Genomic DNA, 112392 nt, shown 5'->3' on the forward strand with positions numbered 1-112392 from the left:
GCGCCGCGCGTGCGGGCTTCGGTCTCAAAGGACGGGTCGGGATCATAGCCCTCCGGCACGGCGATGCGCACATCGAATTTCATGAGGCCCGCCGCCTCGACGATCGAATGCAGCACATTATTACCGTCGCCCAGCCAGGCCCACTGGCTGCCCGGCAACGCCACGCCATGTTCCACCACGGTCAGCAGGTCCGCCACGATCTGACAGGGATGCGACAGGTCGGTCAGGCCGTTGATCACCGGAACGCTGGCATAATGCGCCATTTCCTCGATCTTCGCATGATCGTCGGTGCGGATCATGATGGCGTCGCACATGCGGCTCAGCACGCGGGCCGTGTCGGCCACCGTTTCGCCCCGGCCGAGCTGGCTGGTCGCGCCGTCCAGGATCAGCGAGGTGCCGCCCAACTGCCGGATCGCCATGTCGAAGCTGACGCGGGTCCGGGTCGAATTCTTCTCGAAGATCATCGCCAGCGTATGGCCGGCCAGCGGCGCATCCGCATCGGCCTGCCCCTTGGGCCAGCTCCTGCGCGCTGCCTTCCGGTCGATGGCATCGGCTATCATGGCGGCAATCGCATCGCCGCCCGCGTCACTCAGGTTCAGAAAATGTCTGGTCATGAAAACCCCCATTCCCATCCTCCGTCCGCTTCAAGCGGACGGAGGGGGATGATTGGTGTCAGGCCGCGTTTGCGTCCGCAAAACTCCGCGCACCGGCCGACAGCCTTTCGATGCATTCGGCGATATGGCTTTCCTCGATGACGAGGGGCGGCAGGATGCGCACCACATTCTGCCCCGCCGACACCGCCAGTAGGCCATGATTGTCGCGCAGATGCGCCACGAAATTGCGCGCATCATAGCTGTCCGTCATCTTGACGCCCAGCATCAGGCCCATGCCGCGCACATCCTCGAACATGCCGTCATGATTGGGGATCAGCTGCTCCAGCGCCGAACGCAGACGCGCGCCCATCGCCTTCACATGATCAAGGAACCCCTCGCCCAGCACCTCGTCCAGCACGGTCATGCCGACCGCCATGGCCAGCGGATTGCCGCCATAGGTCGAGCCATGGGTGCCGAACACCATGCCCTTGGCCGCTTCTTCCGTGGCAAGGCAGGCGCCCAGCGGGAAGCCCGCGCCGATACCCTTGGCGACCGCCATGATGTCGGGCTTCAGGCCATATTGCTCATGAGCGAAGAAGGTGCCGGTGCGGGCATAGCCGCACTGCACCTCGTCCAGGATCAGCAGCATGCCCTTTTCGTCGCACAGCTTGCGCAGGCCGGAGAGGAACTCCTGTGTCGCCGGAGTCACGCCGCCCTCACCCTGCACCGTTTCCACCAGGAAACCGGCCGTATTCTCATCGACGGCGGCCGTCGCGGCCTCCAGATCGTTGAACGGCACCACGGTAAAGCCGGGCAACAGCGGTTCGAAGCCGTCGCGCATCTTGGGCTGGCTGGTCGCGGAGATCGTGCCCAGCGTCCGCCCGTGGAAGGCATTGTCGAAGCTGATGATCTTGTGCCGGTGCGCCTCGCCATTGGCGTAGTGATAGCGGCGCGCGGTCTTGATCGCGCACTCCACCGCCTCGGCCCCCGAATTGGTGAAGAACACCGTGTCGGCGAAGGTCGCGTCGACCAGACGCTGCGCGAATGTCTCGCCCAGCGGCATGCCGTAGAGGTTCGACGTGTGCATCAGCGTCGCGGCCTGATCCGCGATCGCCTTGACCAGTTTCGGATGCCCATGGCCCAGCAGGTTGACCGCGATGCCACTGGCGAAATCCAGATAGCGCTCGCCGCGCTCCCCGATCAGATAGCAGCCCTCGCCTCGGACCGGGCGTACATCGCACCGGGGGTAAACGGGCATGAGCGGCGTAATCAACATGGTCCTTCCCTTTCTGGGCTGATTGTACGTTCCGAAACGCAAAAAGGCGGCCCCCGCCGGGCCGCCCTTTGCGAGCGCTGCCTATACAAGGGCACACCCGAGGGCGCAACCCGCTACGGCAATGCGTGGATCAGCCGCTTATTGGCCGATCTGGGTCCAGGCATCGGCGATTTCCCCGATCATCGCGCGGGCCTGCTCCACCGGCTCCACAACATGGTCCTTCGCGCCGACCAGCAGCAGGCGGCGCGCCTCGCGATAGATTTGCGCGAGGCCGGTCGCGATGTCACCGCCCTTGCCGAAGTCCAGGCTCGATTCCAGCGCGAAGAGGATCGACATGGCGCGGGCCTGCTTGTCCGACACCTTGAGCCGATCACCGTTCCGCTCGGCCAACGCGGTGGCGTCCAGCGCCAGCAGCAGCTCGTCGAACAGCACCTTGACCAGTGCATGAGGCGTCGCGCCCTCGATCCGGCTGCCGGTGTGGACCGCCGCATAACGCCGCGCCGCCGCGCCGCCAAAGCCGCCATGATTATAGAACATGATCTTCCTGACCCTTTTTTATCAATTGTTGCTTTTGGTCCAGAGCGCAACCTGCTGCTCCAGATAGCTCTGCGTCGCCTTGAGCGCGGACAGCCGGGTTTCCATGGCCGAATAGACCTTGGTCAGCTGGTCCTGATAATCCGCCATCTGCGTGTCGAGCTTGTCGAGCTGATCGCTCAGGTCAGTCGCCAGCGCCTTGTACTGGGCCTGGGAGCTGGCAAGCGGTCCGCCATCCTTCTCGATATTGGTGCGAACCTTGTCCATCAGCCCGGCCAGACCGATATTGGTGTCGGTCTTGACCGACGGGTTCAGCATCTGCGTGATGGCCGTCGGGTCCGCCGCGATCGCCTTGTCCAGCATCGTCGTGTCCAGCGACAGCGTGCCGTCGCGATTGGTGCTGACGCCCAGATCGTTCAGCGTCTTGTAGGTGCCGGTGGAGGTCAGCTGGGTCGACACGATCTGCGACAATTGCCGCTTCATGTCGCGGATCGATGATTCGCCGTTCAACACCCCTGCGTTCGAGGAGTCGGTGCCGGTAGCCGTCGCCGTGTTCAGCGCCTTCATCAGCGTGTTATAGGCGTCGACGAACTCGACCATCAGGTCGCGCATGGAGGTGGTCGGTTCCGTCGTGGCCAGCGTGACGCTCGTGCCCGGCGCCGCCTTGTTGAGGTCGATACGCAGATAGGCGATCGCGCTGTCGATGGTGTTGCCGGCATAATGCTGCTCCACCCCGTCGAGCAGAATGATCGCATCCTTGGGATCGCCCGCCGAAGCCATGGTGGCGCTGTCCGTGCCGTTCCATGCGAACTTCGCCAGATCGGTGCCCGACACGCTGGTCAGCGAGATATCGTTGGCGGCGCCCGTCGGCCCCTTCATCACCAGCCGCGTGCCCTGCGTATCGGTGACGACCGACGCCGTGACACCCAGCCCGGCATTGTTGATCGCGGCCGCGAGCCCGGCATAGCTGTTATTGGTCGAATCGATGGTGATCGTCTGGCTCTTGCCGGCGACCGTCAGGGTCAGCTGCCCTTCGCCCACCGCCGTGCTGGACGTGGCGCCGGCCACCGGAGTGGATGCCAGCGACCGCGCGGAGGCAAGCTGGTTGACCACGATCTGCGCGGGCAGGCCCGCCGGCGTCCCGCCGGGCAGCGCGCTGACGGCGACGATGCTGGCGTCATTGGAGGCAGGCGTGCCCGAATAGCCGGTGCCTGCCAGCAGGCTGTTCAGCGCATCGGCAAAGGTATCGAGCGAGCTGGAGGCGGAGGCCAGCGCGGAAATGCGCGCATTGTTCGTCGTCTGGCGACTGGTGATCGCGGTCTGGCGCGGCTCCTTGGTCGCGCTGACCAGGCTGGACACGAGCGATGAGGTATCGATACCCGATCCCGCACCAAGCGCCGTCAAGATGCTGCTGCTCACCGAAGTCATTGGGCCGTCCTTTCAAATGCGAGAACGGCCCTAGGCCCAAGACCTTTAGGAATGATTTTCATGGGCCACCGCAAAAAAGCGGAAAGGCGCGCGTCAGACCCCGGCAGAGATGATCTGGTCGACGGCCCCGCCCCCCATATTGGCCTGCGCGGCATGGGCATAAGCGGCCTGCTCCACAATGCGCCTGGCGATGCGGATGGAGCTTTCCACCGCCTCTTTCGAAGCAGGCGGCAAGGGCACCAGCACCTGCGGCGACGGCAGCATCGACTGGATTTCCTCTGCCGCCCCATCGACCGTGGTGGTGCTGCCCTGGCTGCGCAAATCCGCCAATATGTCGGCGATGCGGGCATGGACCCTGGCATATTCGGCGCTGCTGGCGATGCTGCCTTCCGACGAGGATTGATCATCGACGGTGGCCCGAGATGCCGACCCGCCGCCGCGGCGCACCGTGCCGGCGGTGGTGGCCGGAGAAACCGGCCGGATTGCGGAAACGGCCGAGGGCGCCCGGTTGGCGCTGCGCTCAACCGGCGATATCTCAGTCCGCGAAAAATAGTCGTCCATGACGCACCATCTTAATGCGCGCCCGTGAATATTATACGGACAATAAATCCTAAACTTGAATTAAGGATCGTTATTTTCCATAACCCTATTGAATCTACGGCATTTTCTTGCCGTCCGCGTCGAAGCGCAGATCGTCCGGCACCGTAATGAACGGTCGGTCCATCTCGCCCGCCATGCGATTCTCCACCCGGAAGACGAAGGCCAGCACCGTCGCGACCGCCATGTAGAGACCTTCATTGACGATCTGCCCGGCGCGCGAGGTGAAGTAGATAGCGCGCGCCAGTTCGGGATATTGCAGCACCGTCACGCCATTCTGGTCGGCCAGATCGCGGATCGCCGCCGCCACCGCATCGCAACCACGCGCCACCACGACCGGCGCTGCGTCCTGCCCCGGCTTGTAGCGCAGAGCGACGGCGAAATGGGTCGGGTTGGTGATGATGACGCTGGCCTCGGCCACCGCCTTCCGGGTGGAGCCGCTCAATACCTCGAACTGGCGGCGGCGGATATGCCCTTTCAGTTCCGGCGAGCCTTCGCTTTCCTTATGCTCGTCCTTGATCTCCTGCTTGCTCATCGACAGCCGCTTGGACCGCTGCATGAGCTGCGCGGGCACGTCGATGCCCGCGATCAGGAACAAACCACCCGCCATCACCAGACAGGTCATGATGAACATATTGCCCAGGTCCGACATGGCGGGCGCCAGCCCCGATTTCCCAAGACCAATAATCTCGGTCATCCGGTCCCAGATCATCCAGACGCCGATGGCGCCCAGCAACGACACCTTGGCGATCGACTTGATGAGTTCGATCAAACCCTGAAGCCCGAACATGCGCTTGAGGCCGGAGGCGGGATTGAGCTTCGATGCCTTGGGCGTGAAGGCGCCGGGACGGAAGCCGAGCGACCCCAGCAGCGCAGGCCCGGCAATTGCCGCGATCAGCGTCGCCAGCATGATCCCCGCGACCGGCAGGGCGATCCCCGACAGCAGGCTGAAACCACGGGCGGCGGGGGCGAAATTGACGATATCCTCGCGATTGAAGCGCAATGCCTGAACCAGCATCTGCGACAGCGATTCCACGACCGAAGGGCCGGTGACGGCGATCCAGCCGATCCCCGCCATCACCACCAGAGCGGTGGCCAGATCGCGGGACTGAAGGATATCGCCATTTTTCGCGGCGTCCTTCAGCTTCTTGGCTGTCGGCTTTTCGGTCTTTTCGCCGCCGCCATTGCTCTCCGCCATGGCTCAGCGCCCTTCCGACAGAGACTGGGCCTGATCGAGGCCAGCCTTGAGCGCGATGGTGATGCCCTCGCCCATGATCGGCACGGCCATGGCCAGCAGGATCAGTCCGGCCATCAGCGCCACCGGCATGCCGACCGCGAACAGGTTGAGCGCGGGCGCCGTTCGGGACAGCATGCCCATGACGATCTGCACCAGCACCAGCGCGAAACCGACCGGCAATGCAATGGTCAGCCCCGCACCCAGCAGCGCGCCGCCAAATTCGATCAGATGCCAGACCGCGTCGTTGCTCAGCAGCGCGCCGCCCGGCGGGATCGCCTGATAGCTCTGCACGACAAAGCTCACCAGCATCAGATGCCCGTCCATGGCGAGCAGCAGGAAGGTGGCAAGGATCGAGAGGAACTGTCCCACCGCCTGCGTCGCCTGCCCCGAAGAGGGATCGACCATCGCCGCGAAATTCAGGCCCATGGTGTTGCCGATGGCCTCCCCCGCGACCAGCGCGGCGGCATAGCCGATCTGCACCGCAAAGCCCATGGCCAGACCGGCGAGCACTTCGCCCGCGACCAGCATGATCCCTTCGAAGCTGGCGACGCCGTCATGGGGCAGCACGATATGCACGCTGTTGAGCGCCGCCATGCCCAGCGCCAGCGACAGGATCAGCCGCAGTTGCAACGGCACCGCCGGCGCGCCGAAAACGGGTGCCGCCATGAAGGCCGCGCCCGGACGGATCATGGCGATCAGCCATATCCACAGCTGGACTTCCACATTGGCGAAGCCCGGAGCGATCATTGAAGCAGGTCCGGTATGCGTTCGAAAATCTCGCGGGTGAAATCGGCGATCAGCACCATGATCGACCCGCCGAAGATCACCAGCATCGCTCCGACGACCAGAATCTTGGGAATGAAGCTCAGCGTCTGCTCATTGATGGAGGTCGCCGCCTGGATCATGCCGATCAGCACGCCCGCGACCAGCGCCGGAATCAGGATCGGCGCTGCCGCCAGCGCCGTGATCCACAGCGCCTGCTGCGCCAGCCCCATGAAGAAATCGGCGTTCTCCATCCTGCGGTTCCTATGTCGCGAAGGAGCCGGCAAGCGACCCCATCGTCAGCGCCCAGCCATCCACCAGCACGAACAGCAGCAGCTTGAACGGCATGGAGATGATCGTCGGGGACAGCATCATCATGCCCAGCGCCATCAGCGTGGAGGCAACGACCAGATCGATGATCAGGAACGGCAGGAAGATCATGAAGCCGATCTGGAACGCGGTCTTCAGTTCCGACGTCACGAAGGCGGGCAGCAGGATCGAGAAGGGAATGTCGGCGGGCGATCGGACGGCGGGCGCTTCAGCCAGATTGGCGAAGAGCTTGAGGTCGGTTTCGCGCGTCTGCTTGGCCATGAAGCCATGCAGCACCTTGCCCGAGCGGCCCACGGCTTCCTCGATGGAAATCTGCCCCTTGCCATAGGGGTCAAAGGCCTGCGCGTTGATCTGGTCGACATAGGGCCGCATCACGAACAGCGACAGGAACAGGGTCAGGCCTACCAGAACCTGATTGGGCGGCGTCTGCTGCAACCCCAGCGCCTGACGCAGCAGAGACAGGACGATCAGAATACGGGTGAAGCTGGTCATCATGAGCACCAGCGACGGCAGCACCGTCAACAGGCTCATGAGGATCAGGATTTGCAGGCTCAGCGACAGCGAGCGGCCATCGCCCGAAATCTGCCCCATGGCACGGGTCAGCGCGCCACCATTGTCGGCGGGGGGGGCAGCCGGGGCGGCCTGCGCGAAGGCAGGCATGGCGTAGAGCAGCGCTGCAAGCAGCACCACCAACACAACCCACTTCGTCATTTCCGCGAAGGCGGGAATCCATCCCCGGACCTCGCATCCAGACGCACCTCTCAGGAGATGGGCTCCCGCCTTCGCGGGAACGACAGCATCAGCGCCCAGCACGATAGGAGTCGCCTTCCGCGATCTTCTCGATGCGGCCGCGGGTTACGGACAGCAGGATCTTCTTCCCCTCGAACTCCACCACGGCGAGCTTGCCGAAAGTCCCCATCGGCAAGGCTTCCAGCACCTTCAGGGAGCGGTCATTCTGCCCGACCATCATGCCGGGCTGATATTTGCGCCACAGCCAGAGTGCGCCAAAGGCCATGCCCCCCACCAGCGGCAACAATATCAGCAGCTTGACGAAGTACCAGATCATGAACGGGCTTTCGCGACTAGAGTGATTTCAAGTCAGACGGACCTGTCTGACGACTCGGAAATCACGGTAAACAAAATCCATAAATCGGTTCCGGATCAATCAGAACCGGCACGGATTCATGGTTAATTTGCCAAGCGGTCTGCCAATTATAGCGCGCAAGGCAAGCGGTAATTGTTCACCCGCGCCGTTCAACGCCCGCCAACCGCGTTTCGGTCGCCGCGATCTCGACGATACGGACGCCGTAGCGCCCGTTCACCGTCACCACCTCGCCCTTGGCGATCAGTGCACCGTTCACCATGATGTCCAGCAGATCGTCGGCCTGCCGGTCCAGTTCCACCACGCTGCCCTCGGCAAGGTCCATGACCTGCGCCAGACGCAGCGAGGTCGATCCGACCTCCACCGACATGCGGACGGGAATGTCCGCCAGCAGCCGGAACTGGCGGTTGTTCACCATGCGGCTGATGCTGTCCTCGCCCACATTGTCGAGGCGCGGGGCGTCGCTCATATCGCTCATTGTTCGGATCCCTGTACAAGCTTTTCAATCTGGAATGCGGCGCGGCCATCCTGTTCGCCGATCGAGCCATGGGCGACGATGCGGTCGCCCACGATCAGCGGCAGGCTGCGGTTGATGGTAACGGGAATGACGTCTCCGGCCTTGAGCTGCATCAGCTCGGCCAGCGACAGATTGGGACGCGCCAGCACCGTGCGGGTGGACAGCCGGATGTCGCGCATCCGCGTGGCGATGCGCCCCTGCCAGACGGGATCGGCGCGTTCCTCGTCCACCGGCATCTTCGATCCCATCAGCGGCTCCACGGCACGCAACGCGGCCAGCGGGAACAGCAGGTCGACCGGCCATTCATTGTCGCGGCTGATGCTGAGGGTGAAGCGTTGCAACACCATCTGCTCGCCCGGCTGCGCGGCGGCGGCGAAACCCACGCCGGTCTCGCGCACGATCAGCCCCGGCTCGATCGCCAGCATGTCGGCCCAGCATTCCACCAGCCGGGCCATGAAACCATCGGAAATGCGCGCGATCAGCCGGTCCTCGGTGGGCGTGAACTCGCCGCGCTGGGCCAGCGGACGATTGCCAATGCCGCCATAGAAGCAGTCGACCAGCGTCGAGATCATCGCCGCGTCCAGCCGCAGCAACACCTGTCCCTTGAGCGGCGCCAGGCGATAGACGCCGATGCTGGCGGATGCAGGCACCTCGGCACTCCAGGCGCCGAATTCCAGCGCCCGCGCGTCCCGCGTGGTGACAAGCGGGCGCGCCCCGGCAATCGGCTCGATCAAGGCACGAAGACGCCGGCCGAGCTTTTCGCCCAGCCGGTCCAGCCCTGAAAGCATCAGCGGCGCCTGCGATTCCACCCGCCCGAAGGCGTAGGCTTGAACGTCGGTCATTTTGGTCCCCTGCCGTCACAGGCGGGGGACTTCCCGCGCATTCAGGCAGCCCTATTGAATAACGAAATTGGTAAAATAAACGTTATCGACGCCACCATAGCCCGTCTTTTGCTTCAAAATGTCGTTAATGATGGTCTTGATCTTGCTCTGAAGCGCCCTTTTGCCCTCCGGCGTGGAAAGCGTCTCGACCGGCTGTTCGGCGAGCATCATCAAAACCTGACTGCGAATCGCCATCTCATGGGTCTTGATCGCCTCGACCACGCGAATGTCATAATAGGTCGAAATGGCGATGGAGATCTGCGCAAACGCATCCGTGTCGGACATGTTCGAGGTGAAGGGCGTCTGAAGCTGGAAATAGGTCGCCTGATAGGCCGCCGGGTTGGCCGGGGTCGGCAGGTCGATGCCCTTGGCCGGAATGTGGACATTGGAGGGCACATAGCTGCCGCCGCCGCCACCGCCATGGCCGCCTTCCTTTTCGCCACCGCCGCTATAGCCATGGGCCTTGGCGACTTCCTCCGCGCTTTCGCCCGCCAGGACGAGCACGGGCTTGTTCGGGTCTTCCTTCGGCCCTTCTTCCTTCGGGCTGAAGAAACCGGCGGCATAGAGGCCGCCCGCCGCCCCCGCACCGCCGACCACCATGGCGACGACGATCAGCAGGATCATCTTCATGCCCCCGCCCTTTTTCTTTTTCGGCTTCGCGTCGTCACTCATGAAAATCGGTCCCCCGTCTTAATCAGGCATAGCGCGCGCTTATGGCGTCATTGCCCGCCCGGCGCGCATCGTCATGGTTAAGAACGGCCGCATCGCCGGAATTTTTAGGGGCAAAGGCGCTATTTTCGCGGGCTTGCCACCGGCCCTGCCCCTGTGCCTGGCCTTGGGCCTGACCCTGGGATTGCGCCATGTTCTGACTGTTGGTCCAGCCATTGGCGGTCTGGGATGACTGCTGCTGTGATCCCTGCTGGCTTGCGCCGTCCGCCCGCGCCGCTTCCGCGACATGGGGCGCCCGTTCGATCTTCACTTCGGAAATGCGCACCGCCGACAGGCTGGCGTCAAGGCGCAGCCGGTCGCTGTCCTGACGCAGCGCCGTTTCGGCCGCCTCGCTGGCCACGGTCAGGCTGACCGCCGCACCGTCGCTGCCCTGGCGGATATCGACCTGCACCGGACCGAGCTGGTTGGCATGGATCTGGAAACGTCCTTGCGCCCCGTTTGCCGAAAGCCCGGCGATGTCGCGGGCCAGACCGTCGATCCACTGGCCGGACACGCCCATATCGACCACCTGCGCATCCAGGCTGGCGGACATGTCGACCACGGGCTGATTCGCAACAATGGACGGAGCCGCCGTGAGGATGGCAGGCTGCGCCGGTGCGGGCTGGGGCGCGGCATCGTTCGCGACCGGCTGAAGCGGCGCACTGGCAGCATCGCTGACGGGGGCAGCATGCTCCGCCTTCGTGCGCACGGTGGCCGAAACCTGCTCTCCCACGCGAGCGGGCGTACCCGGTGAACGAGCATTCAACTGATCGCGCACCAGCTGCAGCAGGGTCAGGGCTTCGGCCTTCATCGGCTGCGCTTTGACGTCCGGCGCCGTGGCCAGCGGTTGATCGGGCAGGACCGGCTTGTCTGCACTCGGAACTTCTTCATTACCCAGGGAAGATTGGACCGCCGTCGCGACCGGGGCGCTGACCGGAACGGAGGCGGCTGCCGCCATAACGGGTGCGTTGTCCGGCGCGATGATACGTTCAGCGCGGAGCGGCGTCGCCGGTTGCGGAGCAACTGCGGCAGGAGCAGGCACGATCGGGGCGTCCTGCTCAACGGCGGGCGCGTTCACTTCCTCCTGATCCTCTGGCCCCGCCTGGGGCATGACGACAGGAAAAGCCGCGGCGTGCCGCGAAGGCATGGGAGTTACGTCCTGAACCGGGACATCCTGAATCGGCGCGGGCGCGACAGCCTGCTGAAGCGGCGCGGCCTGCGGTGCCATGACGACTATCGGCATGGGTGTCGGAACGGGCGCAGCCGGAACGCTATCGCTGGACGGTTGCGCCGCATCATCCTCGCTCTTGCTATCACTGTCCGGTTTCGCCTCCGGCTCTTCGTCCTTTTGAGCGATGGGCGCCGGCACGACCGCCGGCGCGGACTGCGGCACTTCGGTCTTTTCAGCCAGATGCGGTGCCTTGGGCAGTTCCAACGGCTTCAGTTCCGGCGGTTCAGGGCTTGCCGCATCCGTCTCGACAACGGGTGTGCCCTGCACATCGTCACCCTGAGGGGCAGGCTGCGCCGCAACAGGTTCCGTCAGTTCAGCCTCGGCAGGCGGGGTTTCAGTGGGAACAAGCTGCGTCGCCTCGTCCACCTTCTTCGCGATGCCCGGCGGCAGTGGCAGAGACGGTGCGCGGTGCGTCTGGATGGCGTTCAGTGCCGTGGCGAGGCCGTGGGGCAGCGGGCTGGCGACTTCAGTCGGCATGGCGCCTTCCTCGACCGTCTCCGTCAGGTCAGGCGTGATAGCCAGCGCCGGTGTTGCCGCCACCGCCGGGGTGCCGGGCGCCCCTTCCATCGTGCCATTGAGCAGGCTGGCAAAGTCGGTCGCCCCTTCCCCCGGCATGGCCAGCACAGCCGTCCCTTCGGTCGGCATCTTGGTGGCCGCCGAGGAAAAGAGCAGGGCCTTGAGGCTGGTCAGCATGTTCACGTCAGACATCTCCTGTCCTCTGCATCCGGCGATAGCGCGGCAGGGCCGCGAGCTTGTTTTCCCGCCATTCCTCCAGGTCCGCGCGGGCGCGATCCTTGAGCTTCACGGCGATTTCGCGATCCCGATTGGCCGCGAGGCTGAGGCCTTCCTTGACCTCCACCTTGCGGCGCGCATCGTAGAGCGCACCATCCAACTGACGCCCCGCCTGTTCCAGACGGCCCGCCAGTTCCTGCATCGCTGCAAAATTCGCGCCAGTTGCCATGCCCTGGCCCGAAAAAAGATCGTTGCGCACATTGCGCAGCCGCTCGACATTGCGGGCGATACCCTCCGCCTCGTCGCGGGCGCGGGCGGTTTCGGCCACCGCCATGGCGTGCTGCACATGACGGACGCGCAGCACGCGGTTGCGGCGGGCGACCTCCCCCTTCATGCGCCGAACTCAGCGATCAAGGCGTTGGCGCTGGTGTCGAGGTCGATGAAGCTCTTCTGATCCTGCCGGATGAAGTCGAGGATTTCCTGACGGCGCTGCACCGCCTCATCGATCACCGGATCATTGCCGGGGCGATAGGCGCCCATCAGGATCAGGTCGCGATTTTCCTCATAGGCGGCCCAGAGGCGGCGATAGGCGGCGGCGGCCATGCGATGCTCGTCCGGCACCACATCGGCCATGACGCGGGAGAGCGACTTGCCGATGTCAATGGCGGGGAAGATCGCCTGTTCCGACAGATGGCGCGACAGCACGAAATGCCCGTCGACAATGGCGCGGGCGGCGTCGACGATCGGATCGTCGGTGTCATCACCATCGGCCAGCACGGTATAGAGAGCAGTGATCGATCCGCCGGTGCGGGCATCGACGCCCGCCCGCTCGACCAGACGCGGGATCAGCGCGAGGGCGGAGGGCGGATAGCCCTTCATCGCGGGCGGTTCGCCCAAGGCCAGCCCGATTTCGCGCTGGGCATGGGCGCAGCGGGTCAGGCTGTCGATCAGCAGCAGCACCTTCTTGCCCCGCGCACGGAAATATTCGGCAATGGCGGTTGCGCGGGCGGCGGCGCGCAGGCGCAGCACCGGCGGATGGTCGGCGGGCACGGCAACGACAATGCTCTTGTGCATCGCGCCCTTGAGTTTGGTTTCAAGGAAGTCGCTGACCTCGCGGCCGCGTTCCCCGATCAGGCCGGCGACGACGATATCGGCTTCGGCGCCCTGAATCATCTGGCCCATGAGGACCGACTTGCCGACGCCCGAGCCTGCGATGATGGCGATGCGCTGGCCGCGCCCGGCGGTCAGCAGCGCGTTGACAGCGCGCACGCCCAGATCGAACGGCTCGGTGACGCGGCCCCGGTCGAGGACATTGCCCTTCACCCCGTTGAGCGGCCACGCCCCGCCCGCGATGATCGGCCCCTTGCGGTCGAGCGGCTGGCCCATGGCGTCGATGACGCGGCCGATAAGGCCATCGCCCACCTGCACCATGCTTGCCTGGCTGTCCGGTTCCACCCGCGCGCCATTTTCCAGCGGCGCGTCGGCGTCGAGCGGCACGAGCAGCGTCTTGTCCCCGCGAAAGCCCACCACCTCGGCGCGGCAGATCGTCCCGTCCGCCGCGATCACCCGCGCACCCGCACCGATGGGACGGCGGAAGCCGGTGACTTCCAGCATGCCCGCATCATGGCTGACCAGACGGCCGACATGGCGCGGCTGGCGGTTCTGGACCTGCATATGGTCGAACAGCGTCTCCGCCTGAGCCAGCGCAGCGCGGATCATGCCTTTCCTTCCATATCGTCGAGCAGCGCGCGCAGGCGGGACAGGCGCACGTCCGGGCCGTCCTCCACCCAGCCATCGGCGGTTTCCAGGCGTACGCAGCCGCGCTGCATCGTCCCATCCGCGACCAGCCTGACGCCGATGCTCTCGCCTTCCAGCAGCACGATATCGTCGGGGTGCAGGTGCAGCGCACCCTTCTCGTCATGATCCTCGATAAAGGCGGCGACGCTGTCGCAGCGCTGCAGCAGCCGTTCGATGTCGATCTCCACCTCGCCCACGATCTGCTCGACCAGCCGCACCACCGTGGCCGACAGCATGGTGGACAGCATGCCGCTGGGCGCGGGCGCCAGCAGTTCCAGCGCTTCGGCCAGACGCCGGCGCGCTTCGACATCGGCGGCGTTGGCGTCCGCCGTCACGCGGCTGCCTTCTTCAAAGCCCAGGGTGAAGGCCTCGATCCGTGCCTGCTCCAGCAGATCCTCTCCGCTTTCCGGCGCCGCATCATGCACCGGCTGACCGGGCGCCGCGTGCGCCGGCGTGAACAGGTTGCGGAAACCGCCGCTCGTCACCTGCCCCATGCCGCCCAGCGGAACGCTGGCGATCTCAAGCCCGTTCGCGGCCCAGCCCTTATACAAAGTCGTTCCCCTTGCCGCCCAGCATGATGGTGCCCGCATCGGCCATGCGGCGCGCGGTGGCGATGATCAGCTTCTGCGCGTCGATGACTTCGGCGAGGCGGATCGGACCGCGTTCCTCGATCTCGTCAGATATGGCCTGTGCGGCGCGCGCCGACATCGACCCGAAGATCTTCGCTTTCAGCATGTCGTTCGCGCCCTTCAGCGCCACGACCAGCACCGCGCTGTCGACGGTGCGCATCAGCGTGCCCAGATTCTTGTCGTCCATGTCGATCAGATTGTCGAAGACGAACATCTCCTCCTCGATGGTCTGGGCGACCATCTTGTCGCGCTTGGCGAGCGCCTTGATGATGCGCTGCTCATTGTCCTTGCGGACATTGTTCATGATCGCCGCCGCCTCGATCGTGCCGCCGCGCTGCGATGCGCCGCCCTGCTTCTTGGCCATATTGCCGCGCAGCAGCAGCTGCTCCAGGTCATCGAGCGCCTCGTTCGACACAGGCCCAAGCGTCGCGATGCGGTAGACGATCTCTTCCTGATATTCGACCGGCAGCAATTGCAGCACATCAGCGGCGATCGGCGCTTCCAGATGAGCGAGCACGATCGCCATGATCTGCGGATGTTCCGCCTCGATCAACGCGGCGATTTCCTTGCCATCCATCCATTTCAGCATTTCCAGCTGGGTCGAACGGGTCGGCGGAGTGATGCGCGCCAGCATGTTCTCGGCCCGCTCCTCGCCCAGCGCCTTGGTCATCGCGCCCCGGATATGACGCGTCGCGCCATAGCCGATGGTCGTGCGCTTCTTCGCCTTGGTGACGAAATGGTCCAGCGCCTCGTTGACTTCCTCGACCGCGACATCCGCGACGTCGTACATCGCATAGCCAAGCTGGCGGACTTCCTCCGGCTCCAGACGGGACAATATCTGCGCGGCCTCATCCTCGTCGAACAGCATCAACAGGACGGCGGCGGCGGCGCTGCCCTTCAGCGCCGGGGTGGCGACTTCGGCGGCCTCAGGCATTTTCCTTCTTCCCTTCCTTCAGAAGGTCGCGGACGACGAGCGCGGCACGGTCGGGGTCCTGCTTCACGAAATTGCGGATCAGGTCGGCACGCTGGGCGTAATCGTAAGTGGACGAGATCATGTCGAGCGTGACCGGCATCGAACCATCAGGGTTCACCGTCGCCTGACGGCCGATCTCGGTCGAGATCTCGCGGCCGATCTTCTGCCCCTCTGCGGCAACATCCTCGGCGGCGGCGGTCTGGGCAGCGGCGCGGCGCTTGAGCAGCGGGCGGCCAATGCCGAAGATCAGCAGCAGCGCGACGAGCAGGGCGGAGACATTGCGCACCAGCGGCGAGACCCATTCGGCCTCATACCAGGGCGCCTTGACCTCTTCCTCCTTGGCGAAGCTGCGCGAGGACAGCGCCACCACGTCGCCACGGGCCTGATCGAAACCCACCGCGCCCTTCACCAGCGCTTCGAGGGCAGCGATTTCCTGCGCGCTGCGCGGCTTGCCGTCCGGGCCATTGTCCAGCGCGACGGCGACCGACAGGCGCTTCACCGTGCCGATGGCGTCCTTGGTCACGGAGACTTCACGGCCCAGCTCGAAATTGCGGTTGAACGTCTCTTCCGTCTTCATCAGCGGATTGGGCGGCGTACCGGGCTGGGCGGCGGTCTGCGCGCTGGTGGTGCCCTGCGCCACGGCCTGACCATTGGGATTGGTCTGGGTCACGGTCGGGTTGACCGGCGCCTGATTGCTGAGCGCGCCCGGAATACCGCTGGCCTCTCCTTTGCCCTGACCGCGCGGGTCGGATGCCCAGGTGCCGGTTTCGCTGCGCAGCCGCGCCTCGTCCTGCGGATAGGTTTCGCGGGTCGCCTGACGCTCGGCAAAGTTCAGCTCGGTGTGCACCTCGGTCGAGAATTTGCCTGCGCCCAGAATCGGCGTCAGCAGCGCGATCACCGACTGGCGATAGCGATCCTCCATCCGGGTCTGGACGGCAAGCTGGCGGTCGTCGGCGGCATTGCTGTCATTATTGCTGATCAGACGGCCATTCTGATCGACGACCGAAATATCCTCCGGGTTCAGCTCGGGGATGGAGGAGGCGACCAGATGGACGATGGCGCTGACCTGCGCGTCGGTCAGCTGGCGGCCCGAAGCGAGCCGCAGCATCACCGAGGCCGAGGGCTTGGAGCGTTCGCGCAGGAACACGCTCGGCGGCTCGACCGCCAGGTGCACCTTGGCGCTTTCCACGCTGTCGATCGCCTCGATCGTGCGGGCCAGGTCCATTTCGCGGGCCGAACGCAGCTTTTCACCCTCGACGGCGCGCGACGCGCCCATGGGCAGGCTGTCGATCATGCTGTTGCCGTCGGGCGCGCTCTTGGGCAGGCCTTGCGCGGCGAGCATCATCTTCGCCTTGAAATAATCGCCCTCGCCAACAGTCATGCCGCCCGCATTGTCGAAGTCGTAGCGGATGCCATTCTGATCGAGCACCTGCGCCACCGCCGACTTGTCGGCATCGGGCAGGGCGCGGAACAGGTCGCGCTGCGGCGGCTCGCGCAGCGCCAGCCAGGCCGCGCCAGCCGTCGCGACGACGCCCAGCAGGCCCAGCAGCGGCAGGCTTTTCGCCACGGCCGGCTGCTTGAGGAAGCCGGTGAAGCGCGCCTTCAGCGCATCGACGCCCTTGGCGCCGCCAAAGGCGGCGGGGCTGGTGGCGGGAAGAGCGGCAGCGCCGCCAACGTTCGTGGTGAGTGCGTTCTCGCTCATATTACACCGGCATGCTCATGATGTCCTTGTAAGCGGACAACAATTTGTTGCGGACCTGAAGGGTGGCTTCGAAACTGACCGACGCCTGCTGCTTGGCCAGCATGACCCCGGCAATATCGGTGGTTTCCCCCCGTTCGAACGAGGCGGCTGCTTCACCCGCCTGATTTTGCAGGCCATTGACCTGCTCCAGCGCCGATTTCAGCGCGTCGGTAAAGCCGCCCGGCGCGGTGGCGCCATTGGTGCCGACCGCAGAGCCCGTGCCGACATTGCCGGTTTGGGCGACGTCACGCAGCGCGGCGTTCCTCTGAAGGATGGCGTTGCGGATCGCCATCACGCTGTCGGTGGGGGAAATGCCGGACATGCCCTATCTCCCCTCAAGCGGCCAGTTCGCGCATCTCGGCGAGCCGATAGCGCAGGGTACGTTCGGAAATGCCCAGCTTGCGGGCGGCGGCGGCGCGGTGGCCATCCGTCTCGCGCAAAGCGGCGCGGACAGCCTCCAGTTTGGAGTTATGCGCAACGTCGCGCAGGCGGATCGGATCGGCGGGCGCCAGAACCTGCTCCACCACGCGAAGCTGCGGCGCGCCGGTGATGTGCAGGTCGTCGGCGTCAATGCGATCGCCCTCCCGCAACACGACGGCGCGCTGAAGGACATTGCCCAGTTCGCGGGCATTGCCCGGCCAGACATGGGCGGCAAGCTTGCTCAAGGCCGCTGCGGTCGGCCAGACGAATTCCGGCTGGCGCAGCAGCATGGCAGCGGCGATCGCCGTCACGTCGCCCGGACGTTCGGCCAGCGGACGCAGTTCCAGCGGCATGACATTGAGGCGCCAGTAAAGATCTTCGCGAAAGCGCCCGGCGGCGACTTCGGCGGCAAGGTTGCGGTTGCAGGCCGCGATGATGCGGACATTGACCGGAACCGGATGAGTCGCGCCGACCGGCAGCACTTCGCCTTCCTGCAGGGCGCGCAGCAGCTTTGCCTGAAGGGCAAGCGGCAGTTCCGCGATTTCGTCGAGGAACAGCGTGCCACCGTCAGCCGCCAGGAACAGACCTTCCGATGCATTGGCCGCGCCAGTGAAGCTGCCCTTCTTGTGCCCGAACAGCATCGCTTCCATCATGGTTTCGGGCAGCGCCGCGCAGTTGACGGCGATGAAGTCGTGGCTGACCCGGCCCGACTGGGCGTGAAGGAAGCGCGCCATGCCTTCCTTGCCGGTGCCGGTGTCGCCCTGAATGAGCACGGTCGCGTCGCTGCGGGCGACACGCCCCGCCAGCGTCATCAGGCGGGCGCTGGCCGCATCCCCCACGGCGGGCAGCGCCGCGGGACGAGCGAGTTCGGCGATCAGCGCGAAAGCGAAACCCATATCCTCCAGACCGAAGGCAACACGCGCGGGCAGGCCGTTGGCGGCAGGCACCAGCGAGGGCGCGCCGTCGATCAGGCTGATCAGAATGTCACGATGGGTCGCATGGCCGATTTCGGTCGCCAGCAGCACGCGCCGATTATCCCGCTCAACACCCTCCCGCCCTCGCGGGCTTTGCGCGTCCACGATGCGCACGGTAAAGAACGCATTTTCCAGCCAGTGCTGCAGGCCCGGAACAAGCGCGCAGACTCCTCGGCTCACGTCGAGTGATGACATGAACTTGACCCCATGTTTTTGGCTGGCTTGTACCCCCGTACGTCCCAGACCCCTTCGATGGGTTGAAACTGCCCGTCCATGGTTAGCATATGGTTAATGCGGCAAACCACTTGCCGCAGAACGGCAATTTTTTTCCGCCTGCCCGGAACTTTTTGCCGACTTCCGTAAGGCGCACCTGCGTAAAAGGCCGATTTTCCGGGCGTTTCAAAGATTTTTCGAAAAAAATTGCACTGGCCCTAAAAGCTTTTTCCCGGCCGCCGTTATCCCCTTTCGAGGCCGCAAGCAGCCTGATGGCAGCGACCTGATAGTGAACGGAAAGGGATTATCATGACTGTTATCGGAACCAACTCCTCGGCGCTGCGGGCTCAGAACGCTTCGGCCATGGCCAACAAGGCTCTCAGCACCGCGATGGAACGTCTGTCGACCGGCAAGCGCATCAACAGCGCGAAGGACGACGCCGCCGGCCTCGCCATCGCATCGACCATGACCTCGCAGATCCGCGGCATGACCCAGGGCATCCGCAACGCCAATGACGGCATCTCGCTCGCCCAGACGGCGGAAGGTGCGCTGGGCGAAGTCGGCAACATGCTGCAGCGTATGCGTGAGCTGACGGTTCAGGGCCTGAACGGCACGAACGACACGAAGTCGCAGGGCAACATCAAGAATGAAATCGACCAGCTGGGCAAGCAGATCGACTCGATCCTGAGCAAGACCCAGTTCAACGGCAAGGACCTGTTCTCCGCGTCCGCCCCGGCGACGATCGACATCCAGGCCGGCGCCAGCGGCACCGACACCGTGTCCATCACCCTGGGTCAGCTCGACCTGTCGGCTGTCGCCACCTCGGCCGGCGGCGCATTGAGCGGCACCGTGGCCGCTCCGGCTTTCGCAGCTGCCGACCTGACCGCCTATGACACGGCGCTGGAAACCGTGGCGACCAAGCGGGCCGACCTCGGTGCGGCGCAGAACCGCCTCGAATCGACGGTCAACAATCTGACCGCAAACGTCACCAACCTGACCGACGCCCGCAGCCGCATCGAAGACGCCGACTTCTCGGCTGAAACGACCGCCCTCGCCAAGCAGCAGATCCTGAGCCAGGCCTCGACCGCGATGCTGGCCCAGGCCAACCAGAGCCAGCAGGGCGTGCTGAAGCTGATCAGCTAATCACTGGATTGACCGGCTGAGGTCTTGGTCACCTCAGCCGGTCATATCGCCCCCGGCACAATAACGGTCCCCACCGTGCCGGGGGTAACCACTTCGATGAACGACCAGAACCGAAGCCTCCGTCCCCCCGGGCGGAGGCTTCATCCTATTTGTGGATCGGTTCGGGATCGAAACACTTGCTTTGGCGGTTGTCGCATCCATGATGCCCAACATGACCAATATCGATCGGCGCATGATGATCGCCGCCTCCGGCGCAGCACTGCTGCTTCCCCGCCCCATCTTTGCCCAAGGCAGGGCCGACGCTTTCTCCTGGGATATGGTGATCGCCCGCGCGCAGCGGCTGACCCGGACGCCCTTTGTTGTTACGCCCTTTTTCCCCGGTGCCGACAAGATCGGCTATGACGCCTTCAACGAGGCCCGCTTTCGTGATGAGCGGACCATCTGGAACGACAGGGGCGACGATACCGGGATTCGCCTTTTCCCCTTGAGCAACACGGTGCAGCAGCCGGTGAAAATCGCGCTGGTGGAAAGGGGCCGGGCGACGCCGCTGCGCTACGATCCCGACATGTTCGACGCCCCGCCCGGCAATGCGGTGCGCAAGCTTGGCCCCGATGCCGGCTTTTCCGGCTTCCGCATCATGAACGCGGCACGGGACGGCGACTGGCTGTCCTTTCTGGGCGCCACCTATTTCCGCGCGCCGGCGGAAAAGCAGTTCGGCCTGTCGGCCCGCGCCGTCGCGATCAACACCAGCATCGCAGGCAAGGAGGAATTTCCCCGCTTCACCCATTTCTGGCTGGAACGGACCGGGCGCAGCAGCGTCACCGTCTATGCGCTGATGGACAGCGCCTCGCTGACCGGCGCCTTCCGCTTCGCCAACATGCTGACGCCGCAGGGCGTGCGGCAGGATGTCGACGCCGTGCTGTTCGCGCGCAAGTCCATCACCGAACTGGGGCTGATGCCGATGACCAGCATGTTCTGGTACGATCAGGCCGACCGTCGCACCCGCACCGACTGGCGCCCGGAAATCCACGACAGCGACATGCTGTCCATCGCCAACGCCGACGGCACCGCCCATTGCCGCCCGCTGGTGAACCCTTCCGTCCCGCGCGTCGATGTCTTTGCCGAACGCGATCCCAGGGGCTTCGGCCTGCTCCAGCGGGACCGCGATTTCGACCATTATCAGGATGACGGCGTCTTCTATGAACGGCGCCCCTCGCTCTGGGCGACATCGCGCAAGCCGCTTGGCGCCGGGCAGGTGCGGCTCTATGCCTTCCCGACCGACAGCGAATATACCGACAATGTCGCGGCCTATTGGACCCCCACCGCTTCACCCCGCGCAGGGAGCCGGATCGAGGCCAGCTACCGGCTCGACTGGTCCGCTGCCCGCACGCCCGCCTCAACCGGCCTCGCCACGGTCGAGAACATCTGGACCGGACAATCGGGCGAAGCCGGGGTCGAACGGTTCCTGGTGGATTTCGCCGGGGTCCCGGCGCAGACCCGCCCCGACATCTGGGTCGATCTGGCAGGCGGCACGCTGGTCAAGAAGGCGGGCTATCCCATTCTCCACCAGAAGGACATGTTCCGCATGGTCCTGGATATCCGTCGGGAAAAGGGCAGGCCGACCGATATCCGCGCCCAGCTAAAGGCTGGCAATCGCCCGTTCAGTGAATATGTGCATTACCCGCTGGGCGCCTGAACGACAGGCCAGAAGGAACCAGCCGGCCAACCGGCCGTTCTGATAACGGGTTTCAATCGACAATGGATTGAGCGAAAATGGGTCGGACAAAAACGGATCAGGCATGAAGGCGACGGGTGGCGTGAACAGGGATAAGGCAAGCGGATCGGCGCCCGGCCGGGCGTTCGAGCATCTGCCGGCCGAAAGACGGCTGGCCATGCCCGCGCAGGATTTCGCGGCGACCCCGCGCGACCTGCCGCACCGCCCGTTCAACCTCGACATCTGGGCGCGGCGGATGCTGGTCGTGCTGCTGGCGCTGCTGCCTGCCTCCATGGCGGCGCATGAAATGCGGCGGTCCATCGGTCTGGACGGCATTTCCGCCTGGGAGGGGGTGTATCTGGCCCTCTTCATCCCGCTTTTCGCCTGGATCGCCTTCGGTTTCGCCACCAGCCTGATCGGGTTCCTGCTGCTCACCATGGGCAAGGGACAGGGCGTCCGCCCCTACCGCGCCCGCCCGACCACCCCCCTGCGCGGACGGACGGCGGTGCTGCTGCCCGTGTGCAATGAGGATTTTCAGGGCGTGCTGGGCCGCCTGTCCGTGATGGAACGCTCTCTGGCGCAGGTGATGGGCGGCGAACGCTTCGAATTTTTCATCCTGAGCGATTCCAACCCGGACAATGGCGAGATTGAGCGCGCAGCCTATCTGAAAATGTACAAGGGCTTCTCCCGCCCCGTCCATTACCGCCGCCGCGCTCTCAACATTGGCCGCAAGCCCGGTAATATCGCGGAATGGGTCGAACGCTTCGGCGGCGCTTACGATTATATGATCGTGCTGGACGCCGACAGCGTGATGAGCGGCCAGACCATGGCGCGCCTTGCCGCCGACATGGAACGCCATCCGCATGTCGGCCTGATCCAGACCGTGCCCTCGATCGTCGGCGCGTCCACCTTCTTCGCCCGCTGGCAGCAGTTCGCCAGCCGCCTTTTCGGGCCGATTTCCGCCGCCGGCATGATCTGGTGGGCCGGATCGGAAGGCATGTTCTGGGGCCATAATGCGATCCTGCGGACAAAGGCTTTCGCGCAAAGCTGCGGCCTGCCCGAACTGCCCGGCCGCGCGCCCTTTGGCGGCCATATCATGAGCCATGACATGATCGAGGCCGCGCTGCTGCGCCGTCGCGGCTGGGACGTGCATATCGTCATGGCCGACGACAGTTTCGAGGAATTTCCGCCCTCCCTGCCCGACCTCGCCACCCGCGACCGGCGCTGGTGCCAGGGCAATATCCAGCATGTGCCCCTGCTGTCGAAGATCAAGGGCATGCACCCGGTCAGCAAGTTCCAGCTGTTCGTCGGCGCTTCGGCCTATTGCACCTCGCCGCTCTGGCTGGCGCTGATGCTGGTGGTGCTGGGCGGCGCGACGGCGGGCGTCTGGCCGCCGAGCGCGATCCTGCCCTCGGGCAGCCTGCTGGCGCTAACCGCCGTGCTGCTGTTCGGGCCGAAGCTGCTGGCGCTGCTCTGGGCGCTGGCCGATCCGGCGCGGCGTATCGGCTTTGGCGGCGGCGTGCGCATGACGCGCGGCGTGATCGCGGACATTGCGCTGTCGATCCTGATGGCGCCGGTCAGCATGTTGACCCAGACCATCAACCTGTTCGGCATTTTGATGGGCCGCAAAAGCAGCTGGAACGGCCAAACCCGCGACCGCGACGGCATGGCGATGCTGCCGGCCATCTGGCTGTTCAAATGGCATATCCTGCTGGGTGCAGGGCTGACGCTGCTGGCGGTCAAGTCCCACACCTCATTGGGTTGGGTCATGCCGGTTGTGGCGGGTCTGGTGCTGGCGCCCTTCTTCGCGGCCTTCACTGCGCGCAAGGATCTGGGCACCCATGTCGCGAAAAGCGGCCTGTTCCAGGTGGCCGAGCCTTGGTGGCGGACGCAGAATTACCAGAAGACGCGCTATCGCCAGTTGCAGCTGGACAATGCCCCCATGAAGGACTTTTCCAACGCGGCCAACGACAGTTGAACAGCATTTTTTAAATCGTCATTCCCGCGAAAGCGGGAATCTATCTCCTGGGCGTTCCGCTTCAGGCTAGGTGCGGGAGATGGATTCCCGCCTCCGCGGGAATGACGAAATCATAACTCAATCCCAGTCGCGCAACTTCTCGCGCAGCCTGTCCAGCGCCGCCTTCTTGATCTGGCACACCCGCGCCGCGCCGATATCCAGCGTCGCGCCGATTTCCTCCAGATTGAGTTCCTCGACGAAATAAAGCTGAAGCACCAGCGCCTCACGCTGCGGCAGGTCGCCTATGCACTTCGCCAGCGCCACCTTCAGCGACTCCCGCTCCAGCACATCGTCGGCACGATCCTCGACATCGGCGAACCACATGGACTGGTCCGAATAGACTTCATCCATGCTGGTATGCTGCACCATCTCGCAGGCATCAGCCACTTCGCGATAGGCGGCAGCGTCCAGCCCCATTTCCGCCGACATCTCGGCTTCCAAAGGCGTGCGGCCCAATTTCTGTTCCAGCCGGTTGCGGATGCCCACCATGGTCTTGCGCTGGGCCATGGCGGACCGCGTCATCGTCGCCTGACGGCGCAAATGATCGATCATCGCCCCGCGCACGCGCATCTGCGCGTAGGAGGCAAAGCCCAGCCCCCGATCCTCAAACCCATTGGCCGCCTCGACCAGCGCGACCATGCCGATCTGGAGCAGATCCTCGATCTCGATGGCGCTGGAGACGCGGCCATGGACATGCCAGGCGGTCTTGCGCACCAGCGGCATATATTGCCGGGCAAGCCGTTCGGGCGAGTTGGCATGGGCGGACCGGCCATAGGTGTTGGCATCGGAACCGGCAACGACCCTATTCATGAACATTGGTCAGGCTCCTCAACTCAGGCAACGCGTTCGCGGCCAGAAACGGAATTGTTCGGCAGCGGGTCGTGGCGCGGCGCGGGCCGCTGTTCGCCACCGACCACGGCGACGACTTCCACGCCCTTGCCATCGGGAATTTCCAGGAAAGACAGCACCGGCGTTTCGGGCAGATGCGGCTTGAACAGGCGGGCCAGCGCGCGGCGTGCCACCGGCGAGGTGACGATGGCGAAATTGCGCGCCTGCCCCAGCAGCGGACGGGCCGCCGTGACCACCGCCTCGATGATGCGGTTGGCGAGCGCCGGTTCGATCGGATGACGGGCGTCGCCCGCCATGCGCATCGCCTGTGCCAGCAGCGCCTCCAGATCGCCGTCGAGCGTGATGACCGGCAACGGCATCTTCACCGGGACCAGCCCCTGAATGATGAGCGAACCGATCCGCTGGCGCACCGCTTCGACCAGCTGGTCGAGGTTCATGTCCGGCCGCGCGGCATCGACCATCGCCTCGCAGATGCGGCGGAAATCCTTGAGCGGAATGCCCTCGGCCAGCAGGGCGCGGCAGAGCGCCGAAATCTGGGTGAGGTTCAGCAGCCCCGGCGTCAGCCCTTCGACCAGTTGCGGCGCGGCGTCCTTCAGATTGTCAAGCAGCTTGCGCGCTTCGTCGAGGCCGAACATCTCGCTGGCGTTCATCGCTATGAGCTGGTTGAGATGGGTCGCCACCACCGTCGGCGGATCGACCACCGTATAGCCCGCGACCACCGCTTCGCTGCGCTTGGCGGGCGAAATCCAGAAGGCATCCAGACCGAAGGTCGGGTCCTTGGCCTCGCGGCCCGAAACCGTACCCTCCAGCGCGCCGCTGTCGAGCGCCAGCAGATCGTCGGGGAAAATCTCGTCCTCGCCCACGACCACGCCGGCAATGGTGATGCGATATTGATTGGGTTCCAGCGCCAGATTGTCCTTCACGCGGACCATCGGCACGACAAAGCCCAGTTCCTTGGACAATTGACGGCGGATGCCGGTGATGCGGGCCATCAGCGGCGCGCCCTTGCGCTCGTCGACCAGTCCGATCAGGCCATAGCCAATCTCTAGTCCCAGCACCGCGCCGTCCGACACGTCATTCCATTCGATCAGCGCCGGATTGGGCGGCGGCGCGGCAGGTTCCGGCTCGGCCGCCTTGCGCTGGCTCGACTTGCGGAGCTGCCACGCAATGCCGCCGGCCACCGCTGCGGCAGGCAGGATGATCATGTGCGGCATGCCCGGCAGGATGCCCAGGAAAGTCAGGATCGCCGCGACCGGCATCCACGCCTTGCCCGACCCGAACTGGCTGGTGATCTGGTTCGACAGATCGTCCTCGCTGCCGACGCGGGTGACGATGGCCGCCGCCGCGATGGAGAGCAGCAGCGCCGGGATCTGCGCCACCAGCGCGTCACCGATGGCGAGGATGATATAGGTCTGTGCAGCTTCGCCGATGGACAGCTTGTGGCTGACCACGCCCAATATGATGCCGCCGACGATGTTGATGGCCAGGATCAGGATGCCCGCGACCGCGTCGCCCTTCACGAATTTCGACGCACCGTCCATGGAGCCGTAGAAATCCGCCTCGGTCGCGACCTCACGGCGGCGGACCTTGGCTTCTTCCGGCGTCAGCAGACCCGCGTTCAGGTCAGCGTCGATCGCCATCTGCTTGCCCGGCAGGGCGTCGAGGGTGAAGCGCGCCGACACTTCCGACACACGGCCCGCGCCCTTGGTGATGACGACCAGATTGATGATCATCAGGATCGCGAAGACGAAAATGCCGACGATATAATCGCCGCCGATCAGGAAATGACCGAAAGCCTCGATCACATGGCCCGCCGAATCAGTGCCTTCATGCCCGTTCACCAGCACCACGCGGGTCGAGGCGACGTTCAGCGCCAGCCGCAGCAGCGTCGCGAACAGCAGCACCGTCGGGAAGCTGGAAAAATCCAGCGGCTTGGCGGCGTTCAACGCCACCATCAGCACGGCCAGCGAGATCATGATGTTGGTGATGAAGCCGATGTCCAGCATCACCGACGGCACCGGCACCATCATGAACAGCACGACCATCAGCGTCGCAAAGGGCAGCACCGCCCCCTTGGCGGCGCTCATCCAGATCTTCGCTTTGACTTGGGCAGGGGTCATTGTCGGCCGTTACCTTCCGAGGGTGGCGAGCATGAGATAGGCGAGACGCGCCGTCTGCGGCTCCGGCCGAACGGTGACGTCGGCAGCGGTCGCAAGGCGCTGGGTTTCAATCCGCACATAATCGGCGGGCTGCACGGTCTTCGCGCCCGAGGGCAGCGCATTGTCGGCATATTGAACGTCGCCGTTCCCGACCGAATCGAAGCCCTTCTGGAGCTTGGCGGCAAAGCGGTCGCGGATTTCGGCAAAGCTGCGGGCATTGCCCTGCTTGTCGTAGAAGATGGAGCGGTTGGCTCGCGCCGCCGCCGGGAACATGGCGGCGGCGGTCGCATTGGGCGCGCTATCCTCCATCGCCAGAAACTTGCTCGCGCCGCCGACGCCCAGGAAATGGGCCATGTAAAGATCGACCGGCTCAGCCTCCCGACCCAGCTTCGATTCCAGATAGGCCTTGTTGTCGGCGGCATGTTCCGCCGCCATCACCGAAGCGGTTTCAGGATGCTTGCGCAGGTCCAGGATTTGCTGACGCAGTTCAGGGTCCGCCACATAATAGCGGCCATTGCTGCCCCGGCTGATCGCGTCGGCGGCCCAGCCAAGGCCATATTCGCCGCCATGCTTGTCGATGACGGCCAGCCAGCTCTGATCGACGAACTGGTACAATCCGGTCGCGGACGATGTCGTCGCGCGGGCGGTGGGGTTCAGGCTGCTCTCGATCTTGGCCTGTCCGAGCAGATAGGCGAAGTCCACGCCCGTCCGCCGGCTGGCCATGGCAATCGCGTTGGTCACGCGATTGGCCGCCGAAGCGCCTGTTGCTGCCCCTGTTCCTGCGATGTCTGCGAAAGCCGACACTGGTTGCGAAAATCCCCGTTGGTACCGGGGGTCATTAGAGCAAGTGACGTGCCAAGATTTGGTTAACGCGCGCTCATATTTACCAATTGCGCACTCGGCTCAACGCAAAAGGCGCCCAAGGGCGCCTTCGATAAACCACGGAAAATGAGGAGTTTTCAGCGCCCGTAGGTCAATGGCGCGGTTTCCGCCCCCTGAGCGGCCAAAATGGCCAATCGCTGATTCGCGTGATCCGCCAGCAGATTGGTGCGAATCCGCGCCGACTCCATCAACGGCTTCAACGTCTTCAACCGATCCTTCACCACATCATCAGACCGCCAGACGCCAATGGCGCGCACAGCAGCGGCCGCCTTGGCGATTCGGCCGGTGGCCGATTCGATCGCCGCCGGGTCGGTGCCGTCGAGTACGCTCCGCAGCTCGTCAAAAGCGGCGGTCAGTTCATCCAGCGCTGCCAGACCGAGCGGCATGGGTTCAGTCAGCCGCCGGCAGGTCGAGCGCGAGCATGCGGTCGGCAATGGCCGAGGCATCGACCGGATAATTGCCCGAGGCGATCGCCGCCTTGATTGCAGCCACGCGATCCATGTCGACCGGCGCACCTTCCGCCGCCATGCGCGCGGCCGGGCTGGCCGAACCGGCCGAGGTCGAAGCCGTGGCGGTCGAACCGACCGACGAAGACGCACGCATCCTGCCACCTTCCTTCAGGCGGGTCGCCTCAATGGCGGCGCTGATATTCTGGCCGACAGACTTAATCATGATCTCAATCCTTCACTCGTCCCGCACAGCCTATATACGGCCGGGTTCAAAAATTATTAAATCCCGGAACACGAACAATTCCCATTTCCACGACCTGCGCCAGAATCGGCGCTGATTTCTTGTCCTCGCGCACGCGGATCGTCTCGCCAACGGCGCCATCCTCATCGGCGACCATCATGCGGGACACGCTGAAGGCGGCATTGCCCGCCATCAGCTGCACCGGATCGCCCTTCTTGACGATGGCCTCCTTCGGCACGGCCCGCGCCGCAGGCGCATAGCGCGCCACAGGACCCGAAACCGCCGCAGCCGCCCCCGCCACCAGAGGCACACGAATCCGCCAGCCCAGCGCATCGCATTTCACGATAGCCGCGCCGAATACCGGCCCGTCGACACTGGGCGTCGTCGGACAGGCGGCCAGACGCAGGCGCCGGTCGACGGGGGCCATCGGCCCGCCCGGCTCACCCATGTTGGCGCCGACGGTCATCGTGACCAGGCTGTCGATACGATCCAGATTCTCGAACTTCTGTTGCGCCAGCACAGGCTGCGAGGCCGACAGGGACAGCGCCAGAAGGAGGATCTTGGGCATGATGTTCACGGTGTCTCTCCGAATGCAGCGGACAGGATTAACCATGAGATACGCAAATATCGTGCCAGACAGCAGTCAGCGGCGCCTGCCTTGCCCCACCGCAATGCGGAGTACCTGCCCCTTGCCGCTTTCCCCGTCGAGCTGATCCAGCCCGCGCAGCGCCAGCCGGTCCCGACCCACGCCATTGGCCTTCAGCGCCCGCGCCACCGCGCCCAGCCGTGCCGCCGCCAGATCCCAGCCGTCGAAACGCTGCCGCCCCGGATCACTCCCCCGGCTGCTGATTTCCAGCCGTTCATGTCCCCCGGCAAAGCGTGCCGCCAGCGCCTTCAGCCGCGTTTCGCCCGCTGGCGTCAGCATCGCCTCGCCCGGCAGGAACAGCTCAGCCGCACGGATTTCCGTTGCCGCCGCAGCCACCCGTCCGCCAAATTGCTGACGCACCTGCGCCAGCATCGCGTCCCGATGCCGGCCACTTGCCTGCAACATCACGAAAAAGCCAAGCAGCAACAGCAGCAGATCGGCAAAGCTGATCGCCCAGCGGCTGCGCCGGGCGCCGGAAGCGGTCACGACACTCATGCGACCTCACGGATGGAGGCGCGACGCAGCGGCACATTTTCCCGCCGTGCAATCGCCGCCATGCGTTCCACCACTTCCTTTTGCCAGGCCAACTCCCGCTCGGACAGGTCCGCCAGCCGCGCCGCGACCGGCGCCGCAATGACATTGGCGATGACGACACCGTAAAAGGTGGTAAGCAGCGCCAGCGCCATGGACGGTCCCAGCGACGCCGGATCGTCCATCCCCGCGAACATGCCGACCAGACCGATGATCGTGCCCGCCATGCCCAGCGCGGGCGCGGCATCGGCGACCGACAGCCAAAGCTTGCACGCGCCGCCATGACGCTCCGCCCGGTCGGCCAGCACCTGCGCCGCCCACAATTCGAACTGCTCGGGTTTTTCGCAATTGGCGAGCTTGCGCGCCGCATCGGTCAGGAAGACATTGGCGGTCTTCACCCGGTCGGTGCAGGCGAGGCCGCGCAGTTGCGCCACCTGATCGATCTTCAGCATTGCCGCCCGCGCCGCCGCGCGATCCTTCGCCGGATCGGCCCGCAGCAGGGGACCCAGCGCCGCGAAGCCCCGCCCCGTCCCACGCCAGCCATTCTGGAACAGCACCACCGCTCCAATCCCCGCCAACATCGCCAGCAATGTCAGGGGATCGAACAGATGCGCCATTATTCCGATCATCGCCACAGTCCCCATCACGCCATGCTGACCGGCGGCAAAGCCCTGCCACCGACCGGCAAATTTTTGCCGCCCTTGCCGATCGCGCCCCGCAATTCCCCGGATTTCCGCGTTTTCCTGCCTTGCCGATGCGTCACCCACGCAAATTGGCACGGCTCTTGCGAATATCAGGCTGGATCACCCGCAGTTCACGCCATCAGGCCTCAGAACGGCGGGAGGCAGAGATATTTTAGGCCATCCAAGGGCAAAAAAGACGGAAGAGACGAAAAAATGTCGCTGGAAGACGGATTGTTCGGGATACATGGAAAGGCGCTAGCGCTTCGCTCGCAGCGCCTTTCCCTGCTCGCGTCCAATATCGCGAACGCATCGACGCCCGGCTACAAGGCGCGCGACATCGATTTCGAGTCAGCGCTGAAAGAAGCGACGACCCAGCAGAGCAGCTCCGCCGCCGATGTCGGCAAGGCCGTCGATGACTCGATGGGCTATCGCGTGCCGCTTCAGCCCAGCCTGGACGGCAACACTGTCGAGCTGAGTACCGAACAGACGCTGTTCGCGGAAAATGCCGTCAAATATCGCACGACCCTTTCCTTCCTGGAGGGCCGCATCAACACCATCACGCGCGCCTTGAAGGGAGAATGAGCATGAGCGGTTCCGGCCCCATGAACGTGTTCGACATCGCCGGCCGCGCCATGAGCGCGCAGCTGGTGCGCCTCAACACCACGGCCTCCAACATGGCCAATGCCGGCAATGTCACCGGCAGCGCGGCGGAAGCCTATCGCGCGATCAAGCCGGTGTTCGAATCCGTCACCGACAGCCCCGGCGTCTCGACCGTGAAGGTCAAGAATGTCGTCACCACCAGCGCGCAGCCCACCAAGCGCCACGACCCCAATCATCCGCTGGCCGACAAGAATGGCGATGTCTGGGAAGCGGCCGTGGATAGCAGCGCGGAGCTGGTCGACATGGTTGAGACCGCCCGCATGTACCAGAACAATGTGCAGGTGCTCAACACCGCCAAATCCCTGATGCTCGAAACCATAAGGATCGGCAAATGACCACGACCTCCACCGTCACGGATAGCGCCGGGCTTTCGGTCTATAATCCCTATTCGAACGTCGGAACCGGCAAGTCGACGATGGATTCGACCGATTTCCTGCGCCTGCTTACCGCCCAGATGCAGGCCCAGGACCCCATGCAGCCGATGGACAGCACCCAGATGGTGTCCCAGATGGCGACCATCACCCAATCAACCGGCATCGCCGAAATGAACAGCAATCTGTCGTCGATGAAATCGACGCTGGAAGGCCTGTCCTCCTCACTCAACGGCTCCCGTCTGGGCGATGCGGCAAGCTGGATCGGCAAGTCGATGCTGGTCCAAAGCAACATCGCCGCCCCCGATGCGGCGGGCCAATATATGGGCCAGATCAGCTTCGCCGATGCGACCAGCGGCGCTTCGGTCGATCTGGTCGACGGCAATGGCAAAGTCGTCAAGACCATCGACCTCGGCAATCAACCGGCGGGCGACGTCAACTTCTACTGGGACGGCAAGGATGACGCGGGCAACACCGTCGCCACCGATGCGCTCCAGATCAAGGTCAACAATGGCACGCCCAGCCGCGTCGCCAGCTGGGCCACCATCGCCGCCGTTCAGTCACCCGCCGACGGCAGTTCCTCCAAGCTGATCACCGCATTGGGCACCTACAGCCCGTCCGCCGCCCTTTCCCTCTCCTAACCTCTAGATCCTTTTCACCCCCAAAATCCTTTCACCCAAGGAGCAACGCCATGTCCTTCTACATCTCGCTTTCCGGCCTCAAGGCGGCGCAGTCCGACCTCTCGACCATCTCCAACAACGTCGCCAACGTGAACTCGACCGCGTTCAAGAAGAGCAAGGCCGTGTTCGGCGACATCTTCGCCGCCGCGCCCATGCAGACCACCACTCAGGTGTCGGGCCAGGGCGTCCGCGTCCTGGGCGTGAACCAGCAGTTCACGCAGGGCACGATCGAAACCACCGACAAGACGCTGGACCTCGCCATCACCGGCGAAGGTTTCTTCACCGTCAAGCGCACCGCCGACGATCAGGTCAGCTACACCCGCAACGGCGCCTTCTCCGTCGATGAGAACCGCTATGTCGTCGACACCACCGGCGCGCGGCTTCAGGTGATCCCGCTCGACCCGACCACGGGCGCTTCGACCGCCGCGACTCCCCTGACCACCGCCTCGCTGACCGACCTCCAGGTCCCAACCAACTGGCCCGCCGGCGGCACCGGCAACCAGCTGTCCAGCGTCGGCGTGTCGGAAGAAGGCAAGATCACCGGCGTCTATGCGGACGGCACCACCGTCTATCTGGGCGCGACCGCCATGGCCGCCTTCAACGCTCAGGAAGGGCTGCGCCAGCAAGGCGACGCACACTGGACCGCCACCAATTCCAGCGGCACGCCGATGATCGGCATGGGCAATAGCGGCCTCTATGGCGCGGTCCGTTCGGGCGCGCTGGAACGCTCCAACGTCGACATTACCGAGGAACTGGTGGCGCTGATCTCCGCCCAACGCAACTTCCAGGCGAACTCGAAGGCGATCGAAGCGGCCAACACGCTGTCGACCACCATCATGAACATGCGGAACTAAGCCAGGATAAATTGAACCGTCCTTCCCGCAAAAGCGGGGATGACGGAAATAAAGCAGCACCCGCAAGAACAGGACAAACCCATGGACCGGCTCGTCAACACGGCTCTCACCGCGATGCGCGGCGCGATGGCGCGGCAGGCGGCGATCTCCAACAATCTGGCGAACGTCAACACCACCGGCTTTCGCGCGGAAATCGCCAATGCCGAGACGCGCTGGATCAAGGGCGACACCTTCGACACGCGGGCGCAGGCTTCCGAACAGGTGATCGCCGCCGACATGGCGCAAGGCGCGATCACCCAGACCGGCAATCCGCTGGACGTGGCCATGAACGGCGATGCGATGCTCGCCGTTCAGGCCGCGGACGGCAACGAGGCCTATACGCGCCGCGGCGACCTGAAAGTCAGCGACAGCGGCCTGCTCACCACCGGCGACGGCATGCCCGTGCTGGGCGACAGCGGTCCCATCACCCTGCCCCAGATGGACAGCGTCTCCATCGCCAAGGACGGCAGCATATGGGGCGTGCCGCAGGGCGGCGACCCCGCCAATCCGCAGCAGGTCGACAAGCTGAAGCTGGTCAGCCCGGTCGGCTCCAGCATCGCCAAGGGTACGGACGGCCTGTTCCGCGAGGTGAACGGCGGCGCCCTGCCGGACGATCCGATCGCCACCGTGACCGGCGGTGCGCTGGAAGGATCGAACGTCAACGCCACCTCGGCGCTGGTGCAGATGATCGAGGCCAGCCGCGCCTGGGAAACCCAGATCAAGATGATCGACACCGCCAAGCAGCTGGATGACGGCGGCGCGTCGTTGATGAAGCTGGATGGTTAAGGTTAATTTTTGGCACGACCCTTGCTTGGAAGCCTGCATGAGCCTGCCTCACGGAGATAGACGATGACCAACGCAGCCCTTCATGTCGCCCGCACCGGCCTTGACGCGCAGAACACGAAGATGCGCGTGATCGCCAACAACCTGGCGAACGTCAACACCACCGGCTTCAAACGCGACCGCGCCGATTTCGAGACGCTGGCCTATCAGCAGATCGTGGCCGCAGGCGCCAATTCGGACAGCCAGAACAAGTTCGCCACCGGCCTCAATCTCGGCTCGGGCGTCTCGCTTCAGGGCACCAGCAAGATCAACGAACAGGGCACGCTGAACCAGACCGGCAACACGCTGGACATGGCGATCGAAGGCTCGGGTTATTTCCAGGTGCAGCAGCCCGACGGCTCCATCGCCTATACCCGCGCCGGCAATTTCACGACCACCGCCGAAGGCGTGATCGTCACCAGCGAAGGCCTGCCGCTGATCCCGCAGATCACCGTGCCGCAAGGCGCGACCAGCATCTCCATCGGCAATGACGGCACCATCTCCGCCACGCTTCAGGGCCAGACGGAGCCGACCCAGCTTGGGCAGGTCGAACTGGCGAGCTTCATGAATCCGGGCGGCCTCACCTCCGTCGGCGGCAATCTGCTGAAGGAAAGCGCCGCCAGCGGCACACCGCAGGTCGGCGTCGCGGGGCTGGACGGGCGCGGCGTCGTCCGCTCGGGCTATCTGGAAACCTCGAACGTCAATGTGGTCGAGGAACTGGTCGACATGATCGAAACCCAGCGCGCCTATGAGGTCAATTCGAAGATGATCAAGGCGACCGACGAAATGCTGCAATACGCCAACCAGCAGCTGTGAGGATGACGATGCGCCTCGCTTCCACGTCCCTGACCGCCCTGTCGCTCGTCGCTTTTGCCGCCGCACCGGCAATGGCCGGCAAGAAACGCGATGCCGAGCGGCAATTTTATGCCCCCACGGTCGTTGCCGCTCCTGCCGCCCCGGCTGCCAACGGCTCGATCTTTCAGGCGTCGATGGGCTATACCCCGCTCACCAGCGGCGCGCGGGCGACCAGCGTGGGCGATATCATCACCATCGTGCTGGTCGAAAAGACGCAGGCGACCAAGAGCAACAGCGCCGACACCGCCCGCGACGGCAATATCGGCCTGACGCCGCCATCCACCGGCGTGTTCTCCAAGCTCTTCACGGCCAGCGACGCTACCGCCAGCGGCACCAGCAAGTTCACCGGCAAGGGCGCCGCCACCCAATCCAACCAGCTCGACGGCGAGATCACCGTGACGATCGCGGCGACCTATCCCAACGGCACGATGCTGGTGAAGGGCGAAAAGGCGCTGACGCTCAACCGCGGCGACGAGTTCATCCAGATCAGCGGCCTCGTCCGTCAGGCCGATATCGGCCCGGACAACCGCATCGCATCGACCCGCGTGGCCGATGCCAAGATCATCTACACCGGCAAGGGCGAGATCGCCCGCGCCAGCCGTCAGGGCTGGCTGCAGCGCTTCTTCTCCATGATCAGCCCCTTCTGATGGACATGCGCCCCATGACATCCTTCACCCGCCTTCTTCTATCCGTCATTCCCGCGAAGGCGGGAAGCCATTTCCTGGCTGACCCCCAGTCGAGACGTCAGGAGATGGATTCCCGCCTTCGCGGGAATGACGGAGTATTTTTGGGTAAGGGTCTCCTGCTCGCGCTGCTCACCGCCCTCACCCTGATCGCCGCCCCGGCCCATGCCGAGCGGATCAAGGACCTCGGCACCTTTCAGGGCGTGCGGCCCAACCAGCTGACCGGCTACGGCATCGTCGTCGGCCTCGCGGGAACGGGCGACGACAGCATCGAATATGCGACGCAGGGCATGAAGGGCGTGGTGTCGCGCTTCGGCCTGACGCTGCCGCAGGGGATCAACCCCGCGCTCAAGAATGCGGCGGCGGTGCTGGTGACGGCGGACCTGCCCGCCTTCGCCAAGCCCGGTCAGCGGCTTGACGTCACCGTGTCGGCGCTGGGCAAGGCCAAGTCGCTGCGTGGCGGCACCCTCATCATGACGCCCCTGCGCGGCGCGGATAATGAAATCTACGGCATGGCGCAGGGCAATCTCGCCGTCGGCGGCCTTGGCGTGTCCGGCGCGGACGGCAGCCAGGTGTCGGTCAACATTCCCTCGGCGGGCCGCATTCCCGGCGGCGCGACGGTGGAGCGCGCGGTCGCGACCGGCTTCGACACCGCGCCCACCCTCACCTTCAACCTGTCCGAAGCCGACCTCACCACTGCCCTCAGGGTAGCGGACGGCATCAACCGCACCTATGGCGACCATCGCGCCAAGGCCGTGGACGCCGTGTCGATCACCATCGACGCCGCCCCCGGCGCGCAGGACCGCATCATGATGATGGGCATGATCGAGAATATCGAGGTTTCGCCCGCCGATGCGCCCGCCAAGGTGATCGTCAACGCCCGCACCGGCACGGTCGTCATCAACGGCGCGGTGAAGATCCACCCCGCCGCCATCGCGCACGGCAAAATCACCGTCAGCGTCAATGAATCGCCCCGCGTCGTCCAGCCCGCCCCCTTCTCCCAGGGGCAGACCGCGGTGGAGCAATCCAGTTCGATTTCGATCGATCAGGAAAAGAAACCAATGATTAATTTTAAAGGTGGAGCCTCTCTGGCCGATATAGTCAAAGCGGTGAACGCCATTGGCGCCTCCCCCGCGGACATGGTCGCGATCCTCGAAGCTTTGAAGCAGGCAGGCGCGCTGAAGGCTGAACTGGTGGTGTTGTGATGCAGGTAAACGCAACTTCGACGGCAACAACTCAGACGGGTGGCACGCAAAGCAAGGCGTCGCTGGAGAAAGCGGCGCAGCAGTTCGAGGCGATCTTCCTGCGTCAGATGATGGGCGCGATGCGCTCGGCCAGTCTGGCCGAGGGCATCAACGATTCCAGCACGACCGACCAGTTCCGCGACATGGCCGACGCCCGCACCGCCGACAGCATGGCAAGCCGTGGGACGCTGGGCATCGCCGAAATGCTGATGCACCAGTTCGGCGTGAAAACCGCCCCAGTCGCTACCGCCAGCACCGTCGCCACGGATAAGTCCGAATGAGCGACCTCTTCGTCATCGGAGCCTCAGGCACCAAGGCCTATCGCACGGCGATGGCGGCGATTTCCGAGAATATCACCAATGCCAGCACCGAAGGCTTTACCCGCCGCTCGGTCACGACGGTCGAGTCCGGTTCGTCGACCGCAACCATGGCCATGTACATCTCGCGCGGCAATTTCGGCGGCACCGACGTCAAGAGCGTGAACCGCGCGTCCGACCCCTATCTCGACGCAGCGGTCCGCTACACCAACATGGCGCTGGGCAGCTCGGTCGCGAAGCTGCGCTGGCTGACCGATTCGGAAACGGCGCTGAACGACACCGCGACCGGCGTCGGCCAGTTGATGTCGACCATGTACCAGAATATCGACAAGCTCGCCGCCAGCCCCACCGACAATTCGCTGCGCGTGACCACGCTGGACAGCATCAACCGCGTCGCCCAGTCCTTCAACCAGACCTCGGCGGACCTGCAACAGGTGTCGAGCGGCATCGCGACCGAAGCGCAGCAGGCGGTCACCACCGTCAACCAGGCGCTTTCGGCACTGGCCGACATCAACAACAGCCTGCTGCGTGCGGCACCCGGCACCTCCGCCTATGCCCAGCTACTCGACAGCCGCGACGCGGCGCTGGGCACGCTGTCGTCCAATCTCAATATCGACATCAGCTTCGGCACGCACGATCAGGCCAGCGTCACGCTGAACGGCCAGTCGCTGGTCCAGGGCAGCACCGCCACCACGCTGGCCGTCACGGCCAACAGCGACGGCACGCTGGCGCTCGCCACCAGCGGCGGCACGGCGCTGGCCGCGCCCACCAACGGCGCGCTGGGCGGCCTGTTCTCCGCCGCCGACACGGTGTCGCAGCGCCGCACCAGCCTCGACACGCTGGCGCAACAGTTCGTGACCGACATGAACAACTGGCATGCGCAGGGCGTGACGGACAGCGGCACCAATGGCGCGCCGCTGCTATCGGGCACCACCGCCGCCTCCGTGACCGCACTGATCACCGATCCCAAGCAACTTGCCACCAAATCGTCGGACGGCACGGCCAACGGCAATCTGCTGACGGTATCGACCACCCTGCGCGGCAATGGCAGCGTCGAACAGGGCTGGACCTCGCTGATCGCCAACAACGCCAATCTGCTGTCCGCCACCAAGGCGGAGCAGACCACGGCGCAGAGCCGCAGCGATCAGGCCGTCGCCGCCCGCGAGGCGGTGAGCGGCGTCGACCTCGACATGGAGGCAGCCGATCTGCTCCGCGTCCAGCAGGCCTATTCGGGCTGCGCGAAGATTCTTCAGGTCGCGAAGGAAACCGTCGACGCTATCCTCCAGATCATGTGAACGGAAAAGGACTGAACCATGGTAGGCATCACCAATAAGGTCCTTCTGGCCGAAATCCGCCGCCAGCAGCAGCTTTCGCAGGATATCGTCAACGGCCAGACCGCGATCTCCACCGGCAAGACGCTGACCAAGCCGTCGGACAATGCCCTCGCCTGGGTGCAGGTGTCGGACATCGGCCGCGCGCAGGCGCAGCAGGCCGCCTGGCAGTCCAATGTCAGCACCGGCACGACCCGCGCCACCACGGCCGAAGCCAATCTGGACGAGATGAACAACCTGCTGACCCGCGCGCAGGAACTGATGACCTCCGCCCGCAACGGGGCGATGAACGATACCGGCAAGGCCGCCATCGTCGAGGAAATGAAGACGATCCGTTCGACCATCAGTTCGCTGCTGAACCAGAAGGACTATAATGGCGTGCCCGTCTTCGACGATGGGCAAAGCGTGCTGGTGCCGGTCAGCCGTGGCCTCAACCTTGCCGTGGTCGGCACGAAACAGGACATATCCGAAGGCATTGATGTCAACGGCACGCCGATGTCGCTGGACGATATTCTCGGCCAGAGCATCACCGCGCTGCAAAGCGGCACGGACACCGATGTCGCCGCCGGCCTCGACGCGATCAAGGCGGGCCAGCAGCATGTCGTTCTGGAACAGACCAAGCAGGGCGTCCGCGGCGACCGGCTCGACACCATCGGCACGCGCCTCACCAATGTCGATCTGGACCTGACGGAACGGCGGCAGAATCTGGAATCGACCGACCTGAGCACGGTCATCTCCACCGTATCGGCCAAGCTGACCCAGTTGAACGCGGCACAGTCCGCCTTTGCCCGGATCAATCAGCAGACGCTGTTCGATCTGATCAAATAAGCCGGGCGCCGCGTGGTTTAACCGGCCCATATCCTGTTCCTGCGCGCTCAGGGCCGGGGGTGCGCCTGTGCAGGCGCGCAGCACGCGGCTTTACGGATCAACCATCTGAAATCGCACCTTTTCCGGTCGAAAATGCAGTTACTGAATTTTCGACCGGCGGCCTAAACCACATCCTAACCAAGCCGTATTAACCAACCGGAAGCGTCGTTCATGCGACGTTCGGAATCGAGACGGCGCCTTCGGGCAGATTTTTTCGGGGATAGTCATGTTCGCAATCATCGGCCTGGTCGTGCTGCTCGCCATGGTGTTCGGCGGCTTCATCTTTACAGGCGGCGACATTGGCCCCGTGCTCGAAGCCCTGCCGCATGAAATGATCATCATCGGCGGCGCCGCCATCGGCGCCCTCATCATCGGCAATAGCGGCGCGGACCTGAAGGCGCTGGGCGGCGGCCTGGGCAAGGTGTTCAAGGGGCCGAAATACAAGAAGCAGGATTTTCTCGACTGCATCTTCCTCGTCTCGCGCCTGATGAAGACGCTGCGAGTCGAAGGCCCGGTGGCGCTGGAACCGCATATCGAGGACCCGGCCAGTTCGACCATCTTCTCCGAATATCCCCGCCTGATGGGCGACAAGACACTGATCCACCTGATCAGCGACACGCTGCGGCTGGTGGTCGTCTCCTCCGGCACACTCGATCCGCATGCGGTCGAGGAGGTCATGGATAACGCGCTCAAGACGCACCATCACGAAGCGCTGCGTCCAGCCGACAATCTTCAGGGCCTTGCCGACGCGCTGCCGGCTCTGGGTATCGTCGCGGCGGTGCTGGGCGTGGTCAAGACCATGGGGTCGATCGACCAGCCCCCGGCGATTCTGGGCGGCATGATCGGTTCGGCGCTGGTCGGCACCTTCCTTGGCGTGTTGCTCGCCTATGGCATGGTCAACCCCTTCGCCAATCGCTGCCGCGCGGTGATCGAGGCCGACGGCTCCATGTATCATGTCGTCAAGCAGATCATCGTCGCCTCGCTGCACGGCCATCCGCAGCCGCTGGTGATCGAGGCGGCGCGCTCCAGCCTCACCCATGCGAACCAGCCGGCCTTCGCCGAAGTGTTCGACGGCATGCGGGGCAAATAAGCCATGGCCGAGAAGAAGCGCGGCGCGAACGAGCCCGAACCCAGGCCGATCATCGTCAAGAAGATCATCGTCGAGGGCCATGGCGGCCATCATGGCGGCGCGTGGAAGGTCGCCTATGCCGACTTCGTGACGGCGATGATGGCCTTCTTCCTGCTGATGTGGCTGCTGGGCGCGACCACGGAAAAGCAGCGCAAGGGGCTGGCGGACTATTTCACGCCGACACTGGTGCAGATGAAGGAAAATTCTGCCGGATCCAACGGATTGTTCGGCGGCGACAGCCTGATGGGCAAGGAAAATTACCCGACCACCGGCGGTCAGGGCAATCTGGCCATCACCATCCCGCGCGACGCGTCCGGAACCAAGGATCAGGGCGGCAAGGCGACCCGCGCCGCCGACCGCGCCAAGTTCGAAACGATCAAGAAGGAGCTGGAAGCCCGCATGGCCAAGCGGCAGGGCATGGCCAAGCTGCGCAAGAACATCCGCTTCACCGAAACCCGCGAAGGGCTGCGCATCGACCTGATCGACGAGGCCGACTTCGCGATGTTCGCGATGGGCACTGACCGTCTGCTGCCGCAGGCTCAGCAATTGGTGAATGAGGTCGCGCAGACCATCAAGACCATGCCCAACCCGCTGATCGTGCGCGGTCATACCGACGGCCTGCCCTACAGCTCCGGCCAGACGATGAACAACTGGATGCTCTCCTCCGCCCGTGCGGAAGCGACCCGCAAGGCCCTGGCCGGCAACGGCATCGGCAATGACCGCTTCGACCGGATCGAAGGCGTCGCCGACCGCGAACCTTTCGCCAAGGACGATGTCTACGACCCGCGCAACCGGCGCATGTCGATCATTCTGGGCTGGACCCACAGCACCGACGACGCGCCCGACGAACAGTTCGATGCCGAGACCAGAGCCGCGATCAAGGAACGCGACAATCCCGAACATCTGGCCCGGACCGAAGCGCAAAAGCTGGACATGGGCGGCACCGCCCTGCCCGCCGGGGCCACGCTGATCAACCCGACGGCAAAGGGCACGTCCAACAAGCCCGGCAAGCACTGAGAAAGCGGAATTTCCGGTCCGGGTGGAAGGCTCCCACCCCGGCGATAGCTGGGGTGGTCCCTTTACTGGACCCGATCAGTTTTTCCGCTGCGGCACCGTAAAGGTTCCCGATACGCGGCCGCCGGCACCACTGGTCACGCCCGAAGTGCCACCACCCGCAGCCCGCCCGTCCACGGTCGAGCGTCCGCTGGTCAGATCAATCACCAGCCGCCCCCCGGTCAGCCGGTTCGTACCCTGCGTCAGCGACACATTGCCCAGCATGGTGATCAGCTTGCTGTTGAGATCATAGATGGCGACATTGCCCTTCGCCGTCTCATCCGCCTTGGTGACGACGACATTGCCGGAGGCATCGATCCGGTCGACCTGCACGCCGTTCGTCCCGGTCGCGCCATTGGGCTGATTCCGATAGGCCACCGTCATCCGCGCCGCATTCAGCGTCATGCCCGCCTGCGTCACCACGACATTGCCGGACACGATCACGCGGTCGGCGCGGTCCTGCACCTCGATCCGGTCGGCAGTAAAATTGACCGGCGCATTGCTGTCATGATTTTTCAGCACCTGTGCATCGGCCCCGGCATAGACCAGGCCAGCCGCGCCAAGAGCGCCCAAAGACAGCAGGATAAGGGGCTTTTTCATCACTTCCGCCCTTTGAGGCCATTTTGTTCGATACGCAAGCTTGCTCGACCGTTCAGCGTCACCGTCCGCGCACCCAGATCAGCCTCCAGATGGTCGCCGCTGAAGGTGCCGATGGGAATGCGCCCATCCACCCGCCCGGCGCTCTGCATCCGCCGCGATTTGAGGTCGACGCCGACATCCCGCGTGGTCAACCGATAGCCGCCCTCCGACTGGTACTGAACCGGCCCGTCAATCGCGACCCGCTCCGTATCCATATCGTAGCGCCCACGCTGCGCCCGCAGCAGCGCCTGACCGTCCGACAGCAATATCCGCGCCGACATGTCGTTCAGATCGACAATCGGCTCCCGCGAACTCTTCTGCACGGCGGAACCCGCCCGCAGCGAGAAGGGCTGCCCCTTGCTGTCCTCGCCGCGATAGAGCGCCTCGGTCACGCGCATCCGCTCCTTCGCGACCTCGACCTTGTTCTTGTCGAGTACGAAGCTGACTTTGTCCCCGCCAGTAAAGGGCGCCGTCGCCAGCAACGCCGCCAGCACACCCACCGCCACCGGCAGCCAGTTCTTGAGCAGCCCGACCAGCCGGTCATGGCTCCCCCCCGGCCTCGCCCAATGGCGGCGCACATCGCGTTGCTGATCGGCCTGAATCGACACCTGAACCTCACATATGCGCGAAGATGTCGATCTCCGGCCAGCCCGCCAGGTCCAGTTCGGCGCGATGCGGCAGGAAATCGAAACAGGCCTGCGCCAGCTCCATCCGCCCTTCGCGAATCAGCCGCTTGTCCAACTCGGCCTTGAGCTGGTGCAGATAGCGCACGTCCGACGCGGCATAATCCTTCTGCGCGTCCGACAATATCGGGCCGCCCCAGTCGCTCGACTGCTGCTGCTTGCTGAGTTCCTGCCCCAGCAGTTCGCGCACCAGTTCCTTCAGCCCATGGCGGTCCGTATAGGTCCGCACCAGCCGCGAGGCGATCTTGGTGCAATAGACCGGCGCGGCGACCACGCCCAGATAATGTTTGAGCGCGGCGATATCGAACCGCCCGAAATGATAGAGCTTCAGCCGCTCCGGATCGGCCAGCACCGCCTTCAGATTGGGCGCGGCATAATCACTGCCGGGGTTGAAGCGCACCAGATGCTCGTCCCCCTTTCCGTCGCTGATCTGCACGACGCAGAGGCGATCGCGAGGGGTGATCAACCCCATGGTTTCGGTGTCGACGGCAATCGGCCCGGGGGCAAGGACGCCTTCGGGCAAATCCTCTTCATGGAAATAAACGGTCATGCTTCCCCTCTATGGCGAATCCGTCCACGCCGCAATCACTCGCTGCATCACCCTTCACCTTGCCCGAAAATGCCCTTGAAAGCGCCATATTCACAGCTTTTGCTCCGGATTTACGCCAATATGTAAAATCATTCGCGCTGCTCTGAAAAGCTGATATAGTGAGTCCCAAACCGCAGCTTTGCGGTGGATTCTGCATGTCATTCGCCCGACATGTTTGTCCGGTTCAGTCTGGGGCGAAGCGAAAGTGACCAACAGGGCATGAGTTTTGATAGAGGTCGCCGCGGCGGGCGCGGCAAGGACAAGCGCGACGGTTTCGGCGACGACAATTTCTATGGCGGTGATCGCGGCGGTTTCGGCGGTGGTTTCGATCGTGGCGGCTTCGGTGGTGACCGCGGCGGCTTTGGAGGTGGCGATCGCTTCGGCGGCGGCGGCGGTGGTGGCGGCGGCTTCGGCGGCGGTCGCAGCGGCGGTGGCTTCGGCGGCGGCGGCGGTGGTTTCGGCGGCGGTGGTCGCGGTATGCCTGCCCAGGTCGTGGGTGAAGGCACCGGCGTCGTAAAGTTCTTCAACGGCCAGAAGGGTTTCGGCTTCATTGTCCGTGACGATGGCGGCGAAGACGTGTTCGTCCACATCAGCGCCGTCGAACAGGCGGGCCTGACCGGCCTTGCCGAAGGTCAGCAGCTCGGCTTCACGCTGGTGGATCGTGGCGGCAAAGTGTCGGCTACCGATCTCAAGATCGAAGGCGAACCGCTCCCCGTCACCGAACGCGCGCCCCGCGAACCGCGCGCCGGCGGCTTCGGCGATCGTCCGGGCGGCGACCGCGGCCCGCAGCGCCAGCTCACCGGCGAACGCGCCAGCGGCACGGTCAAGTTCTTCAACGCGATGAAGGGCTTCGGCTTCATCCAGCGCGATGACGGCCAGCCCGACGCTTTCGTGCACATCAGCGCCGTCGAACGCGCCGGCATGAGCGCCCTCAATGAAGGCGACCGCCTTGACTTCGAACTCGAAGTTGACCGTCGCGGCAAGTACGCAGCGGTGAACCTTCAGTCGAAGGCCGACTAAGAAAAGATCTGCCCGCTTTCGGGAGAGGATAAAGGGGTCGCCTGCCCGGCGGCCCCTTTTTTATGCTCTGGACGGGCCATAGCCCCTCTCAAACCCGCCGAAACGGAAACGGCGCCACCGTCCGTTCATAACCATGCAGATCCAGCGCCCGCGTCACCGGCGGCAGGGCGCGGTCCGGGCAGTTCCGCCGTTCACACAGATGGCAGGTCGGCCCGACTTCCACCGCGCTCCCTTTCTCCACGTCGATGCCGTCGGCATGGACGATCCGGCCCGCATGCTTCGCCTCGCAGCCGAGCGCGATCACCGACCGGCCCCGCGCACCGCCGTCCCTCGGCAGGCCGATGGTAAGGCTCAGGAAGCGCCGCCCATCCAACCTCTCGATAAGCTGCGCGCCGACCGCATCCGGCTCCTGTCCCGCATGCGCATCCCAGCGCGGACAGGTACCGCCAAGCCGCGCAAAGGGCCACGCCTCCCCATCGAAACGTTTGGAGATGTTCCCCGCCCGATCGATCTTCACCATGAAGAAGGGCACGCCCCGCGCCCCCGTCCGGCCCAGGCTGGTCAACCGATGCCCCAGCTGCTCCATGGACACGCCGAACCGTGCGCGCAGCAGCAACAGGTCATGGCGACTCTGCTCCGCCGCCTTGGTGAAACGGTCATAGGGCATGATGAGCGCCGCTGCCGCATAGTTGGTGAGCGCGATACCGGCGAGCCGCCGGCTGTCCTCGTCCGGCGGCCCCGTCCGCGCAACCTGCGCCGCGATCCCGTCCGCCATCTCCTGCGCGCAAAGCTGATAGGCCAGCGCAAACAGCCGTCCCGACGAGGCCAGCCGCTCACTCAGCAACAGCCGCCGCCGGTGCATGTCATAATGGCGCAGCGTCCCGCCCAGCACGTCCTCCCGCACGATCTGCACACCCATGCCATGGCGTTCCTTGAGCCGCGCCCGGATGCCCGCCTGCAATGCGGAAGGATCGTCGCCCAATTCCGGCGACAACAGCTCTGCTGCCACATCCAGCTCGGCAAAATGATTGCCCGCCCGCGCCACCGCCTCGCGCAGCCAGTCCAGCGGCGCGTGCAGTGGCGCAGCGGCGCCCACCCCCACCTGCTCCGGCAAACGCCGCAAATCACTGAGCGCCCGGTAAAAGCGCCCGATCGCCTCGCTGACCCCCGGATAATTTTCCGCAACCTCCAGCACCTCGTCCCTGGCGATGCCGATGTCGCGCACCAGCCCATCGGACAGAATCTCACCCAGGGCCGTCGCCGCGCCCTCCTGCGTGCCGGCGACGAAATCGCGAATATCGATGTCATAGACATTGGCGAGCCGCAGCAGCATCTGCGCCGTCAAGGGCCGCTGATTGCGTTCCAGATGGTTCAGATAGCTGGGCGAAACCCCCAGTTCCTCCGCCATTCGTGTCTGGTTCAGGCCCAGTTCCCGCCGCAAGACCCGCAGCTTGAGGCCCAGATAGAGTTTCCGATCATCCGCCATAATGTCATTATGTCAAATCATGACATTATGAACAAGTCATCCCATGACCCGCCCACATTAATCGCCCTACCCTCGTCCTGCCATTCATGGTTTGAAGGGGCATCCGGTCAACAAGGCCGCACAAGTCAAAGAAGGGAAAGACGATGGAAACGACAGAAACGCCCCAGCCCGCTCGCTCCCGCGCGGTTTTCTCGCAGGAGGATTTCGGCCTGATCCGCACCGCCATCGCGCATTATCTGCGCGAGGTTCAGGACAAGCCGGAATCTGTCAAATATGCCAATCTCTACCACCGCCTCGGCCGGGTGAGCTGAGCATTTTTCAAAGCTTCTGGAGAGGAAGGGCGCGGGGGAAACCAACCGCGCCCTTTTGCGTCAGAAAAACCGCGACAGCCCGTAAAAGGCAGCGCCAATGGCTGCGGCGGCGGGCAGGGTGACGATCCAGGCCACGATGATGCTGGACGCCACGTTCCAGCGTACCGCCGACAGCCGCCGCGACGCGCCCACGCCGACGATCGCGCCCGTGATGGTGTGGGTGGTCGATACCGGCACACCCAGATGATTCGCCATGAACAGCGTCAGCGCGCCGCCCGTTTCCGCGCAGAAACCCTGGGCCGGGGTCAGCCGCGTGATCTTCGACCCCATGGTATGGACGATCTTCCACCCGCCCAGCATCGTGCCGATGCCCATGGCCGCCTGACAGCTCAGCACCACCCAAAAGGGCACATGGAAGCCGCCCGTCAGCATCCCCTGCGAATAGAGCAGTACAGCGATGATCCCCATGGTCTTCTGGGCATCATTGCCGCCATGGCCGAGCGAATAGAGGGAGGCGGAGACGAATTGCAGCTTGCGGAACACACGGTCGGCGCCCTGCGGCGTGAACTTGCGGAAGACCCAGCTGATGACCAGCACCAGCATCAACGCGAGAAACAGTCCGATGGCCGGCGACAGGACGATGGCGGCGCTGGTCGTGAACACCCCGCTCCACACGATGGCGCCCAGACCCGCCTTGGCCGTCCCGGCTCCCAGCAGGCCGCCGATCAGCGCATGGCTGCTGGAGGAGGGTATGCCCAACCCCCAGGTAATGAGGTTCCAGGCAATCGCCCCCATCAACGCGCCGAAGATCACCTGCGCATCGATGATGTCGGCGTCGACAATGCCTTTCCCCACCGTCTCGGCCACATGCAGTCCGAAGAAGAGAAAGGCGATGAAGTTGAAGAAGGCTGCCCAGGCGACTGCATATTGGGGCTTCAACACCCGCGTCGACACGATGGTCGCGATTGAGTTCGCCGCATCGTGCAGGCCGTTCAGAAAGTCGAACAGCAGCGCGATGCCGACCAAGCCGACCAGCAGCGGAAAAGCGATATGGGCTTCCATGAAATCTGCTCGCGAACCGGATCAGGCGTGGTCGATGACGAGGCCGGAAATCTCATTGGCGACGTCCTCAAAGCGGTCCGTCACCTTTTCCAGATGGCCGTAAATTTCTTTGCCGACGACGAAATCCATCGGATTGCCCTGTCGCGCCTGGTTGTAGAGCGCCTTCAGGCCCGCTTCATGTAAGATGTCGGCATGCCCCTCCAGCTTCACCAGCCTTTCGGTCAGGTCATGGAGCCGCGCCGCATTGAGGTTGAGCGAACGCAGCAGCGGCATCGCCTCCGCCGTGATCCGCGCGGCCTCGACGATCAGCGCGCTCATATCCTGCATCTGGGAAGGAAATTCCTTCACCTCGAACAGCGCGATCGCCTTCGCCGTCTGGTTCATCTGGTCGATGGCATCGTCCATCACCCCGATCAGGCCAGTGATGGCGCTACGGTCGAAGGGCGTCACGAAGATGCGACGGACATCCTGAAGCACTTCGCGGATGATGTCGTCCGCCTCATGTTCGCGGTCCGAAATCTCCTTGATATGGATGTCCATATCCGGCCCGCCCTTGAGCAGCCGGGCGAGCGCATCGGCACCGGTGACCAGGGTCGCCGCATGATCCTCAAACTGCTCGAAAAAGCGCCCTTGCTTGGGCATCAGCGCATGAAACCAGCGCAGCATTCCAGTCCTTTCGGTTTGCCATTCCTTGATACGCAGCAACGTCCGCACGAACAGGCCCGGGTCCCTGGGCGGTTCGCGGAAGGCTGCGATAATGGATTGTAGATCGGGTTCGTCGACCGCCTGCGCCGCTTCGGCCACGGGAAACCAGCGCAGTTCCCGCTGCCCCTGTTCGGGCCATTGCGGCAGCTGACCCGTCACCGCAAGCGGGAAAACCTCGACCGTCGCCTCGCGCACGTCACCCTTGCGGCGTTTCTTGTCATAACGGTAACGGCCGAGCGGCGCCGGGCAGGCAATGCCATGAATGCCCGCTTCCTCATAGGCTTCCAGTTCGGCGGCGCGATGGCCGGCCATGCCCTTGATTCGATTGCCCTTGGGAATCACCCAGCGCCGTGTCTCCCGCGACGTGATCAGCAATATGCGCATCGATCCGTCGGGATCGGTCGCATAGGGAAGGGCGGCGATCTGACGCATTCAGCCGCCCTTATACACCTTATGGCCTATATGATCGAATGTGGACCATCCCGGAATCATCGGCGCCTTGTAACGAAATTGTCACATAGCGCAATCAGCCAGCTTCTCAGATTGAAAGGCGCATCGTGACGCGGATGTCACGCCCGGCCAAGGGCGCGTAATCCTTGAGGAAACTGGCCGCGCGCCGCGCCTCCACATCGAAGATATTGTTCGCCGAAAGGCTGATCGTGGTGCGGTCATTGCCCTTGAAAGGCTTCACGGACAACGACGCATTGACCAGCGTGAAGCCGTCGGTCGGCGTTTCGGTGTCGGAAATGCGGTTCTGGGCGAAGCTATGCTCGACCTCGCCGCGCAGGCTCATCCGGTCGCCGCGCAATTCCACGCCGCCCAACAGGCGCAGCGGTGGGATGCGGGGCGCCGGTCCGGTACCGACGATGGTGGCGCGAACATAGTCGGCCACGCCGTCCAGATTGACCGCATAGCCGCCGATCTGCGCGACCTTCAGCGTGCCCTCGGCCTCGAACCCCAGATAGCGGGCATTGGCCTGGAAATTCTGAAAACAGGGGAAGCTGAGCGGTTCACCGCCATTGACCGCCATGCAGACCGAATCATCGACCCGCGCGTCATAGATATAGCCGTCGAACCAGTTGTGATAGGCCGACAGCGAGAGACTGTAGCCCGTCCCCTGCCCGCGCAGTGTCCCTTCAATGCCCCAGCTCTTTTCCAGCCCGAAATTGGGATTGCCCAACTCAAAGGCCTGCGTCCCGGCATGATTGCCGCGGGCGAACAGTTCCTCGGCCGATGGTGCGCGCTCAGTGCGCGACAGGTTCAGCCCGACGCGCCAGCCCGGCATGATTTCCTGGCTGATCCCCAGCGATCCGGAAAAGGCATCGAAGGTCCGGTGATAGGCGGGGTTCAGCAAGACGGCATCCGCATCGGCGCTGACCCGTGTATTTTCATAACGCCCGCCCAGTTCGATCCGGGTCGACCCCAGGTCAAAGGACTGCAGCGTGAAGAAGCCCAGTTGCTCGGTCTGGTTGCGCGGCAGAAACTTTTCCTCACCATCGACATGGAAATTGCGGGCAAAGAATTGCGCGCCAATCGCGCCGTCCCATCCGCCGCGCTTCGCCTGCACCAGTTCCAGCCGCGATTCCATGGACTGGTTGTAGAAGGTCGTGCCGACCGCGCCGCTCGCCTCAATCTCCTGATGCCGATAATCGGCGAAGCCCGCACGCAGGCGGATGGTCTCCAGGAAACCGCCATTGACCGGCAGTTCCGCGCGCAGATCGACGCGGTCCTGCTTCATGTGCAGCCGCACCTGTTCCGCTTCGTGATTGGGATCGAGCGAATAGCGCACCGGCACGCCATAGAAATTGTCGGTATGCGCCACGGAGAAGCCCAGATTGCCGCCGTCGGTGATCAGCGCCGCGCCTCCCGCCACTTCCCAGGTCCGCGCCGCGCTGTTGGGCAGCTTGCCGCGCAGATTGGCGAGGTCCGCGATGGCGGGATCGCTGCTGGCTGCAGCCTGCGCGCGCAAAGCGGGCGTCAGGATATAATTGCCGGTGTCGAGTTCGCCGCTCTTCGAATAGCTGCCGTCGAAATGAACCACGAACTTGTCGCCGATCGGCGCCTCGATCTCGCCCGATGCGGTACGTTCATTGGCGGCACTGCCATAGGTGGCAATGCCGTCGATATGGACGGGTTCGTCCGGAACGCGGCGCGGGATGCGGCTGTCGATCACATTGACCACGCCGCCGATCGCCGAGGAACCGTAGAGCAGTGCCGCCGGACCGCGCAGCACCTCGATTCGGTCGGCGGTCAGCGGGTTGATCGCCACCGCATGGTCGACGGACGTGTTGGACACGTCGAAGCTGCCGATGCCGTCGGTCAGGATACGCACCCGCTCTCCCTGGAAGCCGCGCAGCACCGGGCGTGAGGCATTGGGACCGAAGGAGGTGGCGGAAACGCCCGGCTGATGCGCCAGCGTGTCGCCGATGGTGGGGCGCAGGTCGCGCGTCAGTTCCTCGCCCGCCACAACCGAGGCGCCGGACAAAATATCGCCCTGCCGCCGGGGGATGATGGCGGTAACGATGATGTCCGCACGTTGTTGATCATGATAGGCCTGCGGCGCAGCGTCGGCGGCGACGTCTTGTGCGACCACGGGAACAGTGGAGCAGAATGCGGACATGGCGCAACCGGCACGCAGCAGCGTGGAAAGGGACATGCGGTTCGTCATCCTAGAATCGGGAGGAGATGCCGCTGCCTATCTCAAATGATATAGTATATCAATACTCGAATGCGACGAATGGAAGTACAGGCCGCAAAATCCCGCCGCTTCATCGCTAAGCAGGCTAAAGAAAGAGAAATTCGGCCAGCGCCGCTGCCGCGGCAGGGCTTTGCGGGTTGACCGCCTGCCGCACTTCCACGGCCGGCAGAGGACGTTCCAGGGCCACGCGCCGGATGCCCGCCATCCGCCCCAGATCACGCGCCAGCGAACCGAAGGCGGCAAAGCACCCCGCGCCCTCGCGCAGGATCGTCATGATATCGAACAGATTATCGGTTTCCAGCACCGGATCGCCCAAGCGGATGCCGCCCTTCGCCAGCGCTTCGTCGATGATCCGCCGTAGGCCGTTGCGCTGCTCCATCGCCAGCGTCGGCATGATCGCCAGTTCCTCCGGCGCGACGCTGTCCCGGCGCGCGAGCGGATGGTCGACGCCGACATAGAGATTGATCTGTTCCGACCAGCCATAGCGGGACGGCAAGCCTTCGATCTCCCCCAGCGCATAGAAATAGGCGATATCGGCCTTGCCCCTGCGCAGCGCCAGCCCGGCTTCATCTGCCAGATGCACCGTCAGGTCGAGCGTGATGACGATATCCTCATTCGCCGCCTCGAAAGCGGCGAGCGCCTCCTGAAAATGCCCGAACACGGGTGCGGGCGCGGCAAGAATGATGGATTCGCGTGTCTGGACAGCAGGCGCGGGTGCGGGAGAAGCATGGGGCAGGACAGCCTCCGCCGCATCCACCTGCCAGTTTTCAGGCTGGTCCTGAGACAGCAGGGTCATGGCCTGCGCGGTCTTGCGCCCCGCCGCCGTCAGCCGGGCGACCCCCGCCAGATCGTCGAACAGCCGGTAACCCAGACGCAGTTCCAGCGACGCCAGATCCCGCGCCACATCGTCTGCGGCCATGCCCAGGTCGCGGGCGCAGCGCGACAGGCTGCCCGATGCCACCATCTGCGCGAATATGTCCAATTGGCGCAGGGAAGGCGTGGCCATGCCCCCCTGATAGTGCAATTATCGTGCAGGGTTAAGGCGGATAATGGGTGAAAATCGCTTTGCCATATTGACGAACGCCGTTCAAAGATGGCAGGGCGCTCCTCCTGACGGGCGGGTATAGCTCAATGGTAGAGCACTAGCCTTCCAAGCTTGTGATGCGGGTTCGATCCCCGCTACCCGCTCCATTTCCCTCCATGGTCCCCGTCGGCAGCTTATGGGCGATATCATCAATCTTCGGCAGGCGCGCAAAGCCAAGGCTCGGGTGGACAAGTCGCGCCAGGCCGAGATTAATCGCGTGAAATTCGGCCGAACCAAGGCGGAACGTCAAGCCGAAGCATTGGAAGAAGAACGCAAGGCGCGGCTGATCGATGGCGCGCATCTGGATGGTTCGGGCAAAGAGACGGAATAATTCGCCCCGTCGCCAGGAATCGATTTCAAGGTCGGCGTGCCATCGCTTGTTCAACCCGCTCCAGCTGAAATAGCGCCGGATTTACAACGCAAGGGGGCGCCGCTTCACCGCCGGCGCGCCCTTTCTTGCGCCGACCCGGTTGCACTTGCGCGTCCGGCCTGATACCGGCCCGCCGGTAATTTCCTGGTCTTCACGACCAGCTTTTGAAGAAAGTCGCTTGAGCCATGTCCGACAAGATCAACCGCATCGTTCTTGCCTTCTCAGGTGGGCTGGATACCAGCGTGATCCTGAAATGGCTGCAACAGACCTATCAGTGCGAGGTTGTCACCTTCACCGCCGATCTCGGCCAGGGCGAGGAACTGGAGCCCGCCCGCGCCAAGGCCCGCCTGATGGGCGTCAAGGAAGAGCATATCTTCATCGACGACCTGCGCGAAGAATTCGTGAAGGATTATGTCTTCCCGATGATGCGCTCCAACGCGCTCTATGAAGGCCTCTACCTGCTCGGCACCTCGATCGCCCGTCCGTTGATCGCCAAGCGCCAGATCGAGATCGCCAAAATGGTGGGCGCCGATGCGGTCAGCCATGGCGCGACCGGCAAGGGCAATGATCAGGTCCGCTTCGAACTGGGCTATTATGGCCTCGCCCCGGACATCAAGGTGATCGCGCCCTGGCGCGAATGGGATCTGGCCAGCCGCACCAAGCTGATCGAGTTCGCCGAAAAGCACCAGATTCCGATCCCCCGCGACAAGCGCGGCGAAAGCCCCTTCTCGACCGACGCGAACATGCTGCACACCAGCTCCGAGGGTAAGGTGCTGGAAGATCCGTGGGAAGAAACCCCGGACTATGTCTATTCGCGCACGGTGAATCCGGAGGACGCGCCCGACGCGCCCGAATATATCACCATCGATTTCGAGCGCGGCGATGGCGTGGCGATCAACGGCGTTGGCATGTCGCCCGCGACCCTGCTCGAAACGCTGAACGAATATGGCCGCAAGCACGGCATCGGCCGTCTCGACCTGGTCGAAAACCGCTTCGTCGGCATGAAGTCGCGCGGCATGTATGAAACGCCGGGCGGCACCATCTATCACCTCGCCCATCGCGGTATCGAGCAGCTGACGCTCGACCGTGGCGCTGCGCACCTGAAGGATGAGCTGGCACCCAAATATGCCGAACTGATCTACAACGGCTTCTGGTTCTCGCCGGAACGCGAAATGCTGCAGGCCGCGATCGACTACAGCCAGGAAAAGGTGACCGGCACCGTCCGCCTGAAGCTCTACAAGGGCGGCGTCTATGTCGTCGGCCGCAAGTCGCCCAACAGCCTCTACAGCGAGAAGGTCGTGACCTTCGAGGATGATGCAGGCGCCTATGACCAGCGCGACGCAGCGGGCTTCATCAAGCTCAACGCGCTTCGCTTGCGTTTGCTGGGACGGCGTGATCGTTGATCGCGCCTTGGGGCTTGCGTTTGCTGGGACGGCGTGATCGTTGATCACGCCTTGGGGCTTGCGTTTGCTGGGCCGCCACGGCCGCTAAGACAAAAGCCCGTCACCCGATACAAATTGCGACATTTTAACGGGTGACGTGACAAATTTGCGGGACAAAACTCCCCGATAAGCATCACCAAGGACGGCAGGGCGCCGTTCGTGACAGATGCCTTGAAGGAAGATCGATGATCCGCAAATTCTTGACCTCGGTGGCGGTTGGCTCGCTGTTCGTCGGCGGGCTTGCCGCCTCCCATTTCGCTTTTGCCCAGGATGGCGGCCCGGAACACGGCCCGCGCGGCGGCATGCTGATGATGGCCGATGCCAATCATGACGGCGTCGTCACCAAGGCGGAACTGACCGCCGCCCTGGAAGCGCGTTTCGCCAAGCTCGACGCCAATCATGACGGCAAGATCGATCAGGCGGACCGCGACAGCATGCGCCAGCAGCGGCTCGAAGAGCGCTTCGCGGCGATGGATACCGACAAGAACGGCCAGATCAGCAAGGCGGAATTCATGGCCGCCCATCAGGGCCGCGACAGCATGCGGGATCATAGAGGTCCGGGTGGCCGCGGCTGGGGCCATGGCGAGCCGGGCCGCGGCATGATGCGCGGCGGGCCGGACGGCGACATGCAGAAGGATGGCGCGATCACCAAGGCCGAATTCATGGTCCGCCCGCTCGCCATGTTCGACAAGGCCGATACCAACCATGACGGCAAGGTGACGGCGGACGAGATGAAGGCCGCGCGCGCCGCATTCCGCGACGGCTGGAAGGACCGCAAGGGTCCGCCGCCTCCGCCACCCGCCAACTGAACCGAACCGCAGCCGGCGCGGGGCGATCCCTCCCCTCCCCCCTGCGCCTCGCACCGGCCGCGAGAGGAAGGGCGAAGGTTCAGACCTCGACCTTCGCCCTTCCAACCCACCTGATGCCGTGACAAGAAGCCCGTTATGAGCGAACGACCCCATTTGCTGCTCGTCGACGACGAGCGTTCGATCCGCGAGCCGCTGGCGCAATATCTTGTCCGCAACGGCTTCCGCATCACGGCCGTCGAAAATGCGGCGGAGGCGCGAGTGCGGCTGAACGCCAACGCCATCGATCTGGTGGTGCTGGACATCATGATGCCCGGCGAGGACGGGCTGTCGCTGTGCCGCCATATCCGGGAAACCAGCGAAATCCCGGTCATCCTGCTTACCGCGAAGTCGGAGGAGACGGACCGCATCGTCGGGCTGGAAATGGGCGCGGACGATTATGTGCTGAAGCCCTTCTCCCCCCGCGAACTGGTGGCCCGGATCAAGGTGATCTTCCGCCGCGTCGCCACGGGGGGGCAGCGCGTGACCGCCCCGGACGGCGCGACCTATGCCTTTGCCGACTGGCTGCTCAAGACGCAGGAACGTACGCTGGTCGACAGCGAGGGCGTGTCGCTGCCGCTATCCACGGCCGAATATAATCTGATGCTGGCCTTTGCGACCCGGCCCAATCAGGTACTCAGCCGCGATCAGTTGCTCGACATCACGCAGGGGCGGGAAGCCAATGCCTTCGACCGCGCAATCGACAACCAGATCAGCCGGCTGCGCAAGAAGATCGAACCCGATCCCAAGAATCCGACACTCATCAAGACCGTCTGGGGCGGCGGCTACACCCTGTCGGCGGATGTGCGCAAACTGTGAGGACGCTTCGCCTTTGGCCGCGCAGTCTGGTGGGACAGATCATCCTGCTCGTGGCACTGGCCCTGTTCGTGGCGCAGGCGATCAATTTCGCCATGCTGCTGCGGGAACGCAAGCGGCTGGAACTGACGGCGCAGACCGCGCCGGGCGTCTACCGCATCGTCGATGCGCTCGACAATCGGACGCAACGCCCAAATGCCGATAATGACAGGCCCGCCCGTGCCCAGTTCGTGGCCGTCGTACCAGCGACAACCGGGCAGGCGCGACCGGATATCGAACAGCGCGCCATGACGATGTTCACCGACATGGGACTATCCATCCGCTCGGTGCATGTGACGGAGGACAGCCAACATCTGCCGCCGCGCCGTCGGGATACGCGGCGGTCGCGTGCGATGGGCGCAATGCCGGAAGGGCCGCACCCGACCCGGATCGTGATGGCAGCCGAATATGAGCCGGGGAAATGGGTCGTCACCCAGTCGCGCAATGGCGACCGGACACCGCGATTCGGCGGCTGGCTGATCGCCCAGACCCTGATTCTCTATGTCATCGTGCTTGCGCCGTTGCTGTGGGTCGGGCGGCGGCTGGCGCGGCCGTTGCGGCAATTGACCCGGTCGGCCGAACAATTCGCCCGCACCGGCTCCGCCGACCCGGTCGAGGAACGCGGGCCGGGTGACGTGCGCCAGCTCACCACCGCCTTCAACGCGATGCGCAGCCGCATCTACGCGATGCTGAATGAAAAGGACCGGATGCTCGGCGCCATCGGCCATGATCTGCGCACGCCGCTGGCCTCTTTGCGGGTGCGCACCGAATCGGTGGAGGATGAAGGCGAGCGCGCCCGCATGTCCGAGACGATCGATGAGATGAACCGGATGCTGGAGGACATATTGTCGCTGGCCCGCGCCGGACGCAGTAGCGAAGCCCAGCAGAAGGTCGACATCGCCGCGCTGGCCGATGCGGTGGTCGAGGATTTTCTGGAGCTGGGATCGCCGGTGGACCTGAGCGACAGCGCACGGGCCGTCGCCAATGTCCGGCCGCAGCAGATTCGCCGGGCGCTGCGCAACCTGATCGAGAACGCCATCGTCTATGGCGAGCGGGCGCATGTGTCCGTGGAGCATGGCGATGGCGCAATCCGCCTGATCGTCGCGGACGACGGCCCCGGCATCGCGGAAGGGAGGATGGAGGAGATGATGGAACCCTTCACCCGGCTGGAAGGATCGCGCAACCGGGAGACGGGCGGCGCGGGGCTGGGGCTGGCGCTGGTCCGGGCCATCATGGCCGAGCATGGCGGCGCCTTGAGGCTCGCCAATCGCCCACAAGGCGGGCTGGAAGCCAGCCTCGTCCTACCGGCCTGAGAGGCGGTTCACCCTAAGGCCGCTCATCCCATCGGACAAGGTCCGGCCGCCCCTTGCTATCGATCGCCAGCTCGCCAAATGCGCCTGTCCGCAGCTTGAGGGAAACGAGCGGCAGGCCCAGCGCCAGCAGCGCGAAACGCGCGGCGCCATTGCTGGTGACGAGCAGCTCGGCGCCCTCATCCCACTGCGCGAACCAGCTCTTCCAGGCCACGATGCGGGCTTCGGCGTCGACTTTCCAGCCGTCCGGGGCGATGGCCTGCTCATCCCATGCCGTCAGGGCTTCCGGTCCCAGGCGGGCCAGTACTTCGGTTTCGGGACGGCCCTCGTCGGGACCATGGTCGATCTCATTGAGCCAAGGGAGCGGTCCACCGACCGGCACACCCATGGCGGCGGCGATCCGGTTGGCGGTTTCCTGGGCACGGAGAAGCGGGCTGCTGTGAAGACAGCGGACGGGAAGAGCACGGGCGGCGAAATATTGGCCTAGGCGATCGGCCTGAACGCAGCCGCTCTCCACCAGCGGGATGTCCGTTCCGGCACCGATACGGCACGCCTCGGCACTGCTCGCGAACGTGTTGCCGTGGCGGATGATGAAAATGCGGCGCATGGGAAGCGGTCAGCCCGGATTGAGGGGCGGCGTAGGATCGCCATGGGCCGCGATCAGTGCCTCGACACGCGTGATGTCGGCTTCCGTATCGATGCCGGAGCTGTCGAAGCGGGGCGGCGCGACCGGAACGGTGGTGACGGGAATACCCAGTTCCAGAAGGCGGAGCTGCTCCAGACCTTCCAGATTTTCCAGCGTGGTCGGTGCCGTCGCCTCAAAGCGGGTGAGGGCATCGAGCGTGTAGCCATAAAGGCCGATATGACGCCAGACCGGCGAGAGCGCTTCGGTCCGGCGCAACGCATCCTCGTTGCGGATGGCGGGAATGATGTTTTTCGAGAACCAGAGCGCCCGGCCATCGGGCGCGCGGGCGCAGGTGGTGCCACTGAAGGGCGAGCGGGCCTTATGCTCGCGCAACGCATCGAGCGCGGACCAGTCGAGAGCGATGACGGGGGTGGCGACCTCCGCCCCCATCTCCAGCGCGGCAATGACGGCGCGCAGCGCACCTTCGGGCTGGAACGGCGAATCGCCCTGGAGATTGACGACGAAGCGTGGCGGCCTCGCGCTTTGTCGCGCCGCGGCGAGCGCCCGGCCGGAGCCGGTGGCGATCGCGCTGTCGGTCATTGCCGCCCTGCATCCTGCGGCACCTGCATGCGCCGCGATTTCCTCGTCATCCGTCGCCACCAGCAGTTCCGCATCGCGCAAGCCGGCCGTCGCCGCGCGGGCCATGGCGATGGTCCGGTGCAACAGCGTGCGGCCCGCGATCGGGCGCAACGGCTTGCGCGGCAGGCGTGAAGAGCCTGCACGAGCCGGAATGACGATCAGCATGGGACCTGTCAGGCGACGCCTGCGTGGAGAAGATCGTGCATGTGGATGGCGCCGACTAGCCGATCCTTCTCACACACGAAAAGGAGCGTGATATTATGGTCGTGCATCAGGCGCAGCGCTTCGGACGCCAGTTCCTCCGGTCCGACCGCGAGCGGCTGTACGGTCATGTAGCGTCCCACCGGCTCGTTCATATGCCGGGTGCCGGTGACGGTGCGGCGCAGGTCGCCATCGGTAAACGCGCCGATCAGTTCGCCCTTGCGGTTGACGACCGCCGTTCCGCCCAATCGGGCGCGGGTCATCTCGATCGTCGCATCGAGCAGCGAGGCGTCCTCTTCCACCCGCGGCACGTCCGTGCCCAGCGCCATGAGCTCGCGCACCTTGATAAGCTGCGCGCCCAAACGGCCATTGGGATGGAATTTGTGGAAATCGTCCGCCGAAAAACCGCGCATTTCCATCAGTGCGATGGCCAGCGCGTCGCCAAAGGCCATCTGGATGGTGGTGGATGTCGTGGGCGCCAGCGAGTTGGGGCAGGCTTCCCTGACATTCGGCATCAGGATGCAGATGTCGGCAGCCGCAGCGACCGTGCTGGTGTCCCGCGCGGTCATGGCAAGCAGCGGAATGGCGAAGCGCTTGCAATATTGGATGATAGGGCCGAGTTCGCTGGACTCGCCGGAGTGCGACAGCATCAGCACGACATCATCCGGCGTCACCATGCCCAGATCGCCATGCCCCGCATCGGCCGGATGCAGGAAGATGGCGGGCGTGCCGGTCGAGGTGAGCGTCGCCGTCATCTTGCGCGCGACGATGCCGCTCTTGCCGATGCCCGTGACGATCACCCGGCCGCGAACATTGATGATGACGCCGACCAGACGCAGGAAGGTGGCGGAAAATTCCCGTTCGGTGAACTGGGCTTCCAGGGCGTTAAGCCCCTCTGCCGCGATGGATAATGTGCGGCGCGCACTTTCCGAAATACGTCCGCCTGAGCCGAATGGCACGATTTTCGATACTGTAGACACGCGTAAGCCCTTTTTTCCATCGTCGCCGCCGGTTTTCCCGCTGACGAAAATGGCGGCGGACCACCGCCCCACGGTGTACCGCCCTATTTTTTGTTCCGCGACCCGACCGGTTCGAACGAACCGGACCCAGGCAGGATGGATAGGCATTTTGGCCCGATAATGGCAATCGCTTTCGCGAGTGCGAACCAAGATTTACGCGTATTTCATGCCACAATCGCCGAAAAAGCGATCAGTTGCACAAAACTGCGTCTGCTCACGGAACCTTTCCGCCTGATGCCGGTTTTGGGCGCCTTCAATCGTGGTAGGCGCGATACCAGTCAACGAAGCGCGGCACGCCGATCTCGATCCCGGTGGTTGGCGCAAAGCCGATGTCCGTGACGATGGCGCTGATGTCGGCGTAGGTCGCGGGCACGTCACCCGGCTGCATCGGCTGGAAGTCGATCTGCGCCTTGCGGCCGCAGGCCTCCTCCAGCACGGCGATGAGGTGCATCAGTTCCTCCGGCCGGTTGTTGCCGATATTGTAGAGCCGGTGGGGCGAACGGCTGCCCCCCGCCTTGGCCGCGCCGTCATCTTCCGGCGCATGGTCAAGGCAGCCGATCACACCGCTGACGATATCGTCGATATAGGTGAAGTCGCGCTGCATCCGGCCATGATTGAAGACCGGGATGGGCTGGCCCGCCAGAATCTTCGACGTGAAGATCCACATCGCCATGTCGGGACGGCCCCACGGGCCATAGACAGTGAAGAAACGCAGGCCGGTCATCGGAATGCGGAAGAGATGGGCATAGGTCTCGCTCATCAGTTCGTCCGCCCTCTTGGTCGCGGCATAGAGCGAGACGGGATGGTCGGCGCGATCCTCGACCCGGAAGGGCAGGCTGTCATTGCCGCCATAGACCGAGGAAGAGGAGGCATAGACCAGATGCCGCACCCGCCGCTCCCGTGCGACTTCCAGCATGTTGACATGGCCCGCCAGATTGGAGCGGACATAGGCATGGGGATTGATCAGCGAATAGCGCACCCCCGCCTGTGCGCCCAGGTGAACGATGGCGTCGATGGGATGGCCATGAAGCGCCGCCTGAAGCGCATCCATGTCGGCAAAGTCCAGTTCCGCGAAGGTGAACAGGCCGCCATGACGCTCCTGCAGCGCCGCGACCCGATCCCGCTTCAGCGATACCGGATAATAGTCGTTCATATTGTCGATGCCGTACACGGCCCGACCTTCAGACAGCAGCCGGTCCGCCACGGCCATGCCGATGAAACCGGCGGCGCCAGTCACGAGGATTGTCATGCGGCCTTGTCCCGTCTTGCACTTTGGGGGGCGTCGACCCCCTTCCTATTGCCTGCTTCACAGACAATCCGGCACAAGATGTAAAGGGCTTTCCCCATAAGCGCCCCTGCCCGTCTCCAAAAATCCCGGCGATTAGCTATTCCATAATCATTCCTGCCTATGGCGAGACCCATGGACATGGCCTCCCATCCCGCCCTGACGGCGGCGCGCGCCTATGCGCCCACGCAGCGTTTGCGCTGGACCGCTTTGGCGGAAGCAGCAGCAGAGGCCAACGCCTTCTACATCCCCGAAATGCTGTGCGCGGCGCTGGATCATCTGGCCGACAGCACGGTGCACGTGCTGGAGGCGCAGCAGGACGGCGAACTGATCGGCCTGATGCCGGTGATCGTCGCCGGGCGTTACGGGCGGCTGCCGACGGGCTGCGTCACCAACTGGATGCATGACCATTGCTTCTTCGGCGCGCCGCTGATTCGCCGGGGACAGGAAGCGGCGGCCTGGCGCGGCTTGCTGGAGCAGTTGGACGATGCGCCCTGGGCGCCGGGCTTCCTGCATTTGCGCGGACTCGACGCAGCGGGCGCCAATGCGGCGGCGCTGGAGGCGCTGTGCGTCGAGCAGCGGCGCGGGCGGCGCGAGGTGCATCGCTATGACCGGGCGATGCTGCGGTCCGAACTGGATGCCGACGCCTATTGGGAAGCCAATGTGCGCGCCAAGAAGCGCAAGGAATTGCGGCGCCTGCAGAAGCGATTGGCCGATCTGGGCACGGTCGAAAGCCGGTTGCTGACCGACGCCGTGGACCTTTCCGGTTGGTGCGACGAATTTCTGGCGCTGGAAGCGTCCGGCTGGAAGGGTGCGGAAGGAACGGCGCTGGCGTCGCGGCCGCAGGATGCGGCCTTTTTCCGGTCGGCCTGCACGGCGGCGTTGGAGAGCGGATTGCTCCATTTCCTGCGCATGGACCTCGACGGGCGGGCCATCGCCATGCTGGTCAATTTCCGCCATGGCGAGGGCGCCTTTTCCTTCAAGATCGCCTTTGACGAGGCATTGGGCCGCTTCTCGCCGGGCGTACTGATCGAGATCGCCAATCTGCATGCCGTGCAGGGCGATCCGGCAATCGGCTGGATGGACAGTTGCGCGGCGGCGGACCATCCGATGATCGACAGCCTGTGGGCGGAACGGCGGACCATCACCCAATATCGCATCGCCCTGCGGGGGCAGGGTCTGGCGCGGGCAAGGCGCGAAGCCGCTTTCGCGCTGGCCAATGGCGTCGAGGCACTGGGCCGCCGCCTCAAAGGACAGGGTTGAAGGGACAGAAATGAACGCGCACAAGGCAATCGAAGCGGCGGTGTTTTCCGATGACGCGCGGGCGGCCTTTGCGGCGGCCTATCCCGACAGTGCGGCAAAGCTCAGCCATGGATTGGCGGGGCATGATCTGTTGACGCTGGAAGCATTGGCGGCGCTTGCGGAGCGGATGCCGGCGGCGTCGGTCGAATATAATCTCGGCAAACTGCCGCTCGGCGTGCGGCCGGAGGATACGCCGTCGAACGGGCTGACGCTGGGCGAGACGATCCGCACCATCGACACCAACGGCAGCTGGGCCGTGCTGAAGAATGTGGAGCGCGACGCGGCCTATGGCGCGCTGCTCGACCGGGCGCTGGGCGAACTGGTGCCGCTGGTGGACAGGCAGACCGGACCGATGCTGCATCGGGAAGCCTTCATCTTCCTCTCCTCGCCGGGGAGCGTGACGCCGTTCCACATGGACCCGGAGCATAATATCCTGCTCCAGATCCGGGGGGAGAAGACCATGACGGTCTTTCCGGCGGGCGACGAGGAACTGGTGCCCGCGATCCAGAGCGAGAGCTTCCATGCAGGCGGGCACCGCAATCTCAATTGGCGGGAAGCGTTTCGGGATCGCGGAACGGCGGTAAGGCTGCTGCCGGGCGATGCCATTCACGTGCCGGTGAAGGCGCCGCATTTCGTGGAAAATGGCCCTTCAGTGTCGATCAGCCTGTCCGTCACCTGGCGGTCGGAGCGGAGCGTGGCCGAGGGCGAGTTGCACAGCTTCAACGCGCTGCTGCGTCGGCGGAAACTGCCGACCGGGCGGATCAGCGCGACGCCCGAGGTGCAGAGCGTGCGGCGGCTGGCCTATCGCATCATGCGGAAACTGGACGCTTAAGGACTTTGCGGAGCAGGGCTTCGGCCTCCAGCCGAGGGCTGAAACGGTCGATCTGCCACCATTCCAGCGCCTCTTCGCGCGTGGCGAGGCTTTGCTTGTAGCGATCCTTGCCAGCGAGCAGGGAATAGAGCGACAGACCACGCCCGGCATAATGGTCGACAGCGGCGGCGTGGCAGAGCAGGCCGGGCTTGTCCTTGGCGCTGCGGGGAGGTGCAAAGGCGGACTGGTAGTTCATCGCCACGCCATCATGGATGAAGTTCAGGAGCAGGCCGACGACCCCATCCTTGCCCGTCATACGGAGCAGTTCAACGGCATCGCCACCCCGGACCGTGATCATCGCGACGAAATGGCGGAAGGCTTCGTCATCCCAGGCATTATCGGCATGGCGCCCCCGGTTGAGAGCCTGCATCTCCGCCAGCCAGGGATCGATGTCGGCGGGCGCCGCCGCGTCGATACGGGGCAGCGCGCCGCTATGATCCTTCATCGCGCGGCGGATCTGGCTGCGGCTGTTGGAACTGAGCAGCGACAGATAATCGGAGGCGCGGACAGCTTCGAGATCGACCTGATAGACCGGGGACAGGTCGATCCGGCTCTTGCGGCGGGCGGGGATATTCAGCAGCGGCGATCCGGGCGCGACGCCACTGAGGCGCAGGCTGCGCCAGTCACGGCGTTTGCACAGCGCCCGGAGCGCGGCCTCCATCGCCTCCCCTTCTTTGCCTCTGGCGGCGAGCAGGCCATTATATTCGATGAAAGGCCGGTCGGCCCCCGGATCGCCGGACTGGTTCAGCGAAAGGGTCGCGCTGCGGCCGAGCAGCCGGGATTGCATGGCGCGACCGAACAGGGCGAGCGCGACATCCTGCCCCGCTTCATCCGTGATCGCGAGCAATTCGGGGCGAGCGCCATAGCTTTCCAGCCATGCTCCCATCCAGGTCCAGCCAAGGAAGAAGCCACCGTCGGCCCGCGCCTCCAGCGCCTGCCAGCGGGGACCGAGGGCCGCAAGATCGGGCAGGCGGAGGAACTGGGCGGTAAGGGCCATGGACCGCTCTTGTGGCAGAGCGACGGCAGGGGTCAAGCGGCGCTTATATCAAGGTGCCGCGCGGGTCTTACAATTCCCTTCGCAGGCCCGGATCGACCGAACCGTCGGGCCGAACGCCAGCCTGCGCCAGCTCCTTTTTCATGCGGCCGGTCAGGAAGCGGAACCACATCACGAAATCGGCGCGCAGCGACAACAGCGGATAGCGGAAAGTGGCGGGGCGGTTGCGTTCGATCAGACTGTGGCCAAGCCAGGCGAAACCGTAACCGGCCAGCGGCAATGCGGGAACCATCCACCATCGCCCGGTGACGGGCAAGGACACGGCCAGCAACACGACGATGCTGGTGCCGGCATAGTGCATCGCCCGCGTGCCGGGGTGCGCATGTTCCTGCAGATAATAGGGCCAGAAGTCCCGGAACGCTGCCTTGCCGTCCATTGCCTCCCCTCCTCGATCACCATGGCTATCGGGAAAGCTGATTAATGTTAAGACGGATGCGTCAGGCCGTGTGCCGATCGGGGGCGAACAGGAAATAGTCATAGGCTGCCCGCGCCGCTTCGGCCATGATGCGGTCGCGCATCTGATGCCCCTTATAATCCTTCATCACGAAAACCGTAATGGCAAACAGGCGACCGTCCGGCAAAGTGATGATGCCCACATCATTGCCGATGCCGTTCAGCGTCCCCGTCTTGTGCGCGATCCGGGTGCCGGGCGGCAACATGGCGCGCAGCCGGTCCTTGCCGGTCTTGCACCGTTCCATGATCGACAGCAGCATCGCCGTGCTCTGCGGCTTCAGCGCCTTGCCGGTGCGGATCGCGACCAGCAGGTCGTCCATCGCGCGCGGCGTCGCAGTGTCGCGGGGGTCCATGGCAAAGCCCAGATTGGGCATGTCGCGGGCGTCGCGCTGGGCAGCGGAGAGGCCGGCTTCCATCGCGCTTTCATCGCCAAAGCCGCTGCCCGCCACCTTGGCGCGGGCGAGCAGGTCGCGGGTATTGCTGTCGACGCGCAGATTCCTGACGCCGATCGAGCGGACCCAGTCATTGACCGCCTGCGGCCCGCCCGTGCGGGCGACCAGAGCGTCGGTGGCTTCATTGTCGCTCTGCGTCAGGCTCATTTCGAGCAGGGTGCGCACCGGCAGCGGATGCCCGAGGCGCGTCAGCTTTTCATCAAGGCTGAGACTGCCCGCATCGAGCAGGGAGAAGATCTTGGCCGCGACCGCCACCTTGTAGGTGCTGGCCATCGGGAACAGCGTATCGCCATTATAGGCCAGCGTCTCGCCCGTGGAGAGGTCCCGCACGGCGATGCCCACCGTACCGTCGGTCAGCGTCGCGAAGCGGGCGAATTCCCCCATCAGGCGGGATTCGGCGCTCTGCTGCACCGGATTGGGGGTCGGGCCGAAGGCATCGGCGGTCGGCAGCGGGGCAAGGAACAGCGCCAGAAAGGCGCAATAACGGCTGGCGGTACGAAGGCGTGGCATCCGTCCCCTTTCCTCGATTCGCCGGTTGCGGGCAAGGGGCTGTTGACAGCGGTTCGGCGCACGGTTCATCACCCCGGCCCATGAGCGATACCATCAAGCTGGACGAGAGCTGGCGCGCGCCGCTGCTCGGGGAATTTGGAAGTCCCTATATGCAGGGGCTGAAACAGTTTCTGGAGGCGGAAAAGGCCGCGGGGAAGCGCATTTTCCCCAAGGGCAGCGAATATTTCCGGGCACTGGACCTGACGCCGCTCGACCGGGTGAAGGTCGTGGTGCTGGGGCAGGACCCCTATCATGGCGAGGGGCAGGCGCATGGCCTGTGCTTTTCAGTGAAGCCGGGGGTGCGCACGCCGCCGTCGCTGGTCAATATCTACAAGGAATTGCAGAGCGACCTGGGGCTGACGCCACGCCGCCATGGCTTTCTGGAGCATTGGGCGGAGCAGGGCGTCCTGTTGCTCAACAGCGTGCTGACGGTGGAAATGGGCAAGGCCGCCTCGCACCAGAAGCGCGGCTGGGAACAGTTCACCGATGCGATCATCCGGCTGGTCAACCAGAAAAGCGAGCCGGTCGTGTTCCTGCTGTGGGGCGCCTATGCGCAGCGCAAGGGCGATTTCGTCGACGGCAAGCGCCATCTGGTGCTGAAAGCGGCGCACCCCTCGCCGCTCTCCGCGCATAATGGCTTTCTGGGATGCCGGCATTTTTCGCAGGCCAATGCCTTTCTGGACGAGAAAGGACGCGGGGCGATCGATTGGGGTTTGCCGGAGCAGGTGTAAAGCGAAGTGCTCCTGCGCGGGCAGGAGCACTTCGCGCCTAGAAGTACAGCTTCGCGCCCAGCCGCAGGGTGCGCGGCTCCATCACGCGGCTGAGGCGGCCTTCGACCGGCGCGCTGTCATAAGCGGGAACATAGGATTCATAATAATAGGCGATGTCCTTGTCCCGGCTGTCGAAGATGTTGAGCAGTTCGCCATAGAGTTCGATCCGCTTGCTCTTCCAGGCCGCGCGGGCATTGACGACGGTGCTGCCCTTGTCTCGAAGGCTATTGTCCTCGATCAGCGGATAGGGGCCGAGATGGCGGAGGCGGATGCTCGCTTCCCAGGGATCGCGGAGGATCGCCACACCGCCTGAAGCGGCATTTTCGAAGGCGTTGGGAATCCGGTCGCCATTGTCGTAACGCGAATGGCTGGCGGTGTAGTTGCCGTCCAGCGCGAGCCAGGAAAATGGGCGCCAGAAGGCGACCAGTTCATAGCCGCGCCGCTTGCTGGCCCCGGTCGGCTCGACGGCATTGCTGTCGCCCACGAAGCGCAGTTCGCTGCCGACATCCAGCCACCAATAGGTCGCGGTGAGCGAGAGGCTGCCATATTGGACGCGCCCGCCCAGTTCCTTGCCGATGCCGCGCACCAGCACCGGAACAGGCGTGTCGACATTCACCGCGCCGCGCACATCATTGGAATGAAAGCCCCGCCCCCAATTGGCGTAGAGTTCCAGATGCGGCGTGACCCGGTAGGCGACCGACGCCTTGGGCGAGAGGATGGCGTCATGGCCGCTGCCCTCGCCCAGCGCCTGCGCGGCGGCATCCCCGGCGCGGACGCTGTAATGATAATAATCGCCGCGCAGCCCGCCGATCAGGCGCAGGCCGGGTAAAGGCTGCCAGTTCGCTTCGCCATAGAGGGCGGCGGACAGTTGCTCGACATGATAGCGGCCGAGCGAGAAGAGGAACTGCCGGTCCGCGCTGCGGTCGACGCCGACATTGCCGATATGGTCGAAGCGGTTCTCGGTGCCGATGCTGAGGTTGAGGGTCGAGGCGACATCCCAGTTCTTCGAGGCGGTAAGGCCGGTGATCCAGCGGCGGTCATATTGGTGGATCTGCGCGCTGCGGCCGTCCGGATCGGCATAGGTGGGATTGCTGAACATCGCCCAGTCGTAGAACTGGACATAGGCGTTGGCGCGCCAGCCCGGCTGGGTGACGGCGACATTGCCGACGATCCGCGTGGTTTCGCCCCGCGCAGAGGGATCGGGCGAGCAGAAGACATCGGGGCAGACGGGGGAGCCGATGATCCGCTCTGGAATCTGCTCGGTCGGGCGCCAGGTGCCGCGATAGGCGTGCAGGGTCGCGTCCAGTTCGCCTCCGCCAAGCGGCACGCGATATTTGGCGAAGCCGCTATAATGACGCAGATGCTCCGCCTCTTCCCAGGGGCCGTCATAGCGCTTGGCCTGCGCCACCAGCGTCAGGTCGCCGGGTCCCACGTCCTTGATCGTGCCGCCCGCCGCCAGTCGGCGCGAGCCGTAGGAGCCGCCCTCCACCGCGATCCACGGGCGCGTAAAGCCATCAATCGTGGTCATATAGGCTGCGCCAGCCAGCGCGAAATCGCCGCCATCGGCGCGATAGGGGCCTTTGCGAAAATCCTCCCGCGCGACGATTTCGGGGATCAGGCCGTTCAGGTCGAGATAGCCCTGACCATGACCGTGCGAGCGGAAATTCATCTGCACGCCGTCGATATAAGTGGTGAAGTCCGATCCATGGTCGAGGTTGAAACCGCGCAGGAAATATTGGTTCGCCTTGCCGCTGCCCGAATGCTGGGCCGCGACCATGCCGGGCACCGCTTCCAGCAGTTCGGCGACGCGCAGCAGCGGGCGGACCAGCAGGTCGGCGCCGCCGACGCTGCCCTCGCTCGCGGCATGGGCGACGCCGATCTTTTCCTCGCCGCGTCCGAAGACGACGATATTCGTGGCCGGCGCCTCTTCGGCGGCGGGCATTTGGGCCAGCGCCGGCGGGGCGATGCCCGCAGCGATCAGGGTGGCGATCAATCCATATTTCACAATCATGTCCTCCGGCGCCTGCGACTGCCGGGGGAGACCTGCCGTCCGGGACGACCGGCGCGCGAAAGCAGCCGGACGCCATCAAGCGACCGCCACGCGAACCGAAGCGGCCTCCACCGCTCGTTCGTCGCTCAGACGGAAAGACACCGTGCCGCGGCCATCCCCTGGACCAGGGCAAGAGCGACCAGACGCAGGCAGGTCTCCTGGCTCACGGGTCATCGCTTGAAACATGGCCTTCCCAGGCCTCGCAGGGTTTAGCGTCCGGCCCAGTGGCTGATCCCTCGCGCTCCGGAAGGATCGATATGCCTCTCGCTCACCGCTTACAGTTGCAGGGACAGCCGGGGATTTGCACCCCATTCCCTATTAAGCCCCTCTCGGGACACCGGCGCGATCGGGAATGGCTCATAGGCACGCTTTGCGGGGATGGGAAGATGGGATAGAGGCGACCCATGCATTTCGACGATCAACTCCACCGCTATTTCGGCGTCCGCGACCTGGATGCGCTCACCCCTGATGCGCTGGCCGCCGGGCTGGAGCATATGCGCGTCGATTTCGGGCTGGAAACGGACAGGGCACGCCGCTTCGCACTCTGGTCGCTGATGGTCCTGCTGGGCGCGGCGCCCGATCTGGAGGAGGCGTTCGAGGACCCGGCGGACCGCGACGCGGCGCGCGACTTCATGGAAATGATGGAGCGGGCCGAAAGCGACGGGGACTAGACAGCCCCGACAAGAAGTGGAAACAATCCGTCCAACGGCAGGCGCATATCTGCGGCTTGAGGAGGCGGCTTGAGCATAGGGGAAGGATCGCCGGACTATCGGTTCGCGCCGCATGAGCGGCCGCTGATGCCGGGATCGCCCGCGACACCCGATCACCCGACGCCGCGACGGATCGGCTATTTCCTGATCGGCACGCTGCTGGGGCTGACGGGCGGCTTCATCAACGGGCTGCTGACCGCGAATCTGCCGCAGATCCAGGGGGCGCTGGGCCTCACCAATGTCGAGGGCGGCTGGCTGACCGCCGCCTATTCGATGACCAATGTCTGCATGAGCCTGCTGCTCATCAAATTCCGCCAGCAATTCGGCATCCAGCGCTTCACCCGTTTCGTGCTGGCCGGGTTCCTGGCGCTCAACCTGTCGCAGATCTTCGTCCACAGCTATGGGTTCGAGTTGATCGTGCGCGGGGCGGGCGGCATCGTGGCGAGTGGACTGTCGACGCTCTGCCTCTTCTACATGTCGCAATCGATGCCGGCGGCGAAACGGCTGGGCGGACTGGTTCTGGGCGTAGGCATGTCGCAGATCGCATTGCCGCTGGCGCGGGCGATCTCCCCTGCCCTGCTGATCCATGGCGACGTGCAGAATCTGTTCCTGTTCGAACTGGGGCTGACGCTGCTGTGTCTGGCGGGCGTATCGATCCTGCGCCTGCCGCCCAGTGAGCGGATCGAGGCATTCGAATCGCTGGACTTCCTGACGTTCGCGCTCTTTGCGCCGGGCATGGCGCTGCTCTGCGCGGTACTCGCGCAGGGCCGGATCATCTGGTGGCCCACGCCCTGGCTGGGCCATGCGCTGGCCGGGTCGCTGCTGCTGGTCGGCGCCGCGATGATCGTGGAGCATAACCGGGCCAATCCCTTGCTCAACACACGCTGGATGGGCAGCGGAGCGATCATCCGCTTCGCCATTATCGCGGCCAGCATGCGCGTGCTGCTGTCGGAACAGAATTACGGCGCAAGCGGGCTGTTGAACCTGGTCGGCATGGGGCAGGACCAACTCGTCACCTTCTACGCCATCATGACGCTGGCGACGGTCGCGGGGCTGGCGACGAGCCTGTTGACGCTTAACCCGATGGACCTGTTGCGGCCGGTCATCATCAGTTGCGGCCTGATCGCGGCGGCCGCCTTCATGGACATGGACGCCAGCAACCTGACGCGCCCGGCGCAGCTTTATGCGACGCAGGTGATGATCGCCTTTGCCGCCATCTATTTTCTGGGACCGGCGATGATGGGTGGCCTGTTGCAGGCGCTGGCCAGAGGACCAAGCCATCTTGTCAGCTTTTCGGCTGTGTTCAGCATATCGCAGCAACTGGGCGGACTGGGTGGCGCGGCCCTGTTGGGGAGTTTCCAGATCATTCGCGAACGCTTCCATTCCGAAATGTTGGCGCAATCGATCCTGCCGATCGATCCGCAGGCGGCGTTGCGGCTGCAACAGCTGGGCGGCGCCTATGCGCGAACCCTGGGCGATCCGGCGCTGCGGCAGGCGGAGGGCAATATCCTGCTGGGCCAGCAGGTCGCGCGGGAGGCGAATATTCTGGCTTTCAACGATGTGTTCGCGCTTGTGGGGGGGCTGGCGACGCTGGCCCTCCTCTACCTTCTGGCGCGGTGGTGCTATTTCAAATGGATGGGGATCACGCCCCTTGGCAAGGAACTGGCGGCCCTGGCTGCGATGAGGAACAAGGCCGCATCATGACGGAAATGCAGGACAAAAGGTTGCAGGACCCGGTCGAGGTGCCGAAGGAAGCGCCCGCCGCCGAACCGCCGAAAAGAGGATGGGCTCCACCCAGGGCGGGCCGCAGGGAGACGATCCTGACGCTGGCCTTCATCGTCGCCGGCATCCTGCTGATCCTTTACGCCTGGGACCTGCCGCCCTTTTCCTCCATCGTGCAGACCACCGACAATGCCTATGTGCGCGGCCAGACGACGGTGATCGCGCCGCAGGTCAGCGGTTATGTGGTCGAGGTCACGGTGCAGGATTATGAAAGGGTCAGGAAAGGACAGGTGCTCGCCCGGATCGACGACCGCATCTATCGCCAGCGGGTGGATCAGGCAAAGGCGCAGGTCGCGGCGCAGATCGCCAATCTGGACAATAGCGAGCAGAGTCAGCGGTCCAGCGAAGCGCAACTGGGTGGACAGCATGCCAGCGTGGTCAACGCCAAAGCGCAACTGGCGCGGGCGCAGGCGGACATGCGGCGGGTGAACGAGTTGGTTGGCGAAGGGTCGGTGTCGATCCGTGAACGCGACCAGACGCTCGCCGCGTTGAAACAGGCCGAAGCGGCGGTTTTACAGGCGCAGGCGCAGCGCAGCGTCGCGCGGGAACAGGTGCGCACCGTAACGGTCGGGCGCGGCGGGCTGCGCGCCGGGGTCGAGGCGGCGAAGGCAGCGCTGGAACTGGCTGAAATCGACCTGGCCAATACGATCATCCGCGCGCCGCAGGACGGGCGGCTGGGCGAGGTCGGCGTGCGGCTGGGCCAATATGTGACGGCGGGCACGCAGCTCACCTTCCTGGTGCCGCCGGTCATCTGGGTGGCCGCCAATTACAAGGAGGCGCAGACCGCGCGCATGGCGCCGGGACAGCCCGCGCGGATGCGCGTCGATGCGCTGGCTCATGCGGAAATCCGGGGCAAGGTCGAACGGCTGGCCCCCGCGACGGGCAATGAGTTTCAGGTCATCAAGTCCGACAATGCCACCGGCAATTTCGTCAAGGTGCCGCAACGCATCACCGTGCGGATCGCGGTGGATCGCGGCGATCCGCTCTATGCGCGGTTGCGGCCGGGCATGTCGGTGGAGGCCTGGGTGGATACGACCGGCGGGCCGGAGCCGCGGTCACAATGAGGCGCGCGGGCGTCCTGCTGGGCCTCACGATAGGGGTCGCGCCCCTTGGCGGCTGCGTTCCGGCGCATGAGGCCGCGCCGCCCGAAACGGCGGTAAAGGCACCGGATGGCTGGCGCGACGCCTTGCCGGGGACGGCGGCGGTCGACGCGGGCTGGTGGCGGCATTTCGGCGATCCGGCGCTGACGTGGATCGTCGAGGCGGCGCTGGCGCACAATGTCGACATCGCCATTGCCGTGGCACGGGTGCGGGAGGCGCGCGCGCAGGTCAATCTGGCGCGGGCTGCGCTTTTCCCCAGCGTGGATGCCAGCGTGGCGGCATCCCAAAGCCGGTCGGTCAGCGCGTTCGGCACCTCGACCGAAAGCACATCGGCCCAGCCCACGGTGCAGACCGCTTATGAGGTCGACCTGTTCGGTCGCATCGACGATCAACTGTCGGCGGCGCGCAGTTCATGGCTGGCGAGTCGGGCGGCGCGGGATTCGGCGCAACTCAGCATCGCGGCGGCGGCGGCGGCGGGCTATGTAACGCTGCTGGGGCTGGATGCCCGGCGCGAGGTGGTGCTGCAGACGATCCAGTCACGATCCGAGGCGCTGCGGCTGGCGCGGTCGCGGGCCGAGGCGGGCTATACCTCTCAGCTCGAACTGCGGCAGGCGGAATCCGAATATCAGGCGGCGGCGCTGATCCTGCCGCAGGTCGACCTTGCCATTGCGCGGGCGGAAAATGGCCTGCGGCTGCTGATCGGGGACGTTCCGGGGCCGATCGAGCGCGGAACATCGCTGGCCAGGCTGACCACGCCGCCCTTGCCCGATGCGGGCCTGCCGTCGGACCTGCTGCGGCATCGGCCCGACATTGCGCAGTCGGAATATGCGCTGGCGGCGTCCGACAGTTCGCTGGCGGCGGCACGCAAGCAATTCCTGCCGACGCTGCGCCTGTCCGCTTCGATGGGGGCGGTGTACAACAGCGCGCTGCCCGACACCCTCTCCATCTGGTCGCTGGGCGGCAGCATATTGGCGCCGCTGTTCGAGGGCGGGCGGTTGCGCGCCAATGCCGATGCGGCGACGGCGCGGCGCGATCAGGCCGCCTTTGCCTATCGGAAGACGGTCCTCACCGCCTTTCGCGAGGTGGAGGACGCGTTGGCCAATGTCGCCAGCCTGTCGCGCCAGCGCGCCGTGGCGGAAGCGCAGCGGCTGGCCATCGCCGATGCGCTGCGCCATGCGACCAATCGCTATCAGGCGGGTTATAGCGGCTATCTGGAGCAATTGGATGCGCAGCGCGCCTTGCTCTCCGCCGATCTTGGGCTGGTGCAGTTGCGCGCGGATCAGTTGAACGCGCTCGTCACGCTGTATCAGGTGCTGGGCGGCGGCTGGGAGGGATCATGAAAATCTTCACTATCGGCTATGAAGGCGCGACGCAGACAGAGGTGATCGCGGCGCTGCAAAAGGCGGGCGTGACGTTGCTGGCCGATGTGCGCGCGGTTCCCCTCTCCCGTCGTCCGGGCTTTTCCAAGAATATCCTTGCCGCCGGACTGCGCGAGGCGGGGATCGACTATGTCGGGCTGAAAGCGCTGGGCACGCCCGCCGCCGGGCGCGAGGCGGCGCGCAAGGGGCAGCATCAGCGGCTGGCGGAAATCTATGCAGGCCAGCTCGAACTGCCCGAGGCGATGGTGCAGGCGGCGCAACTCGTGGAAATGGCGCAGGAGCAACCCGTGGCGGTGCTGTGTTTCGAACGGGACGCGGCGACCTGTCACCGCTCCCTGTTGCTGGACGCGATCATGCCGGATGCGGAGCGGGTGGACCTGATGCCTTAAATCGCTAAGCCCTCATTCGAAATCATAGCCGAATTTCAGCCCGAAAAATTGCGGCTTGGTTGGATAGACACGCGCATAGATGCCGCAGATTTCGGTCGCGCAAATGGTGTTCTTGCCCAAGGCCCCATGGCTGTTGAAGGCATTCTGGATGAACGCCTCGATCCGCATATGGTCCCAATGCGTGCCGATCGAGAAATCGGCGGTGGTGAAGGGCCTGGTCGGTCCGACCGCCGCATAGTCGGCATCGGTCAGGAAGGTCCGCGTGCCGCCCTGATGCGTCGCCGATCCCTGCACGAAGGCCGTCGCCGGCCCCACCGGCCATTCGTAGCGCGCCGTCGCCGTCCCCTTGAAGCGGGGCATGACGGGCAAGCGCGTGCCCTTGGCGGCGGCGGGCGGGGTGCCGGGGATGCAGACGATATTCTTGGTGACGGGATCGACCTGACAGAAGTCGCTGGTCAGTTGCGCATCGACATAGGTGGCGCTGGCCGACAGCGAGAGGCCGCCAAAGCGTGCCGACACATCGCCTTCCACGCCATAGATGCGCGCATTGCCCGCATTATAGGTGTTGGTGACGCCATTCTGACCCACCGGCACCAGCCCGAACTGAAGGTCCCGCCATTTCTGGTAGAAGGCCGCGCCGTTGAAATAGATTCGCCCGAAATGGGTCTTCCAGCCCAGTTCGAAATTGTCGAGCTTGTCCGATTTGAACGGATTGACCCCCGGCCGCCGGTTGTTGCCGCCCGGCCGGTAGCCGCGCGATACCGTGCCATAGAGCATGACATCAGACGTCACCTGCCATTTGATGCCGCCGCGCCAGATCACCCCGGTTTCGACCTGTTTCTTGTGCACATTGGCGCAGGGAACATCCGGAACGCTGGTGGGGAAACAGATGGCGGGATCGGTATTGCCGGCGCTGTTGGTGCCGGAAAAGCCGTAAATGGTGTTATCCGCGATATAACCACGAATGCCCGCGATCAGCGTGACATTGGGCACGATGTCATATTCGCTCTGCGCGAACATCGCATAGTCACGGTCCTTGCGCTTGACGCGCGTGAGGAACACCGTGTCGGTCGTGCCGAAGGGAGTGAGCCAGATCGGCGTAGGGATCGAACCGATGCCCACGGTCTGGTAATCAGCCCCGATCTTGTCGGTCTGAATCTGCATGAACATGCCTGCGGTCAGCCGGAAAGGCTTGTCCGTAGGCGAATTCACCCGCAATTCCTGGGTCAGCTTGGTATATTTGTCGAACTGGTGCGAGGTCTGCGTCGGATCGATGGGTTTGCCGTTGGCGTCCGGGAAATAGGTGGCGAAGCCCGGCTGCACCACGCCATTGTCATCGACAAATGTATAGCTGTCATAGGCGACGGAATAATAGGAATAATCGGCGATATTATCGACCTTGCGTTCGAAATAACCGCCCGAATAGGTGACATCCCAATCGCTGAGCTTGCCCTGAATGGTGAGCGCCGCCTGCCACCAGCGGTCCTTGTTGCGGCTGGGCAGATAGTCCGTGACGTTCAGATAGCCCTTGGTCGGATCATAGAAGAAGCCGCCATGGGCGATCTGGCTCTGGTAGAAAAATTGCGGCGTGACCGTCCAATTATCGTCCAGATCGATGCGCAGCGCGGCACGGCCGCCCCAGGTTTCGACGTCGTTATAATCGTTTTTGACCAGACCGGGCTTGTCAGTATTGTGGACCGTAAGTTCAGTCGCCGGATTGCCGTCATCCAGCGTGAAGGTCCGGGTGCCCGGAATATTGTCGATATAGCCACCCGTCCGATCGTAGAAGCCCACGACCCGGAGCGCGGCATTATCGCTGATCGGCAGGTTGATATAGCCTTCCGCCGATCCGCCGAAATCGCCCTTGCTGAACTTGTTGACCTGCAGGTCGATGCTGCCGGTCGTCTTGCCCAGTTCCGGGCGGTTGGTGATGATGCGCAGCGTGCCCGAAAGCGAGCTGGCGCCGAACAGCGTGCCCTGCGGCCCGGCCAGCGCCTCGATCCGCGCAACGTCGTAGAGATGCACGTCGACCATACCGCCGATCGTCGTGACCGGAATTTCATCGACATAGGTGCTGCTGGTCGGCAGCGGCCCGATGTGCAGCGGCGGACCGCCCGATCCGGTGGCGACGCCACGGAAGAAGACCTGCGCCTGACTGGGGCCGAAGGACTGGATGGATACGCTCGGCAACAGCTTCGCATAATCGTCCAGCGCCTTGGCATTGGCCTGCTCCAGCTTGGCCTGACCCAGCGCGTTGATGCTGATCGGCACATCCTGCAACCGCTCTTCCCGGCGCTGGGCGGTGACGACGATCACCGTGTCGTCACGTCCGGCGGGCTGCGCAGCCTCTTGTGCAAATGCTGGAAATGCCATGGCCGTGGAGGCCAACAATGCAGACGAAAACTCAATCAAGCGAACGCGACCTGACATCGGCTACCTCCCCACAGGTGCACGAGTTTCTGGGGGAAGTGTCATTTATGTTGCGGACGGACGCAACGAAAAAACGTTGCGTCTCAGCAACCATGATTTTTTTCGAACTATTGTAACCAGAAAGTCACGGTCAGGGCGCGTCGGGATAGCTTTGCAATACCGGACCGAGGGTAGCGATCAGGGGTTGAAGCTGCGTTTCAACCGCGCGCCATTGGCCTTCGCCATCGCGATTGATCGGGCGACGAACCTGCTCGCTGCTGGCGGTACGCACGGCGCGGCGGTTTTCATGGAACTGGAGGCAGGCATCCTCAAACGGCAGATGGAGTGCGGTCAGCAATGCGCGCACCTCGGCTTCCGGGTCGTCGAGCAACCGTTCATGCACGACGCGACGCACCTGCCCCGGCAACACGGCGTCGAAATGCGCCATCAGCCGGACATAATCGGCATAATAATGGCCGATATCGCCCAGATCATAGCTGAATTCCTGCCCCCGCGCGAAATGCTGGCGGAAATTGGAATAGCCGCAATCGAGCGGATGACGGCGCGCGTCGATGATCCGCGCATTCGGCAGAATGAGGTGGATCAGGCCCACATGCAGCCAGTTATTGGGCAGCTTGTCGATGAAGAAGGGCCGCCCTTCTCGGCGCTGGATGCGGGTGCGCTCGATATAGGCTTCGCCCAAGGCGCGCAGGCGGGCGGCGTCGAGGGAGGCAAGCATGGCGGGCCAGTCGCCCTCCTGCCGCAACTCCGCTACCAAAGCGGGCAGGTCCGGCAGCTCCATCGTCCCTTCGACCTGGCTGTGGCTGGAAAGAATCTGCTCGATCAGCGTGGAACCGGCACGCGGCAGGCCGATGATGAAGATCGGATCGGGCGCCGGGCACCCCATTCCCTGCCGCGCCGCGAAGAAATCGGGCGTGAAGAGATCGAGCGCCGCATCCACCGCCCGGCTGGTACGCGCTGCCTCATAGGGCTGGGCGGCACGACGCAGCCGGTTCGCCTGTGCATAATGGGCAAAGGCGGGCTCGGCGTCGCCCCGGTCGCTCATCGCTTTGCCCAACGCGAAATGCAGGTGGAGACGATCCTCAGCGCTTGCCTGCGCGTCATGAAGCGCCTGTTCCATGGCAGCAATGTCGGCGGCATCAAAGGGCGCCGTCTTCAGATTGGCGATGCTCCACCACGCCTCGCCAAAGGCGGGGCGGAGCGCGGTCGCGCGGCGATAGGCGGCAATGCTGTCCGCCGTGCGGCCCACCGTCTTGAGCGCATGGCCATAGCTCATCCAGATCTTCGGCTGCCCCGTGCCCCGGCGCACAATATCCTCATAGAGCGCGATGGCTTCGTCGAAATCGCCCAGCCGCCCGAGCACCGCCGCGCGCAGATTGGCAAAAGCGGGATTGGCCCGGTCCTGCAGCCGGTCCAGTTGCTCCAGCGCCTCCGCCGTCTTGTTCTGACGATGCAGCGCCGTCGCCAGATTGGCGCGGGCAGCGGTAAAACCGGGCGCCAGTTCCAGCGCGCGGCGCAGCAGCTTTTCCGCATCGGCATTGCGCCCGATCCGCCCGGCCAGTTCCGCCAGCATGCGGATCGCCGCGACATCGAAGGGATTATCCTTCAGCCGCTGGCGCAATATCGGCTCGGCCAGATGCAGTCGATTGTCGAGCAATGCGACGGCGGCCTGCTGCAACATCTCGTCGCCGGCGGCCGCATCGATCGCGGCAAGTTCATGCCGCTCCGCTTCGGCATCCCGCCTGAGGGCGCGCAAGGCGCGGGCGGCCAGCCGATGCGCCTCGGCGTCGGCGGGATCACGGCGCAGCATGTCCGCGCAGCGATCCAACGCCTGCCCAGCATCCTGCGCAAGCAATTGCCGGATCGAATGATGCACTTCGTCCCCCATAGGCCCAGCATGTCAAGCTGCGCGCGCCTTAGCAATATGGGCCGGGCAATCGGCGGAATCTTGTTCTAGAGCGGTTTTCGATCTGATTGGATCAGATCAACCGCTCTATTTTATTGTTTTACCGCGATTTCTTAACCAGCAATCGATTTCGATTGCTTGGAAATCGCTCTAGCCGCACCGCTTGCGCGTCACCGCCCGACCGTCATCGATCACGATCAGTTCCCGGCCGCCCGCCGAAGGCCGCAGTTCGAGCTTCCTTTTCCAGCTCTGCCCTTCCCCGGTGAAGGCCGCATCGATGCCGATCCGGCCATCCGGGCCATGAGATATGCGGGTCGCCCGGCCCTCGCTTTCCAGGAAAACCAGACTGGTGGGCGTGATCGTCAACTTCAGATCGGCAGCGCGATCGGCGCAGCTTTCATCCAGTCCGGTCCATCGCCCCTGAACGCTCGCCGGAATGATCGGGCCGACCGGCTGCGATGGCGGGATGTCCGAGGCGGGTTCGACGGTGCGGATGGCATTTTCGTCCTCTGACGCCTGATTACTTCCCGGCGACGCCTGATCGACGATGTTGGTCACGACGCCGGACTGCTCGTCCTTCCTGTCACCACAGGCGGCAAGAAGCAGCAGCGGCAGGAGAATCATTGCACGCATGGAAGAAAAACCGGCGTCTCGCCAAGGGGTTCCGGCCATCGCGCTCTGTCGGTCCATTCCTGCTATACTCCCTTGTTGGCCGGGGAGATATGCCATGCCCATATCGCAAATGGGTGGAATTTTCTTTTGCGCGCCGGGACGGTTGCGGTCATCACCAAGGCCGAATGGAATCAATAGGAGGCGGGCCGCTTCGCCCGCATCCATGGTCCGAACGAAGAGGAAGCCGATGATGAAAAGCACGAAACTTGCTCTTACCCGCATGCTGACCGCCGCGACCCTGACCGCGCTTGGATCGGGGACCGCCATGGCGGCGCTGGCCGTGGGCGCGAAAGCCCCCGACTTCACCACGCGCGGGGCGCTGGCGGGCAAAACCTTCACCCTCACCCTGTCGCATCAGTTGAAGCGCGGGCCGGTGGTGCTCTATTTCTTCCCCAAGGCGTTCACGCCCGGCTGTTCCGCCGAAGCACGCGAGTTCGCCGAGCATATCGAGGATTTCAAGAAGGCTGGTGCAACCGTGATCGGCATGTCGGGCGATCCCGTGGACGATCTGGTCGCCTTTTCCACCAAGGAATGCGCGGGCAAGTTCGCGGTGGCCTCGGCCGGTCCCGATATCGTGTCGGGCTATGATGTCGCGCTGAAGATGCGGCCGGGCATGACCGACCGCACCTCCTATGTCATCGCGCCCAGCGGGCGCATAGCCTTCGTCCATAGCGAGATGAACTATGCCGGCCATGTGAAGAGTACGCTGGCCGCCGTGCAGGCGATGCAGCAGAAATAGCTATTTCGCCTTCTTCACATATTTGTCGAACCAGCCGAGCGCCGCCTGCCAGGCGGCCTTGGCGGCGGCTTCATGATAGCTGGGGCGGTAATCCGCCATGAAGCCATGGTCGGCGCCGGGATAGACGATGATCGCATCCGGCGGCGCCTTACCCGCGACTTTCAGCGCCGCCTTCATCCTGTCGACGTCCGCGACCGGAATCCCCTTGTCGAGCGCGCCATATTGGCCGAGCACCGGCGCCTTGAGCGCGCTCACCTGATCGATGACGCTGAACGGCTGCAAATCGGTCTTTTCGCTGACGATGCGGCCATAAAAGGCGACGCCTGCGTCCAGTTGCACACTGTGCGCGGCATAGAGCCAGACGATCCGCCCGCCCCAGCAAAAGCCGGTGATGCCACGCCGATCGCCGTCGCCGCCATGGCTGGCCGCCCAGCCGAAGCTGCTATCAATGTCCTTCAGGACCTGCGCGTCGGGCGCCTTGGACACGATGGTGGCGACCAGTTGCTTGAAATCCGCGATTTTGGTCGCGTCCCCATGGCGTGCGAACAGGTCCGGCGCGATGGCATAATAGCCCGCCTTGGCGAAGCGGCGGCACATGTCGCGAATCCATTCATGAACGCCGAAAATCTCATGTACCACGACGATGATCGGCGCGACCTTGGCAGCGGCGGGCCGGGCGACGAAGGCTGGCATGACAAAGCCATCGCTGGCCTTGATCGACACCCTTTCCTCCTTCAGCCCTTCGCCGGATGTCTGGATGGCGCTGCTGGCGACAGGGTGGCAGGCGGCGGCGAAACCGGCGGCGAAGGCACCGCCCATCAGCAGCTTGCGGCGATCGAGACCGGCGGATTCGATCCAGTTGCGATCCTCGGGCAAACGGTCGGGTTGATCCTGCGTGTCGGTCATGCGCGTCTCTCCTCACACCATGGTCGCAAGCCTAACCGGCCGATCATTGAGCGCAAGTCCCGCTCAGGCAAGGAAATCGCCGCTTTCGATCCGCGTCAGTCCGTCGATGTCCCAGCCATAAACATAGGTCCATGCCTCGACCGGGCCGTCCGCGCCCAGCACGGTCAGCCGTTCACGGCGATATTCATGAGGTTGGGGAAAGCGATCGGTGCATTCCTCATGCTCATCCAGAACGGCCAGGATCGCGGCGGCATCGGGAAGCGCAAAAAGATCGCCCAGCACATCGCCGTTTCCGCCGGGCACGAAGGCGGGATAGTCCGCAACCTGGTAAAGCGTGCCGAGCGCTACGGCGCCGCCGACATGGCGCGCAGCCTGCTTCAACCAGCCAGCCACCGGCCCGTCGAATCCGGGGCGAAGCGTGCCATAAACAAAGAGAAGCGGTTCACTCACAAAGGCCTCATGGAAATATTCCACATTTCCGGCAAATTTCACCAAATCATGGAAATTTTCACGGGATAAGTTGACCTGTTTTCCATGAAAAGTCTCGAAATCCCGCCTGAAAGTGAAATTGGCACGGCTCCTGCAATCTTCCCGGCATCACGGTCGGATGGTCCGGCCCCACACATTCCAGGGAGTCAAACATGTTCGCCAAGCTTCAAAACGCCGCTGTCGCCTTTGCCGGTGCATTGCTGGTCGCCAGCCTCTTCGTCGGCGCTGCCGTCCCGATCACGCCGATCGCCTGATTCCAAAACTTTCCGGAAGGCCAGATTCATGAACAACAGCTTCACCCTCGACCGTCGCAACGGAAAGATCATGGGCGTGTGCGCCGGACTTTCCAACCGCACTGGCATGGATGTCACACTGATCCGCATTGCCGTCGTGTTGCTGACCCTTTGCGCGCTGGGCCCGGTCGGCGTGGTCGCCTATCTGCTGGCAGGATGGCTGGCGGAAGGCTGACAATGCCTGCCCAATAAAAAAGCCGCCCTTGGACCTGTCCGGGGCGGCTTTTTTGCATGCCCGTCAATGACGGGCAAGATCATGGCATGTTGCAATCAGGCAAACAGCACCGAATAGAAGGTCAGCATCTGCGCACCAACCGCAACCATGAGGGCAACGCCCTGAACCGTGTGTCGCATATCGTTCGTCCTGCAAGTTGTTCTTTTATAACTGCCTCGTTGGCGAACAGGTCTATGCGCCCGGCATGAAATTGTAACAATCGCAAAGGATGATTTCGCAGTTGCAGCAAATGCAACAGACGCCGTTACCTCAAAGCCACAATCATGGCCTGCGCCGCAGCGGGCGCCCGCACCTTCGCGCCGCTGATGAAAAAGACATAGGCATCACCCTTCGCCGCCTGATCCTTGGCCATATTGGCCCAGTCATCGATTTTTGCGGACGCATAGCCGGTCGGCTCCTCCTCCACCGTCCCCATCAGCCGGGCATAGGAAAAGCCGACATCATGTCCGCGCAGCGCCGGATATTCGGGATGGTCGGCATAAACCACAGCCACCCCTGTCTCGCGCGCCAGAGCGAAAAAGGCAGGATCGTCGAAACTTTCATGCCGCACTTCCAGTGCATGGCGCAGCGGCACGCCATCGACGCTGGCGGGCAACAGTTTCAGGAAGGCGCTGAAATCCTCTGCATCGAATTTCTTGGTCGGCATGAACTGCCACAGGATCGGCCCCAAACGATCGCCCAGCTCGACCAGCCCCTGATTCACGAATTTCGCGATCGAATCGCCCGCTTCGGCCAGCACGCGCCGATTGGTGCAGAAGCGCGATGCCTTCACGGCGAACTGAAAGCCATCGGGCACCGCCTTGGCCCAGCCTGCGAAGGTCGTGGGCTTTTGCGTGCTGTAATAGGTGGCGTTGATCTCGGTCGCGGTCAGATGCTCGCCCACATAGGCCAGTTCATCCTTCTGCCGCAGCCCTTCGGGATAGAAGGTGCCGCGCCATGGTTCGAAAATCCAACCACCAATGCCTATCCTGATCTTTCCGCTCATCCCGCACTCTCCTTCCGGGGCGGCATCCTGATCGGCAAAAACGATCAGAGCCAGAGGGAAAAGCTATTGGCGGTTGTTGCGAACGACTCTTAATCAAAACGCGACAGGAGTTGGAACCGTGCCGCTGGACCTTATCAAAACCACCACTTATCTCGCTATTCACCTGACCGTGGGCTTTTCGGTCGCCTATCTGCTGACCGGATCGGTCGCCATTGCGGGCGGGATTGCTCTGATCGAACCGATGATCAATGCGGTCGCCTTTTTCTTCCACGAACGGGCCTGGAAGAAGATCACCGCCCGTCCGCCACGCGGCGCCGGGCGCGAATGGATGCGCAATCAGCCAGGCTTCGCCTAGCGCGCCGTGCCTTGGGATTTACGGTTGAGGCCCAAAAGCCACGGCTTCACCCCGCGCGACGGATGGGGCGTGCCATCCAGCCTTTTGGCGCGGATGATCGCGATGGGCTTGATAATCATCTGCCCACGCATCGGCCCCTCACCGCAACAGGTCTGGACGGCGAGAATCCGCTTCACGACATCCATCCCCGCGACCACATGGCCGAAGGCGGCATAGCCGATATAATCGCCCCGCGCGTCCATGTTCGGTGTCGGCCCCACGGTGATGAAGAAATTGCCCATGGCCGAGTTGGCGCGGTTGGGCCGCGCCATGGAAAGAGTCGCATCAAGATGCCTGATACCGGTCTGCGTCGTCGGCTCATGCCTGATCGGCGGCAGGGACCTGCGCGCATCCGTGTCGATCCCGCCCTGAATCAGCCCCAGCCGGGGATCGCTCTTCCGCCGCGCCGCACGGTAGAAGGTAACGCCATCGAAACGACCATCATCGACATAGGTGAGGAAATTGGCGGAGGTGATCGGCGCGCGGCGGTTGTCTGTCGCGACAATGATCGTGCCGACCGACGTTTCGATCGCGACGCGCGTGTAACCCGTCGTCGGCCGGTTGGCAGACTGCGCAAGGGCGGAACCGGAAACAAGGACGAGCAGCAGGGCAAGACAGGACAGGACAACAGGACGCATCGGCAAAAGAGCAGGCTCACGAAAGAGGGGGCCGCTCAAGCTAGAGTGATTTCAAGTGAAATGGAACATTTCACGGCTCGGAAATCACAGCAAACAAAGACATCCCGCGCCCGCGCGCAAGGCGCAACCGGGTGCCTAAGCACCCGGTTTCTCGCCGCTTTCCTGTGGAGAAAGTGGTGACCCCTACGGGAATCGAACCCGTGTTTCAGCCGTGAAAGGGCCGCGTCCTAGACCGCTAGACGAAGGGGCCACATGCAGTTCCGCGTGGGCGTCGCTGCGAAGCGAGGCGGGCATTAGGCGGAGGCTTCGCAGCGGTCAACCCCCTTTTCGTCATGAAAATGACGCGAAGCACAAATTTGTTTTTCGAAAGGCTCAATCGGCCCAGGCCGCATCCTCCAGATGCAGTTCGGCGGCGGGGCGCGGTCCCCAATCGTCAATCTTCGCCCGGCCCGCGATCCACAGGCGCCGGTCGCGGGGTGCACCAAGGATGGCCTGACCCAGTTCAGATTCGGCCTGACGAAAAGCGATGGTCTTGATCGAACGGCCATCATCGCCCGCCATGATCGCGCGCAAATGGCCGTTGCCAACGACGTCCGCCTTGATGACGCGCATCGGCCCGGACGCGATGAGCGGCGCAGGCCAGCCCGCGCCATAGGGGCCACCCGCATCGATGGCGGCGACGAAATCCGGATTGACCCCCGCCGGCGCCAGCACCGCGTCGATCAGCAGCGCGCGATCGTCGCGCGCCTTGGCCACCGCGCCGGCAAGCCGGTCGTCGAGGAAATCGGCCAGCGCGTCCACCTTGTCCGCCGCGACCGTCAGGCCCGCCGCCATGGCGTGCCCGCCGCCCGCGACCAGCAGGCCGCTGTCCTTCGCCGCCAGCACCGCGGCGCCCAGATCGACGCCGGAGATCGACCGGCCCGATCCCTTGCCGACGCCCTCCTCATCAATGGCGACGACGATGGCGGGGCGGCCTGCCTTTTCCTTGATGCGTCCGGCGACGATGCCGATGACGCCCGGATGCCAGCCCGCACCCGACACCAAAGCCACGGCGCGGTTGCCCTGCGCGGCGAGCAGTTCCTCGGCTTGCGCCTGCACTGCCGCCTCAATGGCGCGACGCTCCTCGTTGAGCAGGTCGAGTTCCTGCGCGATCTTCGCCGCCTCCGCCGGATCTTCGGTGGTGAGCAGCCGCACGCCGAGGTCCGCCTTGCCCACGCGCCCGCCCGCATTGATGCGCGGCCCCAGCGCAAAGCCGAGGTCGTGGCAGAGCGGCGCCCGCGTCAGACGGCTGGCGTCGATCAGCGCCGAGAGGCCGATATTGCGGCGCTTCGCCATGATCTTGAGACCCTGCGCCACGAAAGCACGGTTAAGCCCCTTGAGCTGCGCCACATCCGCCACCGTGCCGAGCGCCACAATGTCGAGCAATTCCATCAACGGCGGCTCGGACCTTCGGGCGAACCAGCCGCGCTTGCGCAGCACCCGGATCAGCGCCGCGCCGAGCAGAAAGGCCACGCCCACCGCCGCCAGATGGCCATGGGCGGCGGCCTCCTCCGCTTCATCGAGGCGGTTGGGATTCACCAGCGCCAGTGCTTCGGGCAGCGCGGCGGCGCATTTATGATGGTCGACCACCACGACATCGACGCCCGCCGCCTTCGCTTGTCCCAGCGCGTCAAAGGCCTGCGCGCCGCAATCGACGGTGACGATCAGGGTCGCACCCTCACCCGCCAGCCGGACCAGCGCCTCGCCCGAGGGGCCATAGCCCTCCATCAGCCGGTCGGGGATATAGGGCCGCGCCGCGAGGCCCAGATCGCGCAACAGCCGGATCAACAGCGCCGCGCTGGTCGCGCCGTCCACGTCATAATCACCGAAGATGCGCACGTCCTCTTGGGCAACCACCGCGTCGGCCAGCCGCTCGGCGGCGGCATCCATGTCGCGGAACAGGCTGGGGTCGGGCATGAAATGCCGGATGGTGGGGTTGCGATGCGCCTCCACCGCGTCGCGCGGACAGCCACGCGCCAGCAGCAATTGCGTCACCAGATCGTCGGGCCGATAGCCCGGATCGCGCCCGTCCGCATTGCCGCCACGCCAGCGCCAGGGCTGACCGAGGATCGAACGGGTTATGTTGAGGGCAATGGTCATGGCCCCGCTCTAAACCCGTTGCGATTCGGAGGGAAGCGTCTGCCGTCATGACGCAGGCGGAACCGAAGCAACCTGTTGCGCGTATTGGCTCTTCCCGCCCATAATGGGTGCAGGATAAAAAGGGGCAAAGCGGTTTCCATGGGTTCAAGGCAGGCGAAGCGGGTTCGGCGAGCCTTGGGTCTGATGATGATGGCGACCTCTCCCCTCCCCCTGATGGCCCAAACGCCATCATCCTCGCCCCCGGCCCAACAGGAAGAGCCGATTCTGCCGGACAGCGAGTTCGAGGCGCGGCTGCCCAGGGTCGGAGAGGCGCCTGCGAACAGCACGGCTCCCCTGCCCTCGATCGAGGAATGGATCGACCAGCAGATGCCGCAGGACGGCACGACGCAGGAACTGCCCCCCGCGGTCGAACCGCAGGAAGAGCGCGAACTGGCACAGCCGCTGCCGCCACTCGACACGGTGCAGGTGCCGTTGCAGGTCGCGACCGACAATAATCCACAGGAAAAGACCGAAGCGGTCCGCTATGCAGTGGCTATCGAAGGGTTCGGCAAAACGGGGCTGGAGGATGCGTTCCGCGATTCCTCTTCGCTGGTCGGCGGCAAGGGCAAGGCCGACACGGCGGCCATGCTTCAGAACCGCACCCATGAGGATGAGGCGCTGGCCGTGCGGCTGCTCTATTCGGAGGGCTATTATGACGCCACCGCCCTCGCCACGTTGGAGCAAGCGGGGGATCAGGCGGGCAACGGGACGCTGAAGGCGGTCGTCTCGGTCACGCCGGGGAAGCGTTACAGGATCGGGGAGATCGTCATCCACGCCGGGCCGACCGTACCGCCGGGCCTGATCCGCGACAGCCTGCCGCTCAAGACGGGCGACTTCATCATCGCCTCGGCGGTTGAGGGGGCGGAGGCCAATGTCGGCGTCAAGCTGCCGGAAAACGGCTATGCCTTCGCCAAGGTTGGGCAGCGCGACATCCTGCTCGACCCTGCCACGGCGACGGGCGACTATATGTTGCCGGTCGAAACAGGACCGCGCGGGTCGTTCCGGGGAATCGCCACCACCGGAGAAAAACAGGCCTTCGGCGCCGACCATATGAAGGTCATCAGCCGCTTCAGGCCCGGCGAGCTTTACGACAGCCGCAAGGTCGACGATCTGCGCCGGGCGCTGGTCGCGACGGGGCTGTTTTCCAGCATTTCGGTCGATCCGGTGCGCACCGGCGAACCCGGCCCGGACGGCACCGAATATGTCGACCTTACCGTCGCGCAGGAACGGGGCAAGCCGCGCACGCTGGCCGGGGAGGTGGGCTATGGCACGGGTCAGGGCTTCCGCGGCGAGGGGACATGGACCCATCGCAACCTCTTCCCGCCCGAAGGCGCGGTGATCGCCAGCGTCATCGCGGGAACGCAGGAACAGGGCGTTTCAGGCACCTTCCGCCGGTCCAATGCGGGCAAGCGGGACAAGACTTTCCAGGCGGGCGCCTCGCTCAACCATCAGAATTACGACGCCTATGAAGCCTATACCGCTGGCCTCAATGTGAGCTGGTCGCGCCAGTCGACGCCGATCTTCCAGAAGCGCTGGACCTACAGCTATGGCGCGGAAGTGCTGCTGACCAACGAGCAGGTGGTGGTCGATCCGGCAACGGTGGACAAGGTGCGGCGGACCTATTTCATCGGCGGCCTGCCGTTGCAATTGGGCTATGACCGCTCCAACGATCTGCTGAACCCGACCAGGGGTTTCCGCGCCAATCTGCGGGCGGAACCGGAAGGGTCGCTGCACGGCAGTTTCTCCCCCTATATCCGCGCGACCTTCGACCTCACCGGCTATTATCCGCTGTCCGATGCTCTGGTGATCGCCGGGCGGGCGCGCGTCGGCACCATCAGCGGCGTGACACGGGACGATGTGGCGCCGTCGCGGCGTATCTATGCAGGCGGCGGCGGGTCGGTGCGCGGCTATGGCTATCAGCAATTGGGGCCAAAGGACGCGAACAACGACCCCATTGGCGGCCGGTCGGTCAATGAGTTCGCGGTCGAGGGCCGGTATCGCTTCGGTGACTATGGCGTGGTCGCCTTCGTCGATGCGGGGCAGGTCTATGAAAGCTCCATGCCGCAATTTTCCAACATCCGTTATGGCGTCGGCTTGGGCGGCCGCTTCTACACCAATTTCGGCCCCTTCCGCGCGGACATCGCCATGCCGATCAACCGGCAACCGGGCGAGTCCAAATTCGCCCTCTATATCGGCATCGGGCAGGCCTTCTGATGGCAGAGGAAACAGTCACCCTCCACGAAGCACGCCCGCTCTGGCAGAAAATCGTGCTGGGCGCGATCGGCCTGATCACCAGCCTGTTGATGCTGGTCGCCGGGCTGCTCCTGTTCCTCAACACCCAGCCGGGCAAGGCATTCCTGATCCGCCAGATCGCCGCGCTCAGACTTGAATCCGGCATGGCCATCGAGGTCGGCCGGATCGACGGGTCGATCTACAGCGACATGACCATCCGCAATCTGGTGCTGCGCGATCCCAAGGGCATTTTCGCCGTCAGCCCACAAGTGCATGTGGTGTGGAACCCCTTCCGCTACATCAACAACCATATTTCGGTGCAGCTGCTGGAAAGCCCGCTGGTGGTCCTTGCCCGCAGTCCACAGTTCAACGTCACCAGGACCGATCCCAATGCACCGATCCTGCCCGACCTCGACATTGACGTCGACCGGCTGAAGATCGCCCGCTTCCTCGTCGCCAAGCCGGTGATCGGCCAGAAGCGCGAGATCGCCATAAACGGCGTCACCCACATATCCGATGGCCGAGCGATCCTGTCGGCCGATGCTGTGGTGGACAGCGGCGACCGGTTGCAGGCCAGTCTCGACGCCGTACCGGCCCAGAATCGCCTCGCCATGAAGGGCACGCTGACCGCGCCCAAGGGCGGCGTGATCGCGGCGATGAGCGGCCTGACCGACGGCTTCACCGCGACGCTGGACGGCAAGGGGACATGGCAGGTCTGGGACGGGCGGCTGGTCGCGACCTCAGCCAAGGGCGAGCTGGCCAACATCGCGCTCGCCGCCCGCGACGGCAATTTCACCGCCAGGGGGCCGGTGCGGCCGGGGCTGGTCTTTGCCGGAACGGTCGACCGGCTGACCACGCCGCAACTGGATGTGGACCTGCTCGCGGGCCTCAACCAGCGGCGCGTGAATCTCAAGGGATCGCTGAAATCGCCCGCCCTCTCCGCCACGGCGCAGGGCCTCATCGACCTTGGCAAGAGCCGGTTCAGCGCCCTGAAGATCGACGCCGCGCTGCTCACCCCCGGCGCGATCATGGAGAAGGTGAAGGGCAAGGATGTCCGCGCTTCGGTGATCCTGGATGGACCGATGGCGACGCCCTTCATCGATTATGACATCACCGCCAAACAACTGGCCTTCGACGCCACGGGCATCGAGAATCTGAAGGCCAGCGGACGCGCGGTGATCGACGCCGACCGCATCCGCATTCCCGTCAACGCGACGGCCAGCCGCGTCACCGGCCTCAACGCCGCGGCGGGCGGCCTGCTGCACAATTTGCGGGTGAAGGGCGACTTCGCCTATGCGGCGGGCAAGCTCATCAGCGACAATCTGAAGATCGACAGCGACCGGGTGGACGCCACCGCCATCGTCCTCGCCGACTTCGACCACGCCCTTTATCGCGGTGCGCTGAAGGGCCGGGTCAACGATTATAAGGTCGATGGCGTCGGCATCGTCAATCTCAACACCGATGTACATCTGGTGCCGGGGCCAAGGGGCGGCTTCGGCCTGGATGGCAAGTTCGGGGTGCGCACCGCGCGCTGGGAAAATGCCTCGGTCCGCGATTTCCTCGGCGGCAATGCAGTCATGACGGGCCATATCGGCATGACGCCGGAGGGCAGATTCACCCTCGCGGGCCTCAAGGGCGCCGCCCCCAATTTTCAGGTGCATTCGGGTTCGGGCAGCTATGACACGGACGGCGCGATCACCTTCGATGCCGCCGCGACCTCCCGCCAATATGGCCCGCTGGCGCTGACCGTGCGCGGCACAATGGAACGCCCCCAAGCCGTGCTGCGCGCCGCCCGACCCAATGTCGGCGTGCAATTGCATGATGTGGTGGCGAAACTCCATGGCGAGGCGGCGGGCTATCGGCTCGAAACCACCGGCGGTTCGCCTTACGGCCCCTTCTTCGCCAATGTGCTGATCCGCACCGCGAAAGGCCCTCTGACCATCGACATCAGCAAGGCCCGCTTTGCCGGGGTCGATATGCACGGCACCGTGCAGCAGAGCGCCGCCGGTCCCTTCACCGGCCAGTTGGCGATGAACGGCTCGGGCATCACCGGCACGGCCCGGCTGATGGCTGTCGGCAAGGCGCAGGGCGCGCAAGTCAACGCCACCGCCAGCAACGCGAAGCTGCCGGGAGAGGCCGATGTGGTGATCGGCCGGGCACTGCTCACCGCGAACATGGTGATGTCCGACCAGCCACAGATCACCGCCGACATGCAGATGGCCAACGCCGCCTATGGCGACTATGTGGTGCGCAAGGCGCGCGGGCGGATCGATTATCAGGGCGGACGCGGGCGCGCGCAACTGGTCGCGGACGGATCGACCGGCGTGCCCTTCTCCATCGCGATGAACGCCGCGCTGCGCCCCACCCTCTACGCCGTCGCGCTGGAGGGCAAGGCGAGCAACATCCCCTTCCGCTTCGCGCAGCCGGCCATCATCCGCATCGAGAAGACGGGCTATCGCCTTGAACCCGCAACGCTGGTGCTGCCGCAGGGCCGGGTCGATCTGGCGGGCCGTTTCGGCCAGCAGACCGCGATGCAGGCGCGCTTCAAGGATTTCGACCTTGCCATCGTCAACATGGCGACGCCCGGTCTGGGCGTCAGCGGCAAGGCGACGGGTATGCTGGATTTCGCGCAGAACGGCACCGCTTTCCCGACCGCGACCACGCGCCTTGCGATCAGCGATTTCCGCCGCTCCAGCCTGACCGTCGTGTCCGATCCGGTATCGATGGCCATAGAGGGCAAGCTGTCCAGCGCGGGCGGCGACATGCGGGGGCTGATCCGGCGCGGCAATGCGACGCTGGGCCGCTTCGTCGCGACGCTCGCGCCGCCCGGACCGGGTGCAAGCTGGAGCGAGCAACTCCAGTCGGCCCCGCTGGGCGGCGGCATCCGCTATGCCGGACCGGCCGATGTGCTGTTCTCCTTCGCGGGGCTGGCGGGGCAGCAACTGACCGGGCCGATCGCGGTCGCGGCGGATTTCAGCGGGCGGCTGACCGCGCCGCGCCTGAACGGCATCGTCCGCGCCAATGCGCTGACCTATGAGAATGAGACGTTCGGCACCCGCGTCACGCAGATGCGGCTAGATGGACGCTTTACCAATGACCGGCTCGACCTGCGCGACTTTTCCGGCCGTGCGGGCGACGGCACGGTGCAGGCGAGCGGCTATGTGGGGCTGGCGGCGGAAAGCGGCTATCCGATGGACATAGCGGTGAAGCTGGACCGTGCCCGCATCGCCCGCAGCGAAGCGGTCACCAGCGTCGTCAGCGGCACGCTCAACATCACCAACAGCCCGGCCAATGGCGGGCTGATCAAGGGCGACCTGTCATTGCCCGAAACGCGCTATCGCGTCGCCTGGCAGGGGGGCACCGACATTCGTCAGCTCACCGGCGTGCGGCGCAAGGGCGAAGGCGTCGACCTGTTAGACCAGCGTCTGGCCGAACGGCAGGCGACGGCCAAGCCGACAAACTGGAAACTCGATGTCCGGGTGCGCGCAGACAATGAAATCTACGTGACCGGGATGGGCCTCGATTCCGAATGGAAGACGAACATGCGCGTCACCGGCACCGCCACCGACCCGCGCGTGGTCGGCAAGATCGAGGTGATCCGGGGCCGTTACAGTTTCTCCGGCCACCAGTTCGATCTGGAACAGGGCGTCATCACCTTCAACGGGCCGATGATGAACCCGACGCTGGCGATCCGCGCCGAAACCAAGATCAGCGATGTGACGGCGGGCATTGCCGTGGGCGGAACGGCCCAGCAGCCCGACATCGCCTTCGTCTCCACCCCGACGCTGCCGCAGGACGAGATACTGGCCCGCATCCTGTTCGGGGACAATGTGGCGAACCTTTCCGCGACGCAGGCGATCCAGCTGGCCGCCGCGCTCAACGGGCTGCGCGGCGGGAGCGGCGGCCTGAACCCGATGGGCAAGCTGCAAAATGCCTCCGGCGTCGACCGCATCGGCATCGTCGGCGGCGATGAAAAATCCGGGCGCGGCACGTCGCTGGCGGTCGGGCAGCATATCTCCAACAATATCTATGTGGAGGTGATCACCGATCCCAAGGGCTTCACCGCCACCCAGCTGGAAATCTCCCTGTCCAAGACGCTGAGTCTGCTCTCGAAAACCGGCACCAATGCGGGATCGTCAGCCAATCTGCGCTATTCGAAGGATTATTGAACCCGCTCGGCCCGATAAAGGGCGATAAGGCCCTGATAATCCTCCAATGCTGGAAAGCGTTCGAAACTGACCGCCGCGCCGGTTTGCGCCCAGGGCAGCTTCTCGGCGGTCTGCGTTTCCATCCATGGCGCGAACCAGCCTGCGTCGTCGAGCAGCGTCGCCCGGACATTGACGAAGCCGAGGTCCGCCGCTGGCCGGGTGAAGACCCAGCTCTTGCACCAGTCGCAATGGTGATGATGGACATCCTCGCCATGAAGGCCGCCGATCACCGTGTCCCCGGCAATCAGTTCGAAGCCGTCGGCGGGCATGATCAGGCTGGTCGAAAAGGCGCTGCCCGTCATTTTCTGGCAGCCAAGGCAATGGCAGGCCGCCTCCGCCCATGGCGCCTGCGTCAGCCGGAAACGGACGCGGCCGCAACGGCAGCCGCCTTCAACGGGGAATGGGGGCATGGGCATGATGACCTCCTGTGGGAATCGCCGCTTCGACATCATGGACAATTGGCAGCTTCGGGTGGAGAGGGATATCCAGTTCAGCCCGCGCAGCGAAGTCAGCGCGCACCGTATCGGAGACGCCCCATGTTACCCGCCCGCACCTTCAGCATCACGATCGATCATGAATGGCAGGCGCTTTACGACAGAATCTGGCAGCCGGAATTTTTCCCGAAATGGGCCTCGGGCCTTGCGGAATCCGCGCTTCGCCGGGATGGGGAGCATTGGCTGGCGGATGGCCCGGAAGGCCCGATCCGCATCCGCTTCACGCCGCATAACCCCCATGGCGTGATGGATCACCATGTCGACCTCGGGCAGGGCGAGATAGTCTATGTGCCCTTGCGCGTGATCCAGAATGGCAATGGCGCGGAGGTCATGCTGACGCTCTTCCGCCAGCCGGGCATGGATGATGAGCGTTTCGCCGCCGACATCCGATGGATCAATCGCGACCTCAAGGCGCTGAAGAATCTGATTGAAGGATGAATTATTCCTGAAAATCGGAACTATTCGCGGATAGTTGGGATTTTACGCGCCTGAAATTCCGCTTTCTTCCTGAAAACAGGCCGGTAAATGGGCTTTTCCTAAAATTGGCACGGCCCCTGCAATGCTCCGGACACGACCGCATTCGGGTCGATCCAGGGAAGATCAGGGAAGGAAAAGCTCATGAAGACCGTCGCCATTTTCGCCATCGCTGCCGCCATGACCACCGCCGCCACGCCCGCCTTCGCCAAATATGAAGGGCGCTTTGGCGAGGGGAAGGTCACCTACCAACAGAAGACGAACAAATATTGCGTGCGCGTCGCCGATCCGAGCAGGATCCTGCCCCACACCATCTGCCGCACCGCCGACGCCTGGGCGCAGGCCGGTCTGACGATCACGCATAAGCCGGCCACGCAGCTTGCCGAACGTTAAGCTACATCGGGATGCCGCTCGCCCTCAATGAAAATCCCGTGATTGGGGCAGGATACGGACATTACGCGGATGGCTGGCGGAACGGGGCCGCGCCCTTGAGGCCCCATCCGCCGGCCCCTCCGAAAGCCGCGACAGTTCCGCCGTCCGATCATGCACCCGGCTCGCCATCAGGTGGACGACGCCCTCCTTGCTCCGCTGCACCTCGCCCTCGACCAGCATCAGCCGCGAGGCCATGACCGGCCTGCGCTGCATCTCGAACAGCCGCGCCCAGAGCAGGATATTGGTGATACCCGTCTCATCCTCGATCGTGATGAAGACGGCATTGCCCTTGCCCGGCCGCTGCCGCACCAGCACCACGCCAGCCGTCTTCACCAGCGCACCGTTTTTCGCGGCCGCTGTCTCCGCGCAGCTCAGCGCCCCTTCAGCGGCAAAGACCGGACGGAGGAACTGCATCGGATGCCCCTTGAGCGATAGCCGCGTCATCGCATAGTCGGTGGCGACATGCTCGGACAAGGCCATGGCGGGCAGCATCGCATCGGCTTCCTCGCCCAGTTCGCGCGCCTGGCCGTCGCGCATCCTTGCCGCGGCGAACAGCGGCAATTCATTCGAAGGCGTCCGCCGCGCATCCCACAAAGCCGTCCGCCGGTCCTGCCCCAGCGACCGGCAGGCATCGGCATCCGCCAGCAAGCGCAAGGCCCGCGCCGGCAAGCCCGCCCGCCGCGCCAGATCCTCCATGGTGGAAAACAGCCCGTCGGCCCGCGCCGCGACCAGTTGCCCGGCCCAATCCTCGCGAAAACCATCGATCTGCCGCAAGCCCAGCCGCAGCGCCAAGGCGCGCCCCTCCCCTTCGCCCCGCCTGCTGTTGCGCGAACGCAGCAGCGGTTCAAGGCTGTTGTCCCATTCGCTCATGTTCACATCGACATCATGCACGGTCACGCCATGGTCCCGCGCATCCCGCACGATCTGCGCGGGCGCGTAGAAGCCCATGGGCTGCGAATTGAGCAGCGCGCAGGCGAACAGGGCGGGCTGATGGCATTTGATCCAGGCCGACACATAGACCAGCCGCGCGAAGGACAGCGCATGGCTTTCGGGGAAACCATAGCTGCCGAAACCCTCAATCTGTTTGAAGCAGCGCTGCGCGAACTCCGCTTCATAGCCTCGGGCCACCATGCCCTTGATCATCTTCTCCCGGAAATGATGGATGGTGCCGACATTGCGGAATGTCGCCATGGCGCGGCGCAAGGCATCCGCCTCCGCCGGCGTGAAACCCGCCGCCGTGATGGCGAGTTTCATCGCCTGTTCCTGAAACAGCGGGACACCATAGGTATCGCCCAGCAATTGCACCAGTTCATCGGCGGGGCCATGCTGCGGCGATGGCCGGGGAAATTCGACCTTCTCTTCTCCGCATCGCCGCCGCAAATAGGGATGGACCATGTCGCCTTCGATCGGTCCCGGCCTCACGATCGCCACCTGAACCGTTAGGTCATAGAGCGTGCGCGGCTTCAGTCGCGGCAGCATGTTGATCTGCGCCCGGCTTTCCACCTGGAATACGCCGATGCTGTCGCCCTTGCACAGCATGTCGTAGACCGCCTTATCTTCGGATTCGATATCGACGGTCAGACCATGATCGCCCAGCCCATGGGTCCGCATCAGGTCATAAGCCTTGCGAATGCAGGTCAGCATGCCCAGCGCCAGCACGTCGACCTTCATCAGGCCAAGGGCATCGATGTCATCCTTGTCCCATTCGATGAAACTGCGATTTTCCATCGCCGCGTGATGGATAGGGACAGTTTCGTCCAGCCTGTCCTGGGTCAGCACAAAGCCGCCCACATGCTGCGAGAGATGGCGTGGAAAGGGTTGCCGCAACAACTGATCGACCAGCGCGCGCAGCCGGACGATCTGCGGATTGGCAAGATCGAAACCCGCCTCCACCAGGCGCCGATCGCCCAGATCGCTCGCATAACTGCCCCAGACCGTGCTACCGATCCGCGTCGCAACGTCTTCGCTCAATCCCAGCACCTTGGCCACTTCCCGCACCGCGCTGCGGGATCGATAATGGATCACCGTCGCCGCGATCCCGGCGCGATGCCGTCCATAACGACGATAGATATATTGCATCACCTCTTCACGCCGCTCATGTTCGAAATCGACGTCGATATCGGGCGGCTCGTTGCGGTCGGCGGAAATGAAGCGGGAAAAGAGCAGATCATTCTTCTCGGGATCGACGGACGTCACCCCCAACAGAAAACAGACCGCCGAATTGGCGGCCGATCCGCGCCCTTGGCATAATATGGGCGGATCCTGCTCCTGCGCGAATTTCACGACATCGTGGACGGTCAGGAAATAATAGGCATAGCCATGTGCCGCAATGAAGGAGAGTTCCTCTTCCACGCGCTTGCGCAGCTTGTCCGGTATCGCCTCTCCCGCATGACGGCGAGCCGCAGCCTCCCACACCAGATGTGCGAGCCAATCCTGCGGCGCCCAGCCTTCGGGTACAGGTTCATGGGGATATTCGTAGCTTAACTGGTCGAGGTTGAAGTCGATCATCGAAAGCAGCCGGACGCCTTGCGCAATCGCATCAGGCCAGTGCGTATAGAGGCGAGCCATCTCATCGGGCGACTTGAGGTGCCGTTCCGCATTGGCCTGCAATGACCAGCCCGCCTTTGCAATGGTCGTGCCGTGGAGAATGCAGCTCAGCACATCCTGCAAGGACCGATCAGCGGGCGAGGCATAAAGCGCATCATTGGTCGCCAGCAAAGGAAGCGCCAGTCGCCGGGCGATCATTGCAAGGGTTTCGACGATCCGACGATCCTTGCCGCCATGATTTTGCGGGATGCCCAGCCACAGCCGTCCATGCGCCTTCACGGCAAGCCGACGCAGGGTTTCCTCGACAGTCTCCGGCGGCAAAGGCGGCACCAGCGAAAGGTGGGAGGCCGCTTCAGACGGCGGCGTATCTTCAAAGGGAAAAGCGACCGGATCGCCATGCGCCTCTTCCTCTCCGCCGGTCGCCACCGGCAGCACGATGAGCAACAGATCGTCCAGATAGTCGAGCAGATCGTCGAAATGCAGAATGCATCCGCCCTTGACGGCACGCAGATTTCCTCGGGTCAGCAAACGGGTCAGCCGTCCCCATCCCCGCCGCGTCGCGGGATAGGCCACGATGTCCGGCGTGCCATCGGCAAAGACCAGCCGCGCCCCGACGACCAGCCGCAGGTCGGTCTGGCAGGCGCGCTTCTCCTCTGCGTTCAATTCCAGTGGCAACCCCGCTTCCTTGCGGGCTTCCAGCAAGGCGGCGCGCATCTGCTCGGGCCAGCGCTTGCGCGCGACATGGGCGCGAACCACGCCCGCAACCGTATTGCGGTCAGCAATGCCCAGCCCGGCAAGATTGAGGGCGATGGCGCGCGTCACCATGTCCGAAGCATGGGACGCACCGCGCAGGAAGGAGAAATTGGTCGCCGCCACCAGTTCGGCAAAGGGCGGCGCTTCTGTCGGCGGATCGACCGGAGGCACGCGCCCCGCCTTTTCCCGGCTGGCTTCCCATGCCTTCAACTCCCGCCGGTCGGTGGACCTGGGCCTGGCGGGATCGGGCCCTTTGCCATGCCGTTTCATGCGAACAGGCCATGGATATACCAGCCCGGATGCAGCGCCTCCGCGCCGTAAAGCCCGTGGCGGAAAATCCAGTAGCGCCGCCCGCGCGCATCCTCGATCCGGTAATAATCCCGGGTCAGCCCCGCGCTTTCCCCTTCCAGCGCGCCGTCCTTCGCCTTCCACCATTCGGGCGCGATGCGTTCCGGCCCCTCATAGCGGGTGACTTCATGACTGGCCCGGCGCCAGCGGAAGCGATGGGGTGGCCCATCGGGCACCTCCGCGATCACTTCAATGGGCTGGGGCGGGTCGAACAGATGGATCGGACGCATCGGCGGATCGCCCTTTTCCTGCCGCTGCGGCCAGCTGACCGGCGCCCGCCTGTCTACGGCAGGCAGGGCAAGCTGCGCCTGTTCCGGGATATGGCTGTCACGGGGTTCCAGCCGCTGGATACGTGCCCGGCCCGCCCGGATCGACAGCCGGTCGACCAGGGCCGCAATGCTCTCCTCCCGGCGCGCCTCGCCTCCTTCGAGCGCCAATTGGGTCGGCGCCATCGGCTCGGCCTGCGGCACGGTAAGGCGCAGCATGTCGAAGCCGAAGCCGGGGTCGAGCGGGTCGGACAGCCCGTCGATCCGTTCCTGCACCAGCCGCATGATGCTGGGCGCGTCGCGAACCGGCAGGCTGGTTTCGACCCGCAGCGGAAAGGCAAGCCCGTCGCTGCGGAAGAACACCGCCTCGAACCGCCGGCCACCCTGTCCGCGTTCGCCGAGGCGCTCGCCCGCCTCCGTCGCCATTTCCTCCAGCACCTTCAGGGCAAAGGCCGTGCTGCCCATGGGTTCAGCGAAGCGCCGCTCGATCCTGATCGCGGGACGCCGCCGCCGGGGCGCGAGCGGCCGCCGCCCCAGACCCAGCAGGCTGTGCAGCGCGTCCACGGCATCCTCCCCGAAACGCGATGCCAGCACCGCCGCCGGCCGCGCCGCCAGATCGCCCACGGTGCGCAGTCCCGCCCGGCGCAGCGCCAGCGCGCTTTCCTCCTCCAGCCGCAGCGCCTCGACCGGCAGGCGCCGCAGAGCCGCATCCTCATCCGCCGTCGCGCCGACGGGAAAGCGGCACAGGGCATGGGCGCCCTCCGCCGTTCCGGCCAGGGCATGGCGCACCCGCATGCCATGGCGCTCCAGCCTGTCCGCAGCCTCGCGCGCCAGCAACTCCTCGCCACCCCAGAGATGCGCACAGCCGGTGATGTCGAGGATCAGACCATAAGGCGAATCCAGCGCGGCCATAGGCGTATAGCGCGCACAACCGTCGCACAGCCGTTCCAGCCAATCCTGATCGGCATGGGGATCGGCATCGAACACCCGCAGATCCGGCTCCCGCGCGCGGGCGTCGGCCAGCGTCATACCGGGCGTCAGGCCCAGCGCCAGGGCATCGGCATCCAGCGTCGCCAACCGCATCGCGCCGCGCACCGGCTCGACGACGACCGTGGGGCCGCCATCCTGCGCCCACAGATCAGGCCGCGCGATCCGCAGCCGATCGATCGGCAGGAAGGGGAACCACAGCGCCAGATAGCGGCGCTGGCCGGCCGCCTCCTCCGCCGTCCTGTCCATGGCCATCGCGTTCATCGCGCCCGTCTCCATATGCTTCGCCAAACATGCCCCGTTCATTGTCCCAGACGATCCGCCACTGCAGGCCGTCGGGTCCGGCCCGTTGCCGCAACAGGGACAGGTCGAAAGCGCTCATCCCCGGCGCATTGCCCGGCAAGGAACTGGAAGGCGCCGCCGCCACCTGCCAGCGCGTATCGGCCGCGCTGGGCCGGGGTTCTCCGCCGATCCGCAACATCAGCGCCGGCACGCCCGATGCCTCCGCCGCCAGCGCCAACCGCCGACTGGCTGTCAGGTCGAGCAACGGCGCCCGTCCCCGCAACTCGATCACCAGCGCACCCAGCGCCGGACAGCGCAGCGCATCCACCGCCGCGCGGAGCAGCATCGCCTCCTCCGCCATCACGCCGATCAGCAGACGGTCGGCCACGATGCCGAGCGCGGCCAGCCCCGGCCCATAGACCATGCCCCCCGCTCGCTCCGCCGCTGCCGTGCGCAACCAGAGCAAGGGTCCGTCCCGCGCCAGCAACTGCGCAAAGCCGAGCGCCAGCCCGGCCGCCGCGCCTTCATCCTCGATCCCGCCGAACAACTCATGGAGCCGCCCACAGGAGAGGCCACCACCCAGCGCCTGATCGAGCGGCACATGCCCGGTGGCCACCCGCGCGGCGGCGAGGGTAGCAGGCACGCCATCCAGCGCCGCGATACGCCGCCGCAGGACAGACAGGGTGTTCACCGACTCGATCATATCAAATGTTCCCGATATGTTCTTTTCGTCGGAAGGGTGTATGGTGTCAATTATTAAGGGATGGCGGATTGGGGTGGTTAGCTGCCGTTCGTAATTGATGCGTGGCGCTTCCAAAGGCCCCAAGCCAACCGCGTGAGATTGCCGAGCGCGGCGAGGCCTACTAGTGGCCAGAGCAGCCAGTTGGGTATCCATTCAAGAGCGCGGAAGTGCAGCCCAGCCCAAAACAGGCCGAAGAACGCCAGACCGCCGAGCCACAAATTGATTGAGTTGCGCGCGTCCTCGCTCACGACATTAGCCCTGTATCACCAAGCGCATGATGCACGATTCGAAGAATGTCCGCAATTGATCGGAACTCTCCCTCCCATCCCAACGGTAAAAGGCCCGCCGCACCAGTCGCGCAGCGGGCCTTTTCAGTGCGTGAAGCAGCAGGCGGGCAGTGCCGCGCTGAGGCCCTCCGGTTGATCTGGCCGGAGAGCCATGTCAGCGCTTATTCGCCATCATCCTCCGCTTCGGGTCCGGCCATCATCCCTTCCGCGACCTCTTCGGTCTTGCCGCGGATCGCCTTTTCCAGCTTCTCCGCCAGTTCGGGATGCTCTTTCAGATAGGTCTTGGCGTTCTCGCGACCCTGACCGATGCGGATCGAGTCATAGGAGAACCAGGCGCCCGACTTCTCGACCAGCCCGGCCTTCACGCCGATGTCGAGCAGTTCGCCGATCTTGGACACGCCCTCGCCATACATGATGTCGAATTCGACCTGCTTGAACGGCGGGGCGACCTTGTTCTTGACCACCTTCACCCGGGTCGCGTTGCCGACGATATCCTCGCGATCCTTGATCTGGCCGGTGCGGCGGATGTCGAGGCGAACCGAGGCGTAGAATTTGAGCGCATTGCCGCCGGTCGTCGTTTCGGGGTTTCCGTACATGACACCGATCTTCATGCGCACCTGGTTGATGAAGATCACCAGGCAGCGCGAGCGCGAGATGGAGCCGGTCAGCTTGCGCAGCGCCTGGCTCATCAGGCGGGCTTGCAGGCCGACATGGCTGTCGCCCATTTCGCCCTCGATTTCCGCACGCGGCACCAGCGCGGCGACCGAGTCGACCACCAGCACGTCGATCGCGTTCGACCGCACCAGCGTATCGACGATCTCCAGCGCCTGTTCGCCGGTATCGGGCTGCGACACGATCAGTTCGTCAATGTCGACGCCCAGCTTTTTGGCATAAACCGGGTCGAGCGCATGTTCCGCGTCGACGAAGGCCGCGATGCCGCCGGTCTTCTGCGCCTCTGCAATGGCGTGCAGCGCCAGCGTGGTCTTGCCCGAGCTTTCCGGGCCGTAAATTTCAACGATGCGTCCGCGCGGCAGGCCGCCAATGCCGAGCGCGATATCCAGCCCCAGCGATCCGGTCGAGATCGCCTCGATCTCGATCTTCTCGCGGCTGCCCAGCTTCATCGCCGAACCTTTGCCAAAGGCACGGTCGATCTGGGAAAGGGCCGCTTCCAATGCTTTCTGTCTGTCCATTGTCCCTGTCTTCTTGGAATCGATGAGTGAGAGCATTGCTGTCATCGGCCTATCCCCTGTCAAGCGGAACACGCCGATTCTTGTGGCGCGTGGCCACCATGTATCCTGTTTGTTCTAATAGAACAAGAGGGGAACAGAAATTTCCTATCCCGCGCCCAGAGCCTTGCTGAGCGCCCGTTCGACCGCGCCGATGGTGAAGGGCTTGGCCAATGTCGGCCGGTTCGCATGGCCGGTCGGCAGATCGTCCGCCATGCCCCCCGTCGCGAAGACGAAAGGAATGCCGCTCTGCGCCAATATATCGGCCACCGGCCAGCTTTTCTCGCCATGCAGGTTGCAGTCGAGCAGCGCGGCATCGAAGCCGCCCTCGCGCGCCCGGGCGCAGGCTTCGTCGACCGATTCGGCAATGGCGTGCAGCCGATAGCCCAGCGTGTCGAGATAATCCTCCAGCATCATGCCGATCATTGCTTCATCCTCGACAACCAGGATGGTCTTGCTGTCAGCCATGCTTGCAGTCCCCAATATTGCCTCACCATCCTGGGCGCGGCATTCGACCAGCATAATCCCCCGGCGACGGAGAAGTTCATTCCGCTGCCGGCCGCATCGCCAGTGCATCCCGCGCCGCTTCCGCCAACTGACTGACGGAAAAGGGTTTTGGTAGAAAGGCCACATTGGCGATGTCGATCGATTTGCGCAACTGTTCCTCGGCATAGCCCGACATGAACAGCACCGGCAGGTGGGGATGGCTGGCCCGCGCCCGCGCCACCATGGAGGGGCCGTCCAGATTGGGCATCACCACGTCGGAAATCAGCAGGTCGATCTTCTCGTCCCCGCTCAGCACCTCCAGCCCCTGTTCGCCGTCATTGGCGGTCAGCACCTTGTATCCCTGCCGCGTCAGCGCACGCTCCGCGACGGCGCGCACCATATCCTCATCCTCCACCAGCAGCACCGTGCCCGTGCCCCAGGTTTCGGCGCGACGGACCGGCGCCTTGGGCTGAGCCGCCTGCTCTGCATCGGCGCCCTGATAGACCGGCAGATAGATGACGAAGCTCGCCCCGCGCCCCAGTTCGGATTCGGCGAAGATGAACCCGCCCGACTGCTTGACGATGCCGTAGACGGTGGAAAGGCCAAGGCCGGTGCCCTTGCCCAGTTCCTTGGTGGTGAAGAAAGGCTCGAAAATCTTGGAGAGAATATCGGGCGGGATGCCCAGACCCGTGTCCGACACCCGCACCGCCGTATAGTCGGCGGGCGGCAATATGTCGCTCCGCATCTCCCGCACCTTGGCGGCCGGGACGGCATAGGTCTGGATATTGAGCGTTCCACCTTCCGGCATGGCGTCGCGCGCATTGACGGCGAGGTTGACGATCACCTGTTCAAGTTGGCCGGGGTCCGCGCGCACCGCGCCGAGGTTGCGGCCATGGGTGACTTCCAGCTTCACGCTCTCGCCCAGCAGGCGTTTCAGCAGATTGGAGACATCGGCGACGATATCGGGCAATTGCAATATTTGCGGCCGCAGCGTCTGCTGGCGGGAAAAAGCGAGCAACTGCCGCGTCAGCCCCGCCGCGCGATTGCTGTTCGACTTGATCTGCTGGATGTCGTCATAGTCGCTGTCGCCCGGCGTATGGCGCATCAGCATCAGGTCGCAATGGCCGATGATCGCGGTCAGGATATTGTTGAAGTCATGCGCCACGCCGCCCGCAAGCTGGCCGATGGCCTGCATCTTGGTTGCCTGCGCCACCTGCCGCTTCAGCTTGCTCTCCTCGCTATTGTCCTTGAGGCTGAGCAGCACCGCCGCTTCACCCAGGCCCCGCACACCGGCGAGGCTGAGCGCGATCGGCTCGTCAGGCTGTTCGCGCATCCGCACGGCAACGTCGCCCGACATTTGCGGCCCCACGGCAAAGCGCCGCACTGCGTCGGCCACCGCCGCCTGATCCTCCCGCACCACCAGATCGCCCGGATAGCTCGGCTTTTCGCCTTCCTTGAGGCCCGCCGCCCGCGAAAAGGCCTTGTTGAGGAACAGCACCCGCCCGTCGCGATCCGCCATGGCAAGGCCGAAGGGCAGCAGCGACAGCAGCGTCTCGATATAGGAAAGCGCCGATGTCCCGCCCGCATTGCCCGCCGGCTCATCGATCAGCAGCAACAGCATCGGCCCGTCCTGCGCGCCCGATTGGGTGCCGGCGGGCTGCGTCACGCGCTTCAGCGGCACCTGCAACAGCCGGAGCGGGATGCCGCCCGACTCCTCCCGCGCCAGAAACAGCCGCGCCTTGTCATCCACCCGCATATGGGCGGCGAAATCGCGTCCCGTGATATTGGCGTCGATCCGCCCGGCGGCGCGCAACAGGAAGGCGCCATTGGCGGCGCGAATGCGTCCCTCGCCACCGATCATCACCGCCATGATCCCGGCTTCGCCCAATTGCCGCCCGGCGTCCCCGGTCAACAGGCGATGCACGTCGTCCAGCGCGCTGGGCTGGCGCACCGGCGCGAAACGCCAGAGCAGATAATCCTCCGACCGGCCCGTACGGCAGATATAGGCGTCCAGCCGCAGCGCGCCCTGCACGATCCCTTCCACCCGGCTGTCGCCATCGCGCCAGGCGGCGCGGGCGGCATTGCCCAGAATGTCGGACAGGCTGGCATCGGCGGTGATCTGCGGCGGCGTCGGAAAACCGGGAAACCATTCCCCGAACAGGTCGCTGGCGCAGACCAGCCGCCCGGCGCGATCGGTGACCGCAATCGCCATATTGGAGGCATCGGCCGCCGCGCGCGCGACGGTCCAGTCGGGCACGGCTTCGCCCACCGCCACCTCCTGCGGATAGAGCCGCCTGTACCAGCCGAGCAACGCCGCGCCCGCCAGCACGGCTGCACCGAAACCCGCGCCCAGCGCCCAACTTCCCGCGGCATAGAGAACCAGCCCGGCGGAAAGCAGCGCCAACAGGATCAGCAAAGGCAGGGCCAGAGGCGACGGCCGATCGGCTGCCCAGGCTTCTCCATCCCTGATTACACGCGCGGACACGGCCGGCTATCCCCCTGCATTCACAATGGACTTGCCCCGTCTCCGTCTCAGGTCGAGGCAATTTCCTCCAATGCGCTGCTTTCCGGTGCCTTGCCAATCCTCAATTTGCGCGCGTGCCATTTCCGGCCCATGCGATGGCGCCAGATCCAGTCGGCCAGAAAATAGCCAACGACGGCGAAAGCGAGGGAAATCAGTGCCAATCCCAGCAGCATGGCCGGCGCCGCCTCCGAAAAGAGCCAGGCACACCATTGACGGATCGTCGCATGTCCATCGACCAGCGCCATGAAGCCGGAGGCATCGGCCGTCCGCCCCAGCAACCAGTTGCCCATATAGACCGACGCCATCAGAAACAACGGTGTCGTCGCCGGATTGGAGAGGAAGGTCATCGCCGCCGCCAGCGGGATATTGGCCCGGAACGGCAGCGCCAGCAATGCCGCACCGGCAATCTGCACGCCGGGGATCAGCAGGAAAATGCCGACCAGCAGCCCCAGCGCCACGCCACGCGGCACCGATCGCCGGGTAAAGCGCCAGAGCGACGGCTCCAGCACCCGATGCGCCACAGGGGCGAGGAAACGATTATGCTCCAGCGACTCCCGGGTCGGCGCATGGGCGTGCCACCAGCGGGACAGTCTATTGTCCATCAGCGATGCGCCTTCATGATGCGCTGCTGATCGCGTTTCCAGTCGCGTTCCTTGATCGTGTCGCGCTTGTCATGGGTCTTCTTGCCCTTGGCCAGCGCCAGTTCGACCTTCGCCTTGCCCCGGCTGTTGAAATAGATCGACAGCGGCACCAACGTCATGCCCTTGCGCTCCACCGCGCCGTGCATCCGGGCGATCTCCCGCTGGTGCAACAACAGCTTGCGGGGGCGCTTGGGTTCATGGTTGAAGCGGTTGCCATGGCTGAACTCAGGGATGTTGCTGTTGACCAGCCACACCTGCTCGCCCTTCACCTCGGCATAGCTTTCCGCGATATTGCCCTCGCCAAAGCGCAGCGATTTGACCTCGGTCCCCTGCAGGGCGATGCCCGCCTCGAACACATCCTCCAGGAAATATTCGAAACGCGCGCGCCGGTTCTCGGCGACGATCTTCTTCTTGTCGAAGGCTTCGGGACGGGGACGGGCCATTATTCTCAGTTAACTCACTTCATAACATGGGAGCACGGGACGCTCAAACCAACCCCGCGATCTCCAGTGCCCGATCGACGGCGGCGCGGCTCGATTCCGACGGCCAGGTGATCGGCAGGCGGACATCGCCGGGCATGTCGGGCCGGACGCGCGTAAGGGCATATTTGACCGGGCCGGGTGAAGAATCGCTGAACAGGGCATCATGCAGGGGATAGAGACGATCCTGGAGCGCCAGCGCGGCCCCCCAGTCGCCCGCCGCAATCGCCTTCTGGAAATCGGCGCACTGGCGCGGCGCGACATTGGCCGTGACCGAAATGCAGCCCTTGCCGCCCATCGCGTTGAAGCCCAGCGCCGTCTCGTCATTGCCCGAAAGCTGGCAGAAGTCCGGGCGGCAGGCGAGGCGCTGTGCGCTGACCCGCCCCAGATTCCCGGTGGCGTCCTTGATGCCGACGATGGTCTGAAACTCCTCCGACAGGCGGTGGATCACCGGCACGCCGATGTCGGTGATGGTGCGGCTGGGCACGTTGTACAGCACGATCGGCAGCGAGCAGCGCTCGGCCAGATAGGCGAAATGCTGATACACGCCCTCCTGATTGGGCTTGTTGTAATAGGGCGCGACCACCAGCGCCGCATCGGCGCCCGCCGCCTGCGCCGCGAACATATGCTCCAGCGCGATTCGCGTGTCGTTGGAACCACAGCCCGCGATCACCGGCACCCGCCCCGCCGCCTGATCGACGCAGATGGCGATGACACGGTTATGTTCCTCGACCGTCATGGTCGCGCTTTCCCCGGTGGTGCCGCAGGGGACCAGAGCGCTGCTGCCTTCCTCAATCTGCCAGTCGACGAAGGCGCGGAAAGCCGCCTCATCCACCGCCCCGTCGCGGAAGGGCGTGATCAGCGCCGGAATCGACCCGGAAAACATGCAACAAACTCCTTCAATTCACCGGGATTCCGGGGCATTATAGCGTCAAACACGCGAACGGCGCGCTATAGCGCGTCATTCACGGCCTGATAAGGATGCATTTGCGATCATGTCTAGTAGGCTGTCGCTCTCCTGTTCTGAAACTGTCATGGTTCGTATGCCCCTGATTGCCCTTTTGCTTTTCACCGCCGGCGCCAGCGCCCAGACGGAAACGCCCTCTCCCGCGCCCGCTGCGACCTTCCCGCCGGGCGCCGTGGTACAGGCGATTCCCCGCTCGACCGAGCCGAGTCCGTGGCAGCAGGCGCAAAGCCGAATCGGCGTGGCGAGCGATCCGTCCATCTCCGGCACGATCAGCCAGTGGCGGGCGCTGCAACAGAGCGATGCGCTCGGCTTTTCCACCTATGCCAGCTTCATCCTGACCAATCCCGGCTGGCCGGGGGAGGACCGGATGCGGCGGCTGGCGGAAACCAGTATCAATCCCAACAGCTACGATCCGGGACAGGTCGTCGCCTTCTTCACCCGCTTCCCGCCACGCACCGCAAGCGGCAACGCCCGCTATGCACTGGCGCTGATGCAGCAGAACCGCATGGGCGAAGCGCGGATCGCCGCCCGCAACGCCTGGATCGGCGGATCGCTCGCGCCCGATGACGAGGCGCGGCTGCTCTCGCTCTTCGGTTCCAGCTGGACCTCGGTCGAGCATGACCTGCGCACCGACGCCCTGCTGTGGAAGGGCGACATCATGGGCGCGCAGCGGATGCTGGCCTATGCCTCGCCCGCCCGCCGCCCGGTTTATGAGGCCCGCATCGCCTTCCGCCAGAAGGCGCCCGACGCGACCATGAAGATGCAACTGGCCGAGGCCGTCGGCGCGACCGATGCCGGCTTCGTCGCGGACAAGGCGACCTGGATGCTGAACACCGGCAACTGGATCGCCGGCCGTCAATATCTCGCCAATCGCCCGGCGCTGACCTTCCGGCCGGGCGACGCGGAAAAATGGTATGAGACGCTGCTGACGCAGGCCCGCGCCGCCGCGAACGACAGCCAGTGGAGCTTCGCTTACGGCATCGCCAGCAAGCTGGACGACGCCTATCTGCCCGGCACCGACGTCAACACCCGCCCCATTGGCGAGCGTGACGATTACACCAGCCTCGCCTGGCTGGCGGGATCGACCGCCTTCTACAATCTGGGCAAGCCGCTGGACGCGATGGAGATGTTCCGCCGCTACGCCACCGCCGCCAAGTCGCCGCAGACCCAGTCCAAGGGCTTCTACTGGGCGGGCCGCGCCGCGCTTCAGGCGGGCGATACCGCCACGGCGAACAGCTATTTCGCCCGCGCCGCCCTCTTCCCGGATCAGTTTTACGGCCAGCTCGCGTTGGAACGCCTCAGCCGCCCGATCCCGGCACCGGCGGCGGTCGAGCGCCCGGTCGAAATCTCCTCCGCGCAGCGTACCGCCTTCGCCAACCGCTCGGTCGTCCGCGCGGTGAAGGCGCTGGGCGAAATGGGCTATTGGGAGGATCAAAGCAAATTCGCCCGTGCCATCGCCAACAATGCCGACAGCGACGCCGACCATTATCTGGCGGTGGAACTGGCGAAGAATATCGGCCGTCCCGACATGGGCGTGATGGTCGGCCGCCGCGCCGTCTCCAGCGGCCTCACCGGCTATGGTGAAAGCGCCTTCCCGCGTGTGCCCGTACCGACCGAAGCGCAATATAACTGGACCATAGTCCATGCCATCGCCCGGCAGGAAAGCCAGTTCGACCGGCAGATCGTCAGCCATGCGGGCGCGCGGGGCCTGATGCAGCTGATGCCCGGCACGGCGCGCGAACAGGCGACGAAGCTGGGGATGAGCTATGACGCCGGATCGCTCAACAATCCAAGCTACAACATCATGCTCGGCTCCGCCTATTTCCAGCGGATGCTGGATTATTATGGCGGCAGCTATCCGCTGGCGGTGGCGGCCTATAATGCCGGGCCGGGCAATGTGAACCGCTGGATCGCCGCCAATGGCGACCCCCGCCTGCCCGGCGCCGACATGCTGCGCTGGATCGAGCAGATCCCGATCTTCGAGACGAAGAATTATGTGCAGCGCGTGCTGGAAAATGCCGTGGTGTACGAAGCGATGAACCCGGAACGCGCGCGCTTCCGGGGAACCACGACGCCGCTGTCCAAATATCTCGGCAAACAGACGCCGGGTTGATATGGGCGGAGCCATGAGCACCGCCCATCCCAATTACATCACCCCCGAAGGCTTCGCGAAGCTGCGCGCCGAATATGACCAGCTTCTGGGCGTCGAGCGCCCCAGAATCGTCGAGGTGGTAAGCTGGGCGGCGGGCAATGGCGACCGCAGCGAAAATGGCGACTATCTCTACGGCCGCAAGCGGATGCGCGAGATTGACGGGCAGTTGAAACGCCTGTCGCGCAAGATGAAGGACGCCAAAGTCGTCGACCCCCGCCAGCAGCCCGACAAGAGCAAGGTCTATTTCGGGGCCACCGTCACCATCGCGGACGAGGATGACAATCACCGCACCGTGACGCTGGTCGGCAATGACGAAACGGAAGCGAGCGCCGGCCGCATCGGCTGGAGCACACCGATCGCCCGCGCCTTGCGCGGCGCGACGGTCGGTGACCTGCGCCGCGTGATGCTGCCCGCGGGCGAAAAGGAATATGAGGTGATGGCGATCCGCTATCCCGAATGAGCGGAAATCGCTCTAATCATGCGGACGCAACGCCACGTTGAGCCGCTCCATCACTTCCCCGATCGGCTCGACCACGGTCACGCTGCGCCCTTCGCCGAAGCGGATGCGGGTGCCATCGGTGATCGACGAAACGAAGGTGACCTGCGCGGCATTGACGGCGGTTTCGGTCCGGTCGGCGCCCACGAACATGACGAGCATGCATCCTCTCCTTCTTTTTGGAAGGAGAACTTAGCATCGCGCGCAAAAGTGGGAACCGCTTTTGTGCAACAAGCGATGCAGCAAGAAAGAATCCCGTTTTCCGCCGGAAACCTGTCCTTTTCCCGTCAGGCCGCCCGAATGACACCGATGAAGGCGCTGGCGCGATCATCCAGCCGGTGCGCTTCCTGCGACAACTGGCTGGCCGCGTTGCGCATCGCCTTCGCACCGTCGACAGCCACGCCCGCATTGGCGCTGATCCGGCTGGCGCTGGTACGGATATGCTCGCTCGCCTCGCCTGCCTCGCCCAGACTCCCCGCAATCGCCTGGCTGAAGGCGCCGTGCCGCGCCACTGCCTCGAACACCGATGCTGACAGCCGGTCCGCCGTCGCCATGGCGGCGTCCATATGCGCATGGCCCTGCGCGACATGGCCGGCAGTGACGCGAATATGGTCGATTCGTCGAGCGATTTCCGCCGCCGCGTCGCGGGTCTGCCCGGCGAGCGATTTGACCTCCCGCGCGACCACCGCAAAGCCCTGCCCCGCCTCGCCGGCGCGCGCCGCCTCGATCCCGGCGTTGAGCGCCAGCGTCGTTGTCGCCCGGGCGATGGCATCGATCAGCGCGGTCACTTCGCCGATCCCGTCCGCCTGCGAGGTCAGCGTCCGCGTCTGGGCCGAACCCAATTGCGTCTGCTCCACCGCCGCGCGGATGGCGGCCCCCGCCTCACGCACTTCGGCTTCCATCGACTGGAACAGCAGTCCCAATTCCCGCCCTGAAACAGCAATGCCTGACAGATTGTCCGCCGTCTGCGCCGCAGCCACCGCCATGCCTGCCGAAGCCTGACCATTATGCGCGGCCCGCTCGGCCGCATCCTGGGCCAGTTGGGACAGCATGTCGGCCATGCCGACCAGATCGGCGATCAGCGTCTGGATATCGGCGCGGAAAGTCGCACTTTCCCGCGTCACCGTCTCCAGCCGCTCGACCCGCGCCAGCGCCACCCGCGCATCGCGCTCCGCCGCGAGCTTCAACAACAACTGCCCGCCGGCCACGCCCGCATAGCAACCGGCATCCGTCACGATCAGCCCTTCGCAGCCCTGCCCCTGCGCCGCGTAAAGGTCGATCAGCGCCTCGATACTGGCGCTGCGCTCGACATTGGCGCAGGGCCGGACATGATCGTCCAGCCGCCCGCCGAAACTGGGATTGCGCAGCAGCGCATGGCCGAAGGGGTTGAACAGGATGCGCCGCATGTCGCGTTCATAGATCGCGCCGACCGGCCGATCCGCGGCATCCACCACCGGCAACAGGCGCAGCGCGGGATCATGCTGGAAATAATCGACCGCCTCGCTAAGCGGCCGCCCCAGCCGGATCGCGGGACTGGACGCAACAAGCGCCAGCGCTGCCTCCCCCGAGGGGCTGGGTTCGGTCGAAGACTGGTCGAACGTCTGGGGCGCGTACATGAGCGCCGATGTGGACCATAATGGTAAACGAGCCGTTAGATTTTTATGACACTTATGTTACAAGCACCTGTTTTCCGGTAATTTTTTAAAGCGGCTTATAACCATAGGCCTTCGCCGCCAGCTTCACCACTTCGGGGTCCGCTTCCGGAAAATCCATCGGCACCAGCTTTTCCAGTCGCTTGGCCACAGTGGTCAGCGCCGCGATCCGGCCCGCCTTGCGATTATTATTGTCGACCACCTGCCAGGGGGCCTGTTTCGTGTCGGTCTTGCGGAACATGTCGTGCATGGCGTCAAGATAGTCGGCACGCCGCGCCCGGTTGCGATAATCGTCCGCGCCGGTCTTCCATCGCTTCCACGGCGTGTCCAGCCGCTGGGCGAGCTGTTCGTCCTGCACCTCCTGCGTGATATGGACGAACAGCTTGACGATATTGGTCCCGGCATCGACCTGCTGCTTTTCGAAGGCGTTGATCTCATCATAGGCGCGCTTCCAGTCGGCCTTCGCGCAATAGCCCTCGACCCGTTCCACCAGCACCCGGCCATACCAGCTCCGGTCGAAGATGGAGATGTTCTGCCCGGCGGGCAGCCGGGTCCAGAAACGCCAGAGGAAATGATGGTCGCGCTCTGTCTCATTGGGCGCGGAGATGGGGTGGACCTGATAATAGCGGGGGTCCCAGTCGGCGGTCATCCGCTTGATGATGCCGCCCTTGCCGGCGGCGTCCCAGCCTTCCAGCATGATGACGCTGCGCCGGTCGTGGATGATGTGCGCGACCTGTATCTTGGCGAGCCGCTGCTGGAGTTCCGCCAGCTTGGTTTCGTAATCGCCCTTGAGCTTCGCGCCCTTTTCATAGTCGCCAAGGTCGATGGCCATCCGTCTCTCCGACAAAAGCAAAGCCCCGCCCCTGTTTAAGAACAAGGACGGGGCTTTAACAAGTCTGGAAAGGAAGAGCGATCAGGCCTTGGCCTGCGGCTCCACCACGCGGATGTTGAGTTCGCGAAGCTGCTTGAACTCCGCCGCGCTGGGCGCACCCATCAGCAGGTCCTCGGCCCGCTGGTTCATCGGGAACAGCGTGATCTCGCGCAAATTCTGCGCGCCGCAGAGCAGCATGACGATGCGGTCCACGCCCGCCGCCATGCCGCCATGCGGCGGCGCGCCGTACTGGAAGGCGCGGTAGAGGCCGCCGAAGCGCTCCTCCACATCCTGCTGGCTGAGGCCGACCTTCTCGAACGCCTTGACCATCAATTCGGGCGACTGGTTGCGGATCGAGCCCGAAGCGATCTCATAGCCGTTGCAGACCATGTCATATTGATAGGCGTTGATCGTCAGCGGGTCCTGATTGTTCAGCGCATCCAACCCGCCCTGCGGCATGGAGAAGGGGTTGTGCGCGAAGTCGATCGACTTGCTATCCTCATCATATTCGTAGAAGGGGAAGTCGACGATCCAGCACAGTTCGAAGCGATCCTTGTCGATCAGGTCGAGCTGTTCACCCACGCGGATGCGCGCCAGACCCGCCAGCTTGGCCGCTTGGCTTTCCTTGCCCGCCGCGAAGAACACGCCGTCATTGGGGCCAAGGCCCAGCGCCTCGATCAGCTTGGCGGTGCGTTCCTCACCATGGTTCTTGGCGATCGGGCCGCCGGGCACGCCTTCCTTGATGTTGATATAGCCAAGGCCCGAATAGCCTTCGGCCCGCGCCCAATTGTTCATGTCGTCGAAGAACTTCCGGCTGCCCGCGCCTGCGCCCGGAGCCGGAATCGCGCGAATCACGCTGCCGCTCTCCACCAGCGAAGCGAAAATGCCGAAGCCCGAGCCATGGAAATGTTCGGTGACATCGGTGATCAGGATCGGGTTGCGCAGATCGGGCTTGTCGCTGCCATATTTCAGCATCGCCTCGGCATGCGGAATGCGCGGGAAGCTGCCCGCGGGCGTCACCGGCTTGCCGTCGGCGAACTGCTCGAACACCTGCGCGATCACCGGCTCCATCGTGTTCCAGACATCTTCCTGCGTGACGAAGCTCATTTCCAGATCAAGCTGGTAGAATTCGCCCGGCAGACGATCAGCGCGCGGGTCTTCGTCGCGGAAGCAGGGCGCGATCTGGAAATAACGGTCGAAGCCCGCCACCATCAGCAGCTGCTTATATTGCTGCGGCGCCTGCGGCAGGGCGTAGAATTTCCCGGCATGAATGCGGCTCGGCACCAGGAAGTCGCGCGCGCCTTCGGGGCTGCTCGCGGTCAGGATCGGCGTCGAATATTCCGTGAAGCCCACCCCTTCCATGCGGCGGCGCATGTCGGAGATGATCTTGGTGCGCTTGACGATGTTCGCGTGCAGCGTTTCGCGGCGCAGATCGAGGAAGCGGTAGCGCAGGCGGATATCCTCGGGATATTCCTGCTCGCCCGCGACCGGCAGCGGCAGGTCGGCGGCGGCGGACAGCACGACCGCGTCCAGCGCGCGAATCTCGATCTCTCCGGTCGGCAGGTTCGGGTTCACGGCTTCCCTGGCGCGGGCGACGACCTTGCCGGTCACGGTCACGACGCTCTCCGCGCGGAGCGATTCGATCACCTTGAACACCGGGCCGTCGACCTCGGTCACGATCTGGACCATGCCATAATGATCGCGCAGATCGATGAAGACCAGATCGCCATGATCGCGCTTGCGATGCACCCAGCCCGAAACGCGCACCTCATTACCGACCTCCGCCGAGGTCAGGGCGCCGCAGGTATGAGTGCGATAGGCATGCATGGCGTTTCGATCTTTCAGATTCGTTTTACGGAAATGACAAATTGTTGCAGCGCCGCTATGGGCAGTCTTGTCAAACATTGACGAGCCCGTGCGCGACGGGCCAGCCCATAATAAGATCGAAGACCATATGCAAATCCATCCGCTGATTACCGACAGCAAGACTCTCGCTTCATTCTGCGCCCGGATCGCCAAATCGCCCTATATTGCGGTCGATACCGAGTTCATGCGTGAAAACAGCTATTGGCCCGACCTCTGTCTGGTGCAGGTGGCGGACTCGAACGAAGCGGCTGCCATCGATCCCAAGGCGCCCGGCCTCGACCTCACCCCCCTGCTCGACCTGCTGGTCGACAATGAGGATGTGCTGAAGGTCTTTCATGCGGGCGGGCAGGACCTGGAGATCATCTACAACCTGACCGGCAAGACCCCGCACCCGCTGTTCGACACGCAGATCGCGGCCATGGCGCTGGGGCTGGGCGAGCAGATCGGCTATGGCAACCTCGTCGACGCATGGCTGGGCGTGCAGCTCGACAA

110 protein-coding genes, 2 tRNA genes and 1 riboswitch (2 of these 113 cut by a window edge) are annotated in these 112392 nt (G+C 64.5%); of the genes, 42 read left to right on the forward strand and 70 right to left on the reverse strand.

Features of this window, described 5'->3' with window-relative positions:
• From argF to HUK73_RS10985, 21 genes are all read right to left on the reverse strand, one after another.
• On the reverse strand, nucleotides 1–614 hold the 5' portion of the coding sequence (gene argF, locus HUK73_RS10885) for an ornithine carbamoyltransferase (protein WP_176591917.1). It extends 316 nt beyond the left edge of the window; 614 of the gene's 930 nt are visible here — the first part of the coding sequence; the start codon lies at nucleotides 612–614; its stop codon lies off the left edge, out of view.
• Nucleotides 615–672: 58 nt separating this feature from the next.
• Nucleotides 673–1869 carry an aspartate aminotransferase family protein gene (locus tag HUK73_RS10890; protein WP_176591918.1) on the reverse strand — a complete coding sequence of 399 codons (1197 nt, stop codon included), beginning with the start codon at nucleotides 1867–1869 and terminating at the stop codon, nucleotides 673–675.
• Between the two features lie 138 nt (nucleotides 1870–2007).
• Nucleotides 2008–2406 (reverse strand): flagellar export chaperone FliS, encoded by a 399-nt coding sequence (gene fliS / locus HUK73_RS10895; protein ID WP_176591919.1) that lies wholly within the window; start codon nucleotides 2404–2406, stop codon nucleotides 2008–2010.
• Nucleotides 2407–2427: 21 nt separating this feature from the next.
• Nucleotides 2428–3831, reverse strand: coding sequence for a flagellar filament capping protein FliD (fliD, locus tag HUK73_RS10900; protein ID WP_176591920.1), 1404 nt, complete (start codon nucleotides 3829–3831; stop codon nucleotides 2428–2430).
• A 93-nt stretch (nucleotides 3832–3924) separates the two neighbouring features.
• A complete protein-coding gene (locus HUK73_RS10905; protein ID WP_176591921.1) occupies nucleotides 3925–4392 on the reverse strand; it encodes a hypothetical protein in 468 nt (155 codons plus the stop codon).
• Between the two features lie 94 nt (nucleotides 4393–4486).
• Complete coding sequence (gene flhB, locus HUK73_RS10910; RefSeq protein WP_176591922.1) at nucleotides 4487–5626, reverse strand: flagellar type III secretion system protein FlhB; 1140 nt, start codon at nucleotides 5624–5626, stop codon at nucleotides 4487–4489.
• A gap of 3 nt (nucleotides 5627–5629) precedes the next feature.
• Nucleotides 5630–6412, reverse strand: coding sequence for a flagellar biosynthetic protein FliR (gene fliR / locus HUK73_RS10915; protein ID WP_176591923.1), 783 nt, complete (start codon nucleotides 6410–6412; stop codon nucleotides 5630–5632).
• A complete protein-coding gene (gene fliQ / locus HUK73_RS10920) occupies nucleotides 6409–6681 on the reverse strand; it encodes a flagellar biosynthesis protein FliQ (protein ID WP_176591924.1) in 273 nt (90 codons plus the stop codon). Before fliQ ends, fliR begins: the two co-directional genes overlap by 4 nt.
• A 10-nt stretch (nucleotides 6682–6691) precedes the next feature.
• Entirely contained in the window at nucleotides 6692–7468 is a 777-nt protein-coding gene (fliP, locus tag HUK73_RS10925) for a flagellar type III secretion system pore protein FliP (protein WP_176591925.1), read from the reverse strand.
• Between the two features lie 88 nt (nucleotides 7469–7556).
• Nucleotides 7557–7823, reverse strand: coding sequence for a flagellar biosynthetic protein FliO (locus HUK73_RS10930; protein ID WP_176591926.1), 267 nt, complete (start codon nucleotides 7821–7823; stop codon nucleotides 7557–7559).
• Between the two features lie 175 nt (nucleotides 7824–7998).
• Entirely contained in the window at nucleotides 7999–8337 is a 339-nt protein-coding gene (gene fliN, locus HUK73_RS10935; RefSeq protein WP_176591927.1) for a flagellar motor switch protein FliN, read from the reverse strand.
• Entirely contained in the window at nucleotides 8334–9218 is an 885-nt protein-coding gene (locus HUK73_RS10940) for a flagellar motor switch protein FliM (protein WP_176591928.1), read from the reverse strand. Before HUK73_RS10940 ends, fliN begins: the two co-directional genes overlap by 4 nt.
• 51 nt (nucleotides 9219–9269) lie before the next feature.
• On the reverse strand, nucleotides 9270–9929 hold the full coding sequence (gene fliL, locus HUK73_RS10945; protein WP_176591929.1) for a flagellar basal body-associated protein FliL: 660 nt from the start codon (nucleotides 9927–9929) through the stop codon (nucleotides 9270–9272).
• A 22-nt stretch (nucleotides 9930–9951) separates the two neighbouring features.
• A complete protein-coding gene (locus tag HUK73_RS10950; RefSeq protein WP_176591930.1) occupies nucleotides 9952–11904 on the reverse strand; it encodes a flagellar hook-length control protein FliK in 1953 nt (650 codons plus the stop codon).
• The gene (locus HUK73_RS10955) at nucleotides 11897–12322 is read right to left on the reverse strand and encodes a hypothetical protein (RefSeq protein ID WP_176591931.1); all 426 of its coding nucleotides are present in this window, start codon (nucleotides 12320–12322) and stop codon (nucleotides 11897–11899) included. The genes HUK73_RS10950 and HUK73_RS10955 overlap by 8 nt, the downstream gene beginning before the upstream one ends.
• On the reverse strand, nucleotides 12319–13647 hold the full coding sequence (locus HUK73_RS10960; protein ID WP_176591932.1) for a FliI/YscN family ATPase: 1329 nt from the start codon (nucleotides 13645–13647) through the stop codon (nucleotides 12319–12321). Before HUK73_RS10960 ends, HUK73_RS10955 begins: the two co-directional genes overlap by 4 nt.
• Nucleotides 13644–14219 (reverse strand): flagellar biosynthesis protein, encoded by a 576-nt coding sequence (locus HUK73_RS10965; protein ID WP_176592925.1) that lies wholly within the window; start codon nucleotides 14217–14219, stop codon nucleotides 13644–13646. Before HUK73_RS10965 ends, HUK73_RS10960 begins: the two co-directional genes overlap by 4 nt.
• Nucleotides 14220–14268: 49 nt before the next feature.
• Entirely contained in the window at nucleotides 14269–15288 is a 1020-nt protein-coding gene (gene fliG, locus HUK73_RS10970) for a flagellar motor switch protein FliG (protein WP_176591933.1), read from the reverse strand.
• Nucleotides 15281–17029, reverse strand: coding sequence for a flagellar basal-body MS-ring/collar protein FliF (gene fliF, locus HUK73_RS10975; protein WP_176591934.1), 1749 nt, complete (start codon nucleotides 17027–17029; stop codon nucleotides 15281–15283). The genes fliG and fliF overlap by 8 nt, the downstream gene beginning before the upstream one ends.
• A 1-nt stretch (nucleotide 17030) precedes the next feature.
• Nucleotides 17031–17390: a flagellar hook-basal body complex protein FliE gene (gene fliE / locus HUK73_RS10980; RefSeq protein ID WP_176591935.1), complete on the reverse strand. Its 360-nt coding sequence runs from the start codon at nucleotides 17388–17390 to the stop codon at nucleotides 17031–17033.
• Between the two features lie 13 nt (nucleotides 17391–17403).
• Nucleotides 17404–18657 (reverse strand): sigma-54-dependent Fis family transcriptional regulator, encoded by a 1254-nt coding sequence (locus HUK73_RS10985; RefSeq protein WP_176591936.1) that lies wholly within the window; start codon nucleotides 18655–18657, stop codon nucleotides 17404–17406.
• A gap of 327 nt (nucleotides 18658–18984) precedes the next feature.
• Here HUK73_RS10985 and HUK73_RS10990 point away from each other — a divergent pair, with 327 nt between their 5' ends.
• From HUK73_RS10990 to mdoH, 3 genes are all read left to right on the forward strand, one after another.
• Nucleotides 18985–19818, forward strand: coding sequence for a flagellin (locus tag HUK73_RS10990; protein ID WP_176591937.1), 834 nt, complete (start codon nucleotides 18985–18987; stop codon nucleotides 19816–19818).
• 211 nt (nucleotides 19819–20029) lie between these two features.
• Nucleotides 20030–21514, forward strand: a complete 1485-nt coding sequence (locus HUK73_RS10995; protein ID WP_176591938.1) for a glucan biosynthesis protein — start codon at nucleotides 20030–20032, stop codon at nucleotides 21512–21514.
• Nucleotides 21515–21617: 103 nt separating this feature from the next.
• On the forward strand, nucleotides 21618–23510 hold the full coding sequence (gene mdoH / locus HUK73_RS11000; protein WP_176591939.1) for a glucans biosynthesis glucosyltransferase MdoH: 1893 nt from the start codon (nucleotides 21618–21620) through the stop codon (nucleotides 23508–23510).
• A 117-nt stretch (nucleotides 23511–23627) separates the two neighbouring features.
• Here the strand turns inward: mdoH and HUK73_RS11005 are convergent, their stop codons facing one another.
• From HUK73_RS11005 to HUK73_RS11040, 8 genes are all read right to left on the reverse strand, one after another.
• Complete coding sequence (locus HUK73_RS11005) at nucleotides 23628–24365, reverse strand: sigma-70 family RNA polymerase sigma factor (RefSeq protein ID WP_176591940.1); 738 nt, start codon at nucleotides 24363–24365, stop codon at nucleotides 23628–23630.
• Between the two features lie 17 nt (nucleotides 24366–24382).
• The gene (gene flhA, locus HUK73_RS11010; RefSeq protein WP_176591941.1) at nucleotides 24383–26518 is read right to left on the reverse strand and encodes a flagellar biosynthesis protein FlhA; all 2136 of its coding nucleotides are present in this window, start codon (nucleotides 26516–26518) and stop codon (nucleotides 24383–24385) included.
• A 9-nt stretch (nucleotides 26519–26527) separates the two neighbouring features.
• Nucleotides 26528–27361, reverse strand: a complete 834-nt coding sequence (locus HUK73_RS11015; RefSeq protein WP_176591942.1) for a lytic transglycosylase domain-containing protein — start codon at nucleotides 27359–27361, stop codon at nucleotides 26528–26530.
• 155 nt (nucleotides 27362–27516) lie between these two features.
• Nucleotides 27517–27825, reverse strand: coding sequence for a hypothetical protein (locus tag HUK73_RS11020; RefSeq protein WP_176591943.1), 309 nt, complete (start codon nucleotides 27823–27825; stop codon nucleotides 27517–27519).
• Nucleotides 27826–27829: 4 nt separating this feature from the next.
• Entirely contained in the window at nucleotides 27830–28111 is a 282-nt protein-coding gene (gene flgM, locus HUK73_RS11025) for a flagellar biosynthesis anti-sigma factor FlgM (RefSeq protein ID WP_176591944.1), read from the reverse strand.
• A 46-nt stretch (nucleotides 28112–28157) separates the two neighbouring features.
• Nucleotides 28158–28697 carry a flagella basal body P-ring formation protein FlgA gene (locus tag HUK73_RS11030; protein ID WP_176592926.1) on the reverse strand — a complete coding sequence of 180 codons (540 nt, stop codon included), beginning with the start codon at nucleotides 28695–28697 and terminating at the stop codon, nucleotides 28158–28160.
• A gap of 75 nt (nucleotides 28698–28772) precedes the next feature.
• Nucleotides 28773–29270: a flagellar motor protein MotB gene (locus HUK73_RS11035; protein ID WP_176591945.1), complete on the reverse strand. Its 498-nt coding sequence runs from the start codon at nucleotides 29268–29270 to the stop codon at nucleotides 28773–28775.
• A complete protein-coding gene (locus HUK73_RS11040; RefSeq protein WP_176592927.1) occupies nucleotides 29267–29935 on the reverse strand; it encodes a MotA/TolQ/ExbB proton channel family protein in 669 nt (222 codons plus the stop codon). The genes HUK73_RS11035 and HUK73_RS11040 overlap by 4 nt, the downstream gene beginning before the upstream one ends.
• Before the next feature lie 267 nt (nucleotides 29936–30202).
• Between HUK73_RS11040 and flgB the strand changes: the two genes are divergently transcribed.
• The 13 genes from flgB to HUK73_RS11105 all read left to right on the forward strand — a co-directional run bounded on the left by flgB (nucleotide 30203) and on the right by HUK73_RS11105 (nucleotide 40858).
• Nucleotides 30203–30571 carry a flagellar basal body rod protein FlgB gene (flgB, locus tag HUK73_RS11045; protein ID WP_176591946.1) on the forward strand — a complete coding sequence of 123 codons (369 nt, stop codon included), beginning with the start codon at nucleotides 30203–30205 and terminating at the stop codon, nucleotides 30569–30571.
• 2 nt (nucleotides 30572–30573) lie between these two features.
• Nucleotides 30574–30984, forward strand: a complete 411-nt coding sequence (gene flgC / locus HUK73_RS11050) for a flagellar basal body rod protein FlgC (protein WP_176591947.1) — start codon at nucleotides 30574–30576, stop codon at nucleotides 30982–30984.
• Nucleotides 30981–31661 (forward strand): flagellar hook assembly protein FlgD, encoded by a 681-nt coding sequence (locus tag HUK73_RS11055; protein WP_176591948.1) that lies wholly within the window; start codon nucleotides 30981–30983, stop codon nucleotides 31659–31661. Before flgC ends, HUK73_RS11055 begins: the two co-directional genes overlap by 4 nt.
• A 50-nt stretch (nucleotides 31662–31711) precedes the next feature.
• Nucleotides 31712–32554: a flagellar hook-basal body complex protein gene (locus tag HUK73_RS11060; RefSeq protein ID WP_176591949.1), complete on the forward strand. Its 843-nt coding sequence runs from the start codon at nucleotides 31712–31714 to the stop codon at nucleotides 32552–32554.
• Between the two features lie 81 nt (nucleotides 32555–32635).
• Nucleotides 32636–33379 (forward strand): flagellar basal body rod protein FlgF, encoded by a 744-nt coding sequence (locus HUK73_RS11065; RefSeq protein WP_176591950.1) that lies wholly within the window; start codon nucleotides 32636–32638, stop codon nucleotides 33377–33379.
• Between the two features lie 63 nt (nucleotides 33380–33442).
• Nucleotides 33443–34231 (forward strand): flagellar basal-body rod protein FlgG, encoded by a 789-nt coding sequence (flgG, locus tag HUK73_RS11070; RefSeq protein ID WP_176591951.1) that lies wholly within the window; start codon nucleotides 33443–33445, stop codon nucleotides 34229–34231.
• A gap of 8 nt (nucleotides 34232–34239) precedes the next feature.
• The gene (locus HUK73_RS11075; RefSeq protein WP_176592928.1) at nucleotides 34240–34917 is read left to right on the forward strand and encodes a flagellar basal body L-ring protein FlgH; all 678 of its coding nucleotides are present in this window, start codon (nucleotides 34240–34242) and stop codon (nucleotides 34915–34917) included.
• Between the two features lie 104 nt (nucleotides 34918–35021).
• Nucleotides 35022–36158 carry a flagellar basal body P-ring protein FlgI gene (locus HUK73_RS11080; RefSeq protein WP_369805479.1) on the forward strand — a complete coding sequence of 379 codons (1137 nt, stop codon included), beginning with the start codon at nucleotides 35022–35024 and terminating at the stop codon, nucleotides 36156–36158.
• Nucleotides 36158–36478 carry a rod-binding protein gene (locus tag HUK73_RS11085; protein WP_176591952.1) on the forward strand — a complete coding sequence of 107 codons (321 nt, stop codon included), beginning with the start codon at nucleotides 36158–36160 and terminating at the stop codon, nucleotides 36476–36478. Before HUK73_RS11080 ends, HUK73_RS11085 begins: the two co-directional genes overlap by 1 nt.
• Nucleotides 36475–37809 carry a flagellar hook-associated protein FlgK gene (gene flgK, locus HUK73_RS11090; RefSeq protein WP_176591953.1) on the forward strand — a complete coding sequence of 445 codons (1335 nt, stop codon included), beginning with the start codon at nucleotides 36475–36477 and terminating at the stop codon, nucleotides 37807–37809. The genes HUK73_RS11085 and flgK overlap by 4 nt, the downstream gene beginning before the upstream one ends.
• An 18-nt stretch (nucleotides 37810–37827) precedes the next feature.
• Complete coding sequence (locus HUK73_RS11095; protein ID WP_176591954.1) at nucleotides 37828–38673, forward strand: flagellin; 846 nt, start codon at nucleotides 37828–37830, stop codon at nucleotides 38671–38673.
• 265 nt (nucleotides 38674–38938) lie between these two features.
• Nucleotides 38939–39802 carry a flagellar motor stator protein MotA gene (motA, locus tag HUK73_RS11100; RefSeq protein ID WP_176591955.1) on the forward strand — a complete coding sequence of 288 codons (864 nt, stop codon included), beginning with the start codon at nucleotides 38939–38941 and terminating at the stop codon, nucleotides 39800–39802.
• 3 nt (nucleotides 39803–39805) lie between these two features.
• The gene (locus HUK73_RS11105; RefSeq protein WP_176591956.1) at nucleotides 39806–40858 is read left to right on the forward strand and encodes a flagellar motor protein MotB; all 1053 of its coding nucleotides are present in this window, start codon (nucleotides 39806–39808) and stop codon (nucleotides 40856–40858) included.
• Between the two features lie 75 nt (nucleotides 40859–40933).
• Here the strand turns inward: HUK73_RS11105 and HUK73_RS11110 are convergent, their stop codons facing one another.
• Genes HUK73_RS11110 through HUK73_RS11125 form a run of 4 tightly spaced genes read right to left on the reverse strand, consistent with a single transcriptional unit; the run spans nucleotide 40934 to nucleotide 42962 of the window.
• A complete protein-coding gene (locus HUK73_RS11110; protein ID WP_176591957.1) occupies nucleotides 40934–41494 on the reverse strand; it encodes an LptA/OstA family protein in 561 nt (186 codons plus the stop codon).
• Nucleotides 41494–42141, reverse strand: a complete 648-nt coding sequence (locus HUK73_RS11115) for an LPS export ABC transporter periplasmic protein LptC (RefSeq protein ID WP_176591958.1) — start codon at nucleotides 42139–42141, stop codon at nucleotides 41494–41496. Before HUK73_RS11115 ends, HUK73_RS11110 begins: the two co-directional genes overlap by 1 nt.
• Nucleotides 42142–42148: 7 nt before the next feature.
• Nucleotides 42149–42766: a ribonuclease D gene (locus HUK73_RS11120; protein ID WP_176591959.1), complete on the reverse strand. Its 618-nt coding sequence runs from the start codon at nucleotides 42764–42766 to the stop codon at nucleotides 42149–42151.
• The gene (locus tag HUK73_RS11125) at nucleotides 42747–42962 is read right to left on the reverse strand and encodes a hypothetical protein (protein ID WP_176591960.1); all 216 of its coding nucleotides are present in this window, start codon (nucleotides 42960–42962) and stop codon (nucleotides 42747–42749) included. Before HUK73_RS11125 ends, HUK73_RS11120 begins: the two co-directional genes overlap by 20 nt.
• A 62-nt stretch (nucleotides 42963–43024) precedes the next feature.
• Here HUK73_RS11125 and HUK73_RS27070 point away from each other — a divergent pair, with 62 nt between their 5' ends.
• Nucleotides 43025–43825, forward strand: coding sequence for a cold-shock protein (locus HUK73_RS27070; RefSeq protein WP_176591961.1), 801 nt, complete (start codon nucleotides 43025–43027; stop codon nucleotides 43823–43825).
• Nucleotides 43826–43913: 88 nt separating this feature from the next.
• On the opposite strand, the gene HUK73_RS11135 is transcribed toward HUK73_RS27070, so the two are convergent.
• Nucleotides 43914–45311 carry a short-chain fatty acyl-CoA regulator family protein gene (locus HUK73_RS11135; RefSeq protein WP_176591962.1) on the reverse strand — a complete coding sequence of 466 codons (1398 nt, stop codon included), beginning with the start codon at nucleotides 45309–45311 and terminating at the stop codon, nucleotides 43914–43916.
• 143 nt (nucleotides 45312–45454) lie between these two features.
• On the opposite strand from HUK73_RS11135, the gene HUK73_RS11140 reads away from it, so the two are divergent.
• On the forward strand, nucleotides 45455–45622 hold the full coding sequence (locus tag HUK73_RS11140; protein ID WP_176591963.1) for a hypothetical protein: 168 nt from the start codon (nucleotides 45455–45457) through the stop codon (nucleotides 45620–45622).
• Nucleotides 45623–45682: 60 nt separating this feature from the next.
• On the opposite strand, the gene HUK73_RS11145 is transcribed toward HUK73_RS11140, so the two are convergent.
• The 4 genes from HUK73_RS11145 to HUK73_RS11160 form a co-directional block, all read right to left on the reverse strand.
• Entirely contained in the window at nucleotides 45683–46684 is a 1002-nt protein-coding gene (locus HUK73_RS11145; protein WP_176591964.1) for an inorganic phosphate transporter, read from the reverse strand.
• Between the two features lie 21 nt (nucleotides 46685–46705).
• A complete protein-coding gene (locus HUK73_RS11150; protein WP_176591965.1) occupies nucleotides 46706–47821 on the reverse strand; it encodes a DUF47 family protein in 1116 nt (371 codons plus the stop codon).
• A gap of 106 nt (nucleotides 47822–47927) precedes the next feature.
• Complete coding sequence (locus HUK73_RS11155) at nucleotides 47928–50045, reverse strand: TonB-dependent receptor domain-containing protein (protein WP_176591966.1); 2118 nt, start codon at nucleotides 50043–50045, stop codon at nucleotides 47928–47930.
• Between the two features lie 127 nt (nucleotides 50046–50172).
• Complete coding sequence (locus HUK73_RS11160; RefSeq protein ID WP_176591967.1) at nucleotides 50173–51093, reverse strand: LysR family transcriptional regulator; 921 nt, start codon at nucleotides 51091–51093, stop codon at nucleotides 50173–50175.
• A gap of 111 nt (nucleotides 51094–51204) precedes the next feature.
• Here HUK73_RS11160 and HUK73_RS11165 point away from each other — a divergent pair.
• The 6 genes from HUK73_RS11165 (at nucleotide 51205) to HUK73_RS11190 (ending at nucleotide 55996) form a co-directional block, all read left to right on the forward strand.
• Nucleotides 51205–51278 (forward strand) — tRNA-Gly (locus HUK73_RS11165).
• A 29-nt stretch (nucleotides 51279–51307) separates the two neighbouring features.
• Nucleotides 51308–51502 (forward strand): DUF4169 family protein, encoded by a 195-nt coding sequence (locus HUK73_RS11170; protein WP_176591968.1) that lies wholly within the window; start codon nucleotides 51308–51310, stop codon nucleotides 51500–51502.
• 224 nt (nucleotides 51503–51726) lie between these two features.
• Complete coding sequence (locus HUK73_RS11175) at nucleotides 51727–52944, forward strand: argininosuccinate synthase (protein WP_176591969.1); 1218 nt, start codon at nucleotides 51727–51729, stop codon at nucleotides 52942–52944.
• A 224-nt stretch (nucleotides 52945–53168) separates the two neighbouring features.
• Nucleotides 53169–53792 carry an EF-hand domain-containing protein gene (locus HUK73_RS11180; protein ID WP_176591970.1) on the forward strand — a complete coding sequence of 208 codons (624 nt, stop codon included), beginning with the start codon at nucleotides 53169–53171 and terminating at the stop codon, nucleotides 53790–53792.
• A 135-nt stretch (nucleotides 53793–53927) separates the two neighbouring features.
• Entirely contained in the window at nucleotides 53928–54647 is a 720-nt protein-coding gene (locus tag HUK73_RS11185) for a response regulator (protein ID WP_176591971.1), read from the forward strand.
• Nucleotides 54644–55996 (forward strand): ATP-binding protein, encoded by a 1353-nt coding sequence (locus HUK73_RS11190; RefSeq protein WP_176591972.1) that lies wholly within the window; start codon nucleotides 54644–54646, stop codon nucleotides 55994–55996. The genes HUK73_RS11185 and HUK73_RS11190 overlap by 4 nt, the downstream gene beginning before the upstream one ends.
• Nucleotides 55997–56009: 13 nt before the next feature.
• Here HUK73_RS11190 and HUK73_RS11195 read toward each other — a convergent pair whose 3' ends face one another.
• The 4 genes from HUK73_RS11195 to HUK73_RS11210 all read right to left on the reverse strand — a co-directional run bounded on the left by HUK73_RS11195 (nucleotide 56010) and on the right by HUK73_RS11210 (nucleotide 59726).
• A complete protein-coding gene (locus HUK73_RS11195; protein WP_176591973.1) occupies nucleotides 56010–56600 on the reverse strand; it encodes a histidine phosphatase family protein in 591 nt (196 codons plus the stop codon).
• Between the two features lie 9 nt (nucleotides 56601–56609).
• Complete coding sequence (gene kdsB / locus HUK73_RS11200; protein ID WP_176591974.1) at nucleotides 56610–57422, reverse strand: 3-deoxy-manno-octulosonate cytidylyltransferase; 813 nt, start codon at nucleotides 57420–57422, stop codon at nucleotides 56610–56612.
• A gap of 8 nt (nucleotides 57423–57430) precedes the next feature.
• Entirely contained in the window at nucleotides 57431–58438 is a 1008-nt protein-coding gene (locus HUK73_RS11205) for a KpsF/GutQ family sugar-phosphate isomerase (protein ID WP_176591975.1), read from the reverse strand.
• Nucleotides 58439–58730: 292 nt separating this feature from the next.
• Entirely contained in the window at nucleotides 58731–59726 is a 996-nt protein-coding gene (locus tag HUK73_RS11210; RefSeq protein WP_176591976.1) for an NAD-dependent epimerase/dehydratase family protein, read from the reverse strand.
• A 171-nt stretch (nucleotides 59727–59897) separates the two neighbouring features.
• Here HUK73_RS11210 and HUK73_RS11215 point away from each other — a divergent pair, with 171 nt between their 5' ends.
• Both HUK73_RS11215 and HUK73_RS11220 read left to right on the forward strand, forming a co-directional pair.
• Nucleotides 59898–61025 (forward strand): GNAT family N-acetyltransferase, encoded by a 1128-nt coding sequence (locus tag HUK73_RS11215; protein WP_176591977.1) that lies wholly within the window; start codon nucleotides 59898–59900, stop codon nucleotides 61023–61025.
• A gap of 10 nt (nucleotides 61026–61035) precedes the next feature.
• Nucleotides 61036–61896, forward strand: coding sequence for a cupin-like domain-containing protein (locus HUK73_RS11220; protein WP_176591978.1), 861 nt, complete (start codon nucleotides 61036–61038; stop codon nucleotides 61894–61896).
• On the opposite strand, the gene HUK73_RS11225 is transcribed toward HUK73_RS11220, so the two are convergent.
• The 3 genes from HUK73_RS11225 to bla all read right to left on the reverse strand — a co-directional run bounded on the left by HUK73_RS11225 (nucleotide 61874) and on the right by bla (nucleotide 64404).
• Nucleotides 61874–62932, reverse strand: a complete 1059-nt coding sequence (locus HUK73_RS11225) for a GNAT family N-acetyltransferase (RefSeq protein WP_176591979.1) — start codon at nucleotides 62930–62932, stop codon at nucleotides 61874–61876. The two genes, HUK73_RS11220 and HUK73_RS11225, sit on opposite strands and share 23 nt — an antisense overlap.
• A gap of 67 nt (nucleotides 62933–62999) precedes the next feature.
• Complete coding sequence (locus HUK73_RS11230; protein ID WP_176591980.1) at nucleotides 63000–63365, reverse strand: DUF962 domain-containing protein; 366 nt, start codon at nucleotides 63363–63365, stop codon at nucleotides 63000–63002.
• A gap of 61 nt (nucleotides 63366–63426) precedes the next feature.
• A complete protein-coding gene (gene bla, locus HUK73_RS11235; protein ID WP_176591981.1) occupies nucleotides 63427–64404 on the reverse strand; it encodes a class A beta-lactamase in 978 nt (325 codons plus the stop codon).
• Between the two features lie 80 nt (nucleotides 64405–64484).
• Here bla and ung point away from each other — a divergent pair, with 80 nt between their 5' ends.
• Nucleotides 64485–65174 (forward strand): uracil-DNA glycosylase, encoded by a 690-nt coding sequence (gene ung / locus HUK73_RS11240; protein ID WP_176591982.1) that lies wholly within the window; start codon nucleotides 64485–64487, stop codon nucleotides 65172–65174.
• Nucleotides 65175–65211: 37 nt separating this feature from the next.
• Here the strand turns inward: ung and HUK73_RS11245 are convergent, their stop codons facing one another.
• Nucleotides 65212–67155 (reverse strand): TonB-dependent receptor, encoded by a 1944-nt coding sequence (locus HUK73_RS11245; protein WP_255326354.1) that lies wholly within the window; start codon nucleotides 67153–67155, stop codon nucleotides 65212–65214.
• Nucleotides 67156–67393: 238 nt separating this feature from the next.
• Nucleotides 67394–67620, reverse strand: a riboswitch (cobalamin riboswitch).
• A 47-nt stretch (nucleotides 67621–67667) separates the two neighbouring features.
• Here HUK73_RS11245 and HUK73_RS11250 point away from each other — a divergent pair.
• From HUK73_RS11250 to HUK73_RS11270, 5 genes are all read left to right on the forward strand, one after another.
• Complete coding sequence (locus tag HUK73_RS11250; protein WP_176591984.1) at nucleotides 67668–67934, forward strand: hypothetical protein; 267 nt, start codon at nucleotides 67668–67670, stop codon at nucleotides 67932–67934.
• A 69-nt stretch (nucleotides 67935–68003) separates the two neighbouring features.
• Nucleotides 68004–69677, forward strand: a complete 1674-nt coding sequence (locus tag HUK73_RS11255) for an MFS transporter (protein ID WP_218036448.1) — start codon at nucleotides 68004–68006, stop codon at nucleotides 69675–69677.
• Nucleotides 69674–70819: an HlyD family secretion protein gene (locus tag HUK73_RS11260; RefSeq protein WP_369805480.1), complete on the forward strand. Its 1146-nt coding sequence runs from the start codon at nucleotides 69674–69676 to the stop codon at nucleotides 70817–70819. Before HUK73_RS11255 ends, HUK73_RS11260 begins: the two co-directional genes overlap by 4 nt.
• Nucleotides 70816–72195 carry an efflux transporter outer membrane subunit gene (locus tag HUK73_RS11265; RefSeq protein ID WP_176591985.1) on the forward strand — a complete coding sequence of 460 codons (1380 nt, stop codon included), beginning with the start codon at nucleotides 70816–70818 and terminating at the stop codon, nucleotides 72193–72195. The genes HUK73_RS11260 and HUK73_RS11265 overlap by 4 nt, the downstream gene beginning before the upstream one ends.
• A complete protein-coding gene (locus HUK73_RS11270) occupies nucleotides 72192–72623 on the forward strand; it encodes a DUF488 family protein (protein WP_176591986.1) in 432 nt (143 codons plus the stop codon). The genes HUK73_RS11265 and HUK73_RS11270 overlap by 4 nt, the downstream gene beginning before the upstream one ends.
• Before the next feature lie 12 nt (nucleotides 72624–72635).
• On the opposite strand, the gene HUK73_RS11275 is transcribed toward HUK73_RS11270, so the two are convergent.
• The 3 genes from HUK73_RS11275 to HUK73_RS11285 all read right to left on the reverse strand — a co-directional run bounded on the left by HUK73_RS11275 (nucleotide 72636) and on the right by HUK73_RS11285 (nucleotide 77592).
• The gene (locus HUK73_RS11275) at nucleotides 72636–74996 is read right to left on the reverse strand and encodes a TonB-dependent receptor (protein ID WP_255326257.1); all 2361 of its coding nucleotides are present in this window, start codon (nucleotides 74994–74996) and stop codon (nucleotides 72636–72638) included.
• 187 nt (nucleotides 74997–75183) lie between these two features.
• Nucleotides 75184–76941 (reverse strand): tetratricopeptide repeat-containing sulfotransferase family protein, encoded by a 1758-nt coding sequence (locus tag HUK73_RS11280; RefSeq protein WP_176591988.1) that lies wholly within the window; start codon nucleotides 76939–76941, stop codon nucleotides 75184–75186.
• Nucleotides 76942–77109: 168 nt separating this feature from the next.
• A complete protein-coding gene (locus HUK73_RS11285) occupies nucleotides 77110–77592 on the reverse strand; it encodes a hypothetical protein (RefSeq protein ID WP_255326258.1) in 483 nt (160 codons plus the stop codon).
• A gap of 226 nt (nucleotides 77593–77818) precedes the next feature.
• On the opposite strand from HUK73_RS11285, the gene HUK73_RS11290 reads away from it, so the two are divergent.
• Nucleotides 77819–78370 (forward strand): peroxiredoxin, encoded by a 552-nt coding sequence (locus HUK73_RS11290; RefSeq protein ID WP_176591990.1) that lies wholly within the window; start codon nucleotides 77819–77821, stop codon nucleotides 78368–78370.
• On the opposite strand, the gene HUK73_RS11295 is transcribed toward HUK73_RS11290, so the two are convergent.
• Nucleotides 78371–79276 (reverse strand): dienelactone hydrolase family protein, encoded by a 906-nt coding sequence (locus tag HUK73_RS11295; protein WP_176591991.1) that lies wholly within the window; start codon nucleotides 79274–79276, stop codon nucleotides 78371–78373.
• A gap of 63 nt (nucleotides 79277–79339) precedes the next feature.
• On the reverse strand, nucleotides 79340–79726 hold the full coding sequence (locus HUK73_RS11300) for a gamma-glutamylcyclotransferase family protein (RefSeq protein ID WP_176591992.1): 387 nt from the start codon (nucleotides 79724–79726) through the stop codon (nucleotides 79340–79342).
• Between the two features lie 321 nt (nucleotides 79727–80047).
• On the opposite strand from HUK73_RS11300, the gene HUK73_RS11305 reads away from it, so the two are divergent.
• The gene (locus HUK73_RS11305) at nucleotides 80048–80233 is read left to right on the forward strand and encodes a PspC domain-containing protein (protein ID WP_176591993.1); all 186 of its coding nucleotides are present in this window, start codon (nucleotides 80048–80050) and stop codon (nucleotides 80231–80233) included.
• Between the two features lie 304 nt (nucleotides 80234–80537).
• Here HUK73_RS11305 and HUK73_RS11310 read toward each other — a convergent pair whose 3' ends face one another.
• Nucleotides 80538–81278 carry a DUF72 domain-containing protein gene (locus tag HUK73_RS11310; protein ID WP_176591994.1) on the reverse strand — a complete coding sequence of 247 codons (741 nt, stop codon included), beginning with the start codon at nucleotides 81276–81278 and terminating at the stop codon, nucleotides 80538–80540.
• A 118-nt stretch (nucleotides 81279–81396) separates the two neighbouring features.
• On the opposite strand from HUK73_RS11310, the gene HUK73_RS11315 reads away from it, so the two are divergent.
• Entirely contained in the window at nucleotides 81397–81633 is a 237-nt protein-coding gene (locus HUK73_RS11315) for a DUF2061 domain-containing protein (protein WP_176591995.1), read from the forward strand.
• Here HUK73_RS11315 and HUK73_RS11320 read toward each other — a convergent pair.
• The 3 genes from HUK73_RS11320 to recJ form a co-directional block, all read right to left on the reverse strand.
• Entirely contained in the window at nucleotides 81630–82310 is a 681-nt protein-coding gene (locus HUK73_RS11320) for a peptidylprolyl isomerase (RefSeq protein ID WP_176592932.1), read from the reverse strand. The two genes, HUK73_RS11315 and HUK73_RS11320, sit on opposite strands and share 4 nt — an antisense overlap.
• 174 nt (nucleotides 82311–82484) lie before the next feature.
• A tRNA-Glu gene (locus HUK73_RS11325) sits at nucleotides 82485–82560 on the reverse strand.
• A gap of 122 nt (nucleotides 82561–82682) precedes the next feature.
• On the reverse strand, nucleotides 82683–84449 hold the full coding sequence (gene recJ, locus HUK73_RS11330) for a single-stranded-DNA-specific exonuclease RecJ (protein ID WP_176591996.1): 1767 nt from the start codon (nucleotides 84447–84449) through the stop codon (nucleotides 82683–82685).
• A 138-nt stretch (nucleotides 84450–84587) separates the two neighbouring features.
• Here recJ and HUK73_RS11335 point away from each other — a divergent pair, with 138 nt between their 5' ends.
• Both HUK73_RS11335 and HUK73_RS11340 read left to right on the forward strand, forming a co-directional pair.
• The gene (locus HUK73_RS11335) at nucleotides 84588–86702 is read left to right on the forward strand and encodes an autotransporter assembly complex family protein (RefSeq protein WP_176591997.1); all 2115 of its coding nucleotides are present in this window, start codon (nucleotides 84588–84590) and stop codon (nucleotides 86700–86702) included.
• Nucleotides 86702–90889 carry a translocation/assembly module TamB domain-containing protein gene (locus HUK73_RS11340; RefSeq protein ID WP_176591998.1) on the forward strand — a complete coding sequence of 1396 codons (4188 nt, stop codon included), beginning with the start codon at nucleotides 86702–86704 and terminating at the stop codon, nucleotides 90887–90889. The genes HUK73_RS11335 and HUK73_RS11340 overlap by 1 nt, the downstream gene beginning before the upstream one ends.
• Here the strand turns inward: HUK73_RS11340 and HUK73_RS11345 are convergent.
• Nucleotides 90883–91344 carry a GFA family protein gene (locus HUK73_RS11345; protein ID WP_176591999.1) on the reverse strand — a complete coding sequence of 154 codons (462 nt, stop codon included), beginning with the start codon at nucleotides 91342–91344 and terminating at the stop codon, nucleotides 90883–90885. The genes HUK73_RS11340 and HUK73_RS11345 overlap by 7 nt on opposite strands.
• A 120-nt stretch (nucleotides 91345–91464) precedes the next feature.
• On the opposite strand from HUK73_RS11345, the gene HUK73_RS11350 reads away from it, so the two are divergent.
• On the forward strand, nucleotides 91465–91860 hold the full coding sequence (locus HUK73_RS11350) for a polyketide cyclase (protein WP_176592000.1): 396 nt from the start codon (nucleotides 91465–91467) through the stop codon (nucleotides 91858–91860).
• A gap of 180 nt (nucleotides 91861–92040) precedes the next feature.
• Complete coding sequence (locus HUK73_RS11355; RefSeq protein ID WP_176592001.1) at nucleotides 92041–92289, forward strand: hypothetical protein; 249 nt, start codon at nucleotides 92041–92043, stop codon at nucleotides 92287–92289.
• Nucleotides 92290–92313: 24 nt separating this feature from the next.
• On the opposite strand, the gene HUK73_RS11360 is transcribed toward HUK73_RS11355, so the two are convergent.
• The 10 genes from HUK73_RS11360 to dapA all read right to left on the reverse strand — a co-directional run bounded on the left by HUK73_RS11360 (nucleotide 92314) and on the right by dapA (nucleotide 104782).
• A complete protein-coding gene (locus HUK73_RS11360; protein ID WP_176592002.1) occupies nucleotides 92314–95898 on the reverse strand; it encodes an error-prone DNA polymerase in 3585 nt (1194 codons plus the stop codon).
• A complete protein-coding gene (locus HUK73_RS11365) occupies nucleotides 95895–97484 on the reverse strand; it encodes a DNA polymerase Y family protein (protein ID WP_176592933.1) in 1590 nt (529 codons plus the stop codon). The genes HUK73_RS11360 and HUK73_RS11365 overlap by 4 nt, the downstream gene beginning before the upstream one ends.
• Entirely contained in the window at nucleotides 97381–98214 is an 834-nt protein-coding gene (locus HUK73_RS11370) for an ImuA family protein (RefSeq protein ID WP_176592003.1), read from the reverse strand. Before HUK73_RS11370 ends, HUK73_RS11365 begins: the two co-directional genes overlap by 104 nt.
• 77 nt (nucleotides 98215–98291) lie before the next feature.
• Nucleotides 98292–98501 (reverse strand): hypothetical protein, encoded by a 210-nt coding sequence (locus HUK73_RS11375; protein WP_176592004.1) that lies wholly within the window; start codon nucleotides 98499–98501, stop codon nucleotides 98292–98294.
• 200 nt (nucleotides 98502–98701) lie between these two features.
• Nucleotides 98702–99775 carry a recombinase RecA gene (gene recA, locus HUK73_RS11380; protein ID WP_176592005.1) on the reverse strand — a complete coding sequence of 358 codons (1074 nt, stop codon included), beginning with the start codon at nucleotides 99773–99775 and terminating at the stop codon, nucleotides 98702–98704.
• A gap of 99 nt (nucleotides 99776–99874) precedes the next feature.
• Nucleotides 99875–100234: a response regulator gene (locus HUK73_RS11385; protein ID WP_176592006.1), complete on the reverse strand. Its 360-nt coding sequence runs from the start codon at nucleotides 100232–100234 to the stop codon at nucleotides 99875–99877.
• A 76-nt stretch (nucleotides 100235–100310) separates the two neighbouring features.
• The gene (locus HUK73_RS11390) at nucleotides 100311–102737 is read right to left on the reverse strand and encodes a PAS domain-containing sensor histidine kinase (RefSeq protein ID WP_176592007.1); all 2427 of its coding nucleotides are present in this window, start codon (nucleotides 102735–102737) and stop codon (nucleotides 100311–100313) included.
• A gap of 47 nt (nucleotides 102738–102784) precedes the next feature.
• Nucleotides 102785–103378, reverse strand: a complete 594-nt coding sequence (locus HUK73_RS11395; protein WP_176592008.1) for a DUF2062 domain-containing protein — start codon at nucleotides 103376–103378, stop codon at nucleotides 102785–102787.
• Entirely contained in the window at nucleotides 103378–103860 is a 483-nt protein-coding gene (gene smpB / locus HUK73_RS11400) for an SsrA-binding protein SmpB (RefSeq protein WP_007683053.1), read from the reverse strand. The genes HUK73_RS11395 and smpB overlap by 1 nt, the downstream gene beginning before the upstream one ends.
• 43 nt (nucleotides 103861–103903) lie before the next feature.
• Complete coding sequence (gene dapA / locus HUK73_RS11405) at nucleotides 103904–104782, reverse strand: 4-hydroxy-tetrahydrodipicolinate synthase (protein WP_176592009.1); 879 nt, start codon at nucleotides 104780–104782, stop codon at nucleotides 103904–103906.
• A 157-nt stretch (nucleotides 104783–104939) separates the two neighbouring features.
• Here dapA and HUK73_RS11410 point away from each other — a divergent pair, with 157 nt between their 5' ends.
• Both HUK73_RS11410 and greB read left to right on the forward strand, forming a co-directional pair.
• Nucleotides 104940–106976, forward strand: a complete 2037-nt coding sequence (locus tag HUK73_RS11410; RefSeq protein ID WP_176592934.1) for a lytic transglycosylase domain-containing protein — start codon at nucleotides 104940–104942, stop codon at nucleotides 106974–106976.
• Nucleotides 106977–106989: 13 nt separating this feature from the next.
• Complete coding sequence (gene greB, locus HUK73_RS11415) at nucleotides 106990–107475, forward strand: transcription elongation factor GreB (RefSeq protein WP_176592010.1); 486 nt, start codon at nucleotides 106990–106992, stop codon at nucleotides 107473–107475.
• Nucleotides 107476–107487: 12 nt separating this feature from the next.
• Here greB and HUK73_RS11420 read toward each other — a convergent pair whose 3' ends face one another.
• The 4 genes from HUK73_RS11420 to aspS all read right to left on the reverse strand — a co-directional run bounded on the left by HUK73_RS11420 (nucleotide 107488) and on the right by aspS (nucleotide 111861).
• Nucleotides 107488–107673 (reverse strand): hypothetical protein, encoded by a 186-nt coding sequence (locus HUK73_RS11420; RefSeq protein WP_176592011.1) that lies wholly within the window; start codon nucleotides 107671–107673, stop codon nucleotides 107488–107490.
• Between the two features lie 125 nt (nucleotides 107674–107798).
• Nucleotides 107799–109127, reverse strand: a complete 1329-nt coding sequence (locus HUK73_RS11425) for a methyl-accepting chemotaxis protein (RefSeq protein ID WP_176592012.1) — start codon at nucleotides 109125–109127, stop codon at nucleotides 107799–107801.
• Between the two features lie 85 nt (nucleotides 109128–109212).
• Entirely contained in the window at nucleotides 109213–109995 is a 783-nt protein-coding gene (locus HUK73_RS11430) for a polyphosphate kinase 2 family protein (RefSeq protein WP_176592013.1), read from the reverse strand.
• A gap of 81 nt (nucleotides 109996–110076) precedes the next feature.
• Nucleotides 110077–111861, reverse strand: coding sequence for an aspartate--tRNA ligase (aspS, locus tag HUK73_RS11435; RefSeq protein ID WP_176592014.1), 1785 nt, complete (start codon nucleotides 111859–111861; stop codon nucleotides 110077–110079).
• A gap of 127 nt (nucleotides 111862–111988) precedes the next feature.
• Here aspS and rnd point away from each other — a divergent pair, with 127 nt between their 5' ends.
• Nucleotides 111989–112392, forward strand: partial view of a ribonuclease D gene (rnd, locus tag HUK73_RS11440; protein WP_176592015.1) — the 5' portion only. Its footprint extends 763 nt past the window's final position; only the first 404 of its 1167 coding nucleotides appear in the window; the start codon lies at nucleotides 111989–111991; its stop codon lies off the right edge, out of view.

It is taken from the genome of Sphingobium sp. EM0848 (assembly GCF_013375555.1).
In the GTDB taxonomy this organism is placed as follows: domain Bacteria; phylum Pseudomonadota; class Alphaproteobacteria; order Sphingomonadales; family Sphingomonadaceae; genus Sphingobium.

Bases quoted from the DNA above. Each gene is read 5' to 3' on its own strand.
- flhA (WP_176591941.1), bottom strand. From the start codon at position 26,518: ATGACCCCTGCCCAAGTCAAAGCGAAGATCTGGATGAGCGCCGCCAAG.
- fliE (WP_176591935.1), bottom strand. From the start codon at position 17,390: ATGTCCGGCATTTCCCCCACCGACAGCGTGATGGCGATCCGCAACGCC.
- HUK73_RS11350 (WP_176592000.1), top strand. From the start codon at position 91,465: ATGTTACCCGCCCGCACCTTCAGCATCACGATCGATCATGAATGGCAG.
- HUK73_RS11140 (WP_176591963.1), top strand. From the start codon at position 45,455: ATGGAAACGACAGAAACGCCCCAGCCCGCTCGCTCCCGCGCGGTTTTC.
- fliF (WP_176591934.1), bottom strand. From the start codon at position 17,029: ATGAGCGAGAACGCACTCACCACGAACGTTGGCGGCGCTGCCGCTCTT.
- HUK73_RS11085 (WP_176591952.1), top strand. From the start codon at position 36,158: ATGCAGGTAAACGCAACTTCGACGGCAACAACTCAGACGGGTGGCACG.
- HUK73_RS11425 (WP_176592012.1), bottom strand. From the start codon at position 109,127: ATGTACGCGCCCCAGACGTTCGACCAGTCTTCGACCGAACCCAGCCCC.
- recJ (WP_176591996.1), bottom strand. From the start codon at position 84,449: ATGACCATTGCCCTCAACATAACCCGTTCGATCCTCGGTCAGCCCTGG.
- HUK73_RS11270 (WP_176591986.1), top strand. From the start codon at position 72,192: ATGAAAATCTTCACTATCGGCTATGAAGGCGCGACGCAGACAGAGGTG.
- HUK73_RS11180 (WP_176591970.1), top strand. From the start codon at position 53,169: ATGATCCGCAAATTCTTGACCTCGGTGGCGGTTGGCTCGCTGTTCGTC.
- fliR (WP_176591923.1), bottom strand. From the start codon at position 6,412: ATGATCGCTCCGGGCTTCGCCAATGTGGAAGTCCAGCTGTGGATATGG.
- HUK73_RS10930 (WP_176591926.1), bottom strand. From the start codon at position 7,823: ATGATCTGGTACTTCGTCAAGCTGCTGATATTGTTGCCGCTGGTGGGG.
- HUK73_RS11230 (WP_176591980.1), bottom strand. From the start codon at position 63,365: ATGGACGGCAAGGCAGCGTTCCGGGACTTCTGGCCCTATTATCTGCAG.
- greB (WP_176592010.1), top strand. From the start codon at position 106,990: ATGAGCACCGCCCATCCCAATTACATCACCCCCGAAGGCTTCGCGAAG.
- HUK73_RS11095 (WP_176591954.1), top strand. From the start codon at position 37,828: ATGGTAGGCATCACCAATAAGGTCCTTCTGGCCGAAATCCGCCGCCAG.
- recA (WP_176592005.1), bottom strand. From the start codon at position 99,775: ATGACAGCAATGCTCTCACTCATCGATTCCAAGAAGACAGGGACAATG.
- HUK73_RS11320 (WP_176592932.1), bottom strand. From the start codon at position 82,310: ATGCGTCCTGTTGTCCTGTCCTGTCTTGCCCTGCTGCTCGTCCTTGTT.
- HUK73_RS11360 (WP_176592002.1), bottom strand. From the start codon at position 95,898: ATGAAACGGCATGGCAAAGGGCCCGATCCCGCCAGGCCCAGGTCCACC.
- HUK73_RS10960 (WP_176591932.1), bottom strand. From the start codon at position 13,647: ATGATCCGCGCTGCGCTGGCTCAGGCGGAGACGCTGTTCGACCATATG.
- fliP (WP_176591925.1), bottom strand. From the start codon at position 7,468: ATGACGAAGTGGGTTGTGTTGGTGGTGCTGCTTGCAGCGCTGCTCTAC.
- HUK73_RS11120 (WP_176591959.1), bottom strand. From the start codon at position 42,766: ATGACCGTTTATTTCCATGAAGAGGATTTGCCCGAAGGCGTCCTTGCC.
- HUK73_RS11040 (WP_176592927.1), bottom strand. From the start codon at position 29,935: ATGATCGGAATAATGGCGCATCTGTTCGATCCCCTGACATTGCTGGCG.
- HUK73_RS11170 (WP_176591968.1), top strand. From the start codon at position 51,308: ATGGGCGATATCATCAATCTTCGGCAGGCGCGCAAAGCCAAGGCTCGG.
- HUK73_RS11365 (WP_176592933.1), bottom strand. From the start codon at position 97,484: ATGGCCATGGACAGGACGGCGGAGGAGGCGGCCGGCCAGCGCCGCTAT.
- HUK73_RS11060 (WP_176591949.1), top strand. From the start codon at position 31,712: ATGTCCTTCTACATCTCGCTTTCCGGCCTCAAGGCGGCGCAGTCCGAC.
- HUK73_RS11080 (WP_369805479.1), top strand. From the start codon at position 35,022: ATGGATTCCCGCCTTCGCGGGAATGACGGAGTATTTTTGGGTAAGGGT.
- HUK73_RS10985 (WP_176591936.1), bottom strand. From the start codon at position 18,657: ATGTCATCACTCGACGTGAGCCGAGGAGTCTGCGCGCTTGTTCCGGGC.
- HUK73_RS11355 (WP_176592001.1), top strand. From the start codon at position 92,041: ATGAAGACCGTCGCCATTTTCGCCATCGCTGCCGCCATGACCACCGCC.
- fliS (WP_176591919.1), bottom strand. From the start codon at position 2,406: ATGTTCTATAATCATGGCGGCTTTGGCGGCGCGGCGGCGCGGCGTTAT.
- fliL (WP_176591929.1), bottom strand. From the start codon at position 9,929: ATGAGTGACGACGCGAAGCCGAAAAAGAAAAAGGGCGGGGGCATGAAG.
- HUK73_RS10940 (WP_176591928.1), bottom strand. From the start codon at position 9,218: ATGACCGACGTTCAAGCCTACGCCTTCGGGCGGGTGGAATCGCAGGCG.
- HUK73_RS11385 (WP_176592006.1), bottom strand. From the start codon at position 100,234: ATGGCTGACAGCAAGACCATCCTGGTTGTCGAGGATGAAGCAATGATC.
- fliG (WP_176591933.1), bottom strand. From the start codon at position 15,288: ATGCCTGAGGCCGCCGAAGTCGCCACCCCGGCGCTGAAGGGCAGCGCC.
- HUK73_RS10995 (WP_176591938.1), top strand. From the start codon at position 20,030: ATGACCAATATCGATCGGCGCATGATGATCGCCGCCTCCGGCGCAGCA.
- HUK73_RS11265 (WP_176591985.1), top strand. From the start codon at position 70,816: ATGAGGCGCGCGGGCGTCCTGCTGGGCCTCACGATAGGGGTCGCGCCC.
- HUK73_RS10955 (WP_176591931.1), bottom strand. From the start codon at position 12,322: ATGAAGGGGGAGGTCGCCCGCCGCAACCGCGTGCTGCGCGTCCGTCAT.
- HUK73_RS11135 (WP_176591962.1), bottom strand. From the start codon at position 45,311: ATGGCGGATGATCGGAAACTCTATCTGGGCCTCAAGCTGCGGGTCTTG.
- HUK73_RS11345 (WP_176591999.1), bottom strand. From the start codon at position 91,344: ATGCCCATGCCCCCATTCCCCGTTGAAGGCGGCTGCCGTTGCGGCCGC.
- HUK73_RS11035 (WP_176591945.1), bottom strand. From the start codon at position 29,270: ATGAGTGTCGTGACCGCTTCCGGCGCCCGGCGCAGCCGCTGGGCGATC.
- smpB (WP_007683053.1), bottom strand. From the start codon at position 103,860: ATGGCCCGTCCCCGTCCCGAAGCCTTCGACAAGAAGAAGATCGTCGCC.
- HUK73_RS11260 (WP_369805480.1), top strand. From the start codon at position 69,674: ATGACGGAAATGCAGGACAAAAGGTTGCAGGACCCGGTCGAGGTGCCG.
- HUK73_RS11370 (WP_176592003.1), bottom strand. From the start codon at position 98,214: ATGATCGAGTCGGTGAACACCCTGTCTGTCCTGCGGCGGCGTATCGCG.
- HUK73_RS11125 (WP_176591960.1), bottom strand. From the start codon at position 42,962: ATGCAGAATCCACCGCAAAGCTGCGGTTTGGGACTCACTATATCAGCT.
- mdoH (WP_176591939.1), top strand. From the start codon at position 21,618: ATGAAGGCGACGGGTGGCGTGAACAGGGATAAGGCAAGCGGATCGGCG.
- HUK73_RS11295 (WP_176591991.1), bottom strand. From the start codon at position 79,276: ATGACCGACACGCAGGATCAACCCGACCGTTTGCCCGAGGATCGCAAC.
- flhB (WP_176591922.1), bottom strand. From the start codon at position 5,626: ATGGCGGAGAGCAATGGCGGCGGCGAAAAGACCGAAAAGCCGACAGCC.
- HUK73_RS11210 (WP_176591976.1), bottom strand. From the start codon at position 59,726: ATGACAATCCTCGTGACTGGCGCCGCCGGTTTCATCGGCATGGCCGTG.
- HUK73_RS11280 (WP_176591988.1), bottom strand. From the start codon at position 76,941: ATGGGGGACGAAGTGCATCATTCGATCCGGCAATTGCTTGCGCAGGAT.
- HUK73_RS11395 (WP_176592008.1), bottom strand. From the start codon at position 103,378: ATGGACAATAGACTGTCCCGCTGGTGGCACGCCCATGCGCCGACCCGG.
- flgM (WP_176591944.1), bottom strand. From the start codon at position 28,111: ATGATTAAGTCTGTCGGCCAGAATATCAGCGCCGCCATTGAGGCGACC.
- HUK73_RS11335 (WP_176591997.1), top strand. From the start codon at position 84,588: ATGGGTTCAAGGCAGGCGAAGCGGGTTCGGCGAGCCTTGGGTCTGATG.
- flgG (WP_176591951.1), top strand. From the start codon at position 33,443: ATGACCAACGCAGCCCTTCATGTCGCCCGCACCGGCCTTGACGCGCAG.
- HUK73_RS11225 (WP_176591979.1), bottom strand. From the start codon at position 62,932: ATGGCCCTTACCGCCCAGTTCCTCCGCCTGCCCGATCTTGCGGCCCTC.
- HUK73_RS11215 (WP_176591977.1), top strand. From the start codon at position 59,898: ATGGACATGGCCTCCCATCCCGCCCTGACGGCGGCGCGCGCCTATGCG.
- HUK73_RS11005 (WP_176591940.1), bottom strand. From the start codon at position 24,365: ATGTTCATGAATAGGGTCGTTGCCGGTTCCGATGCCAACACCTATGGC.
- fliN (WP_176591927.1), bottom strand. From the start codon at position 8,337: ATGAGCGATATGAGCGACGCCCCGCGCCTCGACAATGTGGGCGAGGAC.
- flgC (WP_176591947.1), top strand. From the start codon at position 30,574: ATGAGCGGTTCCGGCCCCATGAACGTGTTCGACATCGCCGGCCGCGCC.
- flgK (WP_176591953.1), top strand. From the start codon at position 36,475: ATGAGCGACCTCTTCGTCATCGGAGCCTCAGGCACCAAGGCCTATCGC.
- HUK73_RS11275 (WP_255326257.1), bottom strand. From the start codon at position 74,996: ATGGCATTTCCAGCATTTGCACAAGAGGCTGCGCAGCCCGCCGGACGT.
- HUK73_RS11055 (WP_176591948.1), top strand. From the start codon at position 30,981: ATGACCACGACCTCCACCGTCACGGATAGCGCCGGGCTTTCGGTCTAT.
- HUK73_RS11340 (WP_176591998.1), top strand. From the start codon at position 86,702: ATGGCAGAGGAAACAGTCACCCTCCACGAAGCACGCCCGCTCTGGCAG.
- HUK73_RS11110 (WP_176591957.1), bottom strand. From the start codon at position 41,494: ATGAAAAAGCCCCTTATCCTGCTGTCTTTGGGCGCTCTTGGCGCGGCT.
- HUK73_RS11195 (WP_176591973.1), bottom strand. From the start codon at position 56,600: ATGCGCCGCATTTTCATCATCCGCCACGGCAACACGTTCGCGAGCAGT.
- aspS (WP_176592014.1), bottom strand. From the start codon at position 111,861: ATGCATGCCTATCGCACTCATACCTGCGGCGCCCTGACCTCGGCGGAG.
- HUK73_RS11305 (WP_176591993.1), top strand. From the start codon at position 80,048: ATGAACAACAGCTTCACCCTCGACCGTCGCAACGGAAAGATCATGGGC.
- HUK73_RS11220 (WP_176591978.1), top strand. From the start codon at position 61,036: ATGAACGCGCACAAGGCAATCGAAGCGGCGGTGTTTTCCGATGACGCG.
- HUK73_RS11245 (WP_255326354.1), bottom strand. From the start codon at position 67,155: ATGCCCGCCGCCGAAGAGGCGCCGGCCACGAATATCGTCGTCTTCGGA.
- HUK73_RS11075 (WP_176592928.1), top strand. From the start codon at position 34,240: ATGCGCCTCGCTTCCACGTCCCTGACCGCCCTGTCGCTCGTCGCTTTT.
- HUK73_RS11150 (WP_176591965.1), bottom strand. From the start codon at position 47,821: ATGCGTCAGATCGCCGCCCTTCCCTATGCGACCGATCCCGACGGATCG.
- dapA (WP_176592009.1), bottom strand. From the start codon at position 104,782: ATGTTTTCCGGGTCGATTCCGGCGCTGATCACGCCCTTCCGCGACGGG.
- HUK73_RS11030 (WP_176592926.1), bottom strand. From the start codon at position 28,697: ATGCCCAAGATCCTCCTTCTGGCGCTGTCCCTGTCGGCCTCGCAGCCT.
- HUK73_RS11105 (WP_176591956.1), top strand. From the start codon at position 39,806: ATGGCCGAGAAGAAGCGCGGCGCGAACGAGCCCGAACCCAGGCCGATC.
- ung (WP_176591982.1), top strand. From the start codon at position 64,485: ATGAGCGATACCATCAAGCTGGACGAGAGCTGGCGCGCGCCGCTGCTC.
- HUK73_RS11185 (WP_176591971.1), top strand. From the start codon at position 53,928: ATGAGCGAACGACCCCATTTGCTGCTCGTCGACGACGAGCGTTCGATC.
- HUK73_RS10890 (WP_176591918.1), bottom strand. From the start codon at position 1,869: ATGTTGATTACGCCGCTCATGCCCGTTTACCCCCGGTGCGATGTACGC.
- HUK73_RS11020 (WP_176591943.1), bottom strand. From the start codon at position 27,825: ATGCCGCTCGGTCTGGCAGCGCTGGATGAACTGACCGCCGCTTTTGAC.
- HUK73_RS11160 (WP_176591967.1), bottom strand. From the start codon at position 51,093: ATGGCCACGCCTTCCCTGCGCCAATTGGACATATTCGCGCAGATGGTG.
- HUK73_RS11145 (WP_176591964.1), bottom strand. From the start codon at position 46,684: ATGGAAGCCCATATCGCTTTTCCGCTGCTGGTCGGCTTGGTCGGCATC.
- HUK73_RS11310 (WP_176591994.1), bottom strand. From the start codon at position 81,278: ATGAGCGGAAAGATCAGGATAGGCATTGGTGGTTGGATTTTCGAACCA.
- HUK73_RS11430 (WP_176592013.1), bottom strand. From the start codon at position 109,995: ATGGCCATCGACCTTGGCGACTATGAAAAGGGCGCGAAGCTCAAGGGC.
- HUK73_RS11250 (WP_176591984.1), top strand. From the start codon at position 67,668: ATGCATTTCGACGATCAACTCCACCGCTATTTCGGCGTCCGCGACCTG.
- HUK73_RS10965 (WP_176592925.1), bottom strand. From the start codon at position 14,219: ATGGGGCAGGTGACGAGCGGCGGTTTCCGCAACCTGTTCACGCCGGCG.
- HUK73_RS10905 (WP_176591921.1), bottom strand. From the start codon at position 4,392: ATGGACGACTATTTTTCGCGGACTGAGATATCGCCGGTTGAGCGCAGC.
- HUK73_RS27070 (WP_176591961.1), top strand. From the start codon at position 43,025: ATGAGTTTTGATAGAGGTCGCCGCGGCGGGCGCGGCAAGGACAAGCGC.
- HUK73_RS11155 (WP_176591966.1), bottom strand. From the start codon at position 50,045: ATGTCCCTTTCCACGCTGCTGCGTGCCGGTTGCGCCATGTCCGCATTC.
- HUK73_RS11290 (WP_176591990.1), top strand. From the start codon at position 77,819: ATGATGAAAAGCACGAAACTTGCTCTTACCCGCATGCTGACCGCCGCG.
- motA (WP_176591955.1), top strand. From the start codon at position 38,939: ATGTTCGCAATCATCGGCCTGGTCGTGCTGCTCGCCATGGTGTTCGGC.
- HUK73_RS10990 (WP_176591937.1), top strand. From the start codon at position 18,985: ATGACTGTTATCGGAACCAACTCCTCGGCGCTGCGGGCTCAGAACGCT.
- HUK73_RS10950 (WP_176591930.1), bottom strand. From the start codon at position 11,904: ATGTCTGACGTGAACATGCTGACCAGCCTCAAGGCCCTGCTCTTTTCC.
- bla (WP_176591981.1), bottom strand. From the start codon at position 64,404: ATGCCACGCCTTCGTACCGCCAGCCGTTATTGCGCCTTTCTGGCGCTG.
- fliQ (WP_176591924.1), bottom strand. From the start codon at position 6,681: ATGGAGAACGCCGATTTCTTCATGGGGCTGGCGCAGCAGGCGCTGTGG.
- HUK73_RS11065 (WP_176591950.1), top strand. From the start codon at position 32,636: ATGGACCGGCTCGTCAACACGGCTCTCACCGCGATGCGCGGCGCGATG.
- HUK73_RS11175 (WP_176591969.1), top strand. From the start codon at position 51,727: ATGTCCGACAAGATCAACCGCATCGTTCTTGCCTTCTCAGGTGGGCTG.
- kdsB (WP_176591974.1), bottom strand. From the start codon at position 57,422: ATGCTGATCGTCATTCCGGCTCGTGCAGGCTCTTCACGCCTGCCGCGC.
- HUK73_RS11420 (WP_176592011.1), bottom strand. From the start codon at position 107,673: ATGCTCGTCATGTTCGTGGGCGCCGACCGGACCGAAACCGCCGTCAAT.
- flgB (WP_176591946.1), top strand. From the start codon at position 30,203: ATGTCGCTGGAAGACGGATTGTTCGGGATACATGGAAAGGCGCTAGCG.
- HUK73_RS11410 (WP_176592934.1), top strand. From the start codon at position 104,940: ATGCCCCTGATTGCCCTTTTGCTTTTCACCGCCGGCGCCAGCGCCCAG.
- fliD (WP_176591920.1), bottom strand. From the start codon at position 3,831: ATGACTTCGGTGAGCAGCAGCATCTTGACGGCGCTTGGTGCGGGATCG.
- HUK73_RS11285 (WP_255326258.1), bottom strand. From the start codon at position 77,592: ATGCGTGCAATGATTCTCCTGCCGCTGCTGCTTCTTGCCGCCTGTGGT.